The sequence below is a fragment of the Streptomyces sp. NPDC006552 genome, assembly GCF_040611655.1.
Classification (GTDB): Bacteria; Actinomycetota; Actinomycetes; order Streptomycetales; family Streptomycetaceae; genus Streptomyces.
The window spans coordinates 55,420-165,436 of record NZ_JBEXOS010000007.1 but is presented as its reverse complement, the minus strand read 5'-3'; the positions used below and the strand labels follow the sequence as shown (position 1 = coordinate 165,436).

Sequence of the window (110,017 nt, the reverse complement as noted above, 5' to 3'; positions counted from 1 at the left end):
GCGGAGGCGGACGCCGCCGCAACGCCCCCACGGCCGTAGGGCCCTGGGCGGCGGGCGGGCCCTACGGCCCCCATAGGGTGCTGCGGTGAGCAGACGGTGGTGGGCTTTCGGCGGCGCGGTCGTGACCGTCGCGGCCGGTCTCGGGGTCCGGGCGTGGGCCGGGGGCGACGTCGCGAAGTACGGGGGCGACGCCCTCTATACGGTGCTGGTGTGCGCGCTCGTGGTCCTGGCGGCGCCGCGGCTGCGTCCCGCCGCGGCGGCCGGCATCGCGCTGGGGCTCAGCTGGGCGGCCGAGTTCCTGCAGATCGTGGGGGTGCCGCGCGTCCTCCAGCCGCTCCTGGGCGCGACCTTCAACGCCCCGGACCTGTTCTGGTACGTCGTCGGAGCCGCCCTGGGGTGGTGCCTCGCGCTCCCGGGGCGGGCCCGCGATGCCGGCCCCGGTGCCGACCGTTCGACGGCGCCGGCATCCGCGCCCGTCACCGCACGGGAAAGCCGAAAATGTAACCGTCTGCCTTGAGTTGGGGAAGGAGCCGCTTCAGTGCCGCGACGGTCTGGGTGCGATCCCCGCCCGCGTCGTGGAAGAGGAGGGTCGGACCGTTGGGCAGTTCACGCCGGACGGTGGCGACGATGGCCTCCGTGCCCGGACGCTCGAAGTCCTTGGTGTCCACGTTCCAGCCGAGCGGGCGCATGCCGCGCGACGCGGCGAGCTTGCGGCTGTATGGGGTGAACGCCCCGCCCGGGGCCCGGTAGTACATCGGCCGGACACCGCCGGACGCCTTGGTGATCATGCGTTCGGCGTCGAGGATCTGCTGGGACTGGTAGGTCTGGGAGGCCTTGTCCATGGCGGTGTTGTGCGACACGGTGTGGTCGCAGAGCCGGTGCCCCGCCGCCACCACCTTCTTGACCAGGTCCGGGTGCGCCTCGGCCTGCGTCCCCACCATGCAGAAGGTGGCCTTCACCCCGTACTCCCTCAGCACGTCGAGGACTTGGGGGGTCCAGACCGGGTCGGGGCCGTCGTCGATGGTGAGGTTCACGCCGTGCGGGCCCGCCTGCGAGGCGTGGGCGATGGTCGCCGCGACCTTCTCGACCGTGCCGCTGGGCGCGGCCGGCGCGGCCGCCTCGGACGACGGACCGTCCGCGGCGCCGGCCTGCGCGGTCCACATCGAGGCACCGGTGGCCAGCAACGTGACGCCGAGCGCCGCCCCCACGACCTTGCCGTACCAGCCCTGTCCACCGCTGTGCCGCGCCATGTCCGCCCCTTCGCGTGCTGTCCCCGCCCGATGCCGGTCGCCCCGCGACCACCTGTGAGGACGACACGAAGGCGCCGGAGGATGCGTCCGTTACAGATCACGGACAATCCCGGGAAAGACCGCGGACAACCCGACCGCCCGCACCCCGCAGCACGCGCTGGGTACCGTCACCACCCCGTCAGCAACAGATGGTTGAGAGCCAGGGCCAGGGTCGCCTGTGCGGTGAGCCAGGCGCGGGGGCGGGGGAGGAAGGTGCCGGCCGCGAGGAGCCAGACGGCGAAGGGCAGCCAGATGCGTTCGGTCTCGGCCTTGCTCATCCCGGACAGGTCGGCGATCACCAGCGCCGCCAGGGCGGCCGAGACGAGCAGCGCCAGACGGGGGCGGGGTGCGTCGAAGCGGGGAAGCTTGCGGTGGGGGAGGGGGAGCAGGAGCGCGCCCGCGCGGCGCAGGCCCGCCACGGTCGCCGGGCCGGTGATCAGGACGGTGCACGCGAGATTGGCCCACACCCAGTACGTGTAGGGGCGGATGCCGCCCGCGCCCTGGTAGTAGCGCGTCGTCAGCAGCCGGTACGCCTCCCACCAGTTGAACCCGGCCAGCGTGAACGCCAGGGGGACCACCGCGAATCCGGCGAGCAGGAGGAGCGCCAGCGTCGCCGGACGCCGCCGGACGTGACGCCGCCCGAGGAACAGGACCGTCGCCGCGATGACGGCCACCAGCGTGAGCCCGTAGGACAGGTAGCAGGTGAGGCCGAAGAGCAGGCCCGCGCCGGCCGCCCAGCCCATCGCCCGCCCGGTCACCGCGAGGGCGAGCAGGGCCAGGGCCCAGGCCGCGACGGCCGCGAAGTAGGCGTCGGCCGAGGCGCCCATCCACACCGCGGCAGGGGCGAGGACCAGGAACGGAGCGGCGCCGCGGGCCAGTTCCTCCGAGGCCAGGGCCCGCACGGTGACCAGTACGGCGGTGGCGGCGGTAGCGCCCACGAGGACGCACCACAGGCCCGCCCAACCGCCGCCGCCCAGGCCCACCCGGTCGAGCAGCACGAAGGTGAGCGGCGCCGCCGGGGGATGGCCCGCGGTGTGGGCGGGCCAGTGGTCGGGCGAGTCGATGAGGATGTGCCGGGTGTAGTCCCGCAAGGTCGCGGGGATGTCGTGGAAACGGTCGATGACCCGCAAGTACTCGTACTTGGTGGTGAGGCGGACGGCGATCCCGCGGTGCCAGCCGTCGACGAGCGCGAGCGCGAGGATCCAGGCGGTGGCACTCGCCCAGACCGTGGCGAGCAGGGACCGCCAGCGCAGCGTCGCCGCGAGCCGGGGGCCGTACGCCACGGTCAGGAGCGCGAGCGCGAGGGCCGCGGGCGTGCCGGGGCCGGCGTGGGGCAGCCAGTTGGCGTACAGCGGCGGCCAGCCGACATGCAGCGTGTGGCGGGTGGCTTCGATGTGCCGCCCGACCACGGCGGCCGCCAGGACGAGGAGGGCGGCCGCGCCGGCGGCGTACAGGTCCCGGCGGTCTCCCCTGCGCAGGGTGTCGGTGTCGGGCGCGGTGCCGGAGCCGGTGGTGGGGGTGTCGGTGCGGGTCACAGGGAGACGCTAAGCCGGGACGGCTCCGCGGCCCGGCCGCCCGGGCCGGACGTCAGCATTTCGTCATGGTTCGCAGCGCCGGTTCCGGGGCCCTGACGTCCTACGGTCCTTGCATGCGCGACTTCCCCCGCCTGCCCACTTCCCCCGGTTTCTGGCGCAGCCCGCTGCGCGGACCGGCGTTCACCTCGGTCCTCGGCCTGGTCCTGCTCGGCGGGATCACGACGTTGTTCGTGACCGGCCTGCTCTCCTACGCCGCGTACAACCCGAACCTGGCCGCGGTCAACGACAAGACCCCCGACAAGGGGCTGCTCGGCTTCTACCTCTTCTCCTGGCCCACGCACCCGTACTGGCTGTACCGGCTGACCCAGGGTGTGCACGTCACGCTCGGCATCACGCTGATCCCCGTGCTGCTGGCCAAACTGTGGTCGGTGGTGCCCCGGCTGTTCGAGCTGCCGCCGGTCCGCTCGCTCGCCCACGCGCTGGAACGGCTCTCACTGCTCCTGCTGGTCGGCGGCGGCCTGTTCGAGTTCGTGACCGGGGTCCTCAACGTCCAGCTCGACTACCTCTTCCCCGGCTCGTTCTATCCCCTGCACTTCTACGGCGCCTGGGTCTTCATCGCCGCGTTCCTCACGCACGCGGCGCTCAAGGTCCCGGCCGCGATGCGCACGGTGCGCCGGATGCGCGCGGGGGAGCCGGACGCCGCGCCGGACGGGGAGGGGGACGGTCCGCAGGGCCTGACGGGCGGTCTCGTGGCGCCGCGGCCCGATCCGCCGTCCGTCTCCCGGCGCGGCGCGCTGGGCCTCGTCGGCGGGGGATCGCTGCTGCTGTTCGTGACGACGGCCGGGCGCAGCTTCGACGGGCTGCGCGCCACCGCGCTGCTCGCCCCGCACGGCGGCGCCGAACCCGGCACCGGACCGAACGGCTTCCAGATCAACAAGACCGCCTCGTACGCCGGCATCGCCGCGGCCGAGACCGGCGCGGACGCCTGGCGCCTGGTCGTCGTCGGAGCCGCGCGCACGGTCCGGCTCAGCCGCGCGGAGCTCGCCCGGATGCCCGTCCACGAAGCACAGTTGCCGATCGCGTGCGTGGAAGGGTGGTCGACGTCCGACCAGCGGTGGCAAGGTGTGCGGTTGCGCGATCTCGCCGCGCTGGTGGGCCACGAGGGCGAGCCGCCGGACGTGTTCGTCGCATCGCTCCAGCGGCACGGCGCGTTCCGGCACGCCGCGCTCCGCGCCGATCAGGTCGCCGACCCGCGCTCGCTGCTCGCGCTCCATGTCAACGGCGCGCCGCTCTCCGCCGACCACGGCTACCCGGCACGGATCATCGTGCCTGCCGCGCCCGGTGTGCTGAACACCAAATGGGTCGCCCGTATGACGTTCGGAAGGCTCTGACCTGTGGGGATCAAGAACATCATGAGGAACGCCCGCGTCTCCGGCGCCCTGGCGTCCGGCAGGCGGCCGCCGCGCCGCCTCCCACTCGGCAGCCCGCTCCAGATCGCCCTGCTCGTCTGTTCGTTCACACTCGTCGGCTACGCGGGTCTGCGCCTGCTGGCCGGCGACTGGTTCGGCGTGGCGCTGTGGGTGGTGGGAGCCGCGCTGCTGCACGACCTCGTCCTGGTGCCGCTGTACTCGGCGGCGGACCGGGTGCTGCTCGCGGCGCTCGGGGTGGCGGGGTGGCGCGGGCGGGCCGGATACGTCCGGGTGCCGGCCGCGCTCTCCCTCCTGCTGCTGCTCGTCTGGTTCCCGCTGATCAGCGGGGCCATGGACGCGCGTTACCGGTCGGCCACGGGCCTGTCGGCCTCGGGGTTCCTGCCCCACTGGCTGCTGATCACGGCCGCGCTGTTCGCCGGCTCGGCGCTCCTGCTCGCCGGCTCCGCCCTGCGCGTACGCAGGGCGGCGAACCGGCGTCCGCCCGCCGCCCACTGAGCGACCGGCACGAGGCCCGTGAGCGCCGCGTGCCGCAGCAGGGCCTCGGTGCCGAGCCGTGCCCACGGGAAGCGCTGGCCGCCCCGGGCGTCGCTGGTGACGTCGACGACCTGCACCTGGGCGTGCTCCTCGACGTCCACCGGCGCGGTCTCGGCGAGCAGCAGGCCGCCGGGGGCGAGGAGCCCGGCGACCCGGGCGAGCAGGGCGCGGGGATCGCCGCCGATGCCGATGTTGCCGTCCATGAGCAGGACGCTGCCCCAGCGGCCCTCGGCGGGCAGCGGTTCGAAGACCGAGCGGCGCAGCGCCGGGCCGCCGAGCCGCTCGGTCCGGTCGACGGCCGCCTCGCTGACATCGATGCCGAGGACGGTGTGCCCGCGCCCGGCCAGCTCCGCGACCAGCCGGCCCGGGCCGCACCCGACGTCCAGGACGGTGCCCTCGCAGCGGTCGAGGACCGCCCGGTCCACGGCGTCGGCCCCCGCGCACCAGCGCTCCACGTCCAGGGGGAGCAGCCAGCCGTCGGCCCGGCGCAGGAACAGCGGGCCGCGTCCCGCGCGCAGGGCGAGGGCGTACGGGTCGGCGTTCGCCCAGGGCGCGGTGGTGACCGGCGCGCTCATCGGCCCACCACCGCCGCACACCGGGTGAGGCGGGCGGCGAACCGGCCGTGCGGGGCGAGCGCGGCGACCGCCCGGGCGTCCGCGGCGGTGTCGACGTCGCGCAGCGGCGGCAGGTCGCGGACCCGCAGACCGGCGCCGGTGAGGCGGGCCCGCTGCACGGCACCGGTCCGCGAGGTCGACATCGGGACGCCGCGCAACAGCGCCGGATCGGGCGCGGCGAGGCCGAGCGCCCAGAAACCACCGTCCGCGGCGGGGCCGAACCAGGCGTCGCACCCGGCGAAGTCCACGCTCAGCAGCTCGGGCGTCACCTGCGGGGTGTCCATGCCGATGAGCAGCGCCGGCCCGGCGCAGCCGGCGAAGGCGGCCGCGAGCCGCTCGTCCAGGCCGCCCGCGCACTGCGGCACGACGTCGAAACCAGACGGCAGCCAGGGCCCCGGCCTGCCGTCGAGGACGAGGACGCGCCGGTCGGCCGGGGCGGCGGCGACGGCCAGCAGGGTGTCCGCGAGCGCGGCCTCGGCCAGCCCCGCCGCCTGCTCGGGCGTGAACGGCGGGGTCAGCCGCGTCTTGACCCGGCCCGGGCGCGGCTCTTTCGCGATGACGAGAAGTGTGGTCACCGGGCGCGTCCTTCCGGGGTGAGGACGGGTGCGGGAGCCGGCCGGCCCGCCGGCGGCTCGGCCAGCACGCGGCGCATGTCGCGCACCGCGTGCCAGGTGCCGCGCCAGGTCCCGGTCACCTTCGACGCTCCCGAGCGCGGCAGATAGGGCACGTCGTGCTCGGCGATCCGCCAGCCGGCGTCGGCCGCCCGGACCACCATCTGCAAGGGGTAGCCGCTGCGCCGGTCGGTGAGGTCCAGGCCGAGCAGCGCCGTGCGCCGCGCGGCGCGCAGCGGACCGAGGTCGTGCAGCGGCACGCCGGTCCTGCGGCGCACCATGCGGGACAGGACGAGGTTGCCGACGCGGGCATGGACGGGCCAGACGCCGGGGCCCGCCGGGCGGCGCCGGCCGAGCACCAGATCGGACGTGCCCGCCCGCACCTCGTCGACGAAGGGGAGCAGGCGGCGCGGGTCGAGCGAGGCGTCGCAGTCGCAGAAGCAGACGATGTCCGCCTCGGCCGCCGCGAGACCGGCCCGGCAGGCCGCGCCGAAACCGCGCCGCGCCTCGTGCACGACGTCCGCACCCAGATCGCGGGCGAGGCCGGCCGAGCCGTCGGTGGATCCGTTGTCGACGACGAGGGCGCGCCAGCCGGGAGGAATACGTTCGAGGACCCAGGGGAGGGCCTCGGCCTCGTCCAGGCAGGGCAGGATCACGTCGACCGATGGTGGTGGGGTTGTCACAGCTGACACCCTACGAGCGGGAAACCGGCATTTCGGGCATGGTGTCCTTACGAAACGAGGACGTCCGCGCCCGCGCCCGCTCCGGGCCCGCGGTAGTGGGCGCCGGGATGCCACGCTGGGGGGATGCAGCAGTCATACGAGTCCGCGGGCGCCGCGCCCTGCGCGGGAGCGGCCCGGGTCCTGGTCGTCGACGACGATCCGACGGTCGCCGAGGTCGTCACCGGCTACCTGGAGCGGGCCGGTCACGTCGTCGACCGCGCCGACGACGGTCCGGCCGCGCTGGCCCTCGCCGCCGCCCACCGCCCCGACCTGGTGGTGCTCGATCTGATGCTCCCCGGGATGGACGGGCTCGAGGTCTGCCGGCGGATACGCGCCCATGGCCCCGTGCCGGTGATCATGCTGACCGCGCGCGGCGAGGAGGAGGACCGCGTCCTCGGCCTGGAGGTCGGCGCCGACGACTACGTCACGAAGCCCTTCAGCCCCCGCGAGCTGGTCCTGCGCGTCCAGTCCGTGCTGCGCCGCGCCCGCCCCGCCGCCGACGGCCACCCGGTGCGCGCCGCGGGCCTCACCGTCCACCCCGCCGCCCGCCGCGCCACCCGGGACGGCGCCGAACTCTCCCTCACCCTGCGGGAGTTCGACCTCCTCGCCTACTTTCTGCGCAACCCAGGACGCGCCCACAGCCGCGAAGACCTGATGCGCGAGGTGTGGGGCTGGGAGTTCGGCGACCTGTCGACCGTCACCGTCCACATCCGCCGCCTGCGCGGCAAGATCGAGACGGACCCCGCCCGTCCCCGCCTGATCCGGACGGTCTGGGGCGTCGGCTACCGCTTCGAACCCGACGCGACGACCGACCCCGCACCGCCGGACGAGACGCCCGGCCCCGGCCCGGGCACCGCCCCCGAGGCGCGAGAGGCCTGAGTATGCACGTCAACCTCCTCATCGCCGCGTACGCCTTCGCGGGCGCGGCCGCCTCGGGGCTGGCCGGCGCCGCCGCGCTGCGGCTGCTGCGCCGCCGCTCCCTCACCGCCTCCCTCGCCGTCGTCTCCGCGGTGGGCGTCGTCGCGATGCTCGCGGGCACCCTCGCGGTGGCCTGGGCGATGTTCCTGTCGCCGCACGACCTCAAAGTGGTGACCACGGTCGTGGCGACGGCCGCCGTGGTCTCGCTCGCCACCGCGCTGCTCCTGGGCCGCACGGTCGTCGCGCGCAGCCGTGAACTCGCCGTCGCCGCCCGCTCGTTCGGGGACGGCGGCACCTTCGCCGCCCCGCACACCCCGGCCACCGCCGAACTGGCGGCGGTCAGCCGCGAGCTGGCGGCCACCAGCGCCCGGCTGAGCGCCTCCCGCGAACGCGAACGCGCCCTGGAGACCTCCCGGCGCGAACTCGTCGCCTGGATCTCGCACGACCTGCGCACCCCCCTCGCGGGCCTGCGCGCGATGGCCGAGGCCCTGGAGGACGGGGTGGCCGCCGACCCCGGCCGCTACCTCACCCAGATGCGCACCGAGGTCGACCGCCTCAACGACATGGTCGGCGACCTCTTCGAGCTCTCCCGCATCCACGCGGGCGCGCTCCCGCTCAGCCCCGCCCGCATGTCGCTCTACGACCTCGTCGGGGACGCCCTGGCCGGCGCGGACCCGCTCGCCCGTGAACACGGGGTACGGCTCGTCGGCGACGACGTGGAACCCGTACCCGTCGAGGTGGACGGCAAGGAGATGAGCCGGGTCCTCGGCAACCTCCTCGTCAACGCCATCCGCCGCACCCCCGCCGACGGCACGGTCGCCGTCGCCGTGCGGCGCGCCCCCGAAGGCGGTGTCGTCGTCTCCGTCACGGACGGCTGCGGCGGCATCCCCGAGGAGGACCTGCCCCGCGTCTTCGACACCGGCTGGCGAGGCACGCACGCCCGGACACCCCCCGCGGGGGCGGGACTCGGCCTCGCCATCGTCCGCGGCATCGTCGAGGCCCATCAGGGCCGGGCGACGGTCCGCAACATCCCGGGCGGCTGCCGCTTCGAGGTGACGCTGCCCACGGCCTCGTAGCGGCACGCCGCAGGTCGGTCTACCGCTCGCCCGCGAACTCCCGCATCCCGTCCGCGAAGGACACCCCTGGCCGCCAGCCCAGTTCGTCCCGCAGCCGTGCGGAGTCCGCGGTGATGTGCCGGACGTCCCCGAGCCGGTACTCCCCGGTGACCACCGGCTCCGGCCCGCCGCACGCCGCGGCGAGCGCCCGCGCCAGCTCCCCGACGGTGTGCGGCACCCCGCTGCCCGTGTTGTAGACCGTCAGCGCCCCCGCGGCCGCGTCCGCCTCCAGCGCACACAGGTTGGCCGCCGCCACGTCCCGTACATGGATGAAGTCCCGCCGCTGCCGCCCGTCCTCGAAGACCCGCGGCGCCTCGCCGCGGGCGAGCGCGGAGCGGAAGAAGGAAGCGACGCCGGCGTACGGGGTGTCCCGGGGCATCCGGGGTCCGTACACGTTGTGGTAGCGCAGCGACACACCGACTCCGCCCGTGGTGCGCGCCCACGCCGCCACCAGGTGTTCCTGCGCGAGCTTGGTGGTGGCGTACACGTTGCGCGGGTCGGTCGGCGCGTCCTCGCCGACGACGCCGGGCTCCAGCTCCGCGCCGCACGAGGGGCAGGTGGGCTCGAACTGCCCGGCCTCCAGAGCGGCGACGGCACGCGGACCGGGGCGCACCACGCCGTGGCGCGGGCACACGTAGCGTCCTTCTCCGTAGACGACCATCGAGCCGGCCAGCACCAGGCGGCGCACCCCCGCCCGGTCCATGGCGGCCACCAGGACGGCCGTGCCCAGGTCGTTGCGGGAGACGTACTCGGCGGCGTCCGCGACCCCGTCGCCGAGGCCGACCCTCGCGGCCTGGTGGCACACGGCGTCCACGCCCATGAGCGCCCGCGCGACCGCCGCGGGGTCGCGCACGTCGGCGCCCGGATCGTCCCGCACGTCGAACACGACGGGCTCGTGCCCGCGCGCCGCCAGCGCCTCGACAACATGGGACCCGATGAACCCGGCACCGCCGGTGACCAGAACACGCATGGCGCCACGCTAGGCCGCCGCCCGGGCGTGTGCGGGACCGCGGACCGGCGCGTCACCGTTCCGTAAGCAGTGGGGCCACCGGCCACGGGCGTCGCCCGTCGGGTGCCTGGGCCGTGACGTGGGCCGCGGTGGAGTGCGTCTGTCGCTCACCGCGAGCCGTGCGCCGGGAAGGGTTTCCCCCACACGAGTCGACGGGCGAGGACTTCTGCCGGGCGCCGACCGCGCCGAGTCGGCAGGCTCGCGGAGGCCAGAGCGGTACGCGCCCTGCCCCCGCGCGCGAGACCCGACACGTGTGGCCGCTCCGGACGTCTCCGGAGCGGCCACACGTGCGTCGATCCACTGGTACGTGCTGCCGCGCGTCAGCGCACGGAGGTGACCCGGTGCTCCCGCAGCGCGGCGCAGTTGGAGCCGTACACCGAGACGTACACGTTCTTGATGTTGCCGCCCCAGTCGACGCAGTGGCCCTTGCCGTACACGGAGGCGGGCCCGGCGTACGAGGTGTAGGTGCCGTAGTCCGAGTCGCCCAGATCCGTGTCGGGCACGTAGACCCACGTCGACATGTCGACCCCCGCGCCCGGGCTGCTGCGGATGGTGGCGACACAGTTGCGGCCGTTGGCGGAGTTGTAGGTGAGGTAGACGGTGCCGAGCGAGCCGACCGCCGCGGAGTTGACGGTCTTGTAGGCGCTACCGCAGACCTTCTGCGGCGTGGTGTTGGGTGCGGCGGAGGCCGGTGACGCCAGGACGGCCGTGGAGCCGGCCGTCAGGGCCGCCACCGCGCCCAGCGAGAGAAGAGAACGGCTGAATCGCATTATTTCCCCCTTGTTGGTCTTGGAGAGCTTCCTCCTGCTTGGTGTGACAGCTCCGACGCGAGAAGGGTTGTTGTACTCCCGGCGAAGTGGCCGAGATGCGTCCTTGTGGCCGGTAATCCCTTTACAGGACCGCCGGATCAGTCCACCGTCGTCGTCCCGGCCAGCGTGCGCACGACCGTCCCGCCGCTGTCGGCCGGCGTCAGCTACCAGGCGGCGGGCTTGCTGAGCTGCCACACCGGCTGCCAGGGCGCCCTGACGGTCGGCCCGGGACCCGCCTCGGTCTGCGCCTCCATCTGCGTCGGCGCCGAGGTGGGCATGCCCGTGGTGACGAGCGCGACCCGCCCCTCGTCGGTCAGATCGGCGAGGTTGCCGCCGAACCGGTCCACGGCCCAGCGCCCGGTGGAGCCGCCGGTGTTCTTGTCCACCACCGGCAGCTGGGCCACCGTCCGCGTGGTCGCCGCACGTACCCGGCGCCCGTGGGACGGGAGACCCCTCACCAGCTGATCTCCGCCGCCACCGGCAGGTGGTCGCTGGCCGTGGCCGGCAGCAGCCACGCCCGGGTCGGCTCCACACCGCGGACCAGGATGTGGTCGATCCGCGCCACCGGGAAGGAGCGCGGCCAGCTGAAGCCGAAGCCGGCACCGGCCGCGTCCTGGGCCGAGGTCAGCCGCGCGGTGACGCCACCGAGCGCGCCGTCGTCCACCGTGCCGTTCAGGTCGCCGAGCAGCACCACCCGCTCGCTCCGCTCGGCGGCGAGGGCCGCGCCCAGTGCCCGCGCGTTCCGGTCCCGCGACTCCGTCCAGAAGCCGGCCGCCGGGGTGACGCGGACGGAGCCCAGGTGGGCCACGTACACCGTCAGCGGCCCCCGGCCGGTGGCCACCGTGGTGCGCAGCGCCCGGCTCTCCGCCAGCTTGACCGCGGCCGGCCTGCGTTCCGCCAGCCGTCCGACGTCCGTGTGGAGGTCGACCGGCCGGGCGTGGGAGAGCGGCACCTTGCTCCACAGGCCGACCGTGCCCTGCACCGTGTGGTACGGATACGCCCGCGCCAGCTCTTTCTCGTACACCCCCACGGCCTGCTCGGACAGCTCCTCCAGGGCCAGCACGTCCGCGCCGGACGCGGCCAGCTCGCGCGCGGTGCCGGCCGGATCGGGATTCTCGGCGGCGACGTTGTGACTCACGAGGGTGAGGTCGCCGCCCGCCCGCGAACGGTCGCCCAGCAGCCCGCCGAAGAGGTGGCACCAGAGGGCGACCGGCACCACCAGAGCCAGCGCCGCCGCGGCGGAGCGCCGCCACCACGCCGCGGCGAGCAGCACGGGGACGAACAGGCCGCACCAGGGCAGGAAGGTCTCCACCAGACTGCCGAGGCCGCCGCGGTGCGTGATCCGCCCGTGCCCGAGCAGGAGCAGGCCGAGCAGCAGCGCCGACGCCACGAGCAGGGGGCCGCGGCGCCACGGGCCCGGCCTGCGCCCCGGCCCGCGCCGGACCCGGGGACGCCACGGCCGCCCGCTCCCGGGCAGGCGCGGCCGGCGGGCCGGGCGGTCCGCCGCCCGTGCTGATGTCTGGGTGGAAGTCATGCCGCAAGTGAAGACGCCGCGGTGTTGCCGCCATGTATGCGGATTCCGATACGCCGACGATATGTCCGCCCTCGTACCCTGCAGACATGCGTGTCTTGGTCGTCGAGGACGAGCCCTATCTGGCGGAAGCGATCCGCGACGGCTTGCGTCTGGAGGCGATCGCCGCCGACCTCGCGGGCCACGGCGACGCCGCGCTGGAGCTGCTCGGCACCCATGCGTACGACGTCGCCGTCCTCGACCGCGACATCCCCGGCCCCTCCGGCGACGAGATCGCGCGCCACATCGTCGCCACGGGCAGCGGCATGCCGATCCTCCTGCTCACCGCCGCCGACCGCCTCGACGACAAGGCGTCCGGGTTCGGGCTCGGCGCCGACGACTACCTCACCAAACCCTTCGACATGCGCGAACTCGTGCTCCGGCTGCGCGCGCTCGACCGCCGCAGGGCCCAGGCCAGGCCGCCGGTACGGGAGATCGCGGGCCTGCGGCTCGACCCGTTCCGCCGTGAGGTGCACCGCGACGGCCGCTACGTCGCGCTCACCCGCAAGCAGTTCGCCGTCCTGGAAGTCCTGGTGGCCGCCGACGGCGGGGTCGTCAGCGCCGAGGAACTCCTGGAGCGGGCCTGGGACGAGAACGCGGACCCGTTCACCAACGCCGTACGCATCACCGTCTCCGCCCTGCGCAAGCGGCTCGGCGAACCGTGGCTCATCGCCACCGTGCCGGGCGTCGGCTACCGCATCGACCCGGCGCCCGGCGGCCGACGCGGGGGAGCGGACGGTGGATAGGCGGCCGGGGCTGAGCGTGCGCCTCAAACTCACCCTCAGCTACACCGGGTTCCTCATGCTGGCCGGTGTCCTGATGCTCCTCGCCGGCTGGGTGTTCCTGACCCGGGTGCCGCACGGCGGCCTCGTCCTCGTCCCCGGCTACCGCCGCTCCGTCGTACGGGACTTCGCGCCGATGGCGGGCGTCACGATGCTGTTCCTGCTCGTGTTCGGCCTCGCGGGAGGATGGCTGCTGGCCGACCGGATGCTCGCGCCCCTGACCCGGATCACCGAGGCCACCCGGCTCGCCTCCAGCCGGTCCCTCTCCCACCGCATCCGGCTGCCGGGCCGCAAGGACGAGTTCCGGGAACTGGCCGACGCCTTCGACACCATGCTCGCGCGGCTGGAGGCGCACGTCGCGCAGCAGCAGCGGTTCGCCGCCAACGCCTCCCACGAACTGCGCACGCCGCTGGCCGTCACGAAGTCGCTGCTGGACGTGGCCCGCGCCGATCCGGGGCGCGCCGGCGATCCGCTCGTCGACCGCCTCTACGCCGTCAACACCCGGGCCATCGACCTCACCGAAGCGCTGCTCCTGCTCAGCCGCGCGGACCGGCGCTCCTTCCGGCGCGAACCCGTCGACCTGTCCCTGCTGGCGGAGGAAGCCGCCGAGACACTCCTGCCGGTGGCCGAGCAGCGCGGCATCACCCTGCGGACCGAGGGCGCCATCGCCTCCACCCCCGGTTCGCCGGCGCTGCTGCTGCACCTGACCACGAACCTCCTGCAGAACGCGATCGTCCACAACCTCCCGCAGCGCGGCAGCGTCCGCGTCCACACCGGCGTCCGCCCCACGACGGTCGTCCTCACGGTGGAGAACACCGGTGACCCTCTCGCCGCGGACCAGGTCGCGACCTTCACCGAACCCTTCCAGCGCGGCACCGAACGCGTCCACACCGGCCAGGCGGGCGTCGGCCTGGGCCTGGCCATCGTCGCCACCATCGCCCGGGCGCACGACGGACGGCTCACCCTCACCCCGCGCCCGGCCGGCGGCCTGCGCGTCACCGTGGAACTCCCCAGGACGCCCCGGTCACCGGGCCCCGCGGGCTGACGTGTCCGGGGGCCGGGGTGCGGTTCCCGGGAGGGCCCGGCGATGGAGGCACATGGGGCGCGACGCGGTGGCCGTCGCGCCGGGCGTGCTTCCGGCCGCCGCCGTGGAGCGGCGTTCAGGCCGGCGCGGCCGGGTATGTCCGGGGCACAGCATCCGTACCCGTCCGGAGGGAGCCTGGACATGACCGACCTGACCGGCCTGCAAGAGGTGGCCACGTTCTGCGGGAAGTGCGACTGCGGGTGCCCGCAGCTGTTCCTCGACCCCCAGGCGCCGGTCGAGCGTCGCATCGTGATCACCGACGACTTCGGCCAGCGCGTGCAGATGAGCGCCGACCAGTTCGCCTCGCTCGTCGAGGAGGCGAAGGCGGGGAAGCTGGACGCGCTGGCCGTGGCGTGACGCCCCGCGCCCCCGTGGCCGCGTACACCGCGGGGGCGAGGAGCACGGCGGTGCGCTCACTTCGGACGGACGGCAACGGTCATGCGGTCCGGTGTCCCGCGGGCCGGCGCTTCACGCCAGCAGCCGCAGCACCGCCTCCTCGATGGGCCCCTGGGTCGCCGGGTGGCCGAACGCGGCGCCGTCGCCCAGCTTCTCCAGCGAGTCCGCGATGGTGCGGCCCTCCTCGAAGAGCTCGACGATCCGCGGGTTGATGTACGAGGCCCGGCAGACGGCGGGGGTGTTGCCGAGGTACGTGCTGACCTCGCGGACCGCCCGGGTGACGGCACCCTTGCGGGCGGTGCGGGACTCCTCGGCGACCCGGGCGGAGACGGCGAGGGCGACGGCCGCGAGGACGGTGGCGTGCCAGGTGCGGAAGTCCTTCGCCGTGATGTCCCGGCCCGCGCTCTCGCGCAGGTACTCATTGAGTTCGGCGGCGCTCAGCTCGTGCCAGGCCCCGCCCTGCCAGTAGGCGAACAGCCGCGGGCTCTCACCGCCCCGGCGCATCAGGGTACGCAGCACCTTGCAGGCGGGCGGGTCGCTGAGCGCGCGCGTCTGCGTCTTGGAGTACTTCGCCGGATACGTCAGCGAGACCTCCCCGGCCCGGCAGGAGGCGTGCTCCTTGAGCAGGGTGGTCAGTCCGTACGTCCCGTTGTCCCGGCGGTAGGACTCGTTGCCGATGCGGAAGAAGCCCAGGTCGAGTAGGCGGACGGCGCAGGCGAGGACACGTGCGCGGCACAGGCCGCGCCGGGCGAGGTCCGCCGTCACCTGCGCGCGCACGTCGGGCAGCGCGCGGGCGACCTCCAGCACGTGGTCGTGTTTCGCCTGTTCCTGCCGCTCGCGGAACCACGGGTGGTAGAGGTACTGGCGCCTGCCCGCGGCGTCCGTGCCGACGGCCTGGAGATGGCCGTTGGGCCACGGGCAGATCCAGACGTCCTGCCAGGCCGGGGGGATGACCAGGGCGCGCAGGCGCTCCTTCTCGGCCGGGTCCGTGATGACGTGCCCCGATGCGTCCTTGTACCGGAATCCACGCCCCGAACGGACCCGGGTGATGCCCGGTCTGTCGAGGTGGCTCGTCCTCAGCCGCCGTTTCTCGCGCATGCTCCAGGGATTCCCGCAAAGCCCGGGGCCAGACCTGGGACTGCCGCGTTCGGCGCAGTCCGCCGATGGCTACGAGAACCCGGCGCGGGCGTACGACGCCCGCGCGCCCGGCTGCCCTCGCGCCTCGCTCTCAGGAACCGGGGTGCGCGGCGTCCTTGAGCCGCCACCCGTGGCCCGAGCACCCGTCGGGCGGCGGTGGGAAGCGGTGGCCGCGCACATCGGTGCTGTAGCCGTGGTGCTGCTCGCAGTCGCACTCGTAGATCCCCGAAGCGGGGACGATCTCGCCGGGGCGGTGGACCTCTTCTTGCCTGTCGCTCATAGCTCCGGTCTACGGGCGGTCCCACCCCTCGCGCGACCCGGGTACGCCGGACGGGCCCCTCCCCGCCCGCGGCCCGGGCGGGCCGGACCCGCGGCACGGCCCTCTTCCGCGGACCACCGCGGTGCGCGAGTCTCCTCTCTTATGACCAAGCGAGCGATCATCGTGCGCGGCGGCTGGGACGGACACCAGCCCGAGGCCGCCACCGAGCTGTTCCTGCCCCACCTCACCGACCACGGCTTCCGCTACGAGATCTTCGACTCCCCGGCCGTCTACGCCGACGCCGACCGCATGGCGGCCACCGACCTGATCGTCCAGTGCATGACCATGTCGACGATCGAGCGGGAGCAGGTCCTCGGACTCCAGGCGGCCATCGAGGCGGGCACCGGCTTCGCGGGCTGGCACGGCGGCGTCGTCGACGCGTACCGCGCCAGCGCGGAGTACCTGCACCTGATGGGCGCCCAGTTCGCCCACCACCCGGGCAAGGAACCGGGCCGGCGGACGGGCGAGCAGTCCGACAACTACCTGCCGCACCGCATCGACATCCTTGCCTCGGCCGCCGAGCACCCGATCACCGCGGGCATCGAGAGCTTCGACCTCGTCACCGAGCAGTACTGGGTCCTCGGCGACGGCCTGCTCGACGTACTCGCCACGACGACGCTGCCGGCCCGGCCGTGGGACCCCTGGCACCGGCCGCACACCTGTCCGGCCGTCTGGACCCGCCACTGGGGCGCGGGACGCATCTTCGCCTGCACGCCGGGCCACCGGGTGGAGACCCTCCAGGACCCCAACGTCCGGACGATCATCGAGCGGGGGATGCTGTGGGCAAGCCGCTGACGCTCGGACTCATCGGCGCGGGCGTCATCAGCGGGCAGTACCTGGAGACCATCGCCCGCCTCGACGACCTCGCTCTCGTCGCCGTCGCCGATCTCGACCCCGCCCGCGCCGCCGCCGCGGCGGACGCCCACGGCGCCACGGCGCTGACGGTGCCGGAGCTGCTCCGGCGCGAGGACATCGACGCCGTCCTGAACCTGACCGTCCCCGCCGCGCACGCCGACACCTCACGCGCGGCGATCGACGCGGGCAAGGCGGTGTACGTGGAGAAGCCGCTCGCCGCCACGGCCGAGCAGGCGCGCGGGATGCTCGCCGCCGCGGCCGCCGCCGGAGTGGTCCTCGGCTGCGCGCCCGACACCGTACTCGGCACCGGTGTCCAGACGGCGCGCGCCGCCGTCGACGGGGGCGCGATCGGCACACCGGTCGGCGCCACGGTCACCATGGTGACGCCAGGACACGAACGCTGGCATCCCGCGCCCGACTTCTACTACCGGCCGGGCGGCGGCCCGCTCCTCGACATGGGGCCGTACTACCTGACGACGCTGGTGACACTGCTGGGCCCGGTCGTCAGCGCCACGGGCGCCGCGAGCGCCCTGCGCGGGGAACGCGTCATCGGGTCGGGCCCCCGCGCGGGCCAGCGCATCCCGGTGACGACGCCGACCCACGTCACCGGCGCGCTGGTGCACGCCTCGGGCGCCCTCTCCACCCTCCTGATGAGCTTCGACGCCATGGCGACCCACGCCGCGCCCATCGAGGTGCACGGGACCGACGGGTCGCTGGCCGTGCCGGACCCGAACGGGTTCAGCGGTGACGTGCGGCTCGACGCGGGGCGGGGCTGGGAGGTGCTCCCGGTCTCGGCCGGATACCGGCGGGCGGCCCGCGGTTACGGTCTCGCCGACCTCGTCTGGTCCGGCGCGTTCGCCGGCGACCCGGCGGCGGGCCGGGCCGGGGGAGCCCTCGCCTTCCACGTCCTGGAGGTGATGGAGGCAGTCCTGACCGCCGCGGCGGAGGGCCGCTCGATCCCGGTCACCAGTACGGTGACCCGCCCGGCGCCCGTTCCACTGGACGACCGCTGAACCCCGGCCGGGGCGCCGGGTGTACGGGGAGCCGGCCCCTCGGAGTCCCGGCAGCGGACCGACGCGACGCGGTGCGGCCACTCCGTCCGACCCGCGGCCCCGGCCATCAGGTCGTCACGGTCGGGGCCGGTGGGGTCCAGCGGTGGGTGCGGGGCACCGTCGCTTCGACGCCGAAGTCCTTCTTGAGCTGCTCGGGGATGGCGTAGTGCATGACGCGGCCGCGGGTCAGGGAGGACAGCTCGAAGACGCTCGTGAGGTGCCCGATCCGGTCCAGGGCCCAGGCGCCGAACGGGGAGCGGTCCTCGATGGTCTCCAGGACCCCCAGCAGGGCCGGCACCGCCTGGGCGGCCTTGTCCCAGGCGGTGCGCGGCACCTGGAGCCAGTCGGCACAGGTGTCACCGATCAGGTACCGGATGAGCGCAGAGACGATGGGGTCGAAGAAGGTCCCGGGCACGACCTCCTCGTAGAGATCGATCAACTGCCGGGTCAGCTGGGCGCCTTCCGCGGAGGGCCCCATGTGGCGGAGCATGTACAGATCGAGGAAGGCGCGGGCCTCCTCCAGGGTCTTCGGCACGGCGTCCTGGTCGACGCCGAGCATCGCCCCGACCACCCGCCACGCGTAGTAGTACGCCTCGGCGCCCTCCGTGGACATGTGGATGTTCAGACGGTGCAGGCTGTCCAGGACGAGCAGCGAGAAGAACATCTGGCCGCCGACCATGTCCTCCTGGTTGATCGGCGTGCCGACTGCCGCGGTGTCCCAGCGGTCCTCGCGCTTGAGGTGGTGGCGGATCGACGCGTGCAGCAGCCGCACCTTCTGCGCGGCCGGGATGAAGCGGCTGCCCGCCTCGAACGCGTCGGGCTGCATCAGATAGACGGTGAACTGCCCGGTCTCCGCCATCCGCCGGGAGGGATAGTCCAGGCCGTGGGTCGTGGAGAGCAGCCGGGCGACGTTCGGGACGACGTAACAGGCGGGCATGGAGGCGAAGGACAGGGCGGTGGAGATGTGCACGTTGTTGTCGATGAAGAACAGCCGCGCCTTCTCCATCTCCCCCCAGTCCACCCAGGACGGCGGGACGCTCGTCGCTTCCAGGTACTCGCGGGCCACGTCGGGCAGCCCGTCCGGCAGGGGCGCGCCGGCGGTGGAGACGTAGCGCATCAAGGTGTTGAACTTGCCCACCTCTCCGCGTTCGAAGAGGGTGGCCACGACGGTGTCGGCGAGCTCGTCACCGGCCAGGCGCAGCGCGTTCATCGAGGCTTCGGTGTAGATCATGTCGGTTCCTTCTCGGCGAGCCGCTCCCGCTCTCGCGGGGTGGCCCGGCCACGCGGTGGGGATCAGCAGGGGCGGTCGGTGGCGGTGTGCGCGAGGTCGGTGAGGGCCCGGCGCGCCGAGGCGGCCATGGCGAGCCCGCCGAGACTCCCGACGGCCTCCCGCACACGAGCCGCGATCAACTCCTCCACCTGGTCCGGGGCCTTGAGTTCGCGCAGCAGCCCGCGGACCGCGCGCAGGTCCGCCTCGTCCAGGTCCGGGCGGCCCAGGAGCGCGGTGAGTTGTTCGCGCCGGTCGGGGCCCGCGCTCTGCCAGGCCCGGGCCAGCAAGGTGGTGGGCCGGTGGCCGCGGAGGTCGTCCAGACCGGACTTGCCCGTGGTGGCGGGTTCACCGAAGAGGCCGAGCAGGTCGTCCCGGAGCTGGAACGCCTCGCCCAGCGGCAGCCCGTACCCCGAGAGCCCGGCGCGCAGGCCGGGGGCGGCGCCCGCCAGTGATGCGCCGATCAGCAGGGGTTGCTCGACGGTGTACTTGGCCGTCTTGTAGCGGACGACCTTCAAGGAGCGGTCGGTGTCCGGCGGGGCCCCGGTGCTGAGGATCTCCAGGCACTCACCGGCGATGAGCTCGCGTGCCAGCTCCGCCCACAGGGGCCGGGCCCGGGCCAGATAGGCGGCGGGCAGGCCACTGGTGGCGAAGAGTTGGCCCGCGAGCGCCATCAGGTGGTCACCGACCAGCATGGCGAGGGAGCGGGCCGCGGCGTGTGCCCGCGGACGGCCGGTGACGGCGGCGCGCAGCGCGACGTGGGCGGTGGGCAGGTTGTGCCGCAGCGGACTGTCGTCGATGAGGTCGTCGTGGACGACCGCCGCCGCGTGCACCAGCTCCATCGAGGCGGCGGCGCGCAGCAGGGCCTCGTTCTCGGGCTGGCCGGCCGCGCGCCAGCCCCAGTAGCAGAAGGCCGCCCGTAATCGCTTGCCGTGGGCGGCCGCCGCCCGCAGCTGCCCGGCCACCGGCCGCAACGCCTCGTCGATGGCGACCAGTTGGTCCGCCTCCCCGCCCAGGAAGCCGGCCAGCAGTGTGTCGACCCGGTCGCGGAACCCGGCCTGGTCCCAGCGCTCAGGCATCGCCACCGGACGCCGCCCGTCTGGCGACGGCGTGCTGCGCCAGCACCTCCAGGTGGGCCGGCGGGACGGTGGCGATCCGGTCCAGGGCGATGCGTCCCCGGGCCATCAGGTCCTGCTGCGCGTCGCGGGCGAGCTCCGGCCCGTCGGACCGGCGCAGCCACTGCTGGACGGTGCCCGCCGCCTCGCCGACGGCGCTCACCGCCAGGTCCGCCAGCCCGGCCACGAGCAGCACCGCCTGCCCTTCCACGCCCTGGCCACGGCGTGCGCCAGCTGTCATGCGTCCCCCTCTGTCTGCCCTGCGGCCCGGCCGAAACCCGAGTCGCCCGGCCTTCAGGAGACGGGACGCGGCGCTGTGCCGCTCCGCGGTCGGCCGTAAACCACACCTTCGAATGATCGGTTTCGAGTGGTGTGCGGGGGTCGGAGGTCAGGGGGTGCGGAAGCCCTGGAACGTCACCTGCCTACGGGTCTTGAACCCGAGCCGCTCGTACAACGCGAGGGCGCCGGTGTTCGCCTCGGCGGCATGCAGGAAGGGGCGGTCCCCGCGGGCCAGGATGCGGGCCACGAGCGTGCCGACCAGGCGGGCGGCATGGCCTTGTCCCCGTGCCTGCGGAGCGGTGCAGACGGCGCTGATCTCGGTCCACCCCGGGGGCCGCAGGCGCTCTCCGGCCATCGCCACGAGCACGCCGTCGGCCCGGATGCCGAGGTAGGTGCCGAGTTCGTGGGTGCGGGGCCAGAAGGGGCCGGGCTCGGTACGGGCGACGAGGTCGAGCATCTCGGGCACGCTGCCGGCGCCCAACTCGACGACGGTGGAACCGGATTCGGCGGCGGTGCCCAGGTCCGGCGCCCCGGTGCCGGGCCAGATCAGCTGACGGCCCGCCAGACGGAAGACCGGCTCCCAGTCCGGCGGCGGGACGGCCGGGCAGCTGAACATGTCGGCGAAGCCGCCCGGCCCGAGCAGCCGGGCGAGGTCGGCCCAGTCCGCCGCGTCCGGCCGCTCGGGCACGGCCGAGAAGGTCGCCACCCCCGCGGCATAGGTGGCGGCCCGGCCGAGCCGCCGCGCGAGAGGAGCGTGCCGGCCGCCGAGCGACTGGCCCACCGGGTCGTCGAGCACGGGGTCGTCGTCGTTCATCGGGCGCTTCCTTTCGGGACACGGGGGAGCTCGGCGCGGCGCGCGGCCACGGTACGACACGGGTCGGCGCGGGGGCAGCGGCGGGCACGGTTGACCCTGACGCAGGGTCAACCTCGCAGCATGGCGGGCATGACGACGAGAACCAGCGCGATCGAGGTCGCCGGACTGCACAAGTCGTACGGCGGCCGCGAAGTGCTCCGCGGTGTCGACCTGACCGTCCCGGCGGGCACCGTCTACGCCCTGCTCGGACCCAACGGGGCCGGCAAGACCACCACGGTCCGGATGCTGTCCACCCTGCTGCCGGCCGACGCCGGTGAGGCGCGGGTCGCCGGACACGACGTGCGCCGCGAGGCCGACCGGGTGCGGGCCGCGATCGGGGTGACCGGGCAGTTCTCCGCCGTGGACACGCTGCTGACCGGGCGGGAGAACCTGCGGTTGATGGCCGACCTGGGCCACCTCGACCGACGCTGTGCGAAGGCGGTGGTCGAACGGCTGCTGGCGCGGTTCCACCTGGCCGACGCCGCGGACCGGCGCGCGGCGACGTACTCCGGCGGGATGAAGCGCCGCCTGGACCTGGCGATGACCCTGGTGGCCGGACCGCGGCTGATCTTCCTGGACGAGCCGACCACCGGCCTCGACCCGCGCAGCCGCCGGGACCTGTGGGACATCGTGCGGGAGCTGGTGGCCGACGGGGTCACCGTCCTGCTCACCACCCAGTACCTGGAGGAGGCCGACCAGCTCGCCGACCGGATCGGGGTGCTCGACGGGGGCCGGCTGGTCGCCGAGGGCACCGCGGCCGAGCTGAAGCGGCTGGTCCCGGGCGGTCATGTGGAGCTGCGGGCCGCCGACAGTGAGCGGCTGGCCGCCCTGGCGCGCCGGTTTCCCAAGGCGCGCCCGGACCCGGCGGCGCTCACCCTGACCCTGCCGCACGACGGCAGCCTCACCACCTTGCGACGGGTCCTGGCCGGGATCGACGACGACGCGGTCACCGCGCTCGCCGTGCACACCCCCGACCTGGACGACGTCTTCCTGGCACTCACCGACCACTCGACCACCGACGCGTCCCCCGAGGAGGTACCCGCATGAATACGGCGACGTACGCCGTCCGCGATTCGGCGACCATGCTGCGGCGCAACCTGAGACACATGGTCCGGTACCCGTCGCAGACACTCATGCTGATCGGCCTGCCGCTGCTCTTCCTGCTGCTGTTCGTCTACGTCTTAGGCGCCACCATGGGCGCCGGCCTGCCCGGGGCCCCGGCGGGAAACGACGCCTATCTGACGTTCCTCACCCCCGGGGTCCTGGTGATGGCGGTGGCGAGCGTCTCCATCAGCACCGCAGTCTCCGTCGCCACCGACATGACGGGCGGGATCATCGACCGGTTCCGCACCATGCCCATCGCGAAGGTCTCGGTGCTCACCGGGCATGTGCTGGGGGCCATGGTGCAGACCGCGCTCGCACTCGCCACGGTCTTCGGCGTGGCGTTCCTGCTCGGGCTGGAGACCGACGCCTCGGTGGCGCAGTGGCCGGCGCTGATCGGTCTGCTGGCGCTGCTGTCGTCCGCGATGACCTGGTTCACCGTGGCGCTGGGGCTGGCCAGCCCCAACCCGGAGACCGCGAGCAACTGGCCGATGATCTTCCTCATGCTGCCGTTCGTGGGCAGCGGGTTCGTGCCGGTGGAGACGATGCCGGCCGGGCTGCGGTGGTTCGCCGCGTACCAGCCGTTCACGCCGGTCATCGACGCCTTGCGCGGTCTGCTGGCCGGATCGCCCGACGGCGCGGACGTGCTCCTGGCCGTCGGCTGGTGCGGGCTGATCGGACTGGTCGGCTACCTCTGGTCGCGGCGTCTCTACCGGACCCGGGCCGCCGGCTAGGAGACTGGCCTGATGCTGACGATCGGCGAACTGGCGGCGTACGCCGGAGTGACGGTGCGCGCCGTGCGGCACTACCACGCCAAGGGGCTGTTGCCGGAGCCGGAGCGGGACCACTCCGGCTACCGGAGATACGACGCGGGCGCCGTGGTCGAGCTGGTCCGGATCCGCACGCTCGCCGAGGCCGGGGTCCCGCTGGCGCGCGTACGGGAGCTGCTCCAGGCCGGCGAGGAGGAGTTCGCCGCGGCGGTCGCGGAGATCGACGAGCGGCTGCGCGGGGAGATCCGGGAGCGGCGGCGGCACCGCGCGCGGATCGCCCGCCTCGCCGCCGGGGACAGCCTGGCACTGCCCCAGGAGGTGGTCGACTTCCTCGACCGGCTGCGCGCGCTCGGGGTCGACGAACGGATCGTCCGGGTCGAGCGCGACGGCTGGATCCCGCTGGCCGCGCGCTCGCCCGAGCGCGTCCCGGAGTGGATGGCGCGCAAGCGGGAGCAGCTCGCCGACCCGCGGATCGCCGGCTTCTACCGCACCCTGAGCGCGGCGCTCGACCATACCGACGACAACCCGCGGCTGGCCGGACTGGCCGACGAACTGGCCGCCTACATCACGCGCGTGGCCGACGAGCAGGGCGACTGCTACGTCGACGACACCGGCCTGGAGCCGCCCTTCGCCGAGCTGCTGGACACGCATGTGTTCGCCACCCTGCCGCCCGCTCGCCGGCTGATCGAGCTGCTGACGAAGCGGGGCTGGACCGGCTGGACCAAGCTCGAACGGGTGGACCCGGCCCCGGACACGGACCAGGGACACGGGCGCTGACCCGCGTCCCGGGACCGGCGGCCACGCTTCAGCTGTTTTGCAGACTCTGCATTTTTGCATAGCATGCAAGGCGTGACGGAGACGGTGGCTGACGCAGGCAGTTGGCGGGAGCGCAAGAAGCGGGCGACGCGGGCCGCGCTGGTGGAGGCGGCGGTGCGGATGGCCGCGGAGCGCGGGGTCGAGCACCTCACCGTCGACGCGATCAGCGAGGCGGCGGGCGTCTCGCCCCGCACCTTCTTCAACTACTTCGACTCCCGCGATGAGGTCTTCGTCCTGATCGGCGCGGAGTCCAGCGCCCGGGTGCGCACGGCCGTGCGGGAGGCGCCGCGTGCGCTCTCACCGCTCGAAGCGCTGCGGGACGCCATCGCGGTGGAACTGCAGGAGATCGAGCAGCAGCAGGAGTTGTGGCGGCTCCACGCCGAAGTGCTGCGCCGCTCTCCAGACCTCCTCGCCCGCAGTATCGGCGCTCACCTCGCGGACGAGCTCGGCATGGCCGAGGCCGTCGCCGAACGGATCGGCGCCGGCTCGCCCCTCTTCTCCGCCGTACGCGGCGAGGACACGGCGGCCGAGCCCGAGCAGCGCCGGCGCCGGGCGCTGGGACTGTACCCGCGACTGGTGGCCGCCGTCGGCACCGCGGCCGTGCGCACCGCGGTCGAACACTGGTGCGTCCGCCAGGACGAGGTCGCCTTCGACGACGTGTTCCGCGAGGTCTTCGACCACCTCGCGGCCGGACTGCCCGAACCGCCCGCCCCCGGGCGCCCCTGACCGTTCCCCCTCCTGGAGCCCCCCTCGTGTGACGGGGGCTCAGTGCTGCACCCTGAAAGAGACGAAGTGACTGCACCATCGGCGCCGCGAGAGACGCCTCCCACCTCGATGTCCAACCGACAGATACTCCAGGCCATGTCCGGGCTGATGGCAGGCATGTTCGTCGCCATCCTCGCCGGGACCGTGGTCTCCAACGCACTGCCGCGCATCATCGCCGACCTCGGCGCCAGCCAGTCCTCCTACACCTGGGTCGTCACCGCCGAACTGCTGGCGATGACGGCGACGGTGCCGCTGTGGGGCAAGCTCTCCGACCTCTACAACCAGAAACTGCTGCTCCAGCTCTCCCTGTGCATGTTCGTGGTCGGCTCGCTGCTGGCCGGCTTCTCCCACGACGTCGGGCTGCTGATCTTCAGCCGCGTGGCCCAGGGCATCGGAGCGGGCGGCCTCACCGCGCTCGCGCAGGTCGTCATGGCCGCCGTCATCCCGCCGCGCAGGCTCGGCAAGTACGCGGGCATCTTCGGCGCCGTCTTCGCCGTCGGCACGGTGGCCGGCCCGCTCATCGGCGGTGTCCTGGTCGACACGGAGTGGCTCGGCTGGCGCTGGTGCTTCTTCATCGGCGTACCGTTCGCGCTGCTCGCCATCGTGCTGCTGCAGCGCACGCTGAAGCTGCCCACCGTCCGCCGCGAGGTGAAGATCGACTTCCTGGGCGCGTTCCTGATCGTGGCCGGCGTCTGCGCGCTGCTCATCTGGGTCTCGCTCGCGGGCAACCAGTTCGACTGGGCGTCCTGGCAGACCGCCGCCCTGGTCAGCGGGGGAGCGGTGTTGCTCGTGGCCGCCGTCTACGTCGAGTCGCGGGTCCCCGAACCGATCATCCCGCTGCGCATCTTCCGCAACCGCACCGTGGCGCTGACCACCCTGGCGAGCCTGCTGGTCGGCCTGGCGATGTTCGGCGGCACCGTCTTCCTCTCGCAGTACTTCCAGGTGTCGCTCGGCAAGTCGCCCACGGTGGCGGGGCTGATGAGCCTGCCGATGATCCTCGGTCTGCTCGTCTCGTCCACGGTCGCGGGCCAGATCATCAGCGCCACCGGGCGCTGGAAGATCTACCTGGTCATCGGCGCCACCGCCATGGCCGCCGGACTCGGCCTGCTCTCCACGATCGACGCGGACACGCACTTCGGCCTGCTCAGCGTCTTCATGGCGGTGATGGGCATCGGCGTCGGCATGCTGATGCAGAACCTGGTCCTGGCCGCGCAGAACGACGTCTCCGCCACCGAACTCGGCGCCGCCACCTCCGTGCTGTCCTTCTTCCGCAGCCTGGGCGGCACCATCGGCACCAGCGTGCTCGGCGCCATCCTCGCCCACCGTGTGGCCACCGAGATGAGCAAGGGCCTCGCACAGGCGGGCGTGCCGGCCGGGTCGGACCGGGCAGCCGGTCACGGGGTCCCGGACATGACCACCCTGCCGGGCCCGATGCGGGAGATCGTGGAGCACGCCTACGGAGTCGCCACCGGCGACCTGTTCCTGGTGGCCACCCCCTTCGCGCTGCTCGCGCTGGTCGCGGTCCTGTTCATCAAGGAGAAGCCGCTGAAGAACACGAGCGGCATGGAGCGCCTCGCCGAGGAGTCCGACGCCCCGCCGGTACCGGTCGGCTGAGTCGTCGATGCGTGCCCACGGGGCGGCGGGGAGAGCCCGCCGCCCCGTGGGCACACGGCGTCTGCGTCGCCGGGTCTAGGACCTGCGTCCGATGTGCGCCGCGAAGGCGCTGGCTACGGTCAACACCCATGCACGGAACAGAGATCGTTCACCGCGACGCGGCGCGACGCAGGCGAGACACCCTCGATCGGCTCGCGGTGGAGCGGGACATGTGGGTGTCGACGGCCCACGCCGACCACGGCCCGCACCAGGTGCCGCTGTGGTTCTCGTGGGACGGGCGGGCGGTGTGGATGTGCACCGGCGCGACCTCCGCGACCGCGCGCAACGTCCGCGCGGACCCGCGGGTCCGCCTGGCACTGCCGCACACCTTCGACGTAGTGACCCTGGAAGGAGAGGCGCAGGTCTATGACACGGCGACGGTGCCACGGGACGCGGCGGCCGCGTTCGCGCAGAAGTTCGGCTGGGACCCGCGCACGGAGGCCACCCCGTACCAGTACCTGTGTGTGACCCCGCGGACGGTGCGAGCCTGGCGCGGAGAGCGCGAGCTGAGCGGCCGGGTCGTCATGCGGGACGGCGTGTGGACGGGGTGAGGTGACGTAGGGGCCGGGAGTCACGGCAGCGCGAACCGGCGGGTCAGCTCGGCGCCGAGAACCGGGGAGAGGGCGCGCGCGTAGGCCTCCGCCAGGTGACCGTCGTCGCGGTGGACGAGCGTGTCGGCCACGACCACCGGGCACACCCGAGGCGCGCACACCAGGGCCCCCGCCCGCGCCCGGCGCGGGTCCTTCGCCGCCCGGCCGGGGCCGGGTCGGCGCAGGGGCGGTGCTTGGGTCACGGTGGTTCGGTGTCCTCACGAGTCACGTGGTGGTGCAGGGGCGCACTCGTGGGACGGATCGGAGAGTTGGGCAGTTGCGCACTTTCCGGGGGTTCGGCAGCTCCCCGATCCCGCGTGACCCGCGGGCCACGGGCTGTTCGGTCCGGGTTCACGAAGGGCCCGGCCGGCGGCTGCTTTCCGGCCCCGCCGGTGCTCACCAGCGCACGGGAAGGTCCCGCAGTCCCCGCATCAGGCTGGCGCGCCACCGCGGTGTGCCGTCGCCGTCGAAGGCCAGGCCGGGGAAGCGGTCCAGCAGGAGGCGCAGCGCCAAGGTCGCCTCCAGGCGGGCCAGCGGGGCGCCCAGGCAGTGGTGCAGGCCGTGCCCGAAGGCGAGATGGGCCCGGGTCGCCACCGGATCGCGGCGGACGTCGAACCGGTCGGGGGCGGCGAACCGCGCGGGATCCCGGTTCGCGGCGGCGATGGAGAGCACGACGCGCGCCCCCGCGGGTATCCGGACGCCGCCCAGGTCGAGCGGGTCGGCGGCGTAGCGGTAGGCACCGGCCGGGGCGGGCGATTCGTGGCGCAGGGTCTCTTCGACGGCGCCCGGGAGCAACTCGGGGTCCGTGCGGAGGGCGGCGAGCTGGTCCGGGTGGCTGAGCAGCAGGTGAACGGCGTTGGCGATGAGGTTGACCGTGGTCTCGTGCCCGGCGACGAGGAGCAGGAAGGCCATGCCGAGCAGTTCCTCGGGGGAGAGCCGCTCGGCGTCGTCGCTGTGGTGGCCGCGGACCAGGGCGTGCAGCAGGTCGCTCTCCGGCGCGTGCCGCAGCCGCCGCTTCTCCTCCGCCAGCCCCGCGAGGTAGCCGGCCATCTCCTGCGAGGCGCGGGCGGACCCCTCCGCGTCGTCGAGCGCGACCACCTGCGTGGACCAGCCCCGGAAGGCGGCCCGGTCGTCACCGGGGACGCCCAGCAGCTCGCAGATGATGGTGAGGGGGAGCGGATAGGCGTAGGCGGCCACCAGATCGGCCCGGCCGTCGGCGGCCACGGTGTCCAGCAGGGAGCCGGCCGCCTCCTCGACACGGGGCCGCAGCGCCTGGACGCGACGGGCGGTGAACTCGCGGGCCACCAGCGTCCGCAGGCGGGTGTGGTCGGGCGGATCGACCTGGAGCATGTTGCGGCCCACGGCGTACAGCCCGTCGTCCTCGAAGTCGGCCGCGTGCCGCACGTCGTTGCGGAGCCGGGGGTCGGCGAACGCGGCGCGCACCTCCTCGTGCCCGATCACCAGCCACGCCTCGTCCCCGGTGGGGAACCGCGCATGGTGGACGGGACCGCGGGAGCGCAGGGCGCGGAACGCGGAGTAGGGGTCGACGGTGAAATCGGCGGTGAGGTCGGCGAGTTGGACGGTCGGGTGCTGCGTGCGCATGGACGGCTCCCGGATGACGGAAGTTGACGGCTGAGGGAGGCGACAGAGAAGTGGGGAGTGCTCCCCGTTTTTGTGGGCGGGAGGACCTTACCATGAAGCGGGGAGTAGTCCCCGTTTTCTGGTCGTGGGAGTGGGCTGCTCGTGTCACCGCGACCCGGCGGCCACCACCGTCGCGGTGAGCGGCTCCAGTACGGCGACCAGTTCGTCGCGCTCGGCAGGCGAGAGGCCCTCGTAGGGCGGGGCGGCGAGTTCGCCGGTCAGGGCCTCGATACGTTCCTTCGTCTCGCCGCCGGCGTCCGTGAACCGTCCCTCGGGGGCGATGAGCCCGCGCTCGCGCAAGCCGCCCATGACGGCGGCCACCGCGCCTTGGGCAGATGGTCGATGCGGCCCAACGACTCCGGCCAGGGACTTCATCCTGCTCCCGCGCGCGGGCGCGCGAGAGAGGCAGCGGCCGCGGCGGCGACATCCTCGTCGGCTCCGGGCGCGCCAGGGGCCGGACATGGTGTTGAATGCGGCCGCATGAAGCAAGGGAAGCGTGCGGCGAGCCGGACGGCGGTGACGGTCTGTCAGGGACGGGCGGCCGCGGACGGCAGGACCGCGCCCGGCCGGTTCGCCGATCCGGTGGCGGTCCGGCTCCTGCGCACCGACGAACGCACCCCCGTGGCGGAGGTGCGGGCCGGGGCCGTCCCGGCGGGCTGGCACGCGCGCTTGGCGTACGAGACCGTGCGCGCCGCCGCGGAGGTGGTGGTGCCGCGGACGGTCGCGATCGACGACGCCCTGCGCGCCCACGCGACGGGCCAGCTCGTGATCCTCGGCGCCGGCCTCGACACCCGCGCCTGGCGCCTGGCCGAGCTGGCCCGGACGGACGTGTGGGAGGTCGACCACCCGGCCTCCCAGCAGGACAAACGAGCCCGCCTCGCCGAGGCCGCGCGACACACCCCCGGCCTCGGCCCGGACCGGAGCGAACCGCCGGTCACGGCCCGCTCGGTCCGGTTCACGCCGGTCGACCTCACCGCCGACGATCTCGGAGCCGCGCTCGGCGCCGCCGGACACGACCCCGGGGCGCCGACGACGTGGTTGTGGGAGGGCGTCGTCCCCTACCTGACGCGCGACGAAGTCCGGGCCACCCTGTCCGCGCTCGCCGCGCGCACGGCCCCCGGCAGCACGCTCGTCGTCAACTACCAGACGCCTTCCACGAAAGCGGCCGCAGGCCGTCTCCTGACACGCGTGCTGGGCAACTCCGTCACCGCGGGCGAGCCGTGGCGCTCGCTGTGGAAGCCGCCGCGCATGGCCGCACTGCTCGCCGAGTACGGCCTGACGGTGACCTCCGACGACAGCCTCCTCGGCGTCGCGCGGGCCCTGGGCGGCCCGGCACGCGTACGGACCTCCCTGCGGACGAGCCGCGTCGCCGTCGCCGAACGCCGCTGATGCCGAGAGCGTGGCCCGGGCCGCCGCCCGGGCCACGTGGACCTGCGAACCCCTCAGCCGGACGCCGCATTGAGCAGGTCCAGAACGCTCTGCTGGCAGCCGTAGTCGCTGGCCCCGTTGCCACCGCTCCAGTGCGGGCCGTACTGGTCGAGCGGGTTGCGGTCGTGGTCGTAGGCGCTGGTGGCCCACCGGGTGAGGGCCGCGCCGTACGGCCGGTCCGGCAGCCCGCGGTTGAGGGCGCCGAGTCCGCGCACGTATGCGCCCTTGAAGCTCGGGCCGTCCCCGGTGCACCCGTCGCCCTCGCCGGGCTCGCGCAGGACCCCGTCCGTCTGGAGCCGGACGCTGGAGGCGTCGGCCAGGCCGCGCGCGGTCGTGAGCAGGCCGGTGTCGCCGGTGGCCCTGGACAGCTCGGTCAACCCGCCCAGGACGACGCCCTGGTTGTAGGTCCAGGTGGGCTGGCCGTTGTTGGCGCAGCTGTCGTCGAGGCCGTCATTGATCATGCGGTCACCGTTGATCATGCCGCTGTTGCGGAACCAGTCCCATTCGCTGCGGGCCCGCTGCAGGTAGACGGTGTCCCCCGGGAGACGATTGTGCAGCGCCGAAGTGAGCTGGAGGTACAGCTCGTTGGTGATGGCGTTCTTGTAGTTGCCGTTGGTGTTCCACCGGACGCCGCCGCCACAGGTGTTGTTCCAGTTGGCATACATGTGGTCCGCGTCGGCCCGTGCGGTGTCGAGGTAGCGGCGGTCTCCGGTGAGGTCGTAGGCGGCGACCCAGGCCAGGCCCCACCACCCGGTGTCGTCGAGGTACTCGTTGCGGAACTGCCCGCCCTGCGCGTCGATGTTCTTGTTGTAGATGTCGGCGATGGCATAGGTGTAGCTGCCCATGCCGCTGGTCCGGATGTTGTCGATGACGGCGGTCAGCGCGTTGGCGGAGGTCCACCAGCCGTTGCCGCCGAAGAGTTTGGTGCCCCGGTCGTACGACATCATCAGGGCCGTGGCCGCCGCGGTGCTCCTGCTCCCCGCGTTCCAGGTGGTGCGTGCCCAGGGCGTGCACGCGATGGCGCCCGCCGACGGCTGGCCACAGGCCCGCAGGGCTCCGACGCCCTGGGTGCCCCAGTCGTCGACGTTGTACATCTGCGTGCGCCAGCCCCGTCCTCCCGAGGGCACCGCGGTGTCGCCGAGCCGGCTCCCCGAGTCCCAGGTCCGGCCGCCGTCCATGGACCGGTCCAGCCAGACCCGGTCGCCGGCGCCGCCGTTGTCGAGGGAGGCCCATCCCATCGCGTCGGCGTCGTCGAAGTGCAGGGCGATCGTGCGCGAGGAGACGGTGGCGGAGACCGGGGCCCGGTCCTGAGGGCTCAGCGACGGGTCGCGCGCGTCGCAGTACTTATTGCAGACAGCGGCCGTCGGCGCCGCCGCGGCGGGCGCGGCCGACAGACCGCCGAAGACTAGTGCAGACAACGTTGTCAGGGCGGCGCAGAGTACGGCCGACGTGGATCTCGCTGGCTTCATGAAGAGGCTCCCGGGGGTGGGGGTCGCGCGGCGAAGGGGACTCGCCGTCCGGCGGGGGAGAGCGCTTCCCGAACGTAGCCACGAGGCATGGGCACGTCAACGGATCGGACCGGAACGGCGGTTGGCGGCCTGGGCGAATCGGTGGGGGTAGAACGTTCTGTCTTGACAGACCGCGACCGGGGCGCCAATCTGAGCGTACAGAACGTTCGTTCTCGCGGCTCGGTCGCAGCTCGGGTCGCGAACCTCGTGGGCCGGGCCGGGCCGTCCGCCCGTTCGTCTCCTCGCACATCGATCGAAAGGCAACACCATGAGCACCCTCACCGTCTCGCCCGGTACCACCGACACCACCGGTACGGCCGCCGCCCTGCGGCGCCTGTACTTCGTCCGGTTCGCCTTCGCCCTGGTCTGGGCGCTCGTCATGTTCACCATGGCCACGAAGCTCACCCCGGCCGCGACCGTGCTGCTCGTGCTGTACCCGCTGTTCGACGTGGGCGCGGCCGTCGTCGACGCGCGGGCGTCGCGCACCACCCGCTCACCCCGCCTCCTCTACGTGAACATGGCGGTCAGCCTCGCCGCGGCCGTCGGCGTGGGTATCGCGGGCGCGTCCGGCATCCCGGCGGTGCTGCGGGTCTGGGGCGCGTGGGCGATCGTGTCCGGCCTGGTCCAGCTCATCGTGGCCGTTCCGCGCCGCGCGCTGGGGGGCCAGTGGCCGATGATCCTCAGCGGCGGGATCTCGGTCCTGGCGGGGGCGTCCTTCGTCGCCTCGGCGGGCGCGGCCGAGCCGGCCCTCACCAGCGCGATCGGCTACGCGGTCCCGGGCGGCATCTTCTTCCTCATCTCGGCCCTGCGGCTGGGCCGCGCCGCCAAGTAGAGCCGGGTACGGGCATCGGTGGCCGGCTGCGCGCCGGGCGCCCATACCTCTACCGTCCTGCCCCTGGCGCACCCGGCGCGGCCCGGGGCGACGTACCCTGCCGATACCGATACGAGGACAGACACGTGAAGTTGCGTACCACGACAAGCCGTTGCGCCGCGCTCACCGGCATGCTGGCGGCCACCGCCGTACTGACGGCCCCTCACGTCATGGCCGCCGGCGCGCCGGTCAGCGCTGGACCCGCCCGCAGTGCGGTGGAGGCGGCCGGTCCGCGGGGCGGGCTCGGCCCGCTGACGGAGCTGGTCATCGAGCGGATCCGGTTCGGCGACGACGTGGCGGCGGCCAAGTACGGCACAGACTCGCCCATCGAGGACCCGGCGCGCGAGGCACAGGTACTGGAGCAGGTCCGGCAGCAGGCGGGCCGGGCCGGCGTGGACCCGGAGGTGGCCGTGGCGTTCTTCCGCGATCAGATCACCGCGAGCAAGATCGTGCAGAGGGGACTGTTCGCCCGCTGGGCCGCTCACCCCGACGAGGCTCCCACCACGCGCCCCGACCTCGGCCGGATCCGCGAACAGCTCGACCGGCTGACCACGGCCCTGCTGGACGAGCTGGAGGAGACGGCGCGGGTGCGCGAGCGGCCCCTCGCCTGCGCGGCGCACCTCGCCCTCGCCCGTGGGGCAGGAGCGGCCCGCCACCGGCTGGACGGCCTGCACCGCCACGCGCTGACCACGGCGACCGGGTCCGTCTGCCGGGCCGGTGGCGTGACCGCACCGCCGGTCTGACGGCGCCCCCCGCAGCGCCATGCGGCAGCACCGAAACGCACGGACCGGCGCCGGCCGGCCCGGCCCGTCCACGGGAGAGGACCACATGGACTCCGGACCACCGCAGGAGCGGGGCGCCCCCGTCGGGCGGCGCGTCTTCCTCGGCACACTCGGCCTCGGCGCGCTCGGCGTTCTCGCCGCCCCCGCCCTGCAACGGGCCACGGAAGCGTTCCTGGGCGGCGCCGCCGACCGGGACCCCACCGGTCTGACGGGGCTGCTGCCGAACGGCGGCGGGTTCCGCTACTACTCCGTCACCTCGTCCGTGCCGCACAAGAGCGCGGCGGACTACCGCCTCACCGTCGACGGCCTGGTCGAGCGCCCCACCACCTACACCCTGGCCGACCTTCGGGCGCTGCCCCGGACCCGGATGGTCCGCGACGTCCAGTGCGTCACCGGCTGGCGCGTCCCCGGCACCGCGTTCGAGGGCGTACGCCTGTCCCGGCTGCTGGCCGCGGCAGGGGTGCGCTCCTCCGCGGGAGCGGTCCGCTTCACCTGCTTCGACGGCTCCTACTCGGAGAGCCTCACGCTGGAGCAGGCCCGCCGCGGGGACGTCCTGGTCGCGCTGCGCATGCAGGACAAGGACATCGACCACTCCCACGGCGGCCCCGCACGCCTCTACGTGGCACCGATGTACTTCTACAAATCCGCCAAGTGGCTCTCCGGTATCACCGTCACGCACCGCGTGGAACCGGGTTACTGGGAAGCGCGCGGCTACGACGTCGACGCGTGGGTCGGCCGGTCGAACGGGCGGGACGATGCACCGACCACCTGAACCTGAACCTGAACCGGCGGAGGCCGCCGCGCGGCTGTCGCGCTTCAGCAGGGCCGAGCGCTGGGCGCACCGCGCGACAGCGGCACTGACGGGAACGTGCGTCCTCACCGCGGCCTTCCTGTACGTCCCCGCGCTCGCCGAACTCGTCGGCCGCCGTGCCCTCGTCGTCACCGTCCACGAATGGTCGGGCGTCGCGCTCCCCGTCCCCGTCCTGGCGGCCCTCGGCTCCCGGGCGCTCCGCGCCGACCTGCGGCTGCTGAACCGCTTCGGCCCGCACGACCGCCAGTGGCTGCGGGCGGCCCTGCGCAGGGACCGCCGGCCCGGGTCCCGTCCGGCGCACAAGTTCAACGCCGGGCAGAAGCTGTACGCCGCGTGGACCGCCGGAGCCGTGCTGGTCATGCTCGGCACCGGACTCATGATGTGGCTCACCCACCTCACACCGCCGCTCTGGCGCACCGCGGCCACCTTCGTCCACGACTGGCTGGCCCTGACCCTGGGCGTCGTCCTCGCCGGCCACGTCGGCATGGCCCTGGGCGATCCCGAGGCCCGCCGGGGCATGCGGACCGGGTCGGTCGCGGGGGAGTGGGCAGAGCGGGAGCACCCGCTCTGGCGGCCGGAGTGACGGCGCGGCTCAGGCGGCCCGCACCTGCAGGATCCCCTCCACGCCCTCCAGGAAGGTCTCGGAGACCAGCCCGGGGTCGGCCAGGCAGCCGGAGGCCATGGCGCCGTCCCGGAGCATCACCAGGTGCCGGCCGGCCGGCTCGGCCGGTGCCTCGCCGGTCCGGGCCAGCAGCTCCGTGACGGTCTCCAGGAACCACTGCCGGTGGGCCAGCACGGCGCGGTGCACCGGGTGGTCGCGGTCGGGGTACTCCGCCGCCGCGTTGAGGAACGCGCACCCCCGGAACCCCGGGGACCGGATCCCGGCCGTGATCGCCCGGCAGACGGCCCGGACCTTGTCGGCCGGCGACCGCTCGCCCGCCTGTGCGGCCTCGGCCTGTGCCCGCATCTCCCGGTCGGCCAGGTCGAGGTAGGCGAGGACCAGCTCCTCCTTGCCCTTGAAGTGGCGGTAGAGCGTGGCCCGGGTGACCTGCGCCTCCGCGACGATCCGGTCGACGCCGACGGTGTGGATCCCCTCGGCGTAGAAGATCCTGGTCGCCGTGGTGAGCAGCCGTGACCGCGCCTCCGACGTGCCGCTTCCCTTGGTGCTCTGGCTCATGCGCTCAGGTTAGCGAACGGTGAGGAGAACGGTCTGTATCGGGAGGCGCCCGGCCGCCCGGCGGCGATCACTGCGGGGGGCGGCAGGGCACCGCTGTCGGGGACTCGTGGGAGGCTGGGCGTCGTGCCGTCTTCGCGGCGCGACCCGAGCGGAAGGAAGCGTCCTTGTGGACTGGCGCGAATATGCGGTGCAGTTGGCTGCGAAGGCGCGCGAGCTGCTGGCGGAGGACACCGTTGACGGCACGCTGCGCAAGATCGGCGAAGCCTCCATCGAGCTGATCGCAGGGTGCGAGGCCGCCGGGATCCTGACGGTCAGCAAGGGGCAGGTGGCCACGCTCGCCGCCACCGAGCAGCTCGTCGTGGACAGCGACCGGATGCAGGGGGAGTGCGGCGAGGGTCCGTGCTTCGACGCGGCCCGGACCGGACACCCGGTCTTCCGGGTCATGGACATGGCCGAAGAGCGCGTCCGGTGGCCGTCGTACGCGCCCCGCGCCCACGACCTGGGCATCGGCAGCATGATGGGCTTCCTGCTCTACACCGAGAACGAGGACCTCGGCGCCCTCAACATCTACTCCCGGAAACGGGGCGTGTTCACCCAGGACAGCGAGACCGCCGGCTGGTCCCTGGCGTCCCACGCCGCCGTCGCCCTCGCCAGCGCGCGCGAGCAGGCGCAGCTGCGGGAGGCGGTGCAGACGCGGCACGCCATCGGGGAAGCGATGGGCATCATCATGGCCGAGCACAACCTCTCCGAGCGGGAGGCGTTCGACGTGCTGCGCCGCTACTCGCAGGAGAACAACGTCAAGCTCCGGGACGTGGCGCAGCGGGTGCGCGAGCGCGGAACCCTGGACTGAGACCGCCCCGGAGCCGGTCACCGAACTGCCGCCGCCCCGCGTGGTCTGGTAAGAAGCGTGCGGGGCCCGAGGGCGCCGGGCGCCGTGACCGTTCGCCCGGCACGCGCGGCTCTGCCATTCGATGACCTGAAGGAACGGGCACAGTGAGACCGACGGTGACGCGAGAGCCTCGGCCGGGGGACGGCACCAGCACCAAGGGCACCACGCGGCGGCGACGAATACGCGCCGTCGCGTGGGGCGTGGCCGGGGCGGTGACGCTCGGTTTCTTCGTCGCGCTGGAGATCATCGCGCGGCGCTACGGCGAACGGGGACCCCTCACCAACCAGGCCCGCGAGGTGATCTTCGCCCCCAAATCGGGCACCGTGCTCTACGCGGGCCTGGCGATGACGATGGTGGTCCTCACCTGGCGCCAGCGCTTCCTCGCGCTCGGCGCCGCCGTCGGCACCGACCTCGTCTTCTGGGGCGTACGGTCGCTGGCCGGTGCCCAGATGATGGTCGGCAACGGCGCGCTGCTGGCGACCCTGGGCTGCGCCGTCGTCGCGGTGACGCGCCGCACCGGCGCGGAACGCGCCCTGCTGCTCAAGGGCGTCGGCCTGGCCCTGCTCCTGGTGACCGGCCGCAAGACCGGCGACACCTGGCTGCTCATCACCTGGAAGACGCGCCCTCGGGTCCTCGACCAGTACGTGGCCGTCGCCGACCACGCGCTGGGCTCCCCGTCGTGGCTGGCGGGCCGGCTGGTCGAGGCCTCGGGCCCGGTCGGCGCGCACGTCCTCGACTGGGTCTACGTCCAACTCGCGGTGGCCGCGGTCGTGGTGGCGCTGTACCAGATGCGGCACGTGTCGGCCGAGCGCCGCTTCCCGCGCCACCACTTGGTGCGCACGTTTCTGCTCATCGGCCTGCTCGGCCCGGGTATCTACATGCTCTATCCGGTGGTCGGGCCGGTCTTCGCCTATGGCGCGGAAGGGGGCGCGTGGGCCGTGGCCGACCTGTGGCCGCACACCTGGGTCCCGGTCGCCGCCCCGCACGCGATGCCGTTCGACGAGGTCACTCCGCGCAACTGCATGCCCAGTCTGCACACGGCCTGGGCCACCGCGATATTCCTTCACAGCCGCAAGGGCCCCCCGGTCCTGCGGTGCGTCGGGGCACTGTGGCTGATCGCCACGCTCGGCGCGACGCTGGGCTTCGGCTACCACTACGGCGCGGACATCGTCGCCGGGGTGGTCTTCACCCTCACGATCGAGACGGGCCTGCGCACCTACGACCGCGGTTGGGACCGCGCCGGAGTCCGGCTGGTTCTGCACGGCGCCGCCGTCTTCACCGCACTCCTGCTGGCCTACCGCTACCTGTCGCTGCCCATGGCCCACCACCCCTGGGTCTTCGGTCCGGCCGTGCTGCTGGCGATGGGCTCGGTGATCCACGGCTATGTGCGGACCACCCGAGGGTGGGAGCGGCAGGACGGTCGCGCGGCCCCCGCGGCGGTGCGCTTGCCGGCCCCCCGCCACGAGCCACCCCTCGCCGCCGGTCCGCGGCCGGGGGAGCCGGGGGAACTGGTCCCGTGAGCCGGGGTGTGACGCGGCGGCCGTGACCGCCGTGGCCGGCACCCCGGACGCCGCCCGTTCGGCCGATCCGGCCCGCTCCCGGGCCCGAGCGCCTACCGTGCGGCTATGGCACCTTCACTCGAGCGTCCCCCGCTGCAGGCCGACGAACGCACCGCCCTCCTCGGCTGGCTCGACCTGCAACGGCAGATCCTGCGCTGGAAGTGCGCGGGCCTGAGCGAGGCCGACGCGCACCGCTCGGTCGTGCCGACCTCGCCCGCGATGACGATGGCCGGTCTCATCAGCCATATGCGGTGGGTCGAGCACACCTGGCTGGAGGTGCTGTTCCTGGGCGGCGACAAGACGCGGAACCCCTCCTTCGACGAGACGCGGGAGGACGCCGACTGGCGGACCGACGGCCTCTCCCTGCCACAGTTGGTCGCGGAGTACGAGGCCCAGTGCGCCCGTAGCAACGAGATCGTGGCCGGGGCCGGCCTGGACGACGTCGGCCGCCACCCCGAATTCCGCTCCTCCGCCGCCAACCTCCGCTGGATGCTCATCCACCTCGTCGAGGAGACCGGACGGCACGCGGGCCACGCGGACATCGTGCGGGAACTCCTCGACGGAACGAAGGGGTACTACTGAGGCGGGAAGCGGGCGGTGAGCCCGGCAACCGGCCGTCCTGTGCCGCCATACGAGGAAACTTCTGCCGCCGCCCGCGCGTTCGCGCAGCTCATCCGGGTGTATGTGGGTCTAGACCACTAACGGGCCGGGAAAGTATTTACCGCATACCCGTCTCTGTGGCTCACTGTGTCGTGTTCGTGTCAACCGGACGCGCGTAGAACCTCCTTACGAGGTGCGCCCGAACGCCGGCCGGCCGGACCCGCGCAGCCCCCCACCTGGCAGGAGGAAGCCTTGTTCTCGCAAAGCCTTTCCCTCGGAGCGCCATCCATACAGCGAAGACGCGCAGCGGCCGGAGTCGTAGCCGCGAGCACCGCACTGATCCTCGGCCTGATGTCGGGCACGGCCTCCCCGGCGCCCCGCGCGTCGGACGGCGCCGTGCCGATGGGCAAGGGATACATGGGCGTGGGATACGTCCAGGACAGCAAGGACTTCAAAGCGGACGCCCGGCAGCTGCGGCTCGACCCGGGGCCGGGGGCGAACGTGCTGGCGAACCCCGCGGGCATCGACGTCTCCAACTGGCAGGGCGGCATCAACTGGAGCGCGGTACGCGGCGCAGGCATCGAGTTCGCCTGGATGAAGGCGACCGAGGGCACCACGTACAAGGACCCCAGCTTCAGCGCCAACTACCTGAACGCGTACAAGGCGGGCGTCATCCGCGGCGCGTACCACTTCGCGCGGCCCGACGTCTCCGGCGGCGCCGCGCAGGCCACCTTCTTCGCCGGGAACGGCGGCGCCTGGTCCCGCGACAACCTGACGCTCCCCGGCGTGCTGGACATCGAGGGCAGCTGTTACGGCAAGACGCCGGCGGCGATGCAGTCCTGGATCCTCGACTTCTACAACACGTACAAGGCCCGCACCGGCCGCGACGTCGTCATCTACACGAGCGCCAGCTGGTGGAACTCCTGCACCGGCGGGTGGAGCGGCATGTCCGCCCGCAGCCCGCTGTGGGCGGCCCACTGGACGTCCGCGGGCAGCCCCAACATCCCGCAGGGCTTCCCGTACTGGACCGTCTGGCAGTACACGTCCACCGGCGCGGTGAGCGGCATCTCCGGGAACGTGGACCGCGACCGCTTCAGCGGCGACCGCTCCCGCCTGCTGGCGCTGGCGAACAACACCCCGTGACGGCGGATGCCGGGGGCGGACGGCCGGCCCCGGCATGATCGGTGCGGCGGCCCGGAGCAGGCCCACCGGGCGGTTCCGGGCCGCCGCGCCGGCCGAACGGCCGCAGCGCCACCCCGACAGTTCGCGAAGGAGCACGTCATGAGCCCGACACCGACGCCGTTCAGCAGGCGTGGCGCGCTGCGTGCCACCACGGCGGCCCTGGCCGGCGGGCTCGGGCTCGCGGGCGGCACGGCCGCGGCCGCGGCCCTTGATCCGGCCCAGCGCGCCGGGCAGCGCGTCATCCACTCCTATCCGGGACTCACCCCTCCGGCCGCCCTCATGGACGCCATCCGGGAGGGACGGACGGCCGGGGTGATCTTCTTCGGGGAGAACATCACGAGCCTCGGCCAGATCGCGGACGTCATCGAGGCGATGAAGGCGGCGCACGCCTCCGCACCCGTGCGCTCCCCCCTCCTGCTGATGACCGACCAGGAGGGCGGCATGGTGCGCCGGCTGCCCGGCGAACCCGTGCTGTCCGCCAAGGACGTCGGCGCGTCGACGGAACGCGAGGCGCGGGCCGCGTCCACCGGCAGCGGCGCGGGCCGGAACCTCGCGGGCGTGGGAATGAACGTCAACCTGGCCCCGGTGCTCGACGTCTACCGCACCGCCGGTGACTTCACCGACCGGTACGAGCGTTCGTACAGCAACAGCCCCGAGACGGTGAGCACCTGCGGCGCCGCCTTCATCACCGCGCAGCGGAACGCCGGGGTGGCGGCCGCCGCCAAACACTTCCCCGGCCTCGGCCCCGCCGCCACGAACCAGAACACCGACCTGGGACCGGTCACCCTCACCACGCCCGCGGCCACCCTGCGCGGCGTCGACGAGATGCCCTACCGGGCGGCGATCTCGGCCGGGGCCGAACTCGTCATGCTCTCCTGGGCCGTCTACCGGGCACTGGACGCCGGCCGGCCCGCCGGACTGTCCCGGACCGTCGTCGGCGAGCTGCGCGGCCGGCTCGGATTCCGGGGCGTGACGATCACCGACGCGCTGGAGGCCAAGGCTCTGCAGGCCTACGGCGACACGGGCCGGCGCGCCGTCCTGGCCACCGGGGCCGGGATGGACCTGCTGCTGTGCTCGGCCCGCGACGTCGCCCAGGGGGAGCAGGCGGTGACGGCGCTGACCGAGGCCCTGGCGGCGGGCGCGCTCGACGCGGCGGCCTTCGACGCCGGCGCCGCGCGCGTCAGCGCTCTGCGCGCCGCTCTGGCGTGACGGCCGCGCCGCCGACGGACCCCTGACAGGCGTCCGCGAAGGCGGGGGAGTCCTTGATCAGGCCGTCGCAGAAGGCGGCGACGTCCGTACCGATGAGTTCCAGGACCCCCTTGTCCGCGGCGGCGCCCTCCTCGAAGAAGTCGACGATCCCGGCCAGCAGGGGCCCGTCGAGCAGGTCGACCGGGCCGACCTTGAACAGGTACTTCTGCATCTCCTCGTAGACGATCCGGTAGTCCGGCGGGAGCGCCTTGACCCGGGCCAGGTGGGCCCGCCACTGCTTCTTGCCCTCGATGATGTCCTGGACGCTCACGTCAGCCTCCCAGCCGGCTCAGTCTCCGCGCGACGTTCCTGTTCAACTGCGCGCGCCGGCGGTCGCGGTAGGTCCGTGCGCCCTCCCCGCCGACCAGCGCCGTGCAGAAGCCCGGGATGTCGTCGCCGAGGACCGCACGGGCGCTCTGCCCCTCGGCCGCCGTCTCCTCCAGCAGCCCGAGGGCGCCGTCGAGGATCGGCATCAGGTTGCGGCCGGTGAAGTCGCCGTGCGGCACGAGGTGGGCCGCGATCTGGTCCCACGCCGCCCGGTGGTCTTCCGGCAGGGCCGCGGCCCGGGCTTCGAACTCCTTCCACCGTCTGGTGAGATCGCTGCCGGTGATGGTCTCCCAGAAGTTCACTCCCCGCCCTCCTTCAGCTTGTCGATCCGCGACGAGACGTACTCCCACTTCGTCCAGAACGCCGCCAACTCCTCGCGTCCGGCGTCGCTGAGCGCGTAGAACTTGCGCGGCGGACCGACGCCGGACGGCCGCTTCGTCACCTGGACGAGGCCCTTGCGCTCCAGCCGCAGCAGAATGGTGTACACCGTGCCCTCGACGACCTCGGTGAAGCCGAGTCCGTTCAGTCGGCGGGTGATGGCGTATCCGTACGTCTCCTCGCCGCCGATGATCTCGAGCACGCACCCTTCGAGCGTGCCCTTCAGCATCTCCGTCAGGTCGTCCACAGCGAGCCCCCTCGCCCAGCGGTACTGCGTAGTACTGAGTACCGGTACAACGTATCACCGAGTAGCGGTGATGTCGGCGGTTCGGCCGGTGGCCCGGCGTGCGGCACCCGCTGCGACCGCTGACGCGACCGAGCGTCAGAACCGCATCACTGCAGGTGAGTTGTGCGGAAAGATTGCAGAATTGGTCGAGGTTTTTCACCTCAGGCTTTGAAATGGTCACAGGAAGGTCACTAGGGTCGGTTCTCAGACCTCCGTCCAAGATCACTCGCACGAGGCGAGTGACGGCGGAAGGGCACCGCCCATCTGGTGTTCCGTGGGCGGCAGGAAGAAGGAGCTCGCCTACGTGGCGTCCCACCGTCGACCCAGGCAACAGAACCGCACCCGCGTGACCGTCCTCACCGCGACCGCCACCGCCGCCGTGGCCCTCACCACCGCGCAGGCCGCCAGTGCGGCGCCGGGGCCCACGAAGAGCGAGGTCAAGGCGAAGGTCGCCAAACTCTACGAAGAGGCCGAGCGGGCCACCAACCAGTACGACGCGGCCAAGGAGAAGCAGAAGAAGCTCCAGAAGGAGATCGGCCGGATCCAGGACAAGGTCGCCCGCGAGCAGAGCGAACTCAACGAACTGCGCGCGGGTATCGGCGCGATGGCCAGCGAGCAGTACCGGTCCGGCGGCGTCGACGCCTCGGTCCAGCTCTTCCTCTCCGCCGACCCGGACGACTACCTCGACAAGGCGACGACCCTCGACTCGCTCTCCGCGCAGCAGTTGGAGTCGCTGCAGGCGGTCCAGGCGCACCAGCGCGAGCTGGCCCAGGAGCGCGCCGAGGCGTCGGAGAAGCTCGCCGACCTCGCCGACACCCGCACCGAGCTGGGCAAGAGGAAGACGCAGATCCAGGGCAAGCTCAGCGCGGCGCAGAAGCTGCTGAACACCCTGACCGCCGCCGAGCGCAAGGAGATCGCCGACACCGAGGACCGCGCCAGCCGTTCCTCCGCCGGCCGCGTCGACCTCGGCAACGAGGTGGCCGCCTCCTCCTTCGGCGCCGCCGCCCTGAACGCGGCCGCCACCCAGATAGGCAAGCCGTACCTCCGCGGTGGGACCGGGCCCAACTCCTACGACTGCTCGGGCCTCACGCAATGGGCGTACGGGCAGGCCGGGGTCCAGATATCGCGGGTCACCTACACACAGGTCAACGAGGGCCCTCGGGTGGGCATGAGCGCCCTCAAACCGGGCGACCTGGTCTTCTTCAACAACACCGAACATGTCGGTCTCTACGCCGGCAACGGCCAGGTACTGCACGCGCCCTACCCCGGGGCGTCGGTTCGCTACGAGTCGATGAGCACGATCGGCAGCTTCCAGTTCGGCGTCCGCGTCACGAGCTGATCGCACCTCTCCGGCCCGGGGTCACACGTGTTGCCGGGCCTCGCGCAGGAGCCGGTTCATGTGTGCGGCGGCCTGGACGGCGGCGTCCCCGCAGCAGTTGTTGAAGAGCACGTGCACGCGCTCGGCCCGCTCGGCGAGGTGCCGGACGCGGGTGAGCCAGCCGGACAGTTCGGACGCCGTGTACGCGTGCCGGAAGCGGTCCTCCTTGCTCCCTCGCCCCCAGGACGTGCTGCGTCCGTGGAACCGGACCACGGCGAGCCGGGGATCGGTGACGGGAGTGACCGGGGGCAGGGAGGACGGCAGCCCTTGTGCCATGTCGACGGCGACCGCGGCCATGCCGTACTCCGCGAGCAGGGCGGACGTCGCCTCGGCCTGCTCCGCGCGCCACCAGTCGGGGTGCCGGAACTCCACGGCGACCGGCCAGCCCGCCGTACGCCGCGCGGTCTGCTCCAGCACGTGTGCGCCGCGCGCCCCGGGCCGCAGCCACGGCGGGAACTGGAACAGCACGCAGCCCAGCCGGCCCGCGTCGCGCAGCGGCGTCACGGCCGCCGCGAACCGCGCCCACACCTCGTCGAGGACGGCCGGATCCTGCGTATCGGCGGGCAGCCCGTCCGGCATCACCGCCTGGCGCGTGGGATGCCCGGTCAGCAAGGAGAACGCCTTCACGTCGAAGGTGAAGCCGTCGGGGGTGCGCTCCACCCACATCCGGCTGACGCGTTCCTGCGGCAGCGCGTAGTACGACGCGTCGGCCTCGACGACCGGGAACCGCCCGGCGTAGTACCGCAAGCGCCCCTCGGCGTCCCGGTGCCCCGGCGGGTACCAGCCGCTGCGTACCAGTGCCGGGTCCGTCCACGAACAGGTGCCCACGAAGATGTCGCCCATGAAGATCCGGCTACCCAGGAGGCGCGGCCCTGTGCCTCCCTTTTCGGCGCTGTCCGATCCGGCGGCTCAACCGGCGTCCCCTCGCTGACCGTTGGACGCGGCGCGCGCCTGGCCGTCCGGCCTCGCCGGGCGCGTCGGCCGGGTCCGCCCCGGGCGGCATGAGCCGCGCGTGCGGGGGCACTCACGAGCCAAGCCGGGCCGGTGGAACCCCGCGGGGACCGGCCGGGCCCAGGCGCCCTGGGTTCGGCAGTGTGCCCGGGGCGCCGCGCCCTCCCTCCTGCGACCTGGCCCGCGGGCGGCCGGGCTCACTGCCGGGCGGCAGGGGCGGCCGGTGCCAGGCGGGACTCCAGGGTGGCGGCGAACTCCTCGGCGCGGGCGAGCTGGACGCGGAGGCGGGCGATCTGGTCGGCGGCCGTCCGCCGGTAGTCACGGACGCGCTCCAGCAGAGCGCCGCGTTCGCCGTCGTCGAGGGGCTCGCCCGCGTCGAGGCGGTCGGTGGCGTCGAGCAGATCGCGCATCTGGTCGAGGGTGAAGCCGAGCGGTTTCATCCGGCGGACGACCATGAGCCGGGCCACGTCGGTCTCGGTGTAGAGCCGGAAGCCGCCCTGCGAACGGGCCGAGGGGATGACGAGGCCGGTCTCCTCGTAGTGCCGGATGGTGCGCAGGGACAGTTCCGTGCGCGCGGCGACCTCACCGATCTGCATGTGCTTGTCGTCCACGCCTGTCCCGGCCCTTCTGCTGAGGGCGGGCCACGTCCCGTACGACCCGCCGGTCTCTACTGTAACGTTAGGGTAGAGTTGCCGACGGCGAGGCGGTGCCGCCCGTTCCGCCGCCGCCGCTCCGGGGCCGATGGCGCCCCCGGCGAAGCCCCGAGTCCCGCAGGAGAGATGCGTGCGCGAGCCCCTGACGCCGAGCGCCGCCGCCTGCCCGCCGTGACCTCGCGCCCGTAGTCCTTCGCCCCTGATCTTCCGCCCCATTACCTCGCGCCCGTGAGGTGGGCCGGCCGGTGCCGCACCGGTCCGCCACCGCCGCGCACCCCCGACGTCCCGGCCCGCGCCCACGGGCCGCCCGCGCGAGACCGGCCCGGTCTCCCGCGCCCTTCCCGCGCGCCCCGGCCACGGCCGACGAGGGGTGTGCCCGAGCACGACAGGTACGCGATCCCTTGTCCTCCACCGCAGTGACCCCGGCCGCGCGGCTGCGCGCGCTCCGGCCCGACTGGCTGAACGACCCGAAGGTCTGGCGCACCGAGGTCCTGGCCGGGCTCGTCGTCGCCCTGGCCCTGATCCCCGAGGCGATCTCGTTCTCGATCATCGCCGGCGTCGACCCGGCCATCGGTCTGTTCGCCTCCTTCACCATGGCCGTCACGATCTCCGTCGTCGGCGGCCGGCGGGCCATGATCTCGGCGGCCACCGGCGCCGTCGCCCTCGTCACCGCGCCGATGAACCGGGAACACGGACTGGGCTTCCTGGTCGCCACCGTCATCCTGGCCGGTGTCTTCCAAGTGATCCTCGGCGCGGCCGGCGTGGCCAGGCTCATGCGGTTCGTGCCCCGCTCGGTGATGACGGGCTTCGTCAACGCCCTCGCCATCATGATCTTCATGGCCCAGGTGCCGGAGATGCACGACGTGCCGTGGGCGGTCTACCCGCTGATCGTCGCCGGCCTCGCGCTGATGGTCTTCTTCCCGAAGGTCACCCGGGTGGTCCCGGCGCCGCTGGTCTCCATCGTCATCCTTACCGTGATCACGGTGGCCGCCGGCATCGCGGTGCCCACGGTCGGCGACAAGGGCGCCCTGCCGTCCTCCCTGCCCGTGCCGGGCCTGCCGGACGTGCCGTTCACGCTCGACACCCTGACCACCATCGCCCCCTACGCCCTGGCGATGGCGCTGGTGGGCCTGATGGAGTCCCTGATGACCGCCAAACTGGTCGACGACATCACCGACACGCACTCCTCCAAGACGCGCGAGTCCATCGGCCAGGGCATCGCCAACATCGTCACCGGGTTCTTCGGCGGTATGGGCGGCTGCGCCATGATCGGCCAGACGATGATCAACGTGAAGGTGTCCGGAGCCCGTACCCGCCTCTCCACCTTCCTGGCGGGTTCGTTCCTGATGGTGCTCTGCATCGCCTTCGGCCCGGTCGTCTCCGACATCCCCATGGCCGCCCTGGTCGCGGTCATGGTCATGGTCGCCTTCGGCACCTTCGACTGGCACTCCATCGCACCCAGGACGCTGCGGCGGCTGCCCGTCGGGGAGATCGCCGTCATGGTCGTCACGGTGATCGTGGTGGTCGCCACCTCCAACCTGGCCATCGGCGTCGTCGTCGGCACGGTCACCGCGACGGTCGTCTTCGCCCGGCGCGTCGCCCACCTCGCGCGCGTCACGGCCGTCACCGACCCCGACGGGACCACGGTCGTGTACTCCGTGACCGGCGAGCTCTTCTTCGCCTCCTCGAACGACCTCGTGGACCAGTTCGACTACGCCGGTGACCCGAACAAGGTCGTCATCGACCTCTCGGCGGCCCACGTCTGGGACGCCTCCTCCGTCGCGGCCCTGGACGCCATCGAGACGAAGTACGCGCAACGGGGCAAGACGGTGGAGATCATCGGCCTGAACGACCCCAGCGCCGACCTCCACGGCCGGCTCTCCGGCGAACTGTCCGGAAGCCACTGATGCCGGGCCCCGCGCCCGTCCGGCGGTACGTGCGGGCGGGGGTCGTCGCCGCTTTGCTCAGTGGAGTTCCTGGGCCAGCCCGACGATGATGCCTTCCGGGCCGCGGACGTAGCAGAGCAGGTAGCTCTCCTCGAACTGGGCGATCTCGCCGAGGAGTTCGGCGCCGTGGGGCCGCAGGCGGGCCACGGTGTCCTTGAGGTCGTCGACCGCGAACATGACGCGGTGCGTGCCCAGGATGTTGTGCGGCCGGTCGCGCGGCTCGTCGGCGGTCGCGGCGGGGCTGCGGTACTTCGCCAGTTCGAGCCGGCTGTGGCCGTCCGGGGTCCGGACCATCGCGATGTCGCAGGAGACGCCGTCGAGCCCCGTGCACCGGTCGGCGACGATCCCCTCGACCCGCGTCCGGCCCTCCAGCTCCAGACCGAGCTCCTCGAAGAACGCGACAGCGGCCTCCAAGTCCTCGACGACGATGCCGACGTTGTCCATCCGCTGAACCGCCATGATGGTCCCTCTCTTCTTCGTCGCGCAGCCGGTGATGGCCGCTGATGACCCTGGGACGGAGCCGGTGGCACGATCTCGACATCAGCCCCGCGGAATCTCCGAAAATATCCGGAGCGCGCCGGCGCATCGCCGCGACGGGGCCGTGCCGGGGCCTGTCGGGGGTCAGCCGGGGGACCGCTCAGGTCCGCTCTGCGGGCGGTACTCCAGGAGCACGCTCTCCGCGTCGCCGGACACCCGCCGGAAGCCCGCCTTCTGCCAGGCACGGACAGCGCGGACGTTGGCCGCCGCCGGATCGACCGTCACACGCCGCCATCCCAGCGCGGTGCACACATGTCGCACGAGGGCACGGGCCGCGTCCGGCCCGAGGCCCCGGCCCCGCGCGCCGGGGACCAGCACCATGTCGAGCCCGCCCGCGGTGGCGTCCGCGTGCCAGTACTGCGCATAACCGACCGGCGTCTCCGTCTCCTGAGCGACGATCAGGAACGATCCGACCCCGGGCCGACGGCGCCCCACATACTTGGCGGCCACGTCCGCACGCGACAGCCGGACGCCGCCCCAGTGCTCCACGAACCCGGGATCGGCGAACCAGCCGGCCAGCAGCTCCAGGTCGGCCTCGCCGGTCGCTTCCAGGCGTGTCAGGCGCCCGCGGATGACGGCGGGTTTCGGTTCCATCGGCTTCCTCTCGCCTCGGCGGCGCCTTTGTGCGGCCCGGCCGCCGCTCGTACGCCGCCATCTTCTACGCCGGTGGCCGGTCCTGGCGGAGCGGGGCGGTCGTGCTGCCGCGCCACTGACCGAGCGTGGTCCTGCGGGCCGGTCAGGTGGACCGTGAGTCCGGTGCGGCCGGGAGCGAGGCCGGGGCGCAGGACGAGTTCCCGGTCGTAGTCGCCGGACCGTTCGTGGCGGAAGGGCACCGGCCGGGCGTCCGGCAGGGCGCGGATCCGTTCCTTCAGGGCCGCGGCCGTGCGGGCGTACTCCTCCGGCGTCGTGCGATCCGCCCCGTACGTGACGAACGGCGCGAGCGGCGCCATGCCGGTGTACCAGAACGTGCCGTGCAGCAGCGGGAACAGTACGTCGTCGATGTGGCCGTGCAGGCCGCGAGGACCGAAGCCGGACGCGCGGGCGCCGACGGAGGTGACGATCCAGGCGCGCTTTCCGGCCAGGCCGCCGTCCCCGTACCTGCGGGTCCGCCCCGCGTCGTCCTTCACGCCGAAGCCCAGCCCCTGGGTCAGGACCCGGTCGATCCAGCCCTTGAGGATGGCGGGCGGACCGAACCACCACAGCGGGAAGTGGAACACCACGACGTCCGCCCAGGCGAGCTTGGCCTGCTCGGCGCGGATGTCCGCACGCAACGTGCCTTCTTTGTAGGCGTGTTCCTGCTCCGCGCCCACGAACAGCCGGTCGCTGCCGTCGGCGCCCTCGGGGAAGTCGTCGGCGTCGACGACCGCCTTCCACTTCATCGCGTACAGATCGGAGACGACATGTTCGTGGCCCTCCGCATCGAGGCAGCACAGCGCCTCGCGCATCAGGGAACCGTTCAGGGAGCGCTGGTCGGGGTGGGCGAAGATCCAGAGAATGTTCATACCTCCGACCCTGCCCTCGGACCGACCGCGCCGACACTGGCCAGATAGCCACAGCCTGAAGGGATCTGGCCAGCCCACTGGGACCGGCAGCGACTGTGCCGCGGGGCCTCATTTCTTGCCTTGGCCCGCGGTAAACGTGTCCGCGGGGTGAGGGGTCGCGCGCATGTGCGCGTGGGGCCGGGGGAGGGTTCCGCCCTAGAGTGACGAGACGCTCGCCGTCGCCCCTGGCGGTGCCGGGCGGTTCGTGATCGGCGGCTGGGTCGAGGGAGGCTGCTCGTGGCCAATGCTTTTCAGGAGCGCAAGCTCAGGGGGATGTTCACCGCGATCGACGCGGACGGCGACGGCTATCTGCGCGAGGACGATTTCCGGGCGCTCGTCGCCCGCTGGCGGCGGCTGTCGGCGGCGGGGCCCGGGACCGAACTCGGGGCGCGGGTCGAGACGTTGCTGATGGGCTGGTGGGCCGCACTGCTGGAGGTGGGCGACGCCAACGGCGACGGCGGCGTCGACATGAGCGAACTGCTCGCGCTCGTGGACAAGTTGCCCACCATGGTCGCCAGCGTCACGGCGACCGCCGACACCGTCTTCGAGGCCGTGGACGCCAACGGCGACGGGCGCATCAGCGCCGACGAGCACCGGCGTCTCGTGGAGACCTGGAACGGACGGCCCGCCGACGTGGCCGGCGTCTTCGAACTGCTCGACCTGAACGGGGACGGACACCTCAGCCGCGAGGAGTTCGCCACCCTGTGGCGGCAGTTCTGGATCAGCGCCGATCCGGCGGCGCCCGGCAATGTGCTGTGCGGCAGGCTGCCGGCCTGACCGGAGCGGACGGGCCGAGGTCGAGGCGGGCCGGCCGTTGTCTGCTCCGGCTTCGGCACCGGCCCGCCCTCGCCCCGTCTCTGTGACGAAGATGTGAGGATAAAGGAATCACTGCGCAAAGCCGGGGCACACGTCACCTTAGGTGAAGAACGAGGCACCCTGTGTGTGCCGATGGCGTCGAGCCGGGTGACGAGAGCCCGGGGGGCCGCGGCCCCAGGGTGCGGTTGGGGGTATGACGTGCGAGGCAACTGGGGACGTCGACGGGTGCAGAGGGCGGCTCTCGCCCATGCCGCCCACCGCGAGGCGCAGGTACGGACAGCGGCGGACATCGCGATCTCTCGCGCCTGGCGCCGGACACCCAAGGGGCCTGCGCCTGCGCCGTCGTCCCGCGAACCGGTCCTCGTCGCCGACGTGATCTTCGTGGCCTGGGAGCACTTCCGTATCGAGGCGAGCAGGGACGAGGCGGCCGCCGTGCTGCGCCAGCGGTTCCAACTCCGGGCGGGTGCCATGGGGCTGGCCACGGACGCGTTCGACGAGAGCCCCTGCCAGCACTGAACCGGTCCCGCATCAGCCCAGGAACTTGAGGAAACCTTGCCGCGGACCGCAGGTGGGCCCGCTGGTGCTGCGGGTACGGGAGCGGCATGAGCGACGTGGTGCAAGCGGGGTTGTGGGGACTGGTGGCCGGTGCCGCGCTGCTGGTGGGCGCCGGCCTGGGGTACGGGCTGCGGGTGCCGCAGAAGGTGATCGCCACGGTGATGGCGTTCGGCGCGGGGGTGCTGTTGTCGGCGGTCTCGTTCGAACTGGTCGACGAGGCGTACCGGGAGGGCGGGTTGGGTCCGGCGGCGATCGGCACGCTCGGCGGCGCGGGCGCCTACACGCTGGGCAATGTGTGGCTGGCGCGGCGCGGGGCCCGGCACCGCAAGCGGTCGGGGAGCAAGCCCGGGCGCGCGCAGCCGACCGAAGGGGAACAGGGCGGCTCGGGTCTCGCGCTGGCGCTGGGGGCCCTGCTCGACGGCATCCCGGAGTCGGCGGTGATCGGGGTGAGCCTGCTGGACGGCGGGGCGGTGAGCCTGGTGACGGTTGCCGCCGTGTTCATCAGCAACGTGCCCGAGGGGCTGTCCAGTTCGGCGGGGATGAAGCAGGCCGGGCGCGGCCGGGGGTACGTCTTCGGCGTGTGGACCGCCATCGCCGCCGCCAGCACCGTCTCCGCCGTTCTCGGTTACACGGTGATCGGCGCGTTCTCCCCGGCGGTCATCGCGGCCGTCACGGCGGTCGCGGCGGGCGCCATCCTGGCCATGGTGGCCGACACGATGATCCCGGAGGCCTTCGAGGAGGCCCACCTCGCGATAGGGCTGGTGACGGTGAGCGGCTTCCTGGTCTCCTTCGCGCTCTCCCACGCGTGAGGTGCGGCCGCCGCGCGACGGGTGCGCCACCGAGCGCGGCACCGGCCCGGGTGCGCGTCACTGGCGGCTGAGCGCGCGCGTGATGCCGGTGGCGGCCGTGGTGGCCAGGATCCATCCCGCGGCGGTCAGCGCATAGGCGAGCCACTGGCCGGGGCCGCGCGCGGCGAAGGCGGTCTCCTGGCCGAAGGCGGCGAGCGGGACGAGCAGGTCCAGGGTGTAGAACACGGCGTTGAAGGGCGGGGCTTTGCCCGCCTCCAGCGCCGGTGGCCGGTGCGTCTGGAAGAAGAGCGAACCCGCGGCGAGGAGCGCCATCAGCCACAGACCCGCCCGCAGGGGCCGGTATCCGTAACCGACGGTCAGGTCCTGCACGTACCCCCAGAGGCGGGCGGGCGGCGGGAGCAGCGAGCGGCGCCGGCGCTGCTTGGCGAGGAGCACGGTCCGTGCTTCGTCCTCGTGCCCCATCCGCCGGTAGACGGCGGCGAGTTGTTCGTAGGGCTGGGGAAGGTAACCGGCGGCGCTGCGCCGCAGCCAGCCGAGCCGCCGGGCGGCCGGCAGCGGGGTGGCGAGGGCGTCATAGCTGGTCTCCGCCAGGCGGAGGTCGGCGGGCCAGGTGGCGGCGGTGTCGTAGACGGTGCCCAGCTGGGCACCGGAGGCGTCGACGGTCCCGCCGACCGGCGTCCGGGTGCGCAGATCGGTCTCCCGGGCCTGGACCAGGCGCAGGGAGAGCGCGGTGGCCCCGGGCCGGTCGAGCGCGGCGTCCCGGAAGCTGAGCTGTGTGCCGATACGGGCGCCGTCGAGCAGGACGCCACCGGTGACGGTCAGGCCCTGGCCGAGGTCGACATTGCGGGCGACGCCGATGTCGACGGCTTCGAGCGCGATGTCGTCGCCGTTGTCCAGGCGGGCGCCGCAGAAGCCGACCGCCGCGCCGACGGTGGCGCCGGAGAGAATGATCCGGCCCTCGGCCGTGAAGCCCGGGTGGAAGGTGAAGTCCTCGGTGATCTGGGCGTGGTAGGCGTCCAGGGCGTGGCCGCCCGGGTTGCGCAGCGAGGCACCCTCCAGGTCGAACTCGCCCGCGACGACGGCACCCGTCACCCGGAAGGTGCCCCGCACGGCGAGGTTCGTGCACAGCACGTCGCCGCCCACGCCGAGGCGGGCGGCGGAGACGGCCTCCGTCCCGGGCGCGGTGACCACGGTGTCACGCAGGTCCCAGGTGCTGTGGATCTGCGCCCGGTCGAGGACGAGGGGCCCGCTCAGCCGGGAGCGCGACAGATCCAGCCGGCCGCCGATCTCGGCCGAACCGGCGTCGAGACCGGGCAGGGCGCAGCCCGTGAGGGCGAGATCGCGCACCCGGGCGCCGTGCAGCAAGGGCACGGCGTCGAAGCGGCAGCCGTCCAGGACGATCGGGACCGTGAGGTCGCTGAAGCGCAGGTCGAGGGAGCCCGTGACGGTGCAGCCGGTCAGGTGCAGCGCCGGACGGTCACCCGGACCGGGCTCGGGGCCGGCCCCGAGCAGCAGGGCCGCGAGAACCTCGGCGCGTACGGTGGCCTGCGCCGACGCGGCGTCGCTGACGTCGACGCGCGCGCCGCGGGCGAAGCAGCGCCACAACAGGCGTTCGGCGGGCAGCAGTTCGTCGAGGCGCATGATCACCGATCATCGCGGTGCGGGACCGCCCGGACAAGCCCCGACGCGGGCTCGCGGAGCGCCCCGCGGCCCGTCGTGCCCGGCGCGGCGGCGTTCAGCGCTTGATGCCGACGCCCGCCAGCAGGCTGATCTCGGCGTCCGCGATGTCCTCGGCGTCGGCGGGGTCGGCGGGGCGCCAGCGGTGACAGCAGCAGATGCCGGGCTCTATCAGGTCGAGCCCGTCGAAGAACCGGCGCACGTCGCCGTGCGAGCGGAACTGCACCGGAGTCCCGGACCCGGTGTAGGCCTTCGCGACGTTGTTCCAGGTCTCGGGGTCGAAGTCGGGCGTGCAGTGGTTCATCGCCAGGGCGCTGCCCGCCGGGAGCGGTTCGAGCAGCCGCCGCACGATCGCGTACGGGTCGTGCGGGTCGGTGACGAAGTGCATCAGCGCGTTCAGGGACAGGGCGATGGGCTGGTCGAAGTCGAGGATCTCGGAGTCCTGCACCGCGGTCATCAGCGCGTCGGGGTCGGTGACATCGGCCTCGATGTAGGCCGTGCGGCCCTGCGTCGTGCTGCGCATCAAACGCTCGGCGCACTTGAGCACCAGGGGGTCGTTGTCGGCGTACACGACACGGGCGTCGACCGCGACGGACTGGGCGACCTGGTGCAGGTTGGGCTCGGTCGGGATGCCCGTGCCGATGTCGAGCCACTGGCGGATGCCGTGCTCCTGGGCCAGCACGCGGGTGGCGCGGTGCATGAACGCCCGGTTCTCCCGTGCGGTCAGCGGGAGGCCGGGGTGGGCCTTGGCGGCGACCAGGGCCGCCTCCTTGTCGATCTCGAAGTGGTCCTTGCCTCCGAGGAAGTAGTCGTACATCCGGGCCGAGTGCGCCTTGCTCGTGTCGAGGTCCCGGCCGGCCTGCCTGGTGGTCATGTCTGCCCTTTCGTGCGTGCGTCTGCCGGCCCGCGGGCCGGGGTCGGAGCCGGGCGTCCGGTCCTGCCCGGACGCCCGTCGCCGGTTCATCCGGTGGTCAGGTGGTCCGCCAGGCCCTCCTTGACGCCGCGCAGGAACGCGGCGATCTCCTCGCGTGCGTAGATCAGTGCCGGTCCGGCGGGATCGGTCGACTGCCGCAGGGCCACGCGGCCGTCGGCGAGCTTCTTCGTCTCGACGCACTGCCCGCCGTTCGGCCCGCTCCAGGGGCGCTCCCACCCCTGGTCCCCCAGGTCGCGGGCGGGCATCCCGTTGTAGACGCCCTCGTCGGTGACCGTCACGAGTACTCCTTGCGCATACGTTTCAGAAGTGCCCTGCTGTCCTCGGACGACGTCATCAGCGCCATCCGGGAATGAGCCTCGAGGTGGGCCACGACGTCCGCGCGCTGGTCCAGATAGACGGACGCGGACAGCAGTTCGCTGTAAACGATGTCGGGCAACTCGGGTTCCTCGAACCTGAAGTACGTGAACGGGGCGCACGCCCCGATGTGCGCGCCCGCGGAGAAGGGCACGATGTCGACGCTGATGTGCGCCAATTCGGTCACCTCGAGAAGGTGGTCGATCTGGTCCCGCATCACCTCGGCGCTGCCCACCTGCCGGTGCAGGACGGCTTCCTCCATGACCACCCACAGCGTCGGGGCGTCCTCGCGCCGCAGGAGGTTCTGCCGGTGCAGACGCAGCTCCACGCGGCGGGTGAGCTCCTCCTCGCTGCCGTGCGGCAGTCCGCCGCGCAGTACGGCGCGGGCGTAGGCCGGGGTCTGGAGGAGGCCGGTTATGTACTGGGGTTCGTAGGTGCGCAGGGTCTTGGCACCGGTCTCCAGGCTGACATAGGCGGTGAACCAGCTCGGGACGGCGTCGCGGTAGGAATGCCACCAGCCCGGCTGGTTGGCCTGCTCGGCCAGGTCGACGAACTCGTCGATCTCCCGGCGGTCCGCGCCGTAGGTCTCCAGGAGCTTCTCCACATAGAGAGGCTTGAGGGCGACCTCGGCCTTTTCCAGCGGTCGGATCGTGAGGGTCTTCACGCGCAGGGCTCTGGCCGCGTCCTCCAGCGAGGCACCGGCGCCGAGCCGCATGTCCTGCAGCCGACGGCCGAGGATCATGCGCAGAACCGTCGGCGCACTGGTGCCGGACCGGGCTTCGCTCACGCCCTACCTCCCCTGAGGGTTTCTCAACAGCGCCATTCTGACAGTGACTTGAAGACGACGCCAGAGTGATACCCACGTGCTGAAATTATCAGAGAGTCGGTTGCAGCGTGCGGTGATCACGCGCATAGTTCGGCATATGCGCGGTCACGTCGCAGCCCTGACGCACCGTCCGGCCTCCGCCGGACGCGACCCGCTGACGCCGTCGTCGGCACCCTGCCCCGGGGCGCCGGACCGGCTTCGCACCCCGTACCGCCCGCGCTCCGCCCCCGCCCCGACCCCCACCCCGCGCCTGCTCCGCGCCAGGCCCTGGAAGGCGACCCCCGTGACTCTGTCCCCGCCCTCGACCCCGGCTCCCGCCTCAGCCGAGACCGCGCCGCGTCGGGAGTGCTGGTTCGGCCTGCCGGCCGTGCGCGCCAGCGCGAGATCCGCCCGCGACACGGTCCGCGACCGGCTCCGCGCCTGGCAGGTGCCCGGCGACACCTGCTGCGACGCGGTGCTGCTGGTCTCCGAGCTGACCACGAACGCGGTGCTGCACACCGGCAGCGAACGGGTCCTGTGCGGCCTCACGCTGACCGGCGGCGAGCAGCGGCTGCGGATCGAGCTGCACGACGACGGCCGCGCCCTGGTCCCGCCGCCCGAGCGGCACGCCGCCCCTTTCGCGGAGGGCGGGCGCGGCCTGGTCCTCATCCAGCAGCTCGCCGACCGGTGGGGCTCCGCACGTTCTACGCGGGTCGACGGCAAGGTCGTCTGGGCCGAGTTGACGACCTGTCCCTGACCACCGGCGCCCGGCCCGGCCCCGCGCACCCCCTTCACGCGGCGAGGACCGCTCCTCGATCCCCCCAGAGAAGGCAGCCATGACTCCCCACGGCGAAACCCCGTCCCCCGTCGTGCTGTACGTGTGCGCCGACCGGACCCCGGGCGCACACGGGAGCGCCACGCAGTGCGCGCGGGCGGAGGGCCACGCCTTCGCCCGGGAGCAGGGGCTGACGATCGCCGAGGTCGTCACGGACACGTACGGCGAGCCCGACCCGGCCCGGCGCAGCGGGTGGCGGCGCGTACGCCAGCTCGTCCAGACCGGCCACGTCGCCGCGGTGCTCGTCCGCTGGCCCAGCGCGATAGCCCCGGAGTCGGCGCACGATCTCCGCCACCGCGAGACGGCCTGGCTCCGCCACCGGGGCGTCCGCGTCCGCTACACCTGGGCGCCTCTGTCGTCACGGGGCGACGAAGCGGGGTGACTGCGGCTCGCGGGTACGGGAGGGGCGTGCCGGGGGCGCCGGTCGGCCACCGCCCGTGCGCACCTCTCGTCCGGCGATACGCTCGCTCGGCAAGGTGATCCGTACGACGGGGACCGGGAGCCTGGACGGACGACCAGGCCGAGCCGGAGACGGTGTGCTGCTTTCCGGCCTCGGTGTCGCGCTCCACCCAGCAGGTACGCGCGACGTGACGTCGCGAAGGTTCCGAGCCCGGGGGGGTTCAGGTGTTCGAAGGATTCGAGACAGCGCAGATCGATGTCGGAGAGGCGTCGGCCTTCGTCCGGTACGGGGGCGACGGGCCGCCCGTGGTGCTCCTGCACGGCCACCCCCGCACCTCGGCGACGTGGCACCGCGTCGCTCCGCTGCTCGTGCGGGCCGGCCACACCGTGATCTGCCCGGACCTGAGGGGGTACGGGCGCTCCCGGGGACCGGCCTTCACCGCGGACCATGCGGGCTACTCCAAGCGCGCCGTCGCCGCGGACGTGGTGGCCGTGGCGCGCCACCTCGGGCACGACCGGTTCGCGCTGGTGGGGCACGACCGCGGCGGCGCCGTGGCGCTGCGTCTGACGCTCGACCGTCCGGAGACGGTCACGCGGGTGGTGTTCGCCGACGCGCTGCCCGTGACGGAGCATCTGTCGCGGATCACCGCCGAGTTCGCCACGCAGTGGTGGCACTGGTTCTTCTTCGCTCAGCCGGACATCCCCGAGCGGGTCATCAACGCCGACCCCGACAGCTGGTACCACGGCGACCCGGAGGTGATGGGCGCGGAGAACTACGAGGAGTGGCGGCGGGCGACCCGCGACCCCGACGTGGTCCGGGCGATGCTGGAGGACTACCGCGCCGGTCTCACCGTCGACCGCCGGCACGAGGAGGCCGACCGCGCCGCCGGGACGCGGATCACCTGCCCGACGCTGGCTCTGTGGTCGCTCAAGGACGACCTGGAGGACCTCTACGGCGACCCCCGGGAGATCTGGCGGCGCTGGGCCGACGATGTCCGGGGCCACGGGATCGATGCCGGTCACCACGTGGCGGAACTCGCACCCGAGGAACTGGCGTCGGCCGTCAGCGGCTTCCTCCAGGACCGGCCGGGCGACCAGGCGACGTAGCGCGCGGAAGCGTCGCGCGCGCCGGCCGGGAGCCACCGGCGGCCGTGCACCGTCGACCCCGCGTGCGTCGGCTCGTACCGCGCGACAGCGGTGACCGCCCGGATCCGACGGCGCGGCGGACGCCGGCCGGCGACGTCCGCTCTCCGGGCAATGCCCCCCAGGCAATGCTCTCCGGGAGCGCAAGGGTGACGTCGGCAACCTGCCAGCACCCGGCCCCCACGCCCTGTTGGACTGACTCCGCAACGGAGCTCTCCTCACAGGACGGAACCCATGGTCTCGACAACCACTGCCGCGGACGCCGGCGGAACCGGCACCCCACCCCGCGCGGCCCGGGGCGGATGGCCGGCCGTGATCGCGGTGACGCTGGGCATCTTCTGCATCGTCACGAGCGAGATCATGCCGATCGGGCTGCTCACCTCGATCGGATCGAGCTTCACCGTCTCCGACGGGACGGCCGGGCTCATGATGACCATGCCGGGGCTCCTCGCGGCGATCGCGGCACCGGTCATGACGGTGGCCACGGCGCGTGTCGACCGCCGGCGCATGCTGGGGGTGTTCCTGCTCCTGCTGGCGCTCGCCGACTTCCTCGCCGCCGCCGCGCCGGCGTACTGGCTGGTGCTCGTCTCCCGCGTCGCCGTCGGCATCGTGATCGGCGGCTTCTGGTCGATCGGCGCTGCCCTGGCGGAACGGCTGGTCCCCCCGGCGTCGGCCGGACGGGCCACCGCCGTCATCTTCTCCGCCGTCCCGCTGGGCTCCGTGCTGGGCGTCCCGGCGGGCACCTTCATCGGCGAACTCGCGGGCTGGCGCGTGACGTTCGTCGTCATCGGCGGCCTGACGGCGGTCGCGCTGGCCCTGCTGTGGCTGGTGCTCCCACCGCTCCCGCCCGTCCGGGCCACGCGGCTGCGTGTGCTGCGGGACATGGTGCGCGGCACGCACACCCGCTTCGCTCTCCTGCTGACGTTCCTCGTCGTGCTGGCCCATTTCGGGGCCTACACCTATGTGACCCCGTTCCTGGAGCGCGTCACCCACGCGAGCGCCGGTTCGGTCACCGTGTTCCTGCTGGTCTTCGGCGCGGCGGGGGTCGTCGGCAACTTCGCCGGCGGCGCCGCCGTCACGCGTGGGCCGCGGGCCGCTCTCGGCGTCGCCGCCGGGTCGATCGCCGTGGCCACGCTCCTGCTCCCGGTCCTGGGGGGCCGCGAGACCGGCGCCGTGGCGCTGCTGATCGTGTGGGGCGCCGCGTACGGGGCGGTGCCCGTCGCGTCCCAGACCTGGTTCGCCAAGGCGGCCCCGCACACACCGGAGGCGGCCACCGTGCTGTTCACCGCGTCGTTCCAGGCGACGCTCTCCCTCGGCGCGCTGCTCGGCGGCGTGACGGTGGACCGCACCTCACCGACCACCGTGATGACACTCGGCGGCACCACAGCGGCTCTCGCGATCATGGTGGTGTGGGCACACTTCCTGCGCCGACAGCCGTGGCCGGAGCCGAACCGGGTGTGAGCAGGGCGCGTTCCTGAGCTGCGTGGCGGCCCCGCACCGCGGAATGCGAACCCTCACCCCCGAGACCGTCCGACGGCTCTGTGCGCGTCCGACCGCCACCGGACGGCCGCCGCCCGCACCCCGCTCGGCCCGTCCGTTGTGACCCGGCACAACACCGTTCCGTCCCTGCTGTGCGGACGCCGCCGAAACCGCCGTGTCCGCTGTACGCACCGCCGGGCGGCTGGTGGCATGCCCGGCATGTCTTTCGTGACGTCTTCACCTGCGGCCCCGGGCGCCCGCACAGGCCGCGGGCCGATCGGCGTGCCGGAGCAGCGCCCGTGAGCGGCGGCGACGGGCAGTCGCTCGCCGTCGTGGTCTTCCTCGGATTCGTCGCCGTGTCGTTGCTGCTGTGCGGGCTCGCGGCGGCCGACGTGGACGACGCCGAGCACTTCTACGCGGGCGGCAGCGCCGCGTTCGGCCCCGTCGGCGGCGGACTGGCCATCGCCGGTGACTACATCTCCGCGGCCACCCTGCTGAGCACCACGGGAGCCGTCGCCCTCGACGGCGCCGACGGCATGCTCTTCGCCGGCGCCACCGTGCTCTCGCTCTACCTCGTCATGCGTATTGCGGGTGAACCGCTGCGCGGCGCGGGGGTGTTCACCCTGGGTGACCTCCTCGCCCAGCGACTGGGCGATCCGTCCGTGCGCCGGGCGCTCGGCATCGCGAGCCTGGTCGTCCTCACACCACTGCTCCTCGTGCAACTCACCACGACCGGACGCATCATGGTCGCCATGTTCGACCTCGGTGAGGGCGCCCTCATCGGGTGCACGATCACCGGCGGGGCCCTCATGATCTGCTATGCCGCGTTCGGGGGGATGCGGGGCGTCGGCTACGTACAGATCCTGAAGGTCGGGGTGGCCCTCGTCGCCCTGCTGATCCTGGCCGGCATCATCCTCGCCCGGTACGGATGGTCGCCCCTGGCCCTCTTCGACGCCGCCCGCCACCGGTCAGGAGCCGGCGGCGGCTACGCCCGTCCGGGCCTGCACTTCGGCCCCTCCCTGGCCGGCCGCCTCGACTTGATCGGTTTCCAGGCCACCCTGGTGGTCGGGGCCGCCTGCCTGCCGCACCTCACCATGCGCCTGCACCCGCTCCGCGACGCCCGGACCGCCCGGCGGGCCGTCGGGTGGGCGGTGGGGCCCGTCGCGCTGGTCTGCGCCGGTGTGGTGGTGGCCGGGCTCGGGGCCTGCGCCCTGATCGGCCGGGACGCGATACGGGCCGCGGACCCCGGGGGAGCGACCGCCCTGCTCATGGTGACGGGGGCGCTGGACCCCGTCGCCGGCGGCGCGCGGCACAGCATGCTCTTCTCGATCGTCGCGTGCGCCGTCTTCGCGACGACTCTCGCCGCGGTGGCGGGCATCACGCTGGCCGCCGCCTCCAGCATCGTCCGCGACCTCAGGGCCCGGGCCGTGCCGTGCGCCGCAGGCCGGTCGGCGGCCGGGGAGATCCGCCGGGCGCGGGTGGGCATCGTGCTGGTGGGCGTCGTCACCGTCGCGGCGGCGGCCGTCCTCGCGGACCGCGGCCGCCTGACGATGATCTCGCTGTCGTTCACCGTCGCGGCCTCGGTGCTCGCACCGATCCTGCTGTACACGCTCTTCCTGCCGGGACACTCGGCCACCGGGGTGCGGTGCACGGTCTACGGGACCCTGCCGCTCATCGTCGTGCTGATGGGCGGCTCCCCGGCCGTCACGGGTTCGCCCGTCGCCGTCTTCCCCGGCCACGACCTCCACTGGTTCCCGCTCCAGACACCCGGCCTGATCACCATCCCCGCCGGGTTCCTGCTCGGACTCGTCGGCCGGACCCGCGCGGGGGCGACGCGCCGGCATGCCGGGCAGGGCTCGGCGAAGCGGACCGTGCCCGCTGTGCCGCTACGCCCGCGGAGGCGTGATCCCGTGGGCCGCACGCAGGCGGGCAGTTCGGAGAACGGGCCCGAGAGGCACTGAGGGCGCCGGACCACGACCGACGCGGCCGCCCGGGTTGCCGGAACGGGCTCGCGCTGCCATTGCACTGCGCAAGTGTGGGGTGGCCGGGGCGTTGTACCGGGCGCGCATCCGGCGAGCTGGTACGGCTGACCCGCCGCGGAGCGGCAAGCGTACGCCGAGACGCTGAACAAGTTCCCCCGGGGACACGGGCGTTGAGGACCGTTCCGCGGCGTGCGATCCGCTGCCCCGGGTCACGTGACCGAGACGGCGAAGACCGGGGCGCGGTGCAGGCGCGGACGGGACGGGGTAGACCTGTGGCATGCCCAGGAACGCTGCTCCGGCCGAGCGCAGGCACGACGTGGATGCGGTGCGCCGCGCGGTGCCGACGGCATCCCGGGTGCCGGCCGGCCGGGGCGACGTCAGGCCGGCGGGCTGACGTGGCGCGGACGGGCGTCGGCCAGGACCGGACCCGCCTGGTGGTCGTGCGCGGCAACTCGGCATCCGGCAAGTCCTCGGTCGCCGCCGGCCTGCGCGCACGCTTCGGCCGGGGCATCGCGCTGGTCGCCCAGGACAACCTGCGCCGCACCGTCCTGCGCGAGCGGGACCTGCCCGGCGGCAAGAACATCGGGTTGATCGACACCGTCGCCCGCTACGCCCTCGACGCCGGCTATCACGTGGTCGTGGAGGGAATCATGTACGCGGACCGCTACGGCGACATGCTGCTCGGGCTGGTCGCCGACCACCGCGGCGTCTCCCGCTGCTACTACCTCGACGTCCCCTACGCGCAGACACTGGAACGGCACGCCTCGAAGCCGGACCCGGAACTGCTCGCCCAGGTCACTCAGGAGCACCTGCGGAGCTGGTACCGCGAACGCGACGTGCTGCCGGGCGCGCTGGAGACGGTGATCGGCGCGGACAGTTCGCTGGAGGACACGGTGTCCCGCGTCATGCGGGACACCGGCCTGGACCGACTGCCGCCTGCGAGTGAGCAGTTGGCGACCTGACCTACCGGGCGGCACGGGCCGTCGGCGGCGCGCGTGGATACTGGGGCGGTGTTCTCCGACGCCGATGCCGCCGCCCTGTACGACGTGTTGAATCCGTGGGACCCCGAGCGGTGGCCCGGTGACCGCTTCTACGACGGGCTGGTGGCCGGGGCGCACTCGGTCCTCGACGCCGGCTGCGGGACCGGGTCCATGTTGCGTCGCGCGCGCGAAGGCGGGCACGCCGGACGCCTGACCGGAATCGAGCCGAACCGTGCCGCGCTGGCGCGTGCCCGCCGGCGCGCCGACATCGAGTGGGTCGAGGGCACCGCGGCGGACGCCGGGTGGAAGTCCGAGTTCGACCTCGTGACGATGGTCAGCCACGCGTTCCAATGCCTCGTCACCGACGCCGAGTTGCGTCGTTCGCTCGCGGCGATCCATGCCGCGCTGCGCGACGGCGGCCGCTTCGCCTTCGAGACCCGCCACCCGCAGGCGCGGGCCTGGGAGGAGTGGCGTCCCGCGAACGCGACCGACGTCACCGACGCGTCCGGCCGTACCCTGCGCGTGTGGCACGAGACCGAGTCCGTCGCCGGCGACGTGGTCACGTTCTCCGAGACGATCGCCGAGCCCGACGGCACCGTGCTGCGCGTCGACCGCACGCGTCTGCGCTTCCTCGGCGCCGCCGCACTCGACGCGTTCCTGGCCGAGGCGGGCTTCGCGGTCGAGGCGCGCTACGGGGACTGGGAGCGCGGCCCCGTCACGCGTACGAGCCGGGAGATCGTCACCCTCGCCCGCCGAGCGTAGCCCCGCCCGCCTCCGGAGCCACGCACCGGTGCGAAAAGCTGTTGCCCGGGCCGGAGTTCAGGTGATGGGGTGGTGCGGTGAGTGACCACGATGTTGCCGCGGCCCTGCGGCCGCGCACCCTGGAATGGGCCGGCCGGTATCTGGAGACCGGGGAGCGGATCGTCAGAGCCGAGACGCTGCACGGCGGCATCACGGCCGAAGTGCGCCGGCTGACCATCAGTACGCGGGACGGAGGCAGCCGTGACCTGGTGCTGCGGACCTTCGTCGACGCGGAGCACGCCGAGGAGGGGTTGCTCAGAGAGGCCGAGACCCTGACGCTGCTCACCAAGACCCGTGTGCCGGCCCCGGAACTGGTGGCGGTGGACCCGAGCGCAGCACACTGCGAGTACCCGTCGCTCCTCATGACACATCTCGCGGGCCGCCCCCTCCTCGACGACGCGGGAGTGGCGGCGCGCATCCCGCTGCTGGCGCGTCACCTCGTGGCGATCCACGACGTGCGCCCCGCCCGGCGTCCCGCCAGATACGTGACGTGGACGACCGCCGACACGGTCGTGACGCCGAGAGGCGCGGATCCGGCCACCTGGGCGGCGGCCGTCGATCTGATCCGCGCCCCCGACCCCGCCTGTCAAGGGCGCTTCCTGCACCGGGACTTCCACCCCGGCAACGTACTGTTCGACGGTGCGCAGGCAGGCTCGCAGCCCCTCCGCCTCACCGGTGTCGTCGACTGGGTGGGGGCCAGCTGGGGGCCCGCGGACCTCGATGTGGCGCACTGCTGCACCAACTTGGCGCTGCTGCACGGCCCGGCCTGGGGTCTGCGGTTCGCGCGGGCCTACGAGGAAGCGGGCGGGGAACTGGCCGCGGCCGCGGACGAGCGGCGGTACTGGCTGGTGCGGGACGCGCTGGCGTTCTCCGAGGACGTACGGCTGGTGGTGCCGGCGTGGCGCAAGGCGGGGCGGCCGGAGCTGACCGCAGAGGGCGTGGAGGAGCGGTTGGCCGCTTACGTTGCCGCACTACTGGAGGCGCGGGGCTGAGCCGAATCGGTCACGCAGCACAGCGCACAGCCCTATCGGATCGGTTACGCCGTGAAGAACGCGCTCAGTGCGCGGGCGATGGGCCCGGGCGCGTTCTCCGTCGGGATGTGGTCCGCACCCGGTACGCGCACGAGCGTGGCATGCGGCATCTCGGCGGTGAACCGCTCGGCGTATGGTGGCCGGCACCGACGACCCCTACTGCACTCCTGAGACGGCCGCCGAATTCGCCGCCGCGTGGACGGCGCAGTGGCACCTGGTGGAGGAGGGCGGACACCTCAACTCCGCCAGTGACCTCTGCGATTGACCCGGGGGCCGTGACCTCCTGCACGCGCTGCTTCGGACCTGACCCCGCCGCACCTCATGGCCCCTGCGACGCCTCTGGCGGCCCCGGCAGCATCGGACGCATGAAGGTGCGCTCGTAGCGCAGCACGCACCCGCTCTCGTCCCGGATGGCGTCGGCCGCCACGAAATCGGGGTCGGTGCCGAAGAGGGACCGGTACTCCTCGTACGCGGCGAGGCTGGGGAAGCTGAACAGGGCGAGTGCCTTGTCGCTTGCGCCCTCCCCGGGCAGGAAGTACCCATGGTGCCGGCCACCGTGCCGGTCCACCAGCTCCATCCACCGCCGCCCGAAGGCTTCGAAGGCCTCGATCCGCGCCGGATCGATCACGTACTCGACCACGCAAGTAATCACGGCCCGAGCGTACGGGGGCGAGGCGCGGGCCGTGCGCGGGACCGAGCGGCACATGGTGCGGAGCCGGCCGCCCTCAGCGGAGGGTACGCATCAGGTAACTGACCTTGATGCGCAGGGCGTACGGGTCGATCGGCTTGGTCAGGACGTCGGCGACCCCGGCCCGCAGGGCGTCGGCGGCGAGTTGGGCGTCGAGCCGTATGCCGGTGACCAGCAGGACGGGGATGTGGCGGGTCTGTTCGAGACGGTACAGATAGCGGGCCACGTCCAGACCGCTCACGACCGGCATGCGGACATCCATGACCAGCAGGCCGATCCCGCCCTTGAGTACGGCCTTCAGGGCTTGCGTACCGTCGGCCGCGCGGACGAGGGGATGCCCGAGCGGGCCCAGGGCGCCTTCGAGGGCGGCGAGCGTGTCCTCGTGATCGTCGACCAGCAGGATCACCGGCTTCTGCGCCATGCGCGGGCCTCACCCTCGTGCGTCGTAGCTCCCTGCGATGTTCCAGAGTAGGAGCACTTCGGCCGCCCAACTGCCGTGCGCTGCGCGCAAAGCGCGGCGTAGGACGCGTCAGGGGCGCACGGTCTGGGGCACGGCGGCGTCCAGGTCCGCCGGCGAGCCCCGCATGACCGTGCGGACGGGGTCGGCCAGGTGCCGTACCGGCCGCGGTGAGCGGGTGCGCGGCGCCCTCGGGCGCGTAGCGCGTGCGGATGAGCCGGGCGGGCTTGCCGCCGACGACCCCGTGGTCGGCTCCGACGGCGGTGACCACGGCGCCGGCGGCGCTCTCCCATTAGCCGGTACTGCTGCGCGCCTACTCTGATCCGGGCCTGCCGGAGCGGTCCGCGGGGGCGTTCTCCGCTGCGCTGACCCGCGACTCGCCCCACCGAACCGGTACACATCCTGGGTGCTCAAGCCGGGCATCCAGGGCACTCGCTGCCAGGAACCGAGCGGGGAACTCGCCGCCCACGCACGTCAGAGCTTCACCACGCTGAAAAAGGAACAGGCCCGATTGCTGGGCCAACGGCAGGGGGGAACCCCTGCGGCGCCAACGGAAACAGGCCGACGGAAATACGCGGTGGAGCCCGGACGCCGCGCACGGCAGAGTGGGTGGGATGGTGAGTGAACCCCGGGCCCGCGCCCTGAGATGGGCAGATGTGGATCCGGTTCTCCATCCGTTCGAGATGGACGACGAAGCGGCGGAGGCGCTGGTGAGCCGCGTCGCACCCCTGCTCCCCGGTGCTGGAGTCGGTCGCGAGGATCACCGGCCTTCGCTGGATCCTGTCACCGAGTTCCTGATGGGCCGGTACGGCCGATGGGCCTGCGGATGGAACTGGTCGGTCGGTGAGGGTGACGTCGACGGAGGCGTTGTCGAGGTCTGGTGCTGCGCGTCCCACTCCGTGACGACCCCGGACGCGACTGCCCCGTTGGTCGTCGCGGCGCTTCAGGAATGGCGTGGCTGGCTCGAGGACCTGGCGGAGCGGTTCGCGGCCCTGGCCCCGCCGGAGAACACCGAGGTGTCTTCCGTGGACCTCTGGTACTGGGAGCGGGCGTGCACGCGCCTGGTCACCGTGGTGGCCGACCGCACCCAGGCCGAGAGCGGTTGGTACGGGCACTGCCTGCAAGTCCTGCGATGGTTCCTCGCCTTCAACGGCATCGACGAGGACCAGGCCGAGGAGATCGTCAAGAACGCGGTCGGCGGCCGGTTCGACAGCTGGATCGCGCCTGACGTTCCGGTAACCGACGCGGTGAGCTCGCGGTTCGCCAGGGGCGTGGGCGGCATCCGATGACCGCCCCGCCTGACCGGCCGAAGGACAGTCTTGCCGACTGGTTGCGCATCCGGCCGAAGATCTGCTGGCCGCCCTGGCGCGCCGCGCGCCGCGTCCCGGCCGCACCGGCCCGCGACGGCTTCCGGGAGTTCTTCGAGGCAACGCGAGGCGGCCGTGACAGCGAGGGAACCGCGCGCGTCCTGACCGCCCTTGAGCTGGCCGTCGCCGACGCTGAGCAGAACAGGCCGCTGACCTTCGCCCTCCTGACGACGTGGCAACGGGCTGTGCTGGGCCAAGACCTGGTCGGTTTCCGCACGATGCCGGCCTTCGCGAAGGGCGGACGGGAGCGCTACGGCCTTGCCCCCGATACGCGGGCGCAGTTGGAGCACTGTCTGTCCGAGAGCCCGCAACCTGATCCGCCCCTCCCGTCCCGCGCTGCCCGGACCTACCTCGACATCCTCTTCTTCCACCCGTTCGAGGACGGCAACGCCCGCGCGGCGACACTGGCGCTGGCCTTCGTCCTGGCACGCGAAGGCGTCCTTCTCGACCAGGTCCACCCGTTGCAGACCACCCGCTGGGCCGACGACGCGGAAGGCGCCGCCGATCTGGCAGTGCTGCTCGGAATCCTGATCACTACTGCGCCCGCGTGCACGTCCACCACTCGACCGCGGCCGGTCCGGCACGGCCGCCCTGGACTGCCTGCTCAGCAGTGACGGTCGTCGAGTGCTTCGTCGACGTTCCACAGGACGGGCATGGCGCCGACGGGCTCGAACCGGATCTGCGGGTCATTGCTCTGGATCAGTCCGACTCGACGCCGGGCCGAGCGGTCGTGGCGGTCGGTTCCGGACTCCGCTCCGTGCCGCTCCGGTAGGCGTCGAGGAAACGGAGGAACTCCTCCACCGGAGTCGCGCCGTCGGAGGTGTGGCGCTCGATCTCAGCTGCCAGGTGAGGGAGTTGGCCATACCGTTCTGCTCATGGAGCCGGCGGCCGGGACGCTGGCGTCGGGAGACGGAACGAGTCCGAGCGGATCACGGTGCCGCCGGTCCCAGTGACTCCGGTCGTCACCATCAGCGGCCGGCGTTCGGGACGGCTGCCGGTGGCCGGACTGATTGCGATGCGGCCGGGTTCCCGGACCCGGCTCTGTCACCGTCTGCGGACCCACCCTGCGGGGAAAGGCGCACGTCCCAGCACGGGTGAGCAGGACTTCATCGCGCTGATCGACGGCATCCGTCAGCTGGTCGGGGCGCCGATCGTGCTGGTCCGGGACCGCCTGAACACCCACGTCTCCCGCAGGACGCGGGAACTCGTCGCCGAGCGGGCGTGGCTGACGGTGTTCCTGCTGCCCGGCTGCCCGCCTACTCACCCGACCTCAACCCGCTCGAATGGGTAGGGGCCCACGCCCTCGACGGCTTCATAGCCGGCACCGGCCTGACCCTCAACGACCTACCGTCACCCTGACGAGGTGCAATCAGTCATCGCACAGGACGGCGCGAAGGGCCGGTCTTCGCTCCCCGGCGGGGGCGGAGACTGCCCCGACCTGTAGCGTGGCGACCTTCGGGCGGCGTAGGCCCTCGGAGTCGCAAAGGTGAATCCCCATGACGATCGACGAGCTGCCCGTCGCGTGGAGGCTGTCCCCCGAGGACGTTCAGGCGGGGTGGCGTGCGCTGTGGTGGACCGTGGGACCGGACGGCGAACTCGCCGTGATGCTGGTCCAGTGCCGCTACCTGAGCCGCGACAAGTATCCCCGCGGGTGGATCGGATGGCGTCCCGAGACGCCGTTCGACGGGGAGCTGGTCATCACCTCCGGGCAGGAGCAGCGGCGGATCCCGGTCGAAGGGATCGAGATGTGGCCCAGCCATCTGGCCCTGCTCCCGGGGTCCCGGTTCCTGCTGGCATCGGGCCGCACCTACCGGGACGCGGAGGGAGCCTGGCGGGAGAACGCCGTCGTGTACTCCCCCGAGGGCCGGCCGGAGGGTGCCTTCTGCCTCGGTGACGACATCCCGGCCCTGGTCAGCGACCGCAGCGGGGGTATCTGGACCGCCTATGGCGACGAGGGCATCTACGGCGGCCACCCGGAGTCCGCGGCCGGCCTGGCGGGCTGGAACACCCGGGGTGTCGCGACGTGGGCGCCGAAGGGGAGACTTCCCGCCTGGCCGCTGGAGGGTTGCACGGCTGCCACGGACGGCGAGTCGGTGTGGCTGGTCTGGTACAGCCCCAAAGGCACCTTCCTCACCCGGATCACACCCTCCACCGGCGAAGTCGCGAGCTACCGCAGCCCGGTGAAGGCCCCGGACGGCTTCGCCGTGCGCGGCACGCGGGTGGTCCTGACCAGGCGCGACCACTACAAGCGCAGGACCACCGTGACCCGCGCGGAGCTGGTCGGCGACGTGTGCGTCGCCATCGGCCAGGAGCGGGTGCGGGTGCCAGGGCGGGTGGTCATGAAGTGCGGCCAGGGTCGCGACGGCACTCTGTGGCTCCGCGCCGGCCATACCTGGGTGCGCATCGACGCCTGAGACCCGCGGCCGTCAGACAGGCAGCAGTGCGCCCGTCAGGGCCCACCCGGCGGCAGTCCGTCGGGGAGACGCCGATCGCCGCCGAGGGGTGCTGACGCAGGGCGACGGCCGCGACGTCCTCGACGGATCCTCGCGGAAACCGGCTTCTCCCTCGGCCTCCACCACCATCACCCTGAAGCGCCGACGTCAGGTACACGCAGTTGCACGTCTACAGCGACCTTCCCTGGTACCTGCGCGAACTGGGCGCCCCGGGCGAACAGACGCTGCCGGCACTCGCGGAGGCCCGGTTCGCGACGACAGCACGCATCGCGCGGGGCAGAGGACTGCGACGACGGATGCCGGTTCCGCCGCCCGGTCCCGCTCTCCGGGGACCTGGGCTGTTCCCGAGTCGTGACAGCGAGCTGTTGGTCGGTGGACAAGGCTGTGTTCGACTGGCTCGCATGCCTGTTCAGCCCGCGAAACGCCGTCTCCCGAGCGGCCGGTTCCGCCTCGTCGTCCTGTGCGCCGTCGCGGCGACGCTGGCCGGACTCGTAGCGCTGCTGTCCGGCAACGTGACGAGGTCCGCCGACCCCGACCCCGACTCCGGGTTCGTCGCGCCGAGGACGTATCACGTGAAGCCGCCCGGCGGTCGGAAGCGGCCCGAGCGCGACAAGCCGATCCACATCGCGTACGCGCGCGGGGACAGAGCGGGCGAGAAGACGGGGCGTCTGACGATGGACGTCAGCGACGCCGGGGAGACGCTGCGGCTGAAGCAGTTCGGCAGCGGCTGCAGCAGCTTCGGCGGTGGCGTGCGGGTGGAGTGCAAAGTCGGGGCGAGTTACGACAGTTGGGCCGACTGGGCGGGTGCGCTGCCCTACGCGGCGCCCGGCAGCAAGGCGGGGGACTCGGGCGAACTCCGGCTCCGTTACCGGGCCCCGGACGGGCACATGGCCACGCGGACGACCACGGTCGTGGTCGGCGGGCCCATCCTGGAGGTCCGGCATCCCGAGACCCTCACCGGCGTCCGGCCCGGCGCCGTGACCGGCTGGGACCTCGCCGTTCGCAACACCGGCGAGACGACAGCCCACGGTGTGGCCCTGCTGGTCGCGACCGACGGCGAACTGACCATGACGCAGCACTTCGCCAACTGCCGCTACCCCGGGGCCGACGCACCACCGCGGACCGCCTACTGCACCTTCCCGGACCTACGGCTGCGCCCGGGCCGGACGGCGGTCTTCAGCCCCGGTCTGCGGCTGCGGACCCCCCACGTGCTGGACCACGGATCGCTCCGCCAGTCCGCCTGGCCCCTGGACCTCGGCCCGTACCAGGACGTGCTGGTGCCCGACGGCGGCGAACCGGGTGACGGCCCGCCGCTGCACGCGCGGACACGGTCGGGCGGCAGCGGGCCATGGAGCGACGAGCGCGAGGCATGGACCGAGGTCAGCACCGACAATCCCGCCGATTACGCGGCGATCGGGGCCCGCGTACGGGTGGCTCCGGGCGGAGAGCGGGAGGTACGGGTGGGCGGCCGCACCGAGGGGCCCGGTGATCCGGGACAAGGCGGCGCGTACGACCTCGTCTTCACGGTGCCGCGCGGAGCCGAGGTGGTGCAGGAACCGATGGAGGAGATCGACGAGGACGTCGTCCAGCCGGTGTGCCGGCATAAAGGCACCGTCTACAGCTGCCCGCTGCGCGTGCACGACCCCGGCGCCGAGGAGACCTTCGCGTTCACGCTGCGGTTCGGCGACCGTGCCGGTGACGGCGCCGTGCGCCTCCGAGAGCGTAAGGACAGTGCACCGCCGGAGGACCCCGACACGACCGACCACACGGCCGCGGTGACGGTGGACCTCGACGCACGCTACGCGTCGTCGCCCGCCGCCTCGGGCCACGGCCTCGCGTGGAGCATCCTGGGCGGCCTCGCGGCAGGCGCGTTCGCCGGGGCACTGCTGCTGCGGCGGCGGCGACGGCAGCGGCGGTGATCGCGGCGGCACCCGTCGCCGGGCGGGCTCGGGCCCGCGCGCGGAGCCCCCGCACCGTCGCCCCGCCGGCGCGATCATGGGTGTGCGCCCATCCGCCCGGGGACAACCTTGGTGAGCGACCTCGACTCCGACCACCGGCACCCGTGGAGGGTGATCTTGCCTACCCTGACCTTCGTCATCGGCACCGGACGCAGTGGCTCCACCGCGCTGTCCCGCATCCTCAACACGCACCCGGACGTGCTCAGCCTCAACGAGTACATGGCGTCGGTGGGCGACACGGCCTTCCCGCCGGGGCGGCTGTCGGGCGCACAGTTCTGGGACACCCTCTTCCGGCCCACCCCCTACTTCGCGGCCATGATCCGCAGTGGGGTGCTGATGCCGGAGTTCCTCTACACCCGCCGCCCCGGACGGTACTCGGCGCAGACCACGGGTATCCCGGCGCTCTCCCTCATGGTGCTGCCCCACCTCTCCGACGACCCCGACGCACTCCTCGACGAGATCCGCGCGGCCGTGACCGACTGGCCCGAACGAAGGGCCGCCGCCCACCACGAAGCCCTCTTCGCGTGGCTGTGCACACGGTTCGGCCGGAGTGCCGTCGTGGAACGCTCCGGCTACTCGACCGGCTGGGCACCGAAGTTGCGCACGGCGTTCCCGTACGCGAGATTCGTCCACCTCTTCCGGAACGGACCCGACTGCGCGCTGTCCATGAGCCGGCATTCCGGATACCGCACGATCACGCTGATGCGCGAGATCAGGGAACGGACCGGAGCGGAGGACTTCAGCGACCTGACGGCCGATCACCTGCGCCTGCTGCCACCGGATCTGGCGCCCCTGCTGGAGGAACGCTTCGACCCCGCGCTGGTGCGGGACCGGGACCTCCCGCTGCGCCGCTTCGGCACGCTCTGGTCCGAACTGGTCGCCCAGGGAACGGAGTTCATCGGGTCCCTGCCAGCCGGACAGGGCGCGACCCTTGCCTACGAGGACCTCCTCGACCGGCCTCGAACCGAACTGGCCCGCCTCGCCGCCTTCGCCGGGGTCCAGCCGCACGGCGAGTGGCTGGACGGCGCGTGCGGTCTGCTCGACGACAGCCGTCGCGGGACTGCCGCGAAGGAGCTGACGGCCACCGAACTCGGCGACCTGACGGCGAGTTGCGCACCGGGTATGCGCGCACTGGCCTCCGGGCAGTGACCCGGCGGGCGGGGCGACCCCTACCCGAGCACGGTGGTGGCCTCGCGCCCCGTCGACGCCGGGGCGCGGGGCCGCGAACGCCCGACAGTTCACGCGGTGCTGACCGTCCTCACCGGTGCGGACGCCTCGCCGTCGGCATCTCCACAGCCCCGGCCGATCGCTCCGGAGGCGCCTGCCGCAGCAGGACAGGGCGCAGCCTGCTGTAACCGCGCACCGACACCGGCCGCAGCACTTTGAGGTCGTAGGCCGCGGTGCCCGCCAGCTCGCCGGCGAAGGCCGTGTCGACCAGCACGGTGTCGGGGCGGGCCACCGCGGTGAGCCGGGCCGCGATGTTCACCGCGGCTCCGTACACGTCGCCGAAGCGGTTGAGCACCGGGCCGTGGGCCAGCCCGGTCCGCAACTGCGGCAGGCCCTCCTCGCCCTGGACGCGGGCGGTCAGTTCCAGCGCGATGTCGGCGGCCGCGGACGCCGACTCACAGACGAAGAGCACCTCGTCGCCGATGGTCTTCACGACGCGGCCCAGCCCCTCGGCGACCACGTCACCGGTCAGGCTCTCGAACCGGTCGAGAACGCGGACGAGTTCGGCGCTGTCCAGGCCACGCGTCATCCGCGTGTACCCGACCATGTCGGTGAAGCCCACGGCGAGGTGACGGAGATCGGCGCCCTCCCGCGCGGGCCCCGGCTGGCCGCCGTCCCCGGCGCCCGGCCCGACCCGCCCCCGGGACACCAGGGCCGCTCCCGCCGCGCCCTCCTCTCCGGCGCCGGGCAACCGCTCCGGACCGCCGCGCGGCGGCTGCGCCGCCCCTTCCCCGAGCATGCGTCCGGCCTGCGCCGCGAGATGACGGCGCCACACATGCCGTTGGAGCAGCTCCATCTCCGGCAGCAGCGCCGCGGCGTGCTCCAGCAGGGCCGCCGCGTCGCCGGAGGTACCCAGGTCGCGGTCGAGCCAGTTCCAGAGGGTGTGCATCTGCCACTCGGCGAGCCGGGACAGATGATGGCCGAGGGCGCGCGCCATCATCGTCTCACTCTCCTCGGTGATGAGCCCGGCCCGGATCAGCCGTTCCCCCGCCCGCAGCGCTTCGGCGTCGGCGTCGGTGAAGACCCGCGCGTCGTCGTCGACCACCGGGAACCCGAGCGCGCGCCAGATCTGCGCCGAGCGCTCGGGATTCACCCCCGACTGCTCGGCGATGTCCCGCCGCGTCCAGACGCGACCGCCCCCCAGCAGCATCTCCTCGATGGCCGTGCGGAGTTCACCCGTGCCGGACACGTCGTCCGGCGTCTGTCGCGACCGCTCCGCCGCACTCACGTGGTGTGCACGATCAGCACGTCGAGCCCGGCCTTCCTGGCGATCTCCGAGGGCACCGAGCCGAGGATGCGTCCGGCGAGCGAGCGCAGTCCCCGGTTCCCGACGACGACGAGGTCGGCCGCGCACTCGCGGGCGGTGCGCACCAGGGCCGCGACGGGCTCGTCCTGCACCGCGACGGACCGCACCGCCGCCACACCGTGTGCCCGCGCTCTGTCGGCCGCGGTGCGCAGGGTGTCCTCGGCCGGTGCCGACCCCACCACCTGATATGCCTCGCGCCCCAGTTGGTCCTGGGCCACCGCGAGTTCGGTGTCACGCATCGGAGAGTAGGCACAGACGACGACGAGTTCTGCCTTGCAGGCGGCCGCGAGCCGGGCCGCGCTCGCGACGGCGGTGAACGACGACTCGGAGCCGTCCGTGCCGACCAGGACGGTCTGATAGGCGGTCAAGGTCAATCCCCTTACTCAGTAGTAAACTTACTTCGAAGTAAGGTAAAGCGGCGCTGGTGCGCCGGGCAAGATGCGGTACGGGATCAGACCGCTGTCCCGGACGCGGGAAGACCCCGGCCGGGGGAGCCTTACGCCCGCGATCCGAGCGGCTACCGGCTGCTCGCCCGCATCTCCTTGCGCCGCATGACGAACCCGGCCAGGACGAGGAGGAGCGCGAGGGTCCCGGCGAGGGCGGGCCAGTACACGTAGCGGTAGTTGGATTCGGGCGCGGTGGGCAGGTAGGCCAGGATGTACAGGGCGCCGCTCGCGCCGAGCAGGCGGACCTCACGCGCGTAGGGGCCGGGCCGGTGACGGCGTAGCGCGAGCACCAGGGACAGGGCCAGCCAGAACCAGCCCTGGAAGAGGACCGGGACGTCGCGCACGAACCCGGTGACGTAGCTCTGGAGCATGGCGCCGAGCTGTCTGTCGACCGGGGCGCTCGCCACCGCGGGGATGTTCCGGGCGGCCGTGGTGGTGCCGTGCTGGAACTCCTGGTTGCCCTGGAAAAGGAGTTTGGCGAAGACCCGCACTCGGTACTTCGCGTAGCCCGCCGCGTGCTCGGGCATCTGCTGGGTCCACATCCGGACGACGACGTCTGCGTGGCGGCCGAGTTCCGTGGGGCCGAGCGAGGGTTGGCGCGGGTAGCAGCGGAAGTAGGCGTCGCTGGCGATGTCCCGGGCCTGGCACCGCTCGGCGGCGGTGCCCAGCCGGGCCCGGAGGTCCGGGCTCGCGCCGGCCTGCCGGGCCGCGGCGCGTACCTGGCCGGGCGTGAGCACATGGACGAGATCGTCCAGCGGGATCTGCGCGTACTGGCGCGTGGCCACCGGCGCGGTGGCCGCGGACACGGCCACACTCCCGGCCAGGGTGACCGCGGCGAACAGGCCCGTGGCGACGAGCCACCGGCGGCGACGGCTGCGCGCGGCGGGCCGGGTCGCGAGCACCAGCAGGACGAAGACGGGGACGACGGCCAGGATTCCGTTCTTGCGGACCAGTACGGCATAGGCGAGGAACAGCACGCCCACGGCGAGCAGCGTCCAGCGGACGCCGTTGCGCCGGCCCTGCGGCACCTCCCGCGCGACGAGCGCGAGCGCGCAGGCCGCGAGCAGCGCGTACGCCATGTGGACGTCCTTCCACACCACGCCCGTGAGGTTCACGACGTGCGGCGCGAGACCGATGGCCAGGACGGCCAGCGAGAGACTGCGGCTGCCGGTCCTGCGCCAGAGGGCCACCGCCAGGGCCCACAGTGCTCCCCACAGGACCGCGGCCTGGAGCGCGGCCATCGCGGACATGGCGCCGGTGACCTGGATCAGCACCCGCCACACCACCACCATCACCGGCGGATGCCAGTCGGTCACCGGTCGCTCCCGCAGTGCCTGGAGGAGCTGGTCGGCGCTGTCCGGGCTGAGGTATCCGGGGTGGAAGACGGTGGACACGGCGTAACCGCAGAGCGCGGCGAGCGCTGCCAGCCACCACGGCCAGCGCGGCCGGACCGAGCGCGGCGCGGACTCCTCCGATGCCGATGCGGCGGCTCCTTCCGCGCCGACCGGACTCAGCCCGCCGGACCCGTCCGGACCCGGCCCGGCGAACACCCGGGTGCGGTACACGGCGAACCGCAGCCCCGTCGCCGCCGCCCAGCCGACGAGGCGGGCCGCGTTGTCGCTCCACGCCGAGTCGAGGCCGAGCAGCTCGTGCGCGACGTAGACCGGGGCCGCGGTGATGGCGAGCCCGGCCAGATTGATGCCGACGAACCAGGCCACCTCGCGCCGGGTCGCGCCGTGCTTGTGGTCCCGGTAGGTCCAGTGCCGGTTCCCCCACCAGCTGACGGCCATCGCGACCCCGGTGGCCAGGGCCGACGCGGCGACGGGTGCCGAGCGCAGCACCCCGTCGCGGGAGAACGGCGTACCGGAGATCAGCACGTTGAACGCGGCGAACTCCACCACGAAGGCGACCGCGCCGACCACGCCGAAGGCCGCGGCCTCCCGCCAGATGTTGCGCACCCACTCGATGACCCGGAGATCCCACGTCGCCCGCTGCAGCACTCTACGAACCTAAGTGAAGTCGAAGAAAAGGGACAAATCAGACATAATCACCAGTGATCAATCGTACGCGAAGGGAAACCCGCCCATGAGCCCGACGGTCGCCTGTGTCGTGCCCTGCTACAACGAGGAGACGGCGGTGGGCCAGGTCGTCCGCGACCTGCGCGCCGCCCTGCCCGAGGCGGTCATCTACGTCTACGACAACGCCTCCACGGACGGCACCGTCACCGAGGCGCTCAAGGCCGGGGCGATCGTGCGTCACGAACCGCGCAAGGGCAAGGGCAACGTCATCCGCCGCGCCTTCGCGGACGTCGAGGCCGACGCGCTCCTGATCATCGACGGCGACGACACCTACGACGCCGCGCGCGCCCGGGAAATGGTCGACCTGCTCTTCGAAGGCCCCTACGACCAGGTGGTCGGCGCCCGGCGCCAGACCGTCGACACCGCCTACCGGGCCGGACACGAGGTCGGCAACAAGCTGCTCACCGGCGCCGTGCGCACGCTCTTCGGCAACGACGTCAGCGACATGCTCAGCGGCTACCGCGTCTTCTCCCGCCGCTACGTCAAGTCCTTCCCCGCCCTGTCGCGGGAGTTCGAGACCGAGACCGAGATGACGGTCCACGCGCTCAGTCTGCGGCTGCCCACCGCCGAGATCGGGGTCGGGTTCAAGGACCGCCCGACCGGCAGCGCCAGCAAACTGCGTACCTACCGCGACGGCTGGCGCATCCTCAAGCTCATCCTGGGGCTCGCCCGCCGCCAGCGCCCCGCGCTGTTCCACTCGGTCATCGCCGGTCTGCTCGCCGCCGTCTCCCTCGCGCTCGGGCTTCCGGTGGTCGTCGAGTTCGCCCGCACCGGCGTCGTGCCGCGCATTCCGACCGCCGTGCTGGCCGCCGCCATCATGATCATCGCGGTGCTCGTGCTGCTGGTCGGGTACATCCTGGAGTCGTTCATGTACATGCGTCAGGAACAGACGCGGCTCGCCCATCTGCAGTACCCGGCGCCGTCCCGCAGCGCGGACTACGTACCGTCGGCGCTGCTGCGCAGCTCCGGCTCCGCCAGGGCGGGGCGCCCGGGAGCCGCCGCCTGAAGCCGAAGCCGCTCGGGGCGCCCGCGCACTCGGGTGGGTACCGCGGCAGGTCTTCGGTCCCTCAGCCGTCGGTCCCTCAGTCGTCGGCGCGATGCAGCTGGAGCTGGCGGTTGGCGAAGAGTTGCACGTAGCCGCACCGCATGCAGATCAGCCCGGTGGCGGTCTCGTCCGCCCAGGCCACCTTGAAGAACTCGCCACCCGTGCTGTTGAGCTTCACCCCGCGCTCGCGGAAGACGTCGTGCTTGCAGACCTGGCAGGTGATCCACATGTCACCCAGCGAGACGCGCACTGCTTTGGCCATCTGTCCCCCTCGTCATCGTCGTCCGGAGCGGTCACCCGCTGCTTGATCATCGCGGGGGAACCGCCGCCCGGAAAGCCAATTGAGCAAATACTGAGCAAACGGCATCGCGCCGGCCTCTGAGCCTGCCGGTCCGACACGACTTGCCGCCAGCCGATGTAACAACTATCGTTACGTCCAAGGCGGTCGCAGGGAGTGAGGTGGGCATGAGCGCCAACAGCAGGCTGACCATCGCCGCGCACGCCCTGACGTGGATCGGGCTGTACCAGCGCCGGGGGCACGACGTCGCCACCTCCGAGCAGATCGCGGCGAGCGTCACCACCAACCCGGTGGTGATCCGCCGCCTCCTGTCCGAGCTGCGCCGGGCCGGCCTCGTCGACTCGCGGCGCGGCGCCGGGGCCGGGTGGACGCTTTCGCGGGAGCTGAAGGAGGTCACCCTGCTCGACGTCTACGAGGCGATCGAGCCGGGCCCGATCTTTGCGCTGCACCGCTCCACGCCCGACCCCGAATGCGTGGTGGGTCGTGGTATCGGCCCCGCGCTGACCTGTGTCTACGGAGAGGTCGAGGCCGTGCTCCGCCGGGAGCTGGCGAGAACCACGCTGGAGGACGTCCTGCGGGACGTGCTCGACGCCGCCTGACCGACCCCTCGGGGGAGCGGGGCGACGTTTTTGTGGACGTAAATGTAACAAGAGAAGTTACGTCGAGGATGGAGAGAACGTCATGGGGCAGCTGGACAACAAGACCGCACTGGTGACCGGCGGATCTACCGGCATCGGCCTGGCCATCGCGCGCCGGTTCGCCGCCGAGGGAGCGACGGTCCACCTGACCGGGCGCCGCAAGGCCGAACTGGACGCCGCCGTCGCCCAGATCGGTGACCGCGCCATCGGCGTCCAGGGCGACGTGTCACACCTCGACGACCTCGACCGGCTGTTCGCCGGGATCCGGGAGCGCGGCGGCCGTCTCGACATCGTCGTCGCCAACGCCGGTGTCGGCGACTACGGCCCTCTCGGCGAGATCACGGAGGAGGAGTACGAACGCACCACCTCCGTCAATCTCAAGGGCACGATCTTCACCGTGCAAAAGGCGCTGCCCCTGCTCTCGCCGGGCGCCTCGGTGCTCCTCCTCTCCTCCAGCGCCGCCCTGCGTGCCGCCCCGGGGCTCGGTGTCTACGCCGCCACGAAGGCCGCGATCCGCAGCCTGGCCCGCACCTGGGCCGCGGAACTGGCCGACCGCGGGATCCGGGTCAACGCGCTCACGCCCGGGCCCGTCACGACTCCCGGTGGTGACGAACTGCGGGCGGCGTTCCCCCAGGACGGCCGGCACGCGGCGGCGGAACCCGTCGCGCCGACCCCGCTGGGACGCGCCGGCCACCCCGACGAGGTCGCCGCCACGGCCCTCTACCTGGCCGGTGACCAGAGTTCCTTCACCACGGGCGCGGAGCTGTTCGTCGACGGCGGCGCCACTCAGCTCTGAGGGCGGCTCCGCTCCACCTGCGTACGGAGAGGTGTGCGCAGCCGGACGCTCGATCGACGACGGACTTCGCACTCCACGCTGACTGCTGCCGGCAGCCAGTCACTCCGTCGCGGCCTTCGCGGGCACGCGGGGTATCGCTGCGTTGGGGTCGATCCCTGCGAAGGCCAGGCCGATGACGAAGCCCGCCACCTCCTCCAGCTGGCGGGCCCGGTCCAGTCCGCCGAGTACCGCCGGCGTCCCACCGGCGTCACGCACCAGTTCGCCGACGACACGCAGCGCCGGGGCGTCGTCACCGCACATCGGCACGGTCGCGCCGCCGGGGTCGGCGCCGGCCGAACCCGTCCACTGAACGGCGGGAAAGAGATGGAACGCCTTCACCACATGCGCTCCCCGCGCCACACCCGCGATCCGCCGCGCCATCGACTCGCCAGGCCCGGTGAGCAGAACGCCGACACCGTGCGAGACCGGGTTCGTGGGATCGATCAACGGCGTCCCCTCCAGCAGGCCCTCGGGTGCCCCCGCCGACCCCAGCATGTCCTCGACGCCGTCCCACGCGACGGCGAGCAGCACCACGTCGTGCCCGACGGCCGCCTCCCGCGGCACGACCGCGCGGGCGCCGTGACCCAGCCGCTCGGCGAGCTTCTCCGCCTTGGCCGATGAGCGCCCCGCGATCGACACCTCATGCCCGGCGCGCGACCAGGCCGCACCCAGGGCCGCGGCCAGCGAGCCGGTTCCCAGAATCCCGATGCGCATCCTTGCTTCCTCTCCTGTGGTCGTCAGTGACGCGGTCACAGTAAGGAAGGCGTTACGCACCGATCGGTACGCGATGACGGCGCGATGATGGACGACGAGATGACTGAGAACACGCGCCACTGCTACGAGTTGGCCGCCGACTGCCGTCTGCGCGCGGCCACCGACCTCTTCAGCCACACCTGGGATCCCGTGGTGCTGGCGGCACTTCGCGCGGGAGCGCTGCGCCGCCGCGAGCTGCGCGCCGCGATCGGCGGGATCAGCGACAAGGTCCTGAGCGAGACCCTGGGCCGGCTGCTCGCCGACGGCCTGATCGACCGTCACGCGTATGCCGAAGCACCGCCCCGGGTCGAGTACGACCTGACAGCTCTGGGACGCAGCCTGGTCGAGGGCCCGATGGCCGCGCTCGCAGCCTGGGCACTTGCGCACGGCGACGAGCTCCTTGAGGCGCAGGACGCGCGGCACGGAAGGCCCGGGCCCAGCGGTGACTCCGTGAGGAGCGAGGAGTAAGGAGAGCCAGAGCGAGGAGGCGTGAGAATCCCGGCTCCATCTTTCTCCCACGGTAAGGGTGCGAATTCTCCACCAGCTGCCTGTTGGTCTATGCCAGCCTTTGTGGCAACTCCGCTCGGGCGAGACGGTGTTCATTGCGGCCACGCGGGGGATGTGCCGCAGTGGCCCGAGGGGGAGTGCAGGGCCGTCTTCGCCGCGCCGGCACGGTGCGACGGGGGCGGCCCTTGCCTGGCTGCACGCGCGTCCGCGTACTGAAGGAAGGGCCCGGCGAGCCGGGACGTGGCCCGCCGGGGGTGGAGCTACCCGGGGTGGAGTTGCCCGAGGGTGCCGCTCAGCCGGCCCGCCGCGGTGAGCGGAGGACCAGAAGGGTGATCTCGCTGGGGGCGAAGACGCGGAACGGCGGGCCCCAGAAACCGGTGCCGCGACTGGTGTAGAGCAGGGTACGGGCGCCGTGCCGGCTGAGGCCCGCGAGGGCGGGCTGGTCGATGCGGACCAAATAGTGGAAGGGCCAGATCTGGCCGCCATGGGTGTGGCCGGAGAGCTGCAGATCGATGCCCTCCGCCGCCGCCCGGCCGACGAACTTGGGCTGGTGCGCCAGGAGAAGGACGGGCAGGTCCGGGTCGGCGCCGTGCAGGGCTCCGTCGAGGCGGGCGCCGTGGCCGGCCACACCGGAAGACTCGGCGGTGACGTCGTCCACGCCGGCCACCACGAGGGTGTCCCCGCCCCGTTCCAGCAGCAGGTGGCGGTTGCGCAGTGGCTCCCAGCCCAGCTCGTCCATCAGATCGACCCAGCCCTGCGCCTCGCTGTAGTACTCGTGGTTGCCGGTGACGTAGACGCGGGCCCGGGTGGCTCGTACCGTGCCGAGCGGGGCGGCCTGCGCGCGGCGGCGTTCGGCCGTGCCGTCCGCGATGTCGCCGGTGTGGCAGACCAGGTCGGCTTCGAGCGCGTTCACGCGCTCGCAGACCCGCGCCGACCAGCGGGCCCGGTCGAGCGGGCCGTAGTGGGTGTCGGTGATGAGCGCGACGCGGGTGCCGTCCAACCCCGCCCCCAGACGCGGCAGTTCCACATCCAGGCGGCGCACCCGCGGCACCCGGCGGGCTTCGACGTACCCGAAGACGAGCAGCGCGACGGCCACGCCGAGCACCGCCCACGTGACGGTACGGGCCCGGTCCTGCCCCGCGCCGACGCCGGCCACCGTCAGGGCGAGCCGCAACAGGACGCCGAGGACGACGGACCAGGTGAACACCACCCAGGCAACGCCCAGCAGCGTGTCGCCGACGATCGCCGCCCCGTCGTGCTGGCGCCGTCCGTGCCCGCGCATCATGGCGAGCGGCATGGTGACCAGGCCGACCCCGAACAGCACGGTGCCGGCCAGCGTGGCGGGCGTGGGCCAGTGCTGGCCGGCGTAGAGCAGGAGCCAGCACGGCACGCTCCACAGCAGGACCGGGGCGATGAGCGGTATGAAGCGCAAAACCCGGCCCAGGCGGCTCGGCCGGGTCGGCTGCGCCGCGCTGCTGGGGGGCTGGGTCTCGCTGATGTCGGTCACGCTTGCCCTCCGGGTGCGTCTGCTGCCGTCGCGCGCACTGTATCCGGTCGTCCGGGACCGTCCGCAGGTCGCGCGGCCCGGGGCCGTTCGCGGGCCGCGCCGTCACGGGCCGTCCGCCGGATCAGTCATGCGGCACGTCACGGATGCCCGCCGCAGCCGCACCCGGTCAGGGCCGCTCCCGCCTCGGGCTCCGGGGTTCGCGCGGCGGCCTGTTCCACCTCCGCGAGGAGGTGGCGGCGCTCCTGCGGCGGGATCCACCTGCCGTCGACGACCACGCCGTGGATGCGGCGGGTGTTGCGGATGTCGCGCAGCGGGTCGGCGTCGAGGACGAGCAGGTCGGCGGCGTGGCCGGGGGCCACCGTGCCGACAGCGGGCAGACCGAGGGTACGGGCCGCGTCCCGCGTGGCCGCGCGCAGGGCGTCGGCCGGGGTGAGACCGGCCGCGACGAGCAGCGCGAGTTCGTCGTGGAGGGCGAAGCCGGGGACGAGGTATCCGGTCCCGGTATCGGTGCCCGCCGCCAGCCGCACCCCCGTTCCGTGCAGTTCGCCGACCAGCCGGAGCCGGTGGGCGAAGATCCGGCGGATCCGCCGGCGCTGTTCCGGGGTGCGGCCACCGGTCAGGGCCGCCAACTGGTCCGGCCAGCTCTCCACCTGCCAGGCCGGCAGGTACTTCCACTCCTCGGCCCGGGACGGGACCTCGTCGGGCAGCTCCAGCGTGCGGTGCACGCTGAGCGTGGGCACGACGGTGGTCCCCGCCGCCGCCAGACTCCGGAAGAGGGCGTCCGCCCGCCCGCGGTCGTACCCCCGCACCGCCTGCCATTCGAGCGGATGCACCTGCTGGAACCAGCTGTGGTACCGGGACAGGCTGCTTGGGTCGCGCGGATCGATCCGTACGGCGGCCAGGCGGCGGCGTATCTCCTTCTCGTGCCGAGAGATCGACAGCAGGAGCGCGTGCAGGTGTTCGATGCTGCGGTGGCCTGCGGCGCTCGCCTCCGCGATCGGCACCGTGTCGGGACAGTGTCCGAGGTGGGGGAGGCCCTGGCGCCGTGCCTCGTCAGCGATGGCGAAGTAGGCCTCGCGGGAGAGGCGGGAGTACACCTTGACGAAGTCCGCGCCCTCGCGCTTGACCCGCCGCACTGCCCGCCGGGCCTCGGCCGCGTCGCCCACCTCGATGGTCGGGCCCACGTCGGCCGCCCACAGCGACGGCAGGCCGTCGACGATGGGGCTGCCGATCACCCAGCGGGGGCCGAGCAGCGCACCGCCGCGGATCTTCCGGCGCCACTCGTGGTGCACCGGCTGACCTCGCATCTCCCGGACCGAGGTGACGCCGGCGAGGACGTACAGGGCCGGGACCACAGCCTCCGGGCCGTCGCTGTGGGTATGCGCCTCGATCAGCCCCGGCATCAGGTACTTGCCTGTGAGGTCGACGGTACGGGTGCCCGGGCGGAGCCGGGTGCGTGTGCTCGGGGCGAGTCCGGTGATGCGGCCGTCCTCGATGACGACCGTCATGTCGGGGGCCGCGGGGGCGCCCGAACCGTCGATCACGGTGACGTGGGTGAGGGCCAATGGGCCGGTGCCGGTGCCGGTGCCGGTTGCGGGCTCCGTCCCCGCCGCGGAAGCGGTGCCGGCGGACGCCGTCGTCGTCAGTGCCGTACCTGTCATGGCGGCGGCCCCGACCAGAAATCCTCGTCGGGCCAGACCGTGACGTGCGCCAACTGCTGGTCGAGACATGCTGGTTGCCCCCTGTGTGCGCTGTGTGTCATGCAAGCGACCGCGTCGGTAATGCGTCCGCCGACATCCATGACTGTGGCGGACACGGGACGACAGGGCAGTGCGGCCAGGGGGTGGGTATGGGGTGTTGCTGGGTCCACCGGCGCATGTCTGCGGCTCTGGTGGACAGGCGATCCGTATGAACGCGACAAGGGTGCATGCGACAGGGAACGCGGCAAGGACGGGCGCGAGGAGGCCGGGCGTGACGAAGGCGGGCGCGATGGGGACGAGTGCGACGAGGACGAGTGCGATACGGGGGAACAGGAAGGCAGGACTGGGCGCGGCGGCCCTGGCGACCGTCGGCGTGGTCGCGATGACCGCGTGCGGTGCCGAAAGCGGCGACGGGCAGGAGCGCGCGAACGCGCAGAGCCCGACGACGGCGGCCGCGGCCACGGAGTCCGCCCCCGCTTCCGCGTCAGCCGGCTCCAGTACGCCTGTGGCGCAGGGGACGACTGCGCCTACGGCGAAGGGTGCCGCTACGGGTACCGCGACGTCGCCCGCCGGCGGCCGGAGCTCAAAGGCCGCGCAGCCAGGCATGGGCAGCGATTGCACCAGCGATGACCTGAAGGTCGCTCTGAAGCCGACGGGCCAGGAGATGAACAGCAAGTACTTCGACCTGACCCTGACCAACACCACGGGCGGCACCTGCGCCCTCAAGGGCTACCCCGGTCTCTCCGTGACCAACAGCGCCGGTGCGCGCATCGGCAAGCCCGCCACGCGTTCGCACAACGGCGACGTGCGGGACGTCGTACTCAAGGCGGGGCAGAGTGCCCACGCAGTGGTGCAGACGCCGAACCGCGACGTGACGGACGGCAAGTGCTGGGCCAAGCCGTCGCGTGTCAAGGTCTACCCGCCCAACAACACCGCGTCCCTGTCCGCGGCCGCTCCCGGCACGCTTGAGGTGTGCGGGAACAGTTTCACCGTCGGACCGGTCACGGCGCGGGCACTCTGAGACGGGCACTCTGTGCCGGGTGCTTTGCGGCAGGCGTGATGCCGTGCCCGTTGTTCTTCCAGTGACGGCGGTCGGCAGGACCGATGGCGGCGCCGCGGATCACCGCAGTCTCTTGATCATCACCCGCTTCCTGGTGGCGCCGCCGGGCAACAGCTCCTCCAGCTCGCAGCTTCGCCCGCAGGGCGACGACGTTGTACGAGCCCGGGATCGCCAACCGGGCACGCCACTGCTCCGCACCGCCGTCGTGCCAGTCGGCGAGCCGCGCCGTGAACGCGCGCGGCGTATCGCCCAGCGCGGCCACGCGGATCTCCTGCCACAGCGGCCAGTCGTCCGACGTGATGACGCGCAGACTCACCATGCGTTCGAGCCTGCCGTACCGGGGTGGGGGAGGGGGCATTCAGTTTTCAGCGGCCCGGCGTGAAGGCGGCGATGGCGGCGGCGAGTTCGGCCGGGGCCTCCAACGGGATCAGGTGGCCGGTGCGGGGGATGACCGTGAGATCGGCGCGCGGGAGGTAGGACATCAGGTTGCCGCGGAGTACGTCGACGGGCTCGACCTGGTCACGCGCTCCGGCGACGACGAGGGCGGGAACGGCGATCGCGCGCGTGTGCTCGGTGATGTCCTGCGCGATGCCGTGCAGCGGCCACTCGGCGCGTGCGGCGTCGGCGGCGGCTCGTGAGTCGGTCACGACCTGCGCCTTGACGGCGGCGGGCAGCTCGGTCGCGGTGAGGACGTGGTCCCGGGCCCAGGCCACGGACTCGACGGAGTCATAGGCGTGCGCCAACGATTCCTGGTACTCGTGGGTGATCTGCGCGGCTGGCTCGGCCGGGCCCGGTCCGACGAGGACGATGCCGCGCAGACCGGTGGGCCGGGCCGCCGCGACCAGCTGCGCGACCTTCCCTCCCATCGAATGCCCCACCAGGACGTAGCCGGTGATCCCCGCATCGGCGAGCACGGCGAGCGTGTCGGCGGTGAGTTGAGCGAGCGTGTAGGGGCCCGGCAGGGCGCTCGACCGGCTCCATCCGCGAAAGTCGACGGTGAGCACGGCGCGGCCGGGAAGCCGATCGACGACGAGGTCCCAGCTCCGGGCGGATCCACCCCAGTAATGCAGGAACACGAGGGTCGGCCCGGTACCGGGCCGATGGTCGTAAGCGGGCAGAAGCGTTTGCGGCGTCGTGTGCACGGCGGCTCTCTCGGATCGGTGGGCCAGGGGCTTTTCCTCTGCGTTCATTGCACCTTCCGGATCCGGGCGGGGCATCGGCGTGGCTGGTCGCCCGATGGTGAAAAATGGACGCGTGCACGCGATTCGGCAACTGACCTACCGACCCGCGGGACGTTCGTCCGCCGCGGTGGAGACGATGACGTTCGGCCGCCTTCGCGAGCTGAACGACGGTGACACGCAGCGCGCCGACTTCCATGTCCTCGCTGTCGTCGACGGCGGACGCGGCGCGGTCACGGTGGACTTCCACCGGCATCCGCTCGAAGGGCGGTCCGCAGTGTGGATCCCGCCCGGGGCAGTGCACCGCTGGGACGACATCGCCGGTGTGGCGGGGCACCTCGTGCTGTTCGTGCCGACAGCGCCCGTCACTTCCGCGACCCGGGAACTCGTCGCCTCCCCGGACCTTGCCGCGCACTGGAGGATTCCCGACGGCGACTGGCCGTTCATCGACATGGCGCGCCACCACCTCCTCGCCGAGGCGTCGGCCCCACCCGAGGCCTTCTCGGCGGAACTGCCCCGGCTTCTGCTCTCCGCGCTCATCACCCGGCTACGGCCGCCCCCTTGCGCAGCGCGGCCGGTGCATCCACTGTTCCGGTCGTTCCACGCCAGAGTGGAAGCAGACTTCCGGGAACATCACGACGCCGGCCACTACGCCCGTGCTCTGGGCTATGCGCCCCGCACCCTGTCACGCGCGGTGCAGCGGGCCACCGGCCGCACGGCGAAGGCGTACCTCACCGACCGGATCGTCTTGGAAGCCAAACGGCTCCTCGCCCACGATCGCCTCCCCGCCGCCCGCTGCGCCGCCGCGCTCGGCTTCCCCGACGCCTCCAATTTCTCGGTGTTCTTCCAGAAGGCGGTGGGGATGCGGCCGGGTGCGTGGCAGGAGGCGGCAGGAAGTCTCTGACGGCCTGTCCTTGAGATTGTGGCCTTGTGCCGGGCCTGCGACACCTACGGGGACACGCCGAAGGTAGGTCGGAGCGGGAGCGGCAGATCGGCGAAGGATCCAAAGACCAGTACGTGCTCCGGGTTCATGACGTCGTTCCCTATCGTGGCGATGACGCCTGAGGACAACAGGATCTTGACGAGCGCTGTCTGCATATGGAGGCCCATGATTCCGGGGTACCGGACAATCGGGGCCTGTTGATCGCCGGACGTCAGGGCGTCGACCGCCCGACGCACCATCTCGGGATCGCACTGCCAGGACACGGAGACGGGCGCCGACGCCAGTTCCGCATCGGGCTGCACGGACACCGATGCGCCGGTCCAGCCCTCCGCGAGGGACTCTCCTTCGCGCGCGGCGGGCACACCCGCACGCTGGAGCGCCTGAATCACGCGCTCCGCCAACGCGTCCCGTATCGCGAGGGTCTCCTTGGACGCCTTGGTGAAGCCGAACTCAGACATGGTGTTTCTTTACCGTCCTTGGCCGGGCTGGGGCAAGGACGGCGAACCTGCGCGGCACACCCAAAGGCGTCACGCCCGCGCGAGTGGCGTGACCCGCACCCCGGCGCCGAGCGCCGTCAGACGCGGGCCCTGGCGCTCAGTCCGTCGAGGACGATGCCGAGCAGGCGGGTGAAGCGCGCACGACCTCGGTCAGGGGCGGGGCCAGCGGCAGAGTCACGATCGGGCCGTCGGTGTCGACTGCACGGCGGACGGCCGCTTCGGCGGCCCCCCGCTCCGTCGCCTTCAACGCCCAGTGGTTCAACCTCGCCGTCGACCCGGGCAGCGGCGAGATCCGCATCCTGCGCAGCGTGCACGCCGTCGACGCGGGCCAGGTCATGAACCCGATACGGTGCCGCGGCCAGGTCGAGGGCGGTGGCGCCCAGGCCCTCGGCGCCACCCTCTTCGAGAACGTACGCCTGGATGAACGCGGCAAGGTGTCAACCACCGCCTTCCGCCGTTACCGCCTCCCGCAACGCGCCGACGTGCCGACGTGCCGTGCACCGGGGTCCACTTCATGGAGACGACGGACCCCATCGGCCCGCTCGGCGCCAGATCGGTGAGCGAGAGCCCCTTCAACCCGGTGGCGCCCGCCTTCGCGAACGCCCTGCGCGACGAACGATCGGTAGCCGCCACCGGCGACGAAGCGGGCGGCAGGCGTCACGCCGGAGGCGTCCGCAACCAGTCCGCCTCCGGGGTCCAGAACATCTGGCGCGCCCCGAGGTAGTCATGGGCGAAGTCCGTGAACCGTTCGCGGGTGTACGGCTTACCGGTCCGCGGGTCCGTGGCGGCGATGTCCGGTTCCTGGACGGCCATCGCGACGAGGGGGAGGGCGTCCTTGTACGCGTGGAGGAACTTGTAGGAGTTCTCCATCTGGTACTCCCGGTCCGGCAGGGTGTCCGGTCCGCCGACGCCGATCTTCTTGTCCCGGGCGAGATCTAACATCTCCCGCATACGCCGGTGATCGTCGTCGTCCGGCAGGAAGTTGATGTACTGGATGAACTGCGTCTTGGTGAAGACCTTCTTGCCGTAGCGCATGTTGACGATCTCGGCGTCGATGTAGGACGCCGAGGTGTACGCGGTCTGATCGGCCGTGGTGTCCACCTCGACGGCGGTCTCCGGCAGATTCACCCCGGCGAGCCTGCCGTCGAACTTCCGCGCCATCGCCTTGAGCATGGCCTGGAAATCCGCCCGCACCTCGGTGTTCCACTGCGCGGCCATGGCGCCATGGCTGGTGGGGTTGTCGGGATTCTCATCGACGGTCGGCGCGAGGCCGCCCTCGTCCTTCACGTACTGCGGAACACCGGCGTCCTTCATGGCGACGTCGAAGAACCGGTCCTGCACCTGGACGAACAGCTTTTTGTGCCGCTGCTGGAGATACTTCAGGGCACTCTCCAGGCGCGACCACGTGTACTGCCCCTTCTTCCCCTCGAGCGCCTTCCAGGGCGCCACCACCTGTACGCCACCGATGTCCGCCCGGTCGATCATGGCCTTCACCTCGGGGTCCGCCCCGGACGTGGCCTCCTCGAACGAACCGAGGGACATGTACAGATTGTCCTCCGCCTTGCCGTGGGACGCGACGGCCGCCGCCCCGGGGAGGGGGCTCGCGACCGCCACCCCGGCAGGGACCGTCAGGGCCACGGCAGTGAGCACGACGAGTCCGGCTGCACCTCGTTGATTCATCATGGGCGCGACGTTAGAAGGGTGTTCTAAGCGGAAGATAAGAGTGTGTGGGGCTCACTCAGTCCTCGGTGACGCGGATGATCGTCTTGCCCGGGACGCGCTTGGCCGGAGTGAACGCCGAGGCTGTCTCGGCCAAGGGCCGGACGGCACCGACGATCGGCTTGAGGCGGCCGTCTCGCAGACGTTGCGCAAGCTCCGTCAGGCGGGCCCGGTCGGGCTCGACGACGAAGAAGACGGCCCGCCCGTCGCGCGGGTGGACCGTGACCGGCTCGGCGATGGTCACCAGAGTGCCGCCGGGGCGGACCAGCGCGGTGGAGCGTTCGAGGATGTCGCCACCGATCACGTCGAAGACCACGTCCACCTCGCCGACACCCGCCAGTTTCTCGGCGTCGAGGTCGACGTATGCGTCCGCGCCCAGGCCGAGGGCGGTCTCGCGGTCACCGGCGCGGCCGGTCCCGATGACCCGGGCGCCCGCCGCGTGAGCCAGCTGAACGGCGATCGAACCGACGCCGCCGGCGGACCCGTGGACAAGTACGGTCTGGCCGGTGACCAGGTGGGCGTGGTCGAAGAGGCCCTGCCAGGCCGTCAGCCCGGAGATCGGCAGCGCGGCGGCCGTGAGGTGGTCGACGTCGGCCGGGAGCGGGGCGAGGTTACGGGCCTCGACCGCCGTGTACTGGGCCAGCGAGCCGTTGCGGGTCCAGTCCGTCAGCCCGAACACCCGCTGTCCTACGGTCAGGCCGGTGGTGCCGTAACCCAGTTCGGTGACCACGCCGGACAACTCGTGTCCCGGCACACTCGGCGTACGGTCACGCCCGGCCCGGTCGGTCCAGGTACCCGGCCAGTCCAGCTCGCCCGGGGTGAACCCGGCGGCATGGACTTCCACGATCACGTCGTTCTCGGCGGCGTGGGGGTGGGGCAGCTCGGAGAGGGTCAGGCCGCGGACACCGGCGTCGCGGTCCTGGACGGTGATGGCTTGCATGAGGTGTTCCTCTGAGTAGGGGGAGACTCAGGAGGCGGGGACGCGCCTGACGGGCGCGGCGTCGGCCCCTCGCAGGCCGACCGGCCGCCATGACCCGGCGCGCCCGAACGTCCGTCCCGGCCCGGCACCGCGTACGGCGGAGGCTGCGGAGGACTGACGGGCGGACGCTGCCACGGTCACGCCTCGAACCTTAGGAGGAGAGCGGCACGGATCGCTGGGCCATTTCCCCCCATATGCGCTGGGCCACTCTGTCGGCCCCACCCGATAGCCCCGTCACCCGCGTGCACACCCGCGCTCACTTACCGGCGCAGTACGCGATGATCACGCCCTTGATCGTCGTGACACTCCGGGGAGTTCGAAGCGGGCCAACGGGGACGGGCCCGGCGCCGCCGGGGCCCGTGCCCGCGCAGCCGGCCCCGGCGGCGCCGACGGGTCAGGCAGGAGACCCGACCGCCAACAGGTCCGCGGGCACACCGCCCTTGTCCGGGGCGTAGTAGTTCTTGATCTCGGCCTCCCAGACGTCCACCCGGATCCGATCCGCGGCATCGGGCTCGAACGCGTCGAAGAGGGCCTCGATGTTCGCCAGGTCGAAGCCGACGCCTCTCATCATGCCGATGAAGACCGGCCGGGTGACGGTGCCGCTGCCGTCCACGTCACCGAAGTGCGCGAAGCCGGCCGCGAACGCGTCGACGGCCCCGTCGAAGCGCTCCGGCGACAGGACGCACGCCTGGAACTCCTCGTACGTGATCCGGCCGTCGCCGTCGGCGTCGAGTTCCCGGACCAGCGTCTCCCAGTACTGCTGGAAACTGGCGCGCATCGCCCGGGTGCGTGCCTCACTGGCGTCGGGGACCGCCGCGGCGACCCGGTCGCTCATGAGTGTGAAGTCGTCGGCCTCCAGGACCCCGTTGCCGTCGGCGTCGAACAGGGTGAAGACCAGTTTCACACGTGTGACTGCTTCGGAACGCATGTGTGTTCTACCTTTCTTACGGCCAGGAGGCGGCCTATGTGCCGACCGAGCAGCAACTATGCGGGCGCCCGGCTCCGGCGTCCCGAGAAGAGCGGCCGCTCAACATAACGAGTGAAGTTGGCGGCGCCCCGGCATGAACGGCACGGAGCGCCGGTTGCACCGGCGCGCACGGCGCACTCGCCCCGCCGGTGGCACCTCCCTCGCCCGTCACGCGCCCTACCGGTGGCCGCGGGCCGCCGCTGATGATGAGCGGACCGCACCAGACGTCCGCACACCCTGCCCGCTCCCCGGGCCATGTGGTGATGCGCGGAAAGGAGTACACGTTGTTACTTCTGATCTCCCCGGACAGCGTCGAGGAAGCCATCGAGTGCGCGAAGGCCGCCGAACATCTCGACATCGTCGATGTGAAGAAACCCGATGAGGGCTCACTCGGTGCGAACTACCCCTGGGTCATCAAGGAGATCCGCGCCGCGGTCCCTGCCACCAAACCCGTCTCCGCCACCGTGGGAGACGTGCCGTACAAGCCGGGAACCGTGGCTCAGGCAGCGCTCGGTGCGGCCGTCTCGGGAGCCGCCTACATCAAGGTCGGGCTCTACGGATGCACGACGCCCGAGCAGGCCGTCGAGGTGATGCGCGGTGTCGTGCGGGCGGTGAAGGAGTACAGACCGGACGCCTTCGTCGTCGCCTCCGGCTACGCCGACGCCCACCGCGTCGGCTGCGTCAACCCGCTCGCGCTGCCCGACATCGCCCTGCGGTCGGGCTCCGACGCGGCCATGCTCGACACCGCCATCAAGGACGGGACGCGCCTCTTCGACCACGTGCCGCCGGAGGTCTGCGCGGAGTTCGTGCGCCGGGCCCACGAGGCCGGACTCCTCGCCGCCCTCGCGGGCAGCGTGAAAGCGGCCGACCTCGCTACGCTGACCCGGATCGGCACGGACATCGTGGGCGTGCGCGGGGCGGTCTGCGAGGGCGGCGACCGCAACGCCGGCCGGATCGAACCGCACTTGATCGCCGCCTTCCGCGCGGAGATGGACCGGCATGCCCGGGAACACGCGGCTGCCGCCGTCGCCGCAGGTTGAACGACGATATGTCGACAAGGAGTGACGGCAGACAATTCGACGGCGGGCCGAAACGGTTCGGCAGCGGATCGAGGGCGTCCGAAGCAGGGCATCGATGAACCCCGGCGGCAGGCCGCTGCGGTTCGACGCTGCGGTCCTGCGCTCCGCCGAGGACCGGTTCGGCGTCGAGGAGGTGCTGCTGCACGCGGGCCCCGCCGCCGACGAGATCCTGGTGCGGATCGCCGGCTGCGGGATGTGCCGTACGGATCTCGCGGTCCGGGGTTCGGCGGGCCGCTCACCGCTGCCGGCGGTCCTCGGCCACGAGGGCGCCGGAACCGTGGTGGAGACCGGCGGGCCGCACACCGGCCTCAGCGAGGGCGACCATGTCGTCCTGAGCTACGACTCCTGCGGCCACTGCCAGAACTGTCTGAACGCCGCCCCGTCCTACTGCGACTCCTTCGCCGCCCTGAACCTCTTCGGAGGCCGCCAGGAGAACGCCGCCCGCTTCACCGACGCGGCGGGCAAGGTACTGGCCCCCCGCTGGTTCGGCCAGTCGTCCTTCGCCGAGTACGCGATGGTCCCGGCCCGCAACGCCGTACGGGTCGACCCCGCCCTGCCCGTCGAACTGCTCGGCCCCCTCGGCTGCGGCTTCCTCACCGGTGCCGGAGCGGTCCTCAACTCCTTCGGCGCCGGGCCCGGTCAGACCGTAGCCGTCTTCGGCGCGGGAGCGGTCGGTCTGGCGGCGGTCATGGCCGCCACCGCCTCCGGCGCGGCGACCGTCGCTGTCGACCAGTACCCCGAACGGCTCGCCCTCGCCGAGCGCTACGGCGCGACACCGCTACCCGCCACCACCACCGACCTACCCACCCGTGTCCGCCAACTGACCGACGGCGGCGCCCACTTCGCGCTCGACACCACGGCCGCCCCCGCGCTGATCAACGCCGCGCTCCGATCCCTGCGCCCGACCGGCCGCCTCGGCCTGGTGGCACGGCTGCACACCACCTTGCCGATCGAACCGGGGGCACTGGACCGCGGCAGGACGATCTCGCACATCTGCGAAGGCGACGCCGTTCCCGGTCTGCTGATCCCGCGCCTGATCAGGCTGTGGCAGGCAGGCCGGTTCCCGTTCCACGAACTCATCCGTACCTATCCCCTCGCCGACATCAACGAAGCCGAACGCGACTGCGAAGCGGGCCGCGTCGTCAAACCCGTCGTACTGCCGCGAGAGCGGAACCGATGAGCACAGCACCCGCCAACGGAGGACATGTGGCCGCGCCCACGCATCAGGACACCGGCGTCGAAGGGGGAGTAGGGGTGACCGCGCTCCTGGTCGCCGCCGCACGCGCCATCGAGACCCACCGCCACGACGCCCTCGCGCAGGACGTCTTCGCCGAACACTTCGTGCGCGCCGCGCCGGCGTCCGCCGGGTGGCCGACCCGCTTGCAAGAGGCGCCGGACGGGGACGCGAACCCGCTGTGGGGGCGTTTCGCGCGCTACTTCGGCCTGCGGACCCGAGTCCTCGACGACTTCCTCCTCCAGTCGGTGCATACGGCCGGCGCCCGCCAGGTCGTGCTGCTCGGCGCGGGGTTGGACACGCGGGCCTTCCGGCTCGACTGGCCCGCGGGGACCGTCGTCCACGAGATCGACCGGGCGGAGGTCCTGGCCTTCAAGCACCAGGTGCTCGACGGAGTACGGGCCACCGCGAAGGCGGCGCGCGTACCGGTCCCGGTCGACCTCCGCGCCGACTGGAGCACGGCGCTCACCGACTCCGGGTTCGACCCGGCCGCCCCGAGCGTCTGGCTGGCGGAAGGGCTGCTGTTCTATCTCCCCGCCGACGCCGAGACGTCCCTCATCGCCACGGTGGACCGGCTCAGCACACCCGGCAGCGCTCTGGCGTACGAGGTCAAACTCGAACCGGACCTGCTGACCTACCGCGACAGCCCGCTCTACACCGCGACGACCCGCCAGATCGGCATCGACCTGCTCGACCTGTTCGCGAAGGAACCGAGACCCGACTCGGCGGGCACCCTGGCGAGCAAGGGCTGGTCCACGTCGGTGCACACGCCCTTCGACTTCACCCACCGACACGGACGCGGTCCGCTGCCCGAGGAGAACGATGCCCTGGCGGGCAACCGCTGGGTGTTCGCGAACAAACCGTGAGCCGGCATGCGGCTGATCACCCCTCCGCGTCAACTCTGCTGCGGGGCCTGGCGTTCAACCCCGGGGCGTCTGCCGACGTACTGCTCCACCTACTCGATCAAGCGGTGGTGAGGTCGGCCGGCTGGTGTGCCTCGTGGCGGCCGGGCCAGGGCAAGGAGCCGATCTCGCCCGCACCCCGTGTGCCCCGGTGAAGACGCGGCTGCGTGCTCCGGCGTCGAAGGTGTACTCGCCGAGAGACAGGACGCCCCACGTCAGTGGAACTGCGGCACGATCAGATAGATGCCGTACGCCACCACGGCCGCACAAGCCAGGAAGCACACTCCTGCCTGGGCGAGCCCCACGGTCGCGCCGGTGCCTCGCTCGCGGGCGGTGGCGGCCTGGGAGAGGCCCAGGACGCCGAGGGCGAAGACGGTGACGAGGGCGACGGTCGCGCCGAAGCTGACGGCCGTGACCTTGCCGAGGGCACTCCAGTCCAGTTCCATGGTGAACTCCGTGCGGTCAGGCGGCCGTTCGGGCCGGGGTGCGGACGGCGACCTCGTGGTGGTCGTTGACGTTCTGCGCGTGCACCGGGTTGCGGCGGGCGAGCGCGACGATGCCGGTGGCGAGGGCCAGGGCGATCAGGGCGATGACCGCGGCGCCGGTGTTGCCGCCGTGCTTGACGATGCTCGCCGCGAGGCCGCCGACGAGTGCCGCGGCGGGCAGGGTGATCAGCCAGCCGGCCACCATGCGCCCGGCGACGCTCCAGCGCACCTCCGCGAGGCGGCGGCCCAGGCCCGCGCCGAGGATGCTGCCGGAGGCGACCTGCGTCGTGGACAGGGCGAAACCCAGGTGGGCCGAGGTGAGGATCACGGTCGTGGACGCGGTCTCGGCGGCGAAGCCCTGCGGGGACTGGATCTCGGTGATGCCCTTGCCCATCGTGCGGATGATGCGCCAGCCGCCAAGATAGGTGCCGAGGCCGATGGCGAGCCCCGCGGCGCCGACGACCCACACCGGGGGCCCCGCATCGTGGCCGAGGGCGCCCGCGGAGATGAGGGTGAGGGTGATGACGCCCATCGTCTTCTGGGCGTCGTTGGTGCCGTGCGCGAGCGAGACGAGGGAGGCGGAGGCGATCTGGCCGATCCGGAAACCCGTGCTGACCGTCGCCTTCCGGGCCCGGCTCGTCAGCCGGTACGCGAGGTAGGTCGCGACGAGTGCGGCGACGCCCGCGATGAGCGGCGAGGCGAGGGCCGGGATCAGTACCTTCTCCAGGACCTTGTCGAAATGGACGCCGTCCGCGCCCGCGCCGACCCAGACCGCCCCGATCAACCCGCCGAACAGAGCGTGCGAGGAACTCGACGGGAGCCCGGCGAGCCACGTCAGCAGGTTCCACAGGATCGCCCCGACCAACCCCGCGAAGACCATGCCCGGACTCACCAGTGCGTCGTCGACGATCCCCCCGGAGATCGTCCTGGCGACCTCGGTGGACAGGAAGGCGCCGACGACGTTCAGGACTCCGCTGATCAGCACCGCCGTACGGGGTTTCAGCGCCCCGGTGGCGATGGACGTGGCCATCGCGTTGGCCGTGTCGTGGAACCCGTTCGTGAAGTCGAAGGCCAGGGCCGTGACGATGACGACCGCCACGAGGAACGTGATGTGGTCCATGACGTGATGCAAGCAATCGCAGAAGTACCGGCGGAGAACGGCGGGCAAAGCCTGTCGGATACGTTGCGGGCCTGTTCCGGAGGGGGCCCGCTCGGAGCCCTCATCGACCAGTAGACGGCGACCCGGGAGGGACAGTTGGGCACTGCGGGGCTCGCCCCCTGCCTCGGGCCCCGGCGTCAGATTCCTGTCTGGCCCGCCAGCCCGGCCGGGGTGCCGGCCCCCCGCAGCAGCGTGTCCACGACGCGGGTGGCGAGCGCGTCGGTGCTGCCGCCTTCCGCCCCCTCCTTGGCCGCCTCGTGGATGAGGGCGTAGTAGACGCGCCGCGTCCAGTCGAGATCGATGTCGGCGCGGAGCACGCCGGCTTCCTGCGCGCGACGGAAGAGGCTGACGCAGGCGGCCCGGACCTCGGTATGGATGCGGGCCGCCTCGGGGTGGGCCTCGTCGCCCGCGCGGTCCATGGCGAACGCCCAGTCGGTCTTCACCCGCAGGACGTTCACCGTGACCTGGTAGAGAGCGACGAGCGGCGGGGCGGCATCCGGGTGGGCCGAGTCGACGGCTGCCGCGAACTGGCGTGCGGCCCAGCCGGTGAGCTCGTCCACCAGAGCCTCACGGGTGGCGAACCGGCGGTGCACCGTGGTGCGGGCCACGCCCGCGGCCCGCGCGAGCTGCTCCATCGTGGCCGCCGGGTTGACGGCCAGGACGCGTTCGGCCGCTTCCAGGATCGTCCGCACGGTCCGTTCGGTGTCGGCCCGAAGGGGGCGCCGCGCCGCCGGCTGTTCCGTCTGCTTCTGCTTCTGCGTGTGCTTCTGCGCCGTCACGCCGACATGCTACATCTCCACTCCGTTGGCGTTACTACTTGCTACATCTGTGTTGCATTTTCTAGGTTCATGGCGTCGGACATGTTGCAACCGGCGGCCCTGCCTTACCGGCAGAGGCGCCACAGAGGAGCGATCAGTGATGCAGCACAGGAAGCTCGGCCGCACCGGTATATCCGTCAGCAAGTTCGCGCTCGGCACGCTGCGCCTGGGGGCGTGGGGGAATGCCGACCACGACGACGCGGCGCGGCTGATCCACACGGCCCTGGACGCCGGGATCAACCTCATCGACACCGCCGACCAGTACTCGAACGGCGAGGCCGAACAGATCGTGGGCAAGGCCGTACGCGACCGCCGCGACGAGGTCGTGCTCGCCACCAAGGGGCACTTCCCGGTCCGCTTCCAGGACGAGGACCCCAACCGGCAGGGGAACAGCCGCCGTTGGCTGACCAAGGCCGTCGACGACAGCCTGCGCCGCCTGGGCACCGACCGCATCGACCTCTACCAGGTGCACCGGCCGGACCCGAGCACGGACATCGACGAGACCCTTTCGGTCCTGTCCGACATGGTCCGCGCGGGCAAGCTCATGGCCATCGGAACCTCGGACTTCCCCGCGGAGCAGCTCGTCGAGGCCCAGTGGACGGCCGACCGGCGCGGCCACATCCCCTTCCGCACCGAGCAGCCCCCCTACTCCGTCTTCGTACGCGGCATCGAAGCCGACGTACTGCCCACCGCGCAGAAGTACGGGCTGGGCGTACTGACCTGGAGCCCGCTCAACAGCGGCTGGCTGGCGGGGCGTTTCCGCCACGGCGAGCCGATCGAGATGAACGCCTTCCGGCAGGCCGTCGCCCACAGGTTCGACCTCGATCGGCCCGGCAATCAGCGCAAGCTCGACGCCGTCGAACGCCTGGCGGCCCTGGCGGACGAGTCGGGAATCTCCCTGACGCACCTGGCACTCGCCTTCGCGACGACCCACCCGGGCGTCACCTCGGTGATCCTGGGCGCCCGCACGACAGAGCAGCTCACCGACCAGCTCGCCGCGGCCGAACTCCGGCTCGACGACGAGGTCCTCGACCGCATCGACGAGATCGTCGCGCCCGGCGTCACGCTCAACCCCGCGGACATCGAGTACACGAGGCCCGCCCTGACCAGCTCCGAGCTGCGCCGCCGCCCTGCCCACCACCGCTGAAGCGCGGCGCCGGGAACAGGGTGGCGCTCCTCAGCGCGCGTCCCGGTCAGCAGGGGACCTGGTCGGTACGGGCCCCGGCCGGCATGGGTCCCGGATGCGAGGGCATCGTGCATCATCCCGGTAACAAAGTGATCCACTTCCTTGTGCCGCCGAGCCCCACGCCCGTGAAGTGGGCCGATGCACTCCTCGGCACCCGGTGGTCCGTTCCTTCGTCACCTGCGCGGGAGGCGTGCGGTGACGGCCGCCGTCGTCGTCCTGGCAGTGGTGGCGTATGTCGTCCTCCTGCCGTCCGGCGGTGTGCGGTCCGTGCCCAACAGCCCCTGCCGACCGGGTGTTTCGGCTCGCGAGGACCCGCCCGCCGCCCCCGACCTAGATGGGGACGGTTTCGCCGACCTGGTGCACGAGATCTCCGACACGGAGCACTTCGAGGTGGTCGTCGTGCCCGGCTCCGCGCACGGTCCGGACCGCGACCGGACGACGACCCTCAGCCGTCAGGACCTCGGGGTGCCGAAGGACATCCAGGCGGGCGACGACCCGTGGCAGCCGACCGTCGCCGACCTCGACGAGGACGGTCACGCCCACCTCGTCTCCAGCGGCGCCGCCTCCGTCCTGTGGGGAGGCCGCGAGGGGCCGGGGGCCGGCGGAGCGCACGGGCGCGTCCCGCTGCCGGGCAGCGGATACCGGACGGCACCGATCGCCGGGGACTTCGACGGAGACGGCCACATCGACCTCGTGGCCTTCAGGGACTCAGCCGAGGATCAGGAACTCGTCGTCCTCAAGGGACCGTTCGAACGCTCCGGCGCCCCCGCCCGGACCGTGGAGATCCGCAGCCCGACACACGAGGGCGCGTCCCCCGTCCTGGTCGCCGGGGACGCGAACGACGATCGCGCCACCGATCTCGCACTCTACGACTCACCATGGGACCCGTCGCTGCTGTTCCGCGGCGGCGCCCGTTCCGGCGGCGGCCTGAGCGGGAAACCCGAGCGGCTGCCACAGGGCGAGAACGTCGTCTTCGGTGACTTCGACGGCGACGGGCGCCAGGACACCGCCGTGGGCCGCAGCTTCGTCGACAGCTACGACGAGGTCGACACCCCGCAGCGGCGCGGTCAGGTCGACGTCCGCTACGGAAAGGAGCCGGGGGAGTGGGTCACCATGGAGGGCGGCGACTTCCAGGAAGGCTTCGGGACCGGACTCGCCGCCGGGGACTTCGACGGCGACGGCTGTGACGACCTGGCGGTACAGCTCACCAAGAAGAAGGAGGCGGCGGACGCGCGGTTCGAGGTGCTGCGCGGCGGCTCCGGGCACGGGCTCGGATCACGACCCTGGCGCGCCACCAAGCGCTCCGCGCCGGGTGACGAGGGCCCGGTCGACGGCACCCTCTTCGGCGCCCGCGACTGGGACGGCGACGGCCGCGCGGAACTCGCCCTGACCGGCGGGGGCCAATGGTGGATCACCGACGGCACGGACCACGACGAGGCGACCTTCCCGGTGGCCCGGGCCGGGAATGACGTGCGTAGCCGCGTGCAGGTCGTCCCACATCCGGCCGCGCGCCGCCTCGGGAGCCCCGCCCTCCGCGCACCTGCCACCACGGACACGACCGGCGGAGCCCACGCCCCGGGGCGGTCAACCGCCGGACGCGCGCCGCGCCGAACCGCGACGTGCGCCCGTCCGCCGCGCCGGAACGAAGAGAGCCGCGGTGACCAGCACCAGCAAGCCGAGCAGGGTGACGTTCAGGACCTTGTCCACGGTGCCGTACACGTGCAGGTGTTGCAGATGAAAAACGCAGTGGAGCACGTTGAAGACGAGCCAGGCGGAGGCAGTGATCTGCACGACGGCCTCATTGCGTGTGCAGCGGATAGCGAGCAGGGCAAGCGCGGCCAACGCGAGGAACATGGCGCCGTCGTCCTTCGCGAGATGCATGTTGTACGGACCGAGCTGCGGCAGCCAGCTGAAACCGAAGCCCGGGAAATGCGCGTGCCAGTGCGCGGGAGCGAAATAGGCCCAGCCGCCGGTGTACAGGCCGACGAGTGCCAGTACGGCCAGCAGCGCACGGCGAAGTTCGATACTCATACCTACCCTGACCAGACAGCGGACCCGTTTCGTGACAGTCCGGGGAGGGCCTCTGCGTGCCCCGCGGGCCGGCAGCGCGCCGTCGCCCGGGCTCCTCCTCCTGCCACGCCGATGACCCCGGCCCGCCACCTCGACCACGGCAGGAGAACACACACATGGACACCCGGACACTCCACATCCCCACGCCGGACGGCGCGGCCGACGCCTTCGTCGCGTTCCCCGATGACGGCGCGCCGCGCCCCGGCGTGCTGATGTACCCGGACGGCTTCGGCATCCGGCCCGTACTGCGGGACATGGCCCGCGAACTCGCCGGCCACGGATACCACGTACTCGTCCCCAACATCTTCTACCGGCACGGCCCCGCGCCGGTGTTCGACCTTCCCGAGCACATCGGCGCCGAGGCCAGGCCCGCCGTCTTCGCACAGCTGATGCCCCTGATCGAGGCGCACACCGTCGACAGGACCCTGCGCGACGCCGGCCCCTACCTCGACTTCCTCACCGCCCGGCCGGAGGTCGCCGCCGGGCCGGTCGCGGTGACCGGCTACTGCATCGGCGGCCTGCTGGCGATGCGTACCGCGACGGCCCACCCGGGCCGGATCGCCGCTGTCGCCGCGTTCCACGCCCCCGTGGGCGCCGACGGGCCCGGCGGCTTCGCCGGACTCACCGCCCGGGTCCATCTGGGCCACGCCGCAGGCGACATGACCCCCGACGACCTCGACGGACTCAACCGCGCCCTCGACGCCGCGGGCGTCGACCACACCTCCGAGATCTACCCCGGCACGACCCATGGCTTCACCATGTCCGACACCGACGCCTACGACCCCGCCGCTCTGCGACACCACTGGGACCGCCTGCTACCCCTCCTCCGGCAGACGCTGAGCGTCGACTGAGCCCGTGCCGGTGGACCACGCCGACGGGAGCGCGGACCACCGCAGTGGAGACCAGGCCGTCGTGGCCGCGCAGTCGCGGCCGCGTAGTTGTGACCAGCTGTCGGCCGGCCCAGGCCCCCACGGGCACCACCGTCGTCGACGTCGCGGGCGGCAACGGTGCCCTGCTCGACCGCGTCCTCGCCGCACACCCGGGCCCCCGCGGCATCCTGCTGGAGCGCCGCCACACCGTAGCGGCCACTGCGCCCGCGCCATGCCATGCCAGGCCACGCCGACCCCCTCGTCGTCGAACGCGTCCTGCCCGCCGCCGGCTCGTACTCCCTGGCCACCGCCTGGGACCTGCACATGATGGGCAACGTCGGCGGCCGCGAACGCAGCGCGGCCCGCTACGCCCGGCTCTTCGCCGACGCGGGCCTGGCGCTGGTGGATCGGACGCCGCTGCCACTGGACGGCAGCGTTCCGCACGTCAGTGAGGCGACGGCCGCGGCGGTCTGATCCGGAGCGCGCAACGGGGGTCGTCCGGGCGCACCACCCGCAAGGCCGCCTGCTTCAGCACGGGCGACTGGCAGGCGTTCTCGTCACCGGTGCAGGTGGCGCCCCAGCCGTACTGCTGTACGACCTGGCCGGGGCGGGCGTGGACGGTCGCCAGGCGCGCCGGGCGGACCTTCATCGGGGAGACCTTGATGAGCAGCATGTCGGCGCGCGCGCTGCCCTTGCGTCCGCCGCGCACCGGACGGACCGTGGCGCCCTTGCGCATATCCAGGTCGCCGACCCGGAACGCGATGCGCCTGTCGGCGATCGGCTGCCCCTGTTCGAAGAAGCAGTGGGAAGCGCTGATGATCCACCGACGGGTGACCGCCGTCCCGGTGCACGAGGGCCGGCCGTCGATGAGCATGCGAACCGCCCAGGGCGCATACCTGCTCCGCGATCCGCCGATGACGGCAGAAGCGGGCGCGGATGACATCACCGCCCCCGCCAGCAGCAGCGACAAGCACACCAGCAGCACACGAAGGCGATACAGCATCATGCAGAGCAGGATGCGTCCCATACGCGGGGGATGAGGCGAGCGCCGAGCATTCGGTCGTTTTCGTCGGGCCGTGCGGGGGCCACGATCAGCGACGTATGCCGCGCCACGGCGGGCAGACCTGCCCCCGGTCCGCGGGGGCCACTGTCCGGTTGGGCAGTAGATTCGGTACGGTCCCTTCAGTGCTTCGGCCAGCAGGCACGCCCGAGTCCGGAACGGCCCTCTCGTGGGCCGGTCAGGACCGGCGTCTTTCTGCCTGCCCGAGCGAAAAGGGACCAACCTTGTCCACCAATCAGCGCCGCCCGCACCTTCCCTGCCCGTCCGTGCCTCCGCCCGCGCGGCCGGACCGGGGCGGGACAGCCTCGGCGGGGGGCGGGTCGCAGCCGCCGAGCCCGCAGGAGCGGGCCTTGCGGGCGCAGGTGGCGAGCCTGGACAAGCAGGTCCGCGCGCGGACCGCGGTGGCTCTCGCGCAGGGCATCCTCGTGGGGCGTTACCGCCTCGCTCACGCCGACGACGCGTTCGCGCTGATGCGGGACGCTTCACAGAAGGCCAACATCAAGCTCCACCAGATCGCCGCGGCCCTCGCCGCCGCGCCCGCCCCCGCACCCGGCGCCCCGGTATGGTTCACGGCCCGCACTCACACCGCGCCACCGTCCCTCGCCGGTATGTACGCCGGTGACACCCTCGACCCGCGCAACCAGCAGCAGGTGCTCACCGCCGCCCTGACCCGCGTGCGGGACATCACCGGCGCCGAGGCGGGCAACGTCCAGCTCGCCGAGGCCGGCCTGCTGCGCCTGGAACGCCACCACGAGCATCCCCGCGCGTTCACCGAGTACTTCGCCTTCGTCGAGGACGGCACCGCGTGCTCGCGCGCCGCCCGGGCCGGCCGCCAGGTCACCGTCCGCGACATCGCGACCGCGGACGTCTTCGACGAGACCACCCGCCAGGTCATCCTGGACTCCGGCAGCAGGGCCTGCCACAGCGTCCCCCTGACCGGCAGCGACGGTGTGGCCCGCGGCGTCATCTCCGCCCACCTGTCCCGTCCCACCACCGGCTTCGGCCAGACCCGGCTCGCCGCCCTGCAACAGGCCCAGCGGACAGTCGGCGCGTGGTTGCAGTGGTACCGCGACACCGTGCTCCTGGATGTCCTGGAAACCCTCCACCACCGCGCCATGACCACACAGGCGCATCCCTGACCCCATCGCCCGTCCGTGAGAGGCGCCCTGACTCGCGTGCGCGCAGAGGTGCGTCTCGCCGCGCGGCGGGCAGTGACGCGGGCCGGGCGGCGCACGGTGGCGCACCCTCAACTGCGGTGGCTGTGCGGCACGGCGCGCGGGCGCCGATCTGCGCATTGCCGAACCCCGCGCGGGGGAGTCCACCCGACTGGCCGGGCGTCTCGTCGCGCCCGCCGTGGTCCACGGCGCAACCCTGCCTAAGATCCACTCGTGGATCTTCCCGAGGACTTGATCGAATTGCAGCGCGCCGCGGACCACGAGGGCAGGAAGGTGGGACGCCTCGACGACGACGAGCGGACGAAACAGCGCGACGTGTGGTTCGAGGCCGCGGCCAGGACCGAGGCCGCGGTCACCGCGTACGCGCAGGACGCCGGGTTGAACCGGTTCGACGTCCAGAAGCAGCTGCGGCAGTGCACCCGGCGGCCGCGACAGGAGGGACGGGAGGGGTAGGCCATGTGCGGAGCGGAGGCTCCCGGCGCCGGACAAGCACAGGGCCAGCACGCGGCGAGCACTCGACGAGGCCGGGGCGAGGGCTGGGCGGACACCGGCGCCCGCGTGCCCGGCGGCCACCGCCCACTTACTTGACCGATCGTTCCAAAACCTTCTAGGCTTCCGGTGTGGCCAGGACCAAGGAGTTCGATCCGGACGCCGCGTTGCAGTCGGCTCTCGAGCTGTTCTGGCGGCGTGGCTACGAAGCGACGTCGGTCGCGGACCTCGTCGAACACCTCGGCATCGGCCGCGCCAGCCTCTACGCGACCTTCGGCACCAAGCGCGAGCTCTACCTGAAGGCGCTGGACCGGTACACCGAGACGCGCGACCCGTATCTGCTGGCGGAGCTGTCCCAGCCGGGACCGACACTGCCCGCGGTGCGGGCGGTGGTGCGCCGCTTCGCCGCGGAGGCGTCCTCGCCGCAGGAGCGGCTGAACGGCTGCCTCGTCACCAACACCGCGGCCGAACTCGCCCCGCACGACCCCGCCGCGGCCCGCAAGGTGGAGCGGAGTTGGGAGCAGGTCGAGACCCCGCTGCACTCCGCGCTCGTACGGGCGCAGGCGCAGGGCGAGCTGGCGCGGGACCGCGATCCGCGCGCGCTGGCCCGCATGCTGCTCGTGCTGTTGCAGGGCGTACGGATCGTCGGCAAGGCGTCGGACGATCCGGGCCGGGTGCGGGACGCGGCCGAGCAGGCGTTGGCGCTGTTGGACTGATCCACCCGCGGAAGGAACCACCGGGCTCCTTTCGCGTATCCAAATAATGGACTGATCGGTCAAATATCGGGGGATGTATGACCACCGCAGCAGCCGCTGAAGTCACCGGCGCACGGCAGCGAGCCGCCTTCGCCCTCCTCGGCGCCGTGCAGGCCACGCTCATCTTCACGCTCACGGCGATCGTCGTCCCGCTGCCGCGCATCGGGCGTGAACTCGGCCTGCGCCATGCCGATCTGATCCTGCTCAGCGCCGCCTACGGCCTCACCTTCGCCGGGTTGCTGCTCTTCGGAGGCCGCCTCGCGGACCGGTACGGACCACGGCGCGCCCTCACCGCGGGCCTCGTCTTCTTCGCCGTCGCGTCGGCCGCCGCCCCGCTCGCGCCCGGTCTCGGCACGCTGCTCGCGGCCCGCCTCGCCCAGGGCGCGGGCGCCGCTCTGGTCGCTCCGGCCGCCATGGCCGCCGTACGCACCGTGTACGTCTCACCCGCCGCGTACGGCAGGGCGATGGCCACGTGGGGCGGGCTCTCGGTGCTCGGTGCGACGGCGGGCAATCTGCTCTCCGGTGTCATCTCGGCGTTCCTGTCCTGGCGTTGGACCTTCGCCGCGCCCCTGGTGGTGGCGGCCGTGGCCCTGGTCCTCGCGCCCCGGCTGGTGCCGGACACCGTCCCGGACCGCAACAGGACGCTCGACGTGCCGGGCGCGCTGCTCGGCACCGCCGGCCTCACCCTCGCCGGTTACGGGCTCGTCGTCACCGACGGTGAACCCTGGTCGTCGGCGGGTGTGCTCGTGCCGCTGCTCGGCGGGAGCGCGCTGCTCGCCGCGTTCTGGCACGCCGAACTCCGCTCCCATGACCCGCTGTTGCCGCCCGGATTCCTGCGCGTGCGGCGCCGGGCCCTCGCCGTCGCGGCCATCGCGCTGAGCGCCTGCGCGACCTCACTCACCTTCGTCGTCCTCTCCCTGCATCTGCAGCAAGGCCGCCACTGGCCCGAGTTGCGCATCTCGGCCGCCTTCGTGCCGTTCGCCGTCGCGCTGATCGCGTCCGGCCGGGCGGCGGCCCCGCTCATCCGCCGGTACGGGTCTGCCGCCGTCACGGCCGCGGGCCTCGCCGCGGGCGCCGCCGGCCTCGTCCTGCTCGCGTCCACCGGCCTGGATGTGCGGATCGCTTACCCGTACGGGCTGTTGCCGGGGCTGGTGCTGCTACCGGCCGGGGCCGCGGCCGCCTTCGCCGGAGCCGCCGTGCTCGTGAGTGAAGGCGTACCCCGGAATGAGTCCGGGCTGGCGGGCGGTGTGCTGAACACGGCGATGGAATGGGGCCCCACCGTCCTGTTCGCCGTACTGCTCACGCTCGGCAGCGACGCCGCGTCCTTGGCCGCTACAGGAGCCGCCCTCGCCGCCGTGGCCGTCCTGCTCCACCGCACCGCGTGAAGGCGCGGGGCCACGCATGCAACCGACCCACCCACACACAGGAGTGACCGACATGCACCGCTTCACCGGCAAGAGCGTCCTCGTCACCGGCGCGGGGTCCGGCCTCGGCCGCGCCATCGCGCTCGCCTTCGCCGCCGAGGGCGCGTCCGTGGTCGCCTCGGGGCGCACCGCCGCCACCCTCGACGAGACGGTCGAACGCATCGAGGCGGCGGGCGGCACCGCCGCCGCCGTGACGGCCGACGTCACCGACTCCGGACAGGTGCGCGAGCTGGTGGCGGCGAGCGTCACCCGGTTCGGCGGCCTGCACATCGCGGTCAACAACGCCGGGATCCTGCGCGGCGCGGGACGCGTCGGTGAGGTGAGGGAAGAGGACTGGGAAGCGGTGCTGCGGACCAACGTCACCGGCGTGTGGCTGGCCATGAAGCACGAGATCGCCCACATGCGGGAACACGGCGGCGGCACCATCGTCAACATCGCGTCCAACCTGGGGGCGCACCTGCGCATCCCGAACGCCGCCGCGTACATCACCTCGAAGGCGGCGGTCTCCGCGCTGACCCGGGCCGCGGCGCTCGACCACATCCACCAGGGCATCCGGATCAACGCGGTCAGCCCGGGAGCGGCCGCCGCGCCCATGTCGCTGCGGCCCGGCGAGAGCGAGGCCGACCGGGCCGAGCGGATGAAGTCGGAGAACCCGCTCGGCCGGGTCGCGGAGGCCGAGGAGGTGGCGGCGGCGGTGCTCTACCTGGCCTCGCCCATGGCCGGCGCGGTCGTCGGCACGGATCTGGTCATCGACAGCGGGGCCTCGGCCTGACGACCGCGCCGACGGCAACCGCCGGTGGAGCCGTCAGCCGCGGTCGCCAGTAGCGCTGTCAGCGGCCCGTGGCGCCGTCGACTAGTTCACGCAGGATGTCCGCGTGGCCCGCGTGCCGGCCGGTCTCCTCGATCATGTGCGTGAGCGCCCAGCGCACACTGGGAGCGGGACGGCCCGGCTCGGGCCGGGGGACGGGTGCGCCGAGATCGGCGCACCCGTCGAGCACGTCATTGGCCCGTTCGACCGCCTCGCGGTACCGGGCGACGACGTCGGCCACGCTGTCCGTCGGCGCGGCCCGGAACGTCGCCTGCCAGTCGGTGACGTCCTGCCCGAGGAACAGCGAACGCTCCACGAACGTCAGATGGTTGAGCAGGCCCAGCAGGTTGGTGCCGGAGGACACCGCGGCCGTACGGACCTGCGGCTCGGGCGCGCCGTCGACCTTGGCGGCGATCGAAGTACGCAGGTAGTCGAGGAACCCGCGCAGGACCTCGGCCTCGTTGTTCGCGGTCCTGGGCGGCGGGGTGTCTCCCCGGCGGGGGCGGCGGGTGGTGCCGGGCATGGTGAGCTCGCTTCCCGGGGCAGGCGGTGCGGCGGACCAGGCCAGTCTTGCCGGAACCGCCGTGGGTCGGCACGGAAAATTGCCGTAGCGGCAAACGGGCGCCCCCCGGTCGGTCCCGTCAGGCGCGCTGCCGTGGCCGGCGCGGCGTGGTGGGGCCCGGGGTCGCGGTGGCCAGATGGCCGGTGGTCAGGTGGGTGAGGAGGCGCAGGAACGCCTTCCGGTCGGCCGGCGCGAACGCCGCCAGTGCCTCTTCGTGCACCCGGTCCGCGATCTGCTGGCTGCGCGCGGCCGTCCGCGCGCCCTCCTCCGTCACCGCGATGATCCGCGCCCGCCGGTCCGTGCTTGACGGCCGCCGCTCGGCGAGGCCCGCCTTCTCCAGGGCGTCGACGGTCACCACCATCGTCGTCTTGTCCATGTCGCCGATCTCGGCCAGCTGGTTCTGCGTGCGCTCCTCCTCCAGCGCGTGCACCAGGACGCAGTGCATGCGCGCCGTCAGGCCGATCTCGGCGAGCGCCGCCGCCATCTGCGTACGCAGCACGTGACTGGCGTGGTCCAGGAGGTAGGAGAGGTCGGGCCTGGTCCGGGTGGGGGCGGGCGTCATGGCGGTCATGGTGTCCAGCGTAGAACATCTCCGGTTCCGATAAAGATAGTCTGCAACAGAACTATCGGTTACGGTCGTGCTGTCGTCGCCGCCCGGGAGGGGTGGTGGCCCGACCCGGGAGGACCGTTCGCCGTGTCCGCCAGACCGCAGTTCGCCAGACCGGCCTTCGCCAGACCGGTGGCCGCCAGGCCCGTGCCCGTCAGGCCCCTGAACCAGCGCCCGCGCCGCGCGCCGCGCACCCGTTCCCGCTGGCTCGCTCTCGGTGTCATCGCCGCCGGAACCCTGATGATCATCCTCGACGGCTCCATCGTCACCGTCGCCATGCCCGCTATCCAGGGCGACCTCGACTTCACGCCCAGCGGCCTGAGTTGGGTGGTCAACGCCTACCTCATCGCCTTCGGCAGCCTGCTGCTCCTCGCCGGACGCCTCGGCGACCTCGTGGGCCGCAAGCGCATGTTCCTGACCGGCACCGCCGTGTTCACCGCCGCCTCGCTCCTCGCCGGGTTCGCCACCGGCCCGGGCGTGCTGCTCGCCGCCCGGTTCCTGCAGGGCGTCGGCAGTGCGATGGCCGCCGCGGTCGGGCTCGGAATCCTCGTGACCCTCTTCACCGATCCGCGCGAACGGGCTCGCGCCATCGGCGTGTTCAGCTTCACCGGCGCCGCCGGCGCCTCGATCGGGCAGGTGCTCGGCGGCGTCCTGACCGACGCCCTCGACTGGCACTGGATCTTCTTCATCAACCTGCCCATCGGCGCCGCCGTCCTCGCCCTCGCCGTGGCCGCCCTCCCCGCCGACCGCGGCCTCGGACTGCGCGCCGGCGCCGACGCGTGGGGCGCGCTGCTCATCACCGGCGGACTGATGGCCGGCATCTACGGCGTCGTGAAGATCGAGGAGTACGGCGTCGGCTCGGCGCACACCGTGGGGCTGATCGGCGGCTCGCTGCTGCTCGTCGCGGGGTTCGTCGTGCGGCAGGCCCGGGCGGCCACCCCGCTCCTGCCCCTACGCGTCCTGCGCTCGAGGACCGTCGTCGGCGCCGGCCTCACCCAGATCCTGACCCTCGCCGCGATGTTCGCCTTCCAGGTGCTCGCCGCGCTCTACATGCAGCAGGTCCTCGGCTACGGCGCCGCCGAGACCGGCCTCGCGATGCTGCCCGCCGCCCTCATGATCGGGGTGGTCTCGCTCGGGGTGTCGGCGCGGCTCTCGAGCAGGTTCGGGGAGCGGCAGGTGCTCCTCGCGGGCCTGGTGCTCCTGGCCGGCGCCCTCGGCTGTCTCGCGCGGATGCCCGTGCAGGGGTCGTACGTCCCTGATCTGCTCCCCGTGATGCTGCTGGTCTCCGGCGGCGGGCTGGTCCTGCCCGCGCTCGCGGGGCTCGGTATGTCCGCCGCGGGGGAGGAGGACGCGGGGCTCGCCTCCGGGCTCTTCAACACCACCCAGCAGATCGGCATGGCCCTCGGCGTCGCCGTCCTGTCCACGCTCGCCGCGTCCCGCACCGGTTCCCTGCTGGCCGCGGGGGAGCCGCGGGCGGCGGCGCTGACCGGCGGCTACCGGCTGGCCTTCGGCGTCGGGGCCGCGCTGATCGGAGCGGCCTTCGCGGTGGCGCTGCTGGTACTGCGCCGCCCCCGGCAGACGGAGCCCGGGACCGCCCCGCCCGCCCCGGAGGGACGCGATATCCGTCCGTCCCTGCCCGCCGAGAAGTGACAAGGAGAACTCTGATGTCCGGCCCCGCACCCCGTTCCCTCACCGAGCCCGAACTGCGGCAGATCCTCGAAGACGGCCGCTTCGCGACCCTCGCGAGCGTCCGCCGCACCGGCCACCCGCACCTGTCCACCGTCCTCTACCACTGGAGTCCGGCGGACGCCCTGGTCCGCGTCTCCACCACCGAAGGGCGCCTCAAACCGCGCCAGTACCGCGCGGACCCGCATGCCGCGCTGCACGTCAGGCGCGACGACTTCACCTTCGCCGTGGCCGAGGGCGAGGCGGAGGTGACGGAACCCAGCACGGCGCCCGGGGACGCCGTGGGCCGCGAACTCCTGGCCGTCGCCCGCGAGTTCGTCCGGGCGGGGGCCGAGGAGGAGTTCTTCGCGGAGATGGTCGCCGAGCGACGCGTCGTCATCAGGATCAAGGTGGCACGGCTGTACGGCACCGCGCTCGACGGGGCGGCCTGACCGGGCGGGGACGGGCACGTCGTGCGCCCCGGGACCGAGCGCGCCCGGCTACGGCGTCACGACGTCGGCCATTACACAGCTGATGTTGTCGGGGCCTCCCGCGTCGTTGGCCAGGTCGACCAGCGCGCGTACGGCCGCCTCGGGGTCGGTGACCTCACCGAGCACCCGGTGGAGGGCGGCCTGCGGCACGACGGTCGACAGACCGTCCGAGCGGAGCAGATAACGGTCGCCCGGCCGGGCCTCGTGCAGACGCAGATCCAGGTCGACGCCCCCGCTCCGCGCTGCACGCCCGTGCCCGACTCCGTGCTGCTTCTCGCCCGCGTCCTTGTCGGCGGGCCGGCCGAGGGCTCGTACGAGAAGGGAGCGCTGCGGGTGCGAGAGGGCCTCCTCCGGGGTGAGGCGGCCCTCGTCGACCAGCGACTGGACCATGGTGTGATCGTGCGTGATCTGGAACAGCTCTCCGTCGCGCAGCAGCCGGACGCCGGTGTCACCGATATGGACGAGCGCCAGCTGCGCGCCCGGGCCGGTCCGCAGCAGCGCGGTCAGGGTCGTGCCCGTGGGCGCGGCGGTTCCGGTGCTCGTCCCGGTGGCGCGGGCCACGGCGTCTTCGAGCGCGTTGAGGAGGTCACCCACCGGGGCGGTGCCGCCGTGGTCCACGAGTTGCTGCGGGTCGAACCGCTGGAGCGCGTCGACGGCTGCGGCGCCGGCAGGCTCGCCGGACGGGCCGAACCCGTCGGCCACGGCCAGCAGGCGCGGACCGGCGAACGCGACGTCCTGGTTGGCTTCGCGGACCAGACCCTGGTCGCACAGTGCGGCGTAACGGATTCCTGGGGGTTCGGTGGTGGTCGTGGGCATGCCGGAGTCCTTGCGTGACAAGTGGTCGACGAGGAAGGCGGCCAGGTCTCGCCGGACGGCGGTGTCGGCCTCGACCCGTGCCCAGAAGGAGCGGACCTCCTCGGCCGCCGCGCCCGGAGCCATCGCCCGGATCTCTCTGATCCGGGCGAGCGGCATCCCGAGGCGGCGCAACCAGGCGACCAGACGCGCCGGTTCCAACTGGTCCGGGCGTACAGCCGGTAACCCGTTTCCGCATGCTGTGGCTTGCCCCAGGGGGAAGGTCAAGGCACGGTCAGTCGTAGGGCATCACGGCCGGATACCCGTACTGGCAGGCCCGCACCCCCGAAGCCCCCTCGATGGGAAGCGGCGTGCTTGGTCCGGTGAGGTCGTGACAGGCCGTCAGCTCGTAGGCCAGCGCCAGCACGGCCTGCGCGTCAGCGCCTTCGAGGGTGAGGCGGACAAGTCCGGGGTGCTCAAGATGCTGTTGCGTCGTCA

118 protein-coding genes and 4 pseudogenes (2 of these 122 running past the window's edge) are annotated in these 110,017 nt (G+C 72.7%); 67 read left to right on the top strand and 55 right to left on the bottom strand.

Translation table 11 applies throughout. From position 1 onward, the window contains the following. Both ABZY33_RS07090 and ABZY33_RS07085 read left to right on the top strand, forming a co-directional pair. Positions 1-39, top strand: partial view of a hypothetical protein gene (locus ABZY33_RS07090; RefSeq protein ID WP_356490460.1) — the 3' portion only. Its footprint begins 516 nt before the window's first position; the window shows 39 of its 555 coding nt (coding positions 517-555); the start codon falls outside the window, past its left edge; the stop codon is at positions 37-39. Positions 40-85: 46 nt separating this feature from the next. After that, the gene (locus ABZY33_RS07085) at positions 86-517 is read left to right on the top strand and encodes a DUF2809 domain-containing protein (RefSeq protein ID WP_356490459.1); all 432 of its coding nucleotides are present in this window, start codon (positions 86-88) and stop codon (positions 515-517) included. On the opposite strand, the gene ABZY33_RS07080 is transcribed toward ABZY33_RS07085, so the two are convergent. Continuing rightward, complete coding sequence (locus ABZY33_RS07080) at positions 477-1,250, bottom strand: polysaccharide deacetylase family protein (RefSeq protein ID WP_356490458.1); 774 nt, start codon at positions 1,248-1,250, stop codon at positions 477-479. The two genes, ABZY33_RS07085 and ABZY33_RS07080, sit on opposite strands and share 41 nt — an antisense overlap. A gap of 167 nt (positions 1,251-1,417) precedes the next feature. Continuing rightward, positions 1,418-2,767 (bottom strand): hypothetical protein, encoded by a 1,350-nt coding sequence (locus tag ABZY33_RS07075; protein ID WP_356490471.1) that lies wholly within the window; start codon positions 2,765-2,767, stop codon positions 1,418-1,420. 170 nt (positions 2,768-2,937) lie between these two features. On the opposite strand from ABZY33_RS07075, the gene ABZY33_RS07070 reads away from it, so the two are divergent. Beyond that, positions 2,938-4,215, top strand: a complete 1,278-nt coding sequence (locus ABZY33_RS07070; protein WP_356490457.1) for a molybdopterin-dependent oxidoreductase — start codon at positions 2,938-2,940, stop codon at positions 4,213-4,215. 380 nt (positions 4,216-4,595) lie between these two features. Here the strand turns inward: ABZY33_RS07070 and ABZY33_RS07065 are convergent, their stop codons facing one another. The 3 genes from ABZY33_RS07065 to ABZY33_RS07055 are packed head-to-tail and all read right to left on the bottom strand — an operon-like array spanning position 4,596 to position 6,705. Continuing rightward, the gene (locus ABZY33_RS07065; protein ID WP_356490456.1) at positions 4,596-5,363 is read right to left on the bottom strand and encodes a class I SAM-dependent methyltransferase; all 768 of its coding nucleotides are present in this window, start codon (positions 5,361-5,363) and stop codon (positions 4,596-4,598) included. Continuing rightward, positions 5,360-5,977 carry a DUF2064 domain-containing protein gene (locus ABZY33_RS07060; protein WP_356490455.1) on the bottom strand — a complete coding sequence of 206 codons (618 nt, stop codon included), beginning with the start codon at positions 5,975-5,977 and terminating at the stop codon, positions 5,360-5,362. The genes ABZY33_RS07065 and ABZY33_RS07060 overlap by 4 nt, the downstream gene beginning before the upstream one ends. Then, positions 5,974-6,705: a glycosyltransferase family 2 protein gene (locus ABZY33_RS07055; protein ID WP_356490454.1), complete on the bottom strand. Its 732-nt coding sequence runs from the start codon at positions 6,703-6,705 to the stop codon at positions 5,974-5,976. The genes ABZY33_RS07060 and ABZY33_RS07055 overlap by 4 nt, the downstream gene beginning before the upstream one ends. A gap of 114 nt (positions 6,706-6,819) precedes the next feature. Here ABZY33_RS07055 and ABZY33_RS07050 point away from each other — a divergent pair, with 114 nt between their 5' ends. Further along, a complete protein-coding gene (locus tag ABZY33_RS07050) occupies positions 6,820-7,614 on the top strand; it encodes a response regulator transcription factor (RefSeq protein ID WP_356490453.1) in 795 nt (264 codons plus the stop codon). 2 nt (positions 7,615-7,616) lie between these two features. Further along, a complete protein-coding gene (locus tag ABZY33_RS07045) occupies positions 7,617-8,729 on the top strand; it encodes a HAMP domain-containing sensor histidine kinase (protein WP_356490452.1) in 1,113 nt (370 codons plus the stop codon). Between the two features lie 19 nt (positions 8,730-8,748). Here ABZY33_RS07045 and ABZY33_RS07040 read toward each other — a convergent pair whose 3' ends face one another. The 4 genes from ABZY33_RS07040 to ABZY33_RS07025 all read right to left on the bottom strand — a co-directional run bounded on the left by ABZY33_RS07040 (position 8,749) and on the right by ABZY33_RS07025 (position 12,120). Then, positions 8,749-9,738: an NAD-dependent epimerase/dehydratase family protein gene (locus tag ABZY33_RS07040; RefSeq protein WP_356490451.1), complete on the bottom strand. Its 990-nt coding sequence runs from the start codon at positions 9,736-9,738 to the stop codon at positions 8,749-8,751. A 359-nt stretch (positions 9,739-10,097) separates the two neighbouring features. Continuing rightward, entirely contained in the window at positions 10,098-10,547 is a 450-nt protein-coding gene (locus ABZY33_RS07035) for a spore-associated protein (protein WP_356490450.1), read from the bottom strand. Between the two features lie 203 nt (positions 10,548-10,750). Next, positions 10,751-10,990 carry a hypothetical protein gene (locus ABZY33_RS07030; RefSeq protein ID WP_356490449.1) on the bottom strand — a complete coding sequence of 80 codons (240 nt, stop codon included), beginning with the start codon at positions 10,988-10,990 and terminating at the stop codon, positions 10,751-10,753. A 50-nt stretch (positions 10,991-11,040) separates the two neighbouring features. Further along, positions 11,041-12,120 (bottom strand): endonuclease/exonuclease/phosphatase family protein, encoded by a 1,080-nt coding sequence (locus ABZY33_RS07025; protein WP_356490448.1) that lies wholly within the window; start codon positions 12,118-12,120, stop codon positions 11,041-11,043. An 86-nt stretch (positions 12,121-12,206) separates the two neighbouring features. Here ABZY33_RS07025 and ABZY33_RS07020 point away from each other — a divergent pair, with 86 nt between their 5' ends. From ABZY33_RS07020 to ABZY33_RS07010, 3 genes are all read left to right on the top strand, one after another. Beyond that, positions 12,207-12,902 (top strand): response regulator transcription factor, encoded by a 696-nt coding sequence (locus tag ABZY33_RS07020; RefSeq protein ID WP_356490447.1) that lies wholly within the window; start codon positions 12,207-12,209, stop codon positions 12,900-12,902. Next, a complete protein-coding gene (locus tag ABZY33_RS07015; RefSeq protein WP_356490446.1) occupies positions 12,895-13,983 on the top strand; it encodes a HAMP domain-containing sensor histidine kinase in 1,089 nt (362 codons plus the stop codon). Before ABZY33_RS07020 ends, ABZY33_RS07015 begins: the two co-directional genes overlap by 8 nt. Before the next feature lie 180 nt (positions 13,984-14,163). Continuing rightward, complete coding sequence (locus ABZY33_RS07010) at positions 14,164-14,379, top strand: hypothetical protein (RefSeq protein ID WP_356490445.1); 216 nt, start codon at positions 14,164-14,166, stop codon at positions 14,377-14,379. Between the two features lie 111 nt (positions 14,380-14,490). Here the strand turns inward: ABZY33_RS07010 and ABZY33_RS07005 are convergent, their stop codons facing one another. Both ABZY33_RS07005 and ABZY33_RS07000 read right to left on the bottom strand, forming a co-directional pair. Beyond that, positions 14,491-15,516 (bottom strand): DNA topoisomerase IB, encoded by a 1,026-nt coding sequence (locus ABZY33_RS07005; RefSeq protein ID WP_356490444.1) that lies wholly within the window; start codon positions 15,514-15,516, stop codon positions 14,491-14,493. A gap of 130 nt (positions 15,517-15,646) precedes the next feature. Then, positions 15,647-15,835 (bottom strand): hypothetical protein, encoded by a 189-nt coding sequence (locus ABZY33_RS07000; RefSeq protein ID WP_356490443.1) that lies wholly within the window; start codon positions 15,833-15,835, stop codon positions 15,647-15,649. Between the two features lie 141 nt (positions 15,836-15,976). Here ABZY33_RS07000 and ABZY33_RS06995 point away from each other — a divergent pair, with 141 nt between their 5' ends. Both ABZY33_RS06995 and ABZY33_RS06990 read left to right on the top strand, forming a co-directional pair. Continuing rightward, on the top strand, positions 15,977-16,669 hold the full coding sequence (locus ABZY33_RS06995) for a ThuA domain-containing protein (protein ID WP_356490442.1): 693 nt from the start codon (positions 15,977-15,979) through the stop codon (positions 16,667-16,669). After that, positions 16,654-17,742 (top strand): Gfo/Idh/MocA family oxidoreductase, encoded by a 1,089-nt coding sequence (locus ABZY33_RS06990; protein WP_356490441.1) that lies wholly within the window; start codon positions 16,654-16,656, stop codon positions 17,740-17,742. The genes ABZY33_RS06995 and ABZY33_RS06990 overlap by 16 nt, the downstream gene beginning before the upstream one ends. 106 nt (positions 17,743-17,848) lie before the next feature. Here ABZY33_RS06990 and ABZY33_RS06985 read toward each other — a convergent pair whose 3' ends face one another. The 4 genes from ABZY33_RS06985 to ABZY33_RS06970 form a co-directional block, all read right to left on the bottom strand. Next, complete coding sequence (locus ABZY33_RS06985) at positions 17,849-19,012, bottom strand: oxygenase MpaB family protein (RefSeq protein WP_356490440.1); 1,164 nt, start codon at positions 19,010-19,012, stop codon at positions 17,849-17,851. 62 nt (positions 19,013-19,074) lie between these two features. Then, positions 19,075-20,127 carry a polyprenyl synthetase family protein gene (locus tag ABZY33_RS06980; RefSeq protein WP_356490439.1) on the bottom strand — a complete coding sequence of 351 codons (1,053 nt, stop codon included), beginning with the start codon at positions 20,125-20,127 and terminating at the stop codon, positions 19,075-19,077. Next, a complete protein-coding gene (locus ABZY33_RS06975) occupies positions 20,120-20,404 on the bottom strand; it encodes a polyprenyl synthetase (RefSeq protein ID WP_356490438.1) in 285 nt (94 codons plus the stop codon). Before ABZY33_RS06975 ends, ABZY33_RS06980 begins: the two co-directional genes overlap by 8 nt. Positions 20,405-20,551: 147 nt before the next feature. Next, complete coding sequence (locus tag ABZY33_RS06970) at positions 20,552-21,256, bottom strand: GNAT family N-acetyltransferase (protein WP_356490437.1); 705 nt, start codon at positions 21,254-21,256, stop codon at positions 20,552-20,554. A 129-nt stretch (positions 21,257-21,385) separates the two neighbouring features. On the opposite strand from ABZY33_RS06970, the gene ABZY33_RS06965 reads away from it, so the two are divergent. The 6 genes from ABZY33_RS06965 (at position 21,386) to ABZY33_RS06940 (ending at position 26,951) form a co-directional block, all read left to right on the top strand. After that, on the top strand, positions 21,386-22,342 hold the full coding sequence (locus tag ABZY33_RS06965; protein ID WP_356490436.1) for an ATP-binding cassette domain-containing protein: 957 nt from the start codon (positions 21,386-21,388) through the stop codon (positions 22,340-22,342). Beyond that, on the top strand, positions 22,339-23,130 hold the full coding sequence (locus ABZY33_RS06960; RefSeq protein ID WP_356490435.1) for an ABC transporter permease: 792 nt from the start codon (positions 22,339-22,341) through the stop codon (positions 23,128-23,130). Before ABZY33_RS06965 ends, ABZY33_RS06960 begins: the two co-directional genes overlap by 4 nt. 12 nt (positions 23,131-23,142) lie before the next feature. Continuing rightward, positions 23,143-23,943, top strand: coding sequence for a MerR family transcriptional regulator (locus ABZY33_RS06955; RefSeq protein WP_356490434.1), 801 nt, complete (start codon positions 23,143-23,145; stop codon positions 23,941-23,943). A 63-nt stretch (positions 23,944-24,006) separates the two neighbouring features. Continuing rightward, a complete protein-coding gene (locus ABZY33_RS06950; RefSeq protein WP_356490433.1) occupies positions 24,007-24,708 on the top strand; it encodes a TetR family transcriptional regulator in 702 nt (233 codons plus the stop codon). A 108-nt stretch (positions 24,709-24,816) separates the two neighbouring features. Then, positions 24,817-26,361, top strand: a complete 1,545-nt coding sequence (locus ABZY33_RS06945) for an MDR family MFS transporter (RefSeq protein WP_356490432.1) — start codon at positions 24,817-24,819, stop codon at positions 26,359-26,361. 128 nt (positions 26,362-26,489) lie between these two features. Further along, positions 26,490-26,951: a pyridoxamine 5'-phosphate oxidase family protein gene (locus ABZY33_RS06940; RefSeq protein WP_356490431.1), complete on the top strand. Its 462-nt coding sequence runs from the start codon at positions 26,490-26,492 to the stop codon at positions 26,949-26,951. Between the two features lie 20 nt (positions 26,952-26,971). Here the strand turns inward: ABZY33_RS06940 and ABZY33_RS06935 are convergent, their stop codons facing one another. The 3 genes from ABZY33_RS06935 to ABZY33_RS06925 all read right to left on the bottom strand — a co-directional run bounded on the left by ABZY33_RS06935 (position 26,972) and on the right by ABZY33_RS06925 (position 28,940). Next, complete coding sequence (locus ABZY33_RS06935; RefSeq protein WP_356490430.1) at positions 26,972-27,193, bottom strand: hypothetical protein; 222 nt, start codon at positions 27,191-27,193, stop codon at positions 26,972-26,974. 193 nt (positions 27,194-27,386) lie between these two features. Beyond that, positions 27,387-28,592, bottom strand: coding sequence for a cytochrome P450 (locus ABZY33_RS06930; RefSeq protein WP_356490429.1), 1,206 nt, complete (start codon positions 28,590-28,592; stop codon positions 27,387-27,389). A 144-nt stretch (positions 28,593-28,736) separates the two neighbouring features. Beyond that, positions 28,737-28,940 (bottom strand): hypothetical protein, encoded by a 204-nt coding sequence (locus tag ABZY33_RS06925; protein ID WP_356490428.1) that lies wholly within the window; start codon positions 28,938-28,940, stop codon positions 28,737-28,739. Between the two features lie 171 nt (positions 28,941-29,111). Between ABZY33_RS06925 and ABZY33_RS06920 the strand changes: the two genes are divergently transcribed. Further along, positions 29,112-30,020 carry a class I SAM-dependent methyltransferase gene (locus ABZY33_RS06920; protein WP_356490427.1) on the top strand — a complete coding sequence of 303 codons (909 nt, stop codon included), beginning with the start codon at positions 29,112-29,114 and terminating at the stop codon, positions 30,018-30,020. Between the two features lie 53 nt (positions 30,021-30,073). Here the strand turns inward: ABZY33_RS06920 and ABZY33_RS06915 are convergent, their stop codons facing one another. Next, positions 30,074-31,528 carry a glycoside hydrolase family 76 protein gene (locus tag ABZY33_RS06915; protein ID WP_356490426.1) on the bottom strand — a complete coding sequence of 485 codons (1,455 nt, stop codon included), beginning with the start codon at positions 31,526-31,528 and terminating at the stop codon, positions 30,074-30,076. Positions 31,529-31,835: 307 nt separating this feature from the next. Between ABZY33_RS06915 and ABZY33_RS06910 the strand changes: the two genes are divergently transcribed. The 4 genes from ABZY33_RS06910 to ABZY33_RS06895 all read left to right on the top strand — a co-directional run bounded on the left by ABZY33_RS06910 (position 31,836) and on the right by ABZY33_RS06895 (position 34,614). Further along, positions 31,836-32,399 (top strand): hypothetical protein, encoded by a 564-nt coding sequence (locus ABZY33_RS06910; RefSeq protein ID WP_356490425.1) that lies wholly within the window; start codon positions 31,836-31,838, stop codon positions 32,397-32,399. 125 nt (positions 32,400-32,524) lie between these two features. Next, complete coding sequence (locus ABZY33_RS06905) at positions 32,525-33,181, top strand: chorismate mutase (protein ID WP_356490424.1); 657 nt, start codon at positions 32,525-32,527, stop codon at positions 33,179-33,181. An 85-nt stretch (positions 33,182-33,266) separates the two neighbouring features. Continuing rightward, complete coding sequence (locus ABZY33_RS06900; RefSeq protein ID WP_356490423.1) at positions 33,267-33,992, top strand: molybdopterin-dependent oxidoreductase; 726 nt, start codon at positions 33,267-33,269, stop codon at positions 33,990-33,992. After that, the gene (locus ABZY33_RS06895; RefSeq protein WP_356490422.1) at positions 33,976-34,614 is read left to right on the top strand and encodes a cytochrome b/b6 domain-containing protein; all 639 of its coding nucleotides are present in this window, start codon (positions 33,976-33,978) and stop codon (positions 34,612-34,614) included. The genes ABZY33_RS06900 and ABZY33_RS06895 overlap by 17 nt, the downstream gene beginning before the upstream one ends. A 9-nt stretch (positions 34,615-34,623) precedes the next feature. Here the strand turns inward: ABZY33_RS06895 and ABZY33_RS06890 are convergent, their stop codons facing one another. Next, positions 34,624-35,208 (bottom strand): TetR family transcriptional regulator, encoded by a 585-nt coding sequence (locus ABZY33_RS06890; protein WP_356490421.1) that lies wholly within the window; start codon positions 35,206-35,208, stop codon positions 34,624-34,626. Between the two features lie 166 nt (positions 35,209-35,374). Between ABZY33_RS06890 and ABZY33_RS06885 the strand changes: the two genes are divergently transcribed. From ABZY33_RS06885 to ABZY33_RS06865, 5 genes are all read left to right on the top strand, one after another. After that, complete coding sequence (locus ABZY33_RS06885; RefSeq protein ID WP_356490420.1) at positions 35,375-36,058, top strand: GAF and ANTAR domain-containing protein; 684 nt, start codon at positions 35,375-35,377, stop codon at positions 36,056-36,058. A gap of 218 nt (positions 36,059-36,276) precedes the next feature. Then, positions 36,277-37,617: a phosphatase PAP2 family protein gene (locus tag ABZY33_RS06880; RefSeq protein WP_356490470.1), complete on the top strand. Its 1,341-nt coding sequence runs from the start codon at positions 36,277-36,279 to the stop codon at positions 37,615-37,617. Positions 37,618-37,722: 105 nt separating this feature from the next. Continuing rightward, positions 37,723-38,238: a DinB family protein gene (locus tag ABZY33_RS06875; protein ID WP_356490419.1), complete on the top strand. Its 516-nt coding sequence runs from the start codon at positions 37,723-37,725 to the stop codon at positions 38,236-38,238. A 369-nt stretch (positions 38,239-38,607) separates the two neighbouring features. Beyond that, positions 38,608-39,399 carry a GH25 family lysozyme gene (locus tag ABZY33_RS06870; RefSeq protein WP_356490418.1) on the top strand — a complete coding sequence of 264 codons (792 nt, stop codon included), beginning with the start codon at positions 38,608-38,610 and terminating at the stop codon, positions 39,397-39,399. 138 nt (positions 39,400-39,537) lie between these two features. Then, positions 39,538-40,647 (top strand): glycoside hydrolase family 3 N-terminal domain-containing protein, encoded by a 1,110-nt coding sequence (locus ABZY33_RS06865; protein WP_356490417.1) that lies wholly within the window; start codon positions 39,538-39,540, stop codon positions 40,645-40,647. Here the strand turns inward: ABZY33_RS06865 and ABZY33_RS06860 are convergent. Genes ABZY33_RS06860 through ABZY33_RS06850 form a run of 3 tightly spaced genes read right to left on the bottom strand, consistent with a single transcriptional unit; the run spans position 40,619 to position 41,638 of the window. Continuing rightward, positions 40,619-40,957 carry a DUF1048 domain-containing protein gene (locus ABZY33_RS06860; RefSeq protein ID WP_356490416.1) on the bottom strand — a complete coding sequence of 113 codons (339 nt, stop codon included), beginning with the start codon at positions 40,955-40,957 and terminating at the stop codon, positions 40,619-40,621. The genes ABZY33_RS06865 and ABZY33_RS06860 overlap by 29 nt on opposite strands. A 1-nt stretch (position 40,958) precedes the next feature. Beyond that, positions 40,959-41,315, bottom strand: coding sequence for a DUF1048 domain-containing protein (locus ABZY33_RS06855; RefSeq protein ID WP_356490415.1), 357 nt, complete (start codon positions 41,313-41,315; stop codon positions 40,959-40,961). After that, on the bottom strand, positions 41,312-41,638 hold the full coding sequence (locus ABZY33_RS06850; RefSeq protein ID WP_356490414.1) for a PadR family transcriptional regulator: 327 nt from the start codon (positions 41,636-41,638) through the stop codon (positions 41,312-41,314). The genes ABZY33_RS06855 and ABZY33_RS06850 overlap by 4 nt, the downstream gene beginning before the upstream one ends. A gap of 343 nt (positions 41,639-41,981) precedes the next feature. Here ABZY33_RS06850 and ABZY33_RS06845 point away from each other — a divergent pair, with 343 nt between their 5' ends. Continuing rightward, on the top strand, positions 41,982-43,016 hold the full coding sequence (locus tag ABZY33_RS06845; RefSeq protein ID WP_356490469.1) for an NlpC/P60 family protein: 1,035 nt from the start codon (positions 41,982-41,984) through the stop codon (positions 43,014-43,016). A 21-nt stretch (positions 43,017-43,037) separates the two neighbouring features. Here ABZY33_RS06845 and ABZY33_RS06840 read toward each other — a convergent pair whose 3' ends face one another. After that, complete coding sequence (locus ABZY33_RS06840) at positions 43,038-43,898, bottom strand: DUF72 domain-containing protein (protein WP_356490413.1); 861 nt, start codon at positions 43,896-43,898, stop codon at positions 43,038-43,040. 305 nt (positions 43,899-44,203) lie between these two features. Then, positions 44,204-44,617: a MerR family transcriptional regulator gene (locus ABZY33_RS06835; protein ID WP_356490412.1), complete on the bottom strand. Its 414-nt coding sequence runs from the start codon at positions 44,615-44,617 to the stop codon at positions 44,204-44,206. 443 nt (positions 44,618-45,060) lie between these two features. Here ABZY33_RS06835 and ABZY33_RS06830 point away from each other — a divergent pair, with 443 nt between their 5' ends. Next, the gene (locus ABZY33_RS06830) at positions 45,061-46,566 is read left to right on the top strand and encodes a SulP family inorganic anion transporter (protein WP_356490411.1); all 1,506 of its coding nucleotides are present in this window, start codon (positions 45,061-45,063) and stop codon (positions 46,564-46,566) included. Positions 46,567-46,623: 57 nt separating this feature from the next. On the opposite strand, the gene ABZY33_RS06825 is transcribed toward ABZY33_RS06830, so the two are convergent. From ABZY33_RS06825 to ABZY33_RS06815, 3 genes are all read right to left on the bottom strand, one after another. Continuing rightward, a complete protein-coding gene (locus ABZY33_RS06825; protein ID WP_356490410.1) occupies positions 46,624-47,064 on the bottom strand; it encodes a VOC family protein in 441 nt (146 codons plus the stop codon). A 162-nt stretch (positions 47,065-47,226) separates the two neighbouring features. Then, complete coding sequence (locus ABZY33_RS06820) at positions 47,227-47,736, bottom strand: GNAT family N-acetyltransferase (protein WP_356490409.1); 510 nt, start codon at positions 47,734-47,736, stop codon at positions 47,227-47,229. Continuing rightward, a complete protein-coding gene (locus tag ABZY33_RS06815; RefSeq protein ID WP_356490408.1) occupies positions 47,700-48,644 on the bottom strand; it encodes an NAD(P)H-dependent oxidoreductase in 945 nt (314 codons plus the stop codon). Before ABZY33_RS06815 ends, ABZY33_RS06820 begins: the two co-directional genes overlap by 37 nt. 276 nt (positions 48,645-48,920) lie before the next feature. On the opposite strand from ABZY33_RS06815, the gene ABZY33_RS06810 reads away from it, so the two are divergent. From ABZY33_RS06810 to ABZY33_RS06800, 3 genes are all read left to right on the top strand, one after another. Further along, positions 48,921-49,460 (top strand): EF-hand domain-containing protein, encoded by a 540-nt coding sequence (locus tag ABZY33_RS06810; RefSeq protein ID WP_356490407.1) that lies wholly within the window; start codon positions 48,921-48,923, stop codon positions 49,458-49,460. Between the two features lie 264 nt (positions 49,461-49,724). Next, positions 49,725-50,015 (top strand): hypothetical protein, encoded by a 291-nt coding sequence (locus ABZY33_RS06805; protein WP_356490406.1) that lies wholly within the window; start codon positions 49,725-49,727, stop codon positions 50,013-50,015. Positions 50,016-50,101: 86 nt separating this feature from the next. Then, entirely contained in the window at positions 50,102-50,863 is a 762-nt protein-coding gene (locus tag ABZY33_RS06800; protein WP_356490405.1) for a ZIP family zinc transporter, read from the top strand. A 57-nt stretch (positions 50,864-50,920) separates the two neighbouring features. Here the strand turns inward: ABZY33_RS06800 and ABZY33_RS06795 are convergent, their stop codons facing one another. The 4 genes from ABZY33_RS06795 to ABZY33_RS06780 all read right to left on the bottom strand — a co-directional run bounded on the left by ABZY33_RS06795 (position 50,921) and on the right by ABZY33_RS06780 (position 54,615). Continuing rightward, positions 50,921-52,504: an oxidoreductase gene (locus tag ABZY33_RS06795; RefSeq protein WP_356490404.1), complete on the bottom strand. Its 1,584-nt coding sequence runs from the start codon at positions 52,502-52,504 to the stop codon at positions 50,921-50,923. A 94-nt stretch (positions 52,505-52,598) separates the two neighbouring features. Further along, positions 52,599-53,414, bottom strand: coding sequence for an SAM-dependent methyltransferase (locus ABZY33_RS06790; protein WP_356490403.1), 816 nt, complete (start codon positions 53,412-53,414; stop codon positions 52,599-52,601). 86 nt (positions 53,415-53,500) lie between these two features. Beyond that, positions 53,501-53,752, bottom strand: a complete 252-nt coding sequence (locus ABZY33_RS06785) for a DUF397 domain-containing protein (RefSeq protein WP_356490402.1) — start codon at positions 53,750-53,752, stop codon at positions 53,501-53,503. Then, on the bottom strand, positions 53,749-54,615 hold the full coding sequence (locus ABZY33_RS06780) for a helix-turn-helix transcriptional regulator (RefSeq protein WP_356490401.1): 867 nt from the start codon (positions 54,613-54,615) through the stop codon (positions 53,749-53,751). The genes ABZY33_RS06785 and ABZY33_RS06780 overlap by 4 nt, the downstream gene beginning before the upstream one ends. Positions 54,616-54,937: 322 nt before the next feature. Here ABZY33_RS06780 and ABZY33_RS06775 point away from each other — a divergent pair, with 322 nt between their 5' ends. The 9 genes from ABZY33_RS06775 to ABZY33_RS06735 all read left to right on the top strand — a co-directional run bounded on the left by ABZY33_RS06775 (position 54,938) and on the right by ABZY33_RS06735 (position 63,548). Beyond that, positions 54,938-55,390 carry an ATP-binding protein gene (locus ABZY33_RS06775; protein WP_356490400.1) on the top strand — a complete coding sequence of 151 codons (453 nt, stop codon included), beginning with the start codon at positions 54,938-54,940 and terminating at the stop codon, positions 55,388-55,390. Positions 55,391-55,469: 79 nt separating this feature from the next. Beyond that, on the top strand, positions 55,470-55,850 hold the full coding sequence (locus tag ABZY33_RS06770; protein WP_356490399.1) for a hypothetical protein: 381 nt from the start codon (positions 55,470-55,472) through the stop codon (positions 55,848-55,850). A 242-nt stretch (positions 55,851-56,092) separates the two neighbouring features. Then, positions 56,093-56,974: an alpha/beta hydrolase gene (locus tag ABZY33_RS06765; RefSeq protein ID WP_356490398.1), complete on the top strand. Its 882-nt coding sequence runs from the start codon at positions 56,093-56,095 to the stop codon at positions 56,972-56,974. Between the two features lie 270 nt (positions 56,975-57,244). Continuing rightward, positions 57,245-58,471 carry an MFS transporter gene (locus ABZY33_RS06760; protein ID WP_356490397.1) on the top strand — a complete coding sequence of 409 codons (1,227 nt, stop codon included), beginning with the start codon at positions 57,245-57,247 and terminating at the stop codon, positions 58,469-58,471. Positions 58,472-58,788: 317 nt separating this feature from the next. Next, entirely contained in the window at positions 58,789-60,450 is a 1,662-nt protein-coding gene (locus ABZY33_RS06755) for a cation acetate symporter (protein ID WP_356490396.1), read from the top strand. 416 nt (positions 60,451-60,866) lie between these two features. Further along, positions 60,867-61,433, top strand: a complete 567-nt coding sequence (locus ABZY33_RS06750) for an AAA family ATPase (RefSeq protein ID WP_356490395.1) — start codon at positions 60,867-60,869, stop codon at positions 61,431-61,433. Positions 61,434-61,481: 48 nt separating this feature from the next. Continuing rightward, positions 61,482-62,213: a class I SAM-dependent methyltransferase gene (locus tag ABZY33_RS06745; RefSeq protein WP_356490394.1), complete on the top strand. Its 732-nt coding sequence runs from the start codon at positions 61,482-61,484 to the stop codon at positions 62,211-62,213. A gap of 77 nt (positions 62,214-62,290) precedes the next feature. Continuing rightward, positions 62,291-63,244 carry an aminoglycoside phosphotransferase family protein gene (locus ABZY33_RS06740; protein ID WP_356490393.1) on the top strand — a complete coding sequence of 318 codons (954 nt, stop codon included), beginning with the start codon at positions 62,291-62,293 and terminating at the stop codon, positions 63,242-63,244. Positions 63,245-63,416: 172 nt separating this feature from the next. Next, a complete protein-coding gene (locus tag ABZY33_RS06735; RefSeq protein ID WP_356490392.1) occupies positions 63,417-63,548 on the top strand; it encodes an alpha/beta hydrolase in 132 nt (43 codons plus the stop codon). 54 nt (positions 63,549-63,602) lie between these two features. On the opposite strand, the gene ABZY33_RS06730 is transcribed toward ABZY33_RS06735, so the two are convergent. Continuing rightward, on the bottom strand, positions 63,603-63,935 hold the full coding sequence (locus tag ABZY33_RS06730; RefSeq protein ID WP_356490391.1) for an NIPSNAP family protein: 333 nt from the start codon (positions 63,933-63,935) through the stop codon (positions 63,603-63,605). Positions 63,936-64,026: 91 nt separating this feature from the next. Continuing rightward, positions 64,027-64,392, bottom strand: a pseudogene (locus ABZY33_RS06725) (response regulator); the annotation flags it as partial. A gap of 719 nt (positions 64,393-65,111) precedes the next feature. Here ABZY33_RS06725 and ABZY33_RS06720 point away from each other — a divergent pair. From ABZY33_RS06720 to ABZY33_RS06695, 6 genes are all read left to right on the top strand, one after another. Beyond that, complete coding sequence (locus tag ABZY33_RS06720; protein ID WP_356490390.1) at positions 65,112-65,717, top strand: hypothetical protein; 606 nt, start codon at positions 65,112-65,114, stop codon at positions 65,715-65,717. Next, on the top strand, positions 65,714-66,409 hold the full coding sequence (locus ABZY33_RS06715) for a Fic family protein (protein WP_356490389.1): 696 nt from the start codon (positions 65,714-65,716) through the stop codon (positions 66,407-66,409). Before ABZY33_RS06720 ends, ABZY33_RS06715 begins: the two co-directional genes overlap by 4 nt. Positions 66,410-66,792: 383 nt before the next feature. Next, complete coding sequence (locus ABZY33_RS06710) at positions 66,793-67,086, top strand: transposase (protein WP_356490388.1); 294 nt, start codon at positions 66,793-66,795, stop codon at positions 67,084-67,086. Between the two features lie 205 nt (positions 67,087-67,291). After that, on the top strand, positions 67,292-68,209 hold the full coding sequence (locus ABZY33_RS06705; protein WP_356490387.1) for a hypothetical protein: 918 nt from the start codon (positions 67,292-67,294) through the stop codon (positions 68,207-68,209). 440 nt (positions 68,210-68,649) lie between these two features. Next, a complete protein-coding gene (locus tag ABZY33_RS06700) occupies positions 68,650-70,167 on the top strand; it encodes a hypothetical protein (protein ID WP_356490386.1) in 1,518 nt (505 codons plus the stop codon). A 150-nt stretch (positions 70,168-70,317) separates the two neighbouring features. Further along, positions 70,318-71,355 (top strand): sulfotransferase, encoded by a 1,038-nt coding sequence (locus tag ABZY33_RS06695; RefSeq protein WP_356490385.1) that lies wholly within the window; start codon positions 70,318-70,320, stop codon positions 71,353-71,355. 109 nt (positions 71,356-71,464) lie between these two features. On the opposite strand, the gene ABZY33_RS06690 is transcribed toward ABZY33_RS06695, so the two are convergent. From ABZY33_RS06690 to ABZY33_RS06680, 3 genes are all read right to left on the bottom strand, one after another. Beyond that, entirely contained in the window at positions 71,465-72,583 is a 1,119-nt protein-coding gene (locus ABZY33_RS06690) for an adenylate cyclase regulatory domain-containing protein (RefSeq protein WP_356490468.1), read from the bottom strand. Between the two features lie 74 nt (positions 72,584-72,657). Then, the gene (locus ABZY33_RS06685) at positions 72,658-73,107 is read right to left on the bottom strand and encodes a universal stress protein (protein WP_356490384.1); all 450 of its coding nucleotides are present in this window, start codon (positions 73,105-73,107) and stop codon (positions 72,658-72,660) included. A gap of 149 nt (positions 73,108-73,256) precedes the next feature. After that, positions 73,257-75,185: a GtrA family protein gene (locus ABZY33_RS06680; protein WP_356490383.1), complete on the bottom strand. Its 1,929-nt coding sequence runs from the start codon at positions 75,183-75,185 to the stop codon at positions 73,257-73,259. A gap of 85 nt (positions 75,186-75,270) precedes the next feature. Here ABZY33_RS06680 and ABZY33_RS06675 point away from each other — a divergent pair, with 85 nt between their 5' ends. Then, positions 75,271-76,269 (top strand): glycosyltransferase family 2 protein, encoded by a 999-nt coding sequence (locus ABZY33_RS06675; RefSeq protein ID WP_356490382.1) that lies wholly within the window; start codon positions 75,271-75,273, stop codon positions 76,267-76,269. 76 nt (positions 76,270-76,345) lie between these two features. Here the strand turns inward: ABZY33_RS06675 and ABZY33_RS06670 are convergent, their stop codons facing one another. Beyond that, positions 76,346-76,570 (bottom strand): hypothetical protein, encoded by a 225-nt coding sequence (locus ABZY33_RS06670; protein WP_356490381.1) that lies wholly within the window; start codon positions 76,568-76,570, stop codon positions 76,346-76,348. Positions 76,571-76,773: 203 nt separating this feature from the next. Here ABZY33_RS06670 and ABZY33_RS06665 point away from each other — a divergent pair, with 203 nt between their 5' ends. Continuing rightward, positions 76,774-77,205, top strand: coding sequence for an Rrf2 family transcriptional regulator (locus ABZY33_RS06665; protein WP_356490380.1), 432 nt, complete (start codon positions 76,774-76,776; stop codon positions 77,203-77,205). Positions 77,206-77,287: 82 nt separating this feature from the next. Further along, positions 77,288-78,040, top strand: coding sequence for a glucose 1-dehydrogenase (locus ABZY33_RS06660; protein ID WP_356490379.1), 753 nt, complete (start codon positions 77,288-77,290; stop codon positions 78,038-78,040). A gap of 99 nt (positions 78,041-78,139) precedes the next feature. On the opposite strand, the gene ABZY33_RS06655 is transcribed toward ABZY33_RS06660, so the two are convergent. Further along, positions 78,140-78,793, bottom strand: a complete 654-nt coding sequence (locus ABZY33_RS06655) for an NAD(P)-binding domain-containing protein (protein WP_356490378.1) — start codon at positions 78,791-78,793, stop codon at positions 78,140-78,142. 99 nt (positions 78,794-78,892) lie between these two features. On the opposite strand from ABZY33_RS06655, the gene ABZY33_RS06650 reads away from it, so the two are divergent. Continuing rightward, complete coding sequence (locus tag ABZY33_RS06650) at positions 78,893-79,300, top strand: helix-turn-helix domain-containing protein (RefSeq protein ID WP_356490377.1); 408 nt, start codon at positions 78,893-78,895, stop codon at positions 79,298-79,300. A 331-nt stretch (positions 79,301-79,631) separates the two neighbouring features. On the opposite strand, the gene ABZY33_RS06645 is transcribed toward ABZY33_RS06650, so the two are convergent. Both ABZY33_RS06645 and ABZY33_RS06640 read right to left on the bottom strand, forming a co-directional pair. Beyond that, the gene (locus tag ABZY33_RS06645; RefSeq protein WP_356490376.1) at positions 79,632-80,846 is read right to left on the bottom strand and encodes a metallophosphoesterase; all 1,215 of its coding nucleotides are present in this window, start codon (positions 80,844-80,846) and stop codon (positions 79,632-79,634) included. Between the two features lie 137 nt (positions 80,847-80,983). Then, positions 80,984-82,507 (bottom strand): amidohydrolase family protein, encoded by a 1,524-nt coding sequence (locus ABZY33_RS06640; RefSeq protein ID WP_356490375.1) that lies wholly within the window; start codon positions 82,505-82,507, stop codon positions 80,984-80,986. 643 nt (positions 82,508-83,150) lie between these two features. On the opposite strand from ABZY33_RS06640, the gene ABZY33_RS06635 reads away from it, so the two are divergent. Beyond that, complete coding sequence (locus ABZY33_RS06635) at positions 83,151-83,567, top strand: DUF4232 domain-containing protein (RefSeq protein WP_356490374.1); 417 nt, start codon at positions 83,151-83,153, stop codon at positions 83,565-83,567. Here ABZY33_RS06635 and ABZY33_RS06630 read toward each other — a convergent pair. Then, positions 83,548-83,925 (bottom strand): GNAT family N-acetyltransferase, encoded by a 378-nt coding sequence (locus tag ABZY33_RS06630; RefSeq protein ID WP_356490373.1) that lies wholly within the window; start codon positions 83,923-83,925, stop codon positions 83,548-83,550. The two genes, ABZY33_RS06635 and ABZY33_RS06630, sit on opposite strands and share 20 nt — an antisense overlap. Positions 83,926-83,971: 46 nt before the next feature. After that, positions 83,972-84,748 carry an alpha/beta hydrolase gene (locus tag ABZY33_RS06625; RefSeq protein ID WP_356490467.1) on the bottom strand — a complete coding sequence of 259 codons (777 nt, stop codon included), beginning with the start codon at positions 84,746-84,748 and terminating at the stop codon, positions 83,972-83,974. Between the two features lie 175 nt (positions 84,749-84,923). Here ABZY33_RS06625 and ABZY33_RS06620 point away from each other — a divergent pair, with 175 nt between their 5' ends. After that, positions 84,924-85,688 carry a helix-turn-helix transcriptional regulator gene (locus tag ABZY33_RS06620; RefSeq protein WP_356490372.1) on the top strand — a complete coding sequence of 255 codons (765 nt, stop codon included), beginning with the start codon at positions 84,924-84,926 and terminating at the stop codon, positions 85,686-85,688. Positions 85,689-85,732: 44 nt separating this feature from the next. Here the strand turns inward: ABZY33_RS06620 and ABZY33_RS06615 are convergent, their stop codons facing one another. Beyond that, positions 85,733-86,185 (bottom strand): hypothetical protein, encoded by a 453-nt coding sequence (locus ABZY33_RS06615; RefSeq protein ID WP_356490371.1) that lies wholly within the window; start codon positions 86,183-86,185, stop codon positions 85,733-85,735. A 223-nt stretch (positions 86,186-86,408) separates the two neighbouring features. Between ABZY33_RS06615 and ABZY33_RS06610 the strand changes: the two are divergent. Beyond that, positions 86,409-86,837 (top strand): annotated as a pseudogene (locus ABZY33_RS06610) (molybdopterin cofactor-binding domain-containing protein); the annotation flags it as partial. Positions 86,838-86,881: 44 nt separating this feature from the next. On the opposite strand, the gene ABZY33_RS06605 reads toward ABZY33_RS06610, so the two are convergent. The 3 genes from ABZY33_RS06605 to ABZY33_RS06595 all read right to left on the bottom strand — a co-directional run bounded on the left by ABZY33_RS06605 (position 86,882) and on the right by ABZY33_RS06595 (position 89,850). Further along, positions 86,882-87,907 (bottom strand): hypothetical protein, encoded by a 1,026-nt coding sequence (locus tag ABZY33_RS06605; protein ID WP_356490370.1) that lies wholly within the window; start codon positions 87,905-87,907, stop codon positions 86,882-86,884. A 55-nt stretch (positions 87,908-87,962) separates the two neighbouring features. Beyond that, the gene (locus ABZY33_RS06600) at positions 87,963-88,883 is read right to left on the bottom strand and encodes an NADP-dependent oxidoreductase (RefSeq protein ID WP_356490369.1); all 921 of its coding nucleotides are present in this window, start codon (positions 88,881-88,883) and stop codon (positions 87,963-87,965) included. Between the two features lie 433 nt (positions 88,884-89,316). Beyond that, positions 89,317-89,850: an EF-hand domain-containing protein gene (locus ABZY33_RS06595; RefSeq protein WP_356490368.1), complete on the bottom strand. Its 534-nt coding sequence runs from the start codon at positions 89,848-89,850 to the stop codon at positions 89,317-89,319. A 302-nt stretch (positions 89,851-90,152) separates the two neighbouring features. Between ABZY33_RS06595 and ABZY33_RS06590 the strand changes: the two genes are divergently transcribed. From ABZY33_RS06590 to ABZY33_RS06580, 3 genes are all read left to right on the top strand, one after another. Next, on the top strand, positions 90,153-90,929 hold the full coding sequence (locus tag ABZY33_RS06590) for a (5-formylfuran-3-yl)methyl phosphate synthase (RefSeq protein ID WP_356490367.1): 777 nt from the start codon (positions 90,153-90,155) through the stop codon (positions 90,927-90,929). Positions 90,930-91,044: 115 nt separating this feature from the next. Then, positions 91,045-92,148 carry an NAD(P)-dependent alcohol dehydrogenase gene (locus ABZY33_RS06585; RefSeq protein ID WP_356490466.1) on the top strand — a complete coding sequence of 368 codons (1,104 nt, stop codon included), beginning with the start codon at positions 91,045-91,047 and terminating at the stop codon, positions 92,146-92,148. Next, a complete protein-coding gene (locus tag ABZY33_RS06580) occupies positions 92,145-93,068 on the top strand; it encodes a class I SAM-dependent methyltransferase (RefSeq protein WP_356490366.1) in 924 nt (307 codons plus the stop codon). The genes ABZY33_RS06585 and ABZY33_RS06580 overlap by 4 nt, the downstream gene beginning before the upstream one ends. 251 nt (positions 93,069-93,319) lie before the next feature. On the opposite strand, the gene ABZY33_RS06575 is transcribed toward ABZY33_RS06580, so the two are convergent. The 3 genes from ABZY33_RS06575 to ABZY33_RS06565 form a co-directional block, all read right to left on the bottom strand. Continuing rightward, positions 93,320-93,550 (bottom strand): hypothetical protein, encoded by a 231-nt coding sequence (locus ABZY33_RS06575; RefSeq protein WP_356490365.1) that lies wholly within the window; start codon positions 93,548-93,550, stop codon positions 93,320-93,322. A gap of 16 nt (positions 93,551-93,566) precedes the next feature. Next, positions 93,567-94,709 carry an inorganic phosphate transporter gene (locus ABZY33_RS06570; protein WP_356490364.1) on the bottom strand — a complete coding sequence of 381 codons (1,143 nt, stop codon included), beginning with the start codon at positions 94,707-94,709 and terminating at the stop codon, positions 93,567-93,569. 176 nt (positions 94,710-94,885) lie between these two features. Next, complete coding sequence (locus tag ABZY33_RS06565) at positions 94,886-95,527, bottom strand: TetR/AcrR family transcriptional regulator (RefSeq protein WP_356490363.1); 642 nt, start codon at positions 95,525-95,527, stop codon at positions 94,886-94,888. A 139-nt stretch (positions 95,528-95,666) separates the two neighbouring features. Between ABZY33_RS06565 and ABZY33_RS06560 the strand changes: the two genes are divergently transcribed. From ABZY33_RS06560 to ABZY33_RS06545, 4 genes are all read left to right on the top strand, one after another. After that, positions 95,667-96,713, top strand: a complete 1,047-nt coding sequence (locus ABZY33_RS06560; RefSeq protein WP_356490362.1) for an aldo/keto reductase — start codon at positions 95,667-95,669, stop codon at positions 96,711-96,713. A 234-nt stretch (positions 96,714-96,947) separates the two neighbouring features. Then, positions 96,948-99,035 carry a VCBS repeat-containing protein gene (locus tag ABZY33_RS06555; protein ID WP_356490361.1) on the top strand — a complete coding sequence of 696 codons (2,088 nt, stop codon included), beginning with the start codon at positions 96,948-96,950 and terminating at the stop codon, positions 99,033-99,035. Next, positions 98,939-99,673, top strand: coding sequence for a dienelactone hydrolase family protein (locus ABZY33_RS06550; protein WP_356490360.1), 735 nt, complete (start codon positions 98,939-98,941; stop codon positions 99,671-99,673). Before ABZY33_RS06555 ends, ABZY33_RS06550 begins: the two co-directional genes overlap by 97 nt. A gap of 255 nt (positions 99,674-99,928) precedes the next feature. Next, on the top strand, positions 99,929-100,165 hold the full coding sequence (locus ABZY33_RS06545) for a methyltransferase (protein ID WP_356490359.1): 237 nt from the start codon (positions 99,929-99,931) through the stop codon (positions 100,163-100,165). Between the two features lie 7 nt (positions 100,166-100,172). Here the strand turns inward: ABZY33_RS06545 and ABZY33_RS06540 are convergent. Then, positions 100,173-100,694: pseudogene (locus tag ABZY33_RS06540) on the bottom strand (trypsin-like serine protease); the annotation flags it as partial. Between the two features lie 407 nt (positions 100,695-101,101). Between ABZY33_RS06540 and ABZY33_RS06535 the strand changes: the two are divergent. From ABZY33_RS06535 to ABZY33_RS06515, 5 genes are all read left to right on the top strand, one after another. After that, a complete protein-coding gene (locus tag ABZY33_RS06535; RefSeq protein ID WP_356490358.1) occupies positions 101,102-101,890 on the top strand; it encodes an ANTAR domain-containing protein in 789 nt (262 codons plus the stop codon). 249 nt (positions 101,891-102,139) lie between these two features. Beyond that, positions 102,140-102,379, top strand: a complete 240-nt coding sequence (locus ABZY33_RS06530; protein WP_356490357.1) for a hypothetical protein — start codon at positions 102,140-102,142, stop codon at positions 102,377-102,379. A gap of 167 nt (positions 102,380-102,546) precedes the next feature. Continuing rightward, positions 102,547-103,131, top strand: a complete 585-nt coding sequence (locus ABZY33_RS06525) for a TetR family transcriptional regulator (protein WP_356490356.1) — start codon at positions 102,547-102,549, stop codon at positions 103,129-103,131. 77 nt (positions 103,132-103,208) lie between these two features. Further along, a complete protein-coding gene (locus ABZY33_RS06520; protein ID WP_356490355.1) occupies positions 103,209-104,555 on the top strand; it encodes an MFS transporter in 1,347 nt (448 codons plus the stop codon). Between the two features lie 52 nt (positions 104,556-104,607). Continuing rightward, positions 104,608-105,366: an SDR family oxidoreductase gene (locus ABZY33_RS06515; RefSeq protein WP_356490354.1), complete on the top strand. Its 759-nt coding sequence runs from the start codon at positions 104,608-104,610 to the stop codon at positions 105,364-105,366. 58 nt (positions 105,367-105,424) lie between these two features. Here ABZY33_RS06515 and ABZY33_RS06510 read toward each other — a convergent pair whose 3' ends face one another. Both ABZY33_RS06510 and ABZY33_RS06505 read right to left on the bottom strand, forming a co-directional pair. Next, complete coding sequence (locus tag ABZY33_RS06510; protein WP_356490353.1) at positions 105,425-105,925, bottom strand: DinB family protein; 501 nt, start codon at positions 105,923-105,925, stop codon at positions 105,425-105,427. A gap of 118 nt (positions 105,926-106,043) precedes the next feature. Further along, positions 106,044-106,535, bottom strand: a complete 492-nt coding sequence (locus ABZY33_RS06505) for a MarR family winged helix-turn-helix transcriptional regulator (RefSeq protein WP_356490352.1) — start codon at positions 106,533-106,535, stop codon at positions 106,044-106,046. A 183-nt stretch (positions 106,536-106,718) separates the two neighbouring features. Here ABZY33_RS06505 and ABZY33_RS06500 point away from each other — a divergent pair, with 183 nt between their 5' ends. Together ABZY33_RS06500 and ABZY33_RS06495 are read left to right on the top strand one after the other, a co-directional pair. Further along, complete coding sequence (locus tag ABZY33_RS06500) at positions 106,719-108,221, top strand: MFS transporter (RefSeq protein WP_356490465.1); 1,503 nt, start codon at positions 106,719-106,721, stop codon at positions 108,219-108,221. Positions 108,222-108,235: 14 nt separating this feature from the next. Beyond that, complete coding sequence (locus ABZY33_RS06495) at positions 108,236-108,688, top strand: TIGR03618 family F420-dependent PPOX class oxidoreductase (protein ID WP_356490351.1); 453 nt, start codon at positions 108,236-108,238, stop codon at positions 108,686-108,688. Between the two features lie 48 nt (positions 108,689-108,736). Here the strand turns inward: ABZY33_RS06495 and ABZY33_RS06490 are convergent. Together ABZY33_RS06490 and ABZY33_RS06485 are read right to left on the bottom strand one after the other, a co-directional pair. Then, positions 108,737-109,770 (bottom strand): annotated as a pseudogene (locus tag ABZY33_RS06490) (hypothetical protein); the annotation flags it as partial. Positions 109,771-109,814: 44 nt separating this feature from the next. Then, positions 109,815-110,017 carry the 3' portion of a hypothetical protein gene (locus ABZY33_RS06485; protein ID WP_356490350.1) on the bottom strand. Its footprint extends 1 nt past the window's final position, so only the last 203 of its 204 coding nucleotides appear in the window; only part of the start codon is in view: it crosses the right edge, with 2 bases visible at positions 110,016-110,017; it ends in the stop codon at positions 109,815-109,817.

Bases quoted from the DNA above. Each gene is read 5' to 3' on its own strand.
- ABZY33_RS06545 (WP_356490359.1), top strand. From the start codon at position 99,929: ATGCCAGGCCACGCCGACCCCCTCGTCGTCGAACGCGTCCTGCCCGCC.
- ABZY33_RS06980 (WP_356490439.1), bottom strand. From the start codon at position 20,127: ATGCCTGAGCGCTGGGACCAGGCCGGGTTCCGCGACCGGGTCGACACA.
- ABZY33_RS06590 (WP_356490367.1), top strand. From the start codon at position 90,153: ATGCGCGGAAAGGAGTACACGTTGTTACTTCTGATCTCCCCGGACAGC.
- ABZY33_RS06950 (WP_356490433.1), top strand. From the start codon at position 24,007: ATGCAAGGCGTGACGGAGACGGTGGCTGACGCAGGCAGTTGGCGGGAG.
- ABZY33_RS06705 (WP_356490387.1), top strand. From the start codon at position 67,292: ATGACGATCGACGAGCTGCCCGTCGCGTGGAGGCTGTCCCCCGAGGAC.
- ABZY33_RS06605 (WP_356490370.1), bottom strand. From the start codon at position 87,907: ATGATGAATCAACGAGGTGCAGCCGGACTCGTCGTGCTCACTGCCGTG.
- ABZY33_RS06910 (WP_356490425.1), top strand. From the start codon at position 31,836: ATGAGCACCCTCACCGTCTCGCCCGGTACCACCGACACCACCGGTACG.
- ABZY33_RS06965 (WP_356490436.1), top strand. From the start codon at position 21,386: ATGACGACGAGAACCAGCGCGATCGAGGTCGCCGGACTGCACAAGTCG.
- ABZY33_RS06715 (WP_356490389.1), top strand. From the start codon at position 65,714: ATGACCGCCCCGCCTGACCGGCCGAAGGACAGTCTTGCCGACTGGTTG.
- ABZY33_RS06720 (WP_356490390.1), top strand. From the start codon at position 65,112: ATGGACGACGAAGCGGCGGAGGCGCTGGTGAGCCGCGTCGCACCCCTG.
- ABZY33_RS06575 (WP_356490365.1), bottom strand. From the start codon at position 93,550: ATGGAACTGGACTGGAGTGCCCTCGGCAAGGTCACGGCCGTCAGCTTC.
- ABZY33_RS07080 (WP_356490458.1), bottom strand. From the start codon at position 1,250: ATGGCGCGGCACAGCGGTGGACAGGGCTGGTACGGCAAGGTCGTGGGG.
- ABZY33_RS06770 (WP_356490399.1), top strand. From the start codon at position 55,470: ATGACTCCCCACGGCGAAACCCCGTCCCCCGTCGTGCTGTACGTGTGC.
- ABZY33_RS07065 (WP_356490456.1), bottom strand. From the start codon at position 5,363: ATGAGCGCGCCGGTCACCACCGCGCCCTGGGCGAACGCCGACCCGTAC.
- ABZY33_RS06970 (WP_356490437.1), bottom strand. From the start codon at position 21,256: ATGAACGACGACGACCCCGTGCTCGACGACCCGGTGGGCCAGTCGCTC.
- ABZY33_RS06515 (WP_356490354.1), top strand. From the start codon at position 104,608: ATGCACCGCTTCACCGGCAAGAGCGTCCTCGTCACCGGCGCGGGGTCC.
- ABZY33_RS06655 (WP_356490378.1), bottom strand. From the start codon at position 78,793: ATGCGCATCGGGATTCTGGGAACCGGCTCGCTGGCCGCGGCCCTGGGT.
- ABZY33_RS06675 (WP_356490382.1), top strand. From the start codon at position 75,271: ATGAGCCCGACGGTCGCCTGTGTCGTGCCCTGCTACAACGAGGAGACG.
- ABZY33_RS06815 (WP_356490408.1), bottom strand. From the start codon at position 48,644: ATGAACATTCTCTGGATCTTCGCCCACCCCGACCAGCGCTCCCTGAAC.
- ABZY33_RS07045 (WP_356490452.1), top strand. From the start codon at position 7,617: ATGCACGTCAACCTCCTCATCGCCGCGTACGCCTTCGCGGGCGCGGCC.
- ABZY33_RS06650 (WP_356490377.1), top strand. From the start codon at position 78,893: ATGACTGAGAACACGCGCCACTGCTACGAGTTGGCCGCCGACTGCCGT.
- ABZY33_RS07040 (WP_356490451.1), bottom strand. From the start codon at position 9,738: ATGCGTGTTCTGGTCACCGGCGGTGCCGGGTTCATCGGGTCCCATGTT.
- ABZY33_RS06735 (WP_356490392.1), top strand. From the start codon at position 63,417: ATGGTGGCCGGCACCGACGACCCCTACTGCACTCCTGAGACGGCCGCC.
- ABZY33_RS06875 (WP_356490419.1), top strand. From the start codon at position 37,723: ATGGCACCTTCACTCGAGCGTCCCCCGCTGCAGGCCGACGAACGCACC.
- ABZY33_RS07005 (WP_356490444.1), bottom strand. From the start codon at position 15,516: ATGCGCGAGAAACGGCGGCTGAGGACGAGCCACCTCGACAGACCGGGC.
- ABZY33_RS06640 (WP_356490375.1), bottom strand. From the start codon at position 82,507: ATGACAGGTACGGCACTGACGACGACGGCGTCCGCCGGCACCGCTTCC.
- ABZY33_RS06660 (WP_356490379.1), top strand. From the start codon at position 77,288: ATGGGGCAGCTGGACAACAAGACCGCACTGGTGACCGGCGGATCTACC.
- ABZY33_RS06635 (WP_356490374.1), top strand. From the start codon at position 83,151: ATGGGCAGCGATTGCACCAGCGATGACCTGAAGGTCGCTCTGAAGCCG.
- ABZY33_RS06930 (WP_356490429.1), bottom strand. From the start codon at position 28,592: ATGCGCACGCAGCACCCGACCGTCCAACTCGCCGACCTCACCGCCGAT.
- ABZY33_RS06550 (WP_356490360.1), top strand. From the start codon at position 98,939: ATGGACACCCGGACACTCCACATCCCCACGCCGGACGGCGCGGCCGAC.
- ABZY33_RS06795 (WP_356490404.1), bottom strand. From the start codon at position 52,504: ATGCGCCTCGACGAACTGCTGCCCGCCGAACGCCTGTTGTGGCGCTGC.
- ABZY33_RS06560 (WP_356490362.1), top strand. From the start codon at position 95,667: ATGCAGCACAGGAAGCTCGGCCGCACCGGTATATCCGTCAGCAAGTTC.
- ABZY33_RS06960 (WP_356490435.1), top strand. From the start codon at position 22,339: ATGAATACGGCGACGTACGCCGTCCGCGATTCGGCGACCATGCTGCGG.
- ABZY33_RS06940 (WP_356490431.1), top strand. From the start codon at position 26,490: ATGCACGGAACAGAGATCGTTCACCGCGACGCGGCGCGACGCAGGCGA.
- ABZY33_RS06915 (WP_356490426.1), bottom strand. From the start codon at position 31,528: ATGAAGCCAGCGAGATCCACGTCGGCCGTACTCTGCGCCGCCCTGACA.
- ABZY33_RS06925 (WP_356490428.1), bottom strand. From the start codon at position 28,940: ATGGGCGGCTTGCGCGAGCGCGGGCTCATCGCCCCCGAGGGACGGTTC.
- ABZY33_RS06895 (WP_356490422.1), top strand. From the start codon at position 33,976: ATGCACCGACCACCTGAACCTGAACCTGAACCGGCGGAGGCCGCCGCG.
- ABZY33_RS06505 (WP_356490352.1), bottom strand. From the start codon at position 106,535: ATGACCGCCATGACGCCCGCCCCCACCCGGACCAGGCCCGACCTCTCC.
- ABZY33_RS06800 (WP_356490405.1), top strand. From the start codon at position 50,102: ATGAGCGACGTGGTGCAAGCGGGGTTGTGGGGACTGGTGGCCGGTGCC.
- ABZY33_RS07000 (WP_356490443.1), bottom strand. From the start codon at position 15,835: ATGAGCGACAGGCAAGAAGAGGTCCACCGCCCCGGCGAGATCGTCCCC.
- ABZY33_RS06510 (WP_356490353.1), bottom strand. From the start codon at position 105,925: ATGCCCGGCACCACCCGCCGCCCCCGCCGGGGAGACACCCCGCCGCCC.
- ABZY33_RS06890 (WP_356490421.1), bottom strand. From the start codon at position 35,208: ATGAGCCAGAGCACCAAGGGAAGCGGCACGTCGGAGGCGCGGTCACGG.
- ABZY33_RS06865 (WP_356490417.1), top strand. From the start codon at position 39,538: ATGAGCCCGACACCGACGCCGTTCAGCAGGCGTGGCGCGCTGCGTGCC.
- ABZY33_RS06630 (WP_356490373.1), bottom strand. From the start codon at position 83,925: ATGGTGAGTCTGCGCGTCATCACGTCGGACGACTGGCCGCTGTGGCAG.
- ABZY33_RS06665 (WP_356490380.1), top strand. From the start codon at position 76,774: ATGAGCGCCAACAGCAGGCTGACCATCGCCGCGCACGCCCTGACGTGG.
- ABZY33_RS06945 (WP_356490432.1), top strand. From the start codon at position 24,817: ATGTCCAACCGACAGATACTCCAGGCCATGTCCGGGCTGATGGCAGGC.
- ABZY33_RS06820 (WP_356490409.1), bottom strand. From the start codon at position 47,736: ATGGAACCGAAACCCGCCGTCATCCGCGGGCGCCTGACACGCCTGGAA.
- ABZY33_RS07035 (WP_356490450.1), bottom strand. From the start codon at position 10,547: ATGCGATTCAGCCGTTCTCTTCTCTCGCTGGGCGCGGTGGCGGCCCTG.
- ABZY33_RS06690 (WP_356490468.1), bottom strand. From the start codon at position 72,583: ATGCTGCTGGGGGGCGGTCGCGTCTGGACGCGGCGGGACATCGCCGAG.
- ABZY33_RS07010 (WP_356490445.1), top strand. From the start codon at position 14,164: ATGACCGACCTGACCGGCCTGCAAGAGGTGGCCACGTTCTGCGGGAAG.
- ABZY33_RS06955 (WP_356490434.1), top strand. From the start codon at position 23,143: ATGCTGACGATCGGCGAACTGGCGGCGTACGCCGGAGTGACGGTGCGC.
- ABZY33_RS06570 (WP_356490364.1), bottom strand. From the start codon at position 94,709: ATGGACCACATCACGTTCCTCGTGGCGGTCGTCATCGTCACGGCCCTG.
- ABZY33_RS06920 (WP_356490427.1), top strand. From the start codon at position 29,112: ATGAAGCAAGGGAAGCGTGCGGCGAGCCGGACGGCGGTGACGGTCTGT.
- ABZY33_RS06620 (WP_356490372.1), top strand. From the start codon at position 84,924: ATGACGTTCGGCCGCCTTCGCGAGCTGAACGACGGTGACACGCAGCGC.
- ABZY33_RS06520 (WP_356490355.1), top strand. From the start codon at position 103,209: ATGACCACCGCAGCAGCCGCTGAAGTCACCGGCGCACGGCAGCGAGCC.
- ABZY33_RS06495 (WP_356490351.1), top strand. From the start codon at position 108,236: ATGTCCGGCCCCGCACCCCGTTCCCTCACCGAGCCCGAACTGCGGCAG.
- ABZY33_RS06825 (WP_356490410.1), bottom strand. From the start codon at position 47,064: ATGGCGGTTCAGCGGATGGACAACGTCGGCATCGTCGTCGAGGACTTG.
- ABZY33_RS06985 (WP_356490440.1), bottom strand. From the start codon at position 19,012: ATGATCTACACCGAAGCCTCGATGAACGCGCTGCGCCTGGCCGGTGAC.
- ABZY33_RS06900 (WP_356490423.1), top strand. From the start codon at position 33,267: ATGGACTCCGGACCACCGCAGGAGCGGGGCGCCCCCGTCGGGCGGCGC.
- ABZY33_RS07025 (WP_356490448.1), bottom strand. From the start codon at position 12,120: ATGACTTCCACCCAGACATCAGCACGGGCGGCGGACCGCCCGGCCCGC.
- ABZY33_RS06595 (WP_356490368.1), bottom strand. From the start codon at position 89,850: ATGCGTTCCGAAGCAGTCACACGTGTGAAACTGGTCTTCACCCTGTTC.
- ABZY33_RS06870 (WP_356490418.1), top strand. From the start codon at position 38,608: ATGTCGGGCACGGCCTCCCCGGCGCCCCGCGCGTCGGACGGCGCCGTG.
- ABZY33_RS06760 (WP_356490397.1), top strand. From the start codon at position 57,245: ATGGTCTCGACAACCACTGCCGCGGACGCCGGCGGAACCGGCACCCCA.
- ABZY33_RS06995 (WP_356490442.1), top strand. From the start codon at position 15,977: ATGACCAAGCGAGCGATCATCGTGCGCGGCGGCTGGGACGGACACCAG.
- ABZY33_RS07070 (WP_356490457.1), top strand. From the start codon at position 2,938: ATGCGCGACTTCCCCCGCCTGCCCACTTCCCCCGGTTTCTGGCGCAGC.
- ABZY33_RS06790 (WP_356490403.1), bottom strand. From the start codon at position 53,414: ATGACCACCAGGCAGGCCGGCCGGGACCTCGACACGAGCAAGGCGCAC.
- ABZY33_RS06700 (WP_356490386.1), top strand. From the start codon at position 68,650: ATGCCTGTTCAGCCCGCGAAACGCCGTCTCCCGAGCGGCCGGTTCCGC.
- ABZY33_RS06600 (WP_356490369.1), bottom strand. From the start codon at position 88,883: ATGCAAGCCATCACCGTCCAGGACCGCGACGCCGGTGTCCGCGGCCTG.
- ABZY33_RS07050 (WP_356490453.1), top strand. From the start codon at position 6,820: ATGCAGCAGTCATACGAGTCCGCGGGCGCCGCGCCCTGCGCGGGAGCG.
- ABZY33_RS06840 (WP_356490413.1), bottom strand. From the start codon at position 43,898: ATGGGCGACATCTTCGTGGGCACCTGTTCGTGGACGGACCCGGCACTG.
- ABZY33_RS06670 (WP_356490381.1), bottom strand. From the start codon at position 76,570: ATGGCCAAAGCAGTGCGCGTCTCGCTGGGTGACATGTGGATCACCTGC.
- ABZY33_RS06975 (WP_356490438.1), bottom strand. From the start codon at position 20,404: ATGACAGCTGGCGCACGCCGTGGCCAGGGCGTGGAAGGGCAGGCGGTG.
- ABZY33_RS07020 (WP_356490447.1), top strand. From the start codon at position 12,207: ATGCGTGTCTTGGTCGTCGAGGACGAGCCCTATCTGGCGGAAGCGATC.
- ABZY33_RS06615 (WP_356490371.1), bottom strand. From the start codon at position 86,185: ATGTCTGAGTTCGGCTTCACCAAGGCGTCCAAGGAGACCCTCGCGATA.
- ABZY33_RS06580 (WP_356490366.1), top strand. From the start codon at position 92,145: ATGAGCACAGCACCCGCCAACGGAGGACATGTGGCCGCGCCCACGCAT.